The organism is Streptomyces sp. NPDC048434 (genome assembly GCF_043200375.1).
In the GTDB taxonomy this organism is placed as follows: Bacteria; Actinomycetota; Actinomycetes; order Streptomycetales; family Streptomycetaceae; genus Streptomyces.
The window spans coordinates 115,344-229,834 of record NZ_JBICXQ010000003.1 but is presented as its reverse complement, the minus strand read 5'-3'; the positions used below and the strand labels follow the sequence as shown (position 1 = coordinate 229,834).

The window sequence follows — 114,491 nt, the reverse complement described above, 5'->3', positions numbered from 1 at the left end:
CTGTCCCGACCAGCGGGCGAACAGCGCCTGGCACGCGGCGATCAGCGCCGCGAACAGGGTGGTGTGCTGCTGCGCCGCCACCTCCCGCAGCCGGGCCGCCGTGGCCGCCGGGACACGGAACTCGTGGACCGCGCCGTCCCCCGATTCCTCACCGCTGCGGGGCCGGTCGAGCGGCAGATCCAACGGCACGGTCCCGTCCAGCTGCTTGGTCCAGTAGGAGCGCTGCTCCTCCAGCAGGGCGCCGGACAGCCGCTCGCGCTGCCATACGGCGAAGTCCGGGTACTGCGTCGCCACCGGGGCGAGCGCGGGCGCTTCGCCGTGGGCCAGCGCGTCGTACAGCGTGCACAGTTCGTCCAGCAGCACGCCCATGGACCAGCCGTCGGTGACGATGTGGTGCGCGGTGAGCAGCAGGACGTGCTCGTCCTCGGCCAGGCGTACCAGCAGGGCCCGCAGCAGCGGACCGGTCCGCAGGTCGAACGGGCGGGAGTACTCCGCCAGCAGCAGATCGTCCAGCGCCGAGGGGCCCGGTCCGGTCCCCTCCCCCGCGTCGGGTGCGGGTTCCTCCCTCAGGTCGCGTACCGGCAGCGGCACGGGGGCGGCCGGGTGCACGGTCTGCACGGGCCGGCCGTCGATGTCGTCGAACGTGGTCCGCAGCGACTCGTGGCGCTCCAGTACGGCGTCGAGCGCCCTGGACAGCGCGGCCCCGTCCAGGGCGCCGGTCAGCCGCAGGGCGACTGCGCTGTTGTAGCGGGAGTCGCCGGGCCGGAGCTGGTCCAGGAACCACAGCCGCTGCTGGGCGAAGGCGAGCGGCAGGGGCTGTGACCGGTCCGCGCGCGGGATCTGCTGCCGGGCCTTGGCGGCCGGCGGGGCCTGGCCCGCCAGGCGGCGGCGCAGCGCCTCCTGCAACTCCTGCGGCAGGGCCGCGGCACGGTCCTTCTTCGAATGCGAAGACGTCATGTCGTCGTTCCTCACCGTTCGTTGTGGTCGCTGTTGCCGCGGGCGGCGTCTTCGAGTTCGCGCAGGACGTGCTCCTCCACCAGTTCGGCGAGGGCGGCGACCGTGCGGGCGGTCAGCACGTCGCGGGGGGTGAGGTCCACGCCGAAGGTCTCGTTGACCCGGGAGGCGATGAGCAGGCTGCGCAGCGAATCGCCGCCGAGGGCGAAGAAGTCGTCCTCGGCGCCCACGGCCGTCTCCAGGGCCTGTGCCCAGACGTCCGCGAGGAATTGTTCGGTGGGGGTGCGCGGATCGACGTGTGCGGTGGGCTCGGGCAGGTCCGGCCCGGGTGCGGGCAGGGCCGCGCGGTCGGTCTTGCCGTTCTCGGTGAGCGGGAAGCGCTCCAGCACGACGAAGGCCGAGGGGACCATGTGGGCGGGCAGCGTCCGGGAGGCGAACCCGCGCAGCTCCGCGCCGGCCGGGACGTCGGTGTCGGGTGCGGCGAGCAGATGGGCCACCAGGCGCGGTGCTCCGGGCTCGTCCTCCCGTACGGCCACCACGGCGTCCCGCACGGCCGGGTGGCGCACCAAGGTGGCCTCGACCTCGCCCGCCTCAATCCGGTGGCCGTGCAGCTTCATCTGGTGGTCGGTGCGGCCGAGGTAGTGCAGCTCGCCGCGGGCGTCGCGGCGGACCAGGTCGCCGGTGCGGTACATCCGGTCGCCCGGTGCGCCGTACGGGTCGGCCGTGAACCGCGTGGCGGTCAGCCCCGGGCGGTGGAGGTAGCCGCGGGCCAGGGAGGGTCCGCCGACCCACAGTTCGCCGGGGATGCCGTCGGCGACCGGTCGCAGCCGCCCGTCGAGCACATAGCTGCGGCTGCCCGGCCGCGGGCGTCCGATGGGGGGCGCGGCGCCGTCGGGCAGGAGTGGTCCTGACCAGGTGGCGACCACCGTGGTCTCGGTGGGCCCATAGGAGTTGATCATCCGGTGGTGCGGGGCCCAGCGGCCGACCAGGTCGGCGCCGCAGGCGTCCGCGCCGACGATGAGCGTGCGCAGTTCCGGCAGCGTCCCCGCGGTGGCGGGCGGCACCGTGGCGAGCGCGGCGGGCGGCAGCAGGGTGTGGGTGATGCGCTCCCCACGCAGCACCTCGGCCAGGTGCGTGCCGAGCAGCGGACCTGGCGGCGGCACCACGAGGCAGGCACCGGCCGGCAGGGCCATGCACAGTTCCAGCACCGAGGCGTCGAAACTGGGGGTGGCGAAGGCCAGCACGCGGTCACCCGGCCGCACTTGGTAGTGGTCGGCCTCGGCGGCGGCGAAGTCCGCCAGGCCGCGGTGGGTGACGACCACGCCCTTGGGGGTGCCGGTGGAGCCGGAGGTGTAGATCACATAGGCCGGGTCGTCGAGGTCGAGCGGGCGGACCCGGTCCCGGTCGGTGGGACGGTGTCCGGGTGTGGCGTCGTCCCCGGCCAGGAGGTCGTGGACCTCGGCGGCCTCCAGAGTGACGGCCGGGGCCGCATCGCGCAGCATCAGCGCGATCCGCTCGGCCGGGTACCCGGGATCCACCGGCAGGTAGGCGGCGCCCGCCTTGGCGGTCGCGAGCTGGGCGACGACCATGTCGGCCGACCTCGGCAGGACCAGGGCGACGAGGTCGCCGGGTCCGGTCCCCCGGGTGAGGAGATGGTGCGCGAGGCGGTTGGCCCGCGCCTCCAGCTGTGCGAAGGAGAGCTGCAGGTCCGGTGCGGTCAGCGCGGGGGCGTGCGGCCACCGGTCGACCGCGGCCTCGACGAGCGCGGCCAGGGTGGCCGCCGGCACCGCGTCGCCGGCCGTCGGCGTGGAGCGCCCGGTCAGCCGCTCGCGCTCGTCCGGCGGCAGGATGTAGATCCCGTCCACGGTCGTCGCGCCGCCGGGTGCCGCCAGGGCGCCCAGGGTGTGCATCAGCTGGGCGGCCAGGGACCGGGCGGTGGACTCCTCGAAGTACCGGGGGTCATAGCCGAGTTCGACGCTCAGCCGGGTGTCGGGCGAGACCACCACGGTGAGCGGGTAGTTGGTGGCCTCCAGGGCGTGCAGATCACGGACGCGCACGCCGTGTGCGGTGGCCGCGGTGTCGTTGATCGGGTAGTTCTCGAAGACCACCAGGCTCTCGAACAGCGCTGTCCCCGTGGGCAGTTCGCTCCAGATGCGCAGGTCGGACAGCGGGACGTGCTCAAAACCGCGGGCGTTCGCCTGCACGGACTGCAGACCGCGCAGCCAGTCGGCCGGGGCCGCACCGCCGTCCACGTCGCACCGCACCGGCAGGGTGTTGATGAACAGGCCGGTGATGGAGTCGGCGCCGGGCAGGTCGGCGGGCCGGCCGGAGACCGTCGTGCCGAAGCACACCTCGCGCGCTCCGCTCCAGCGCGACAGCAGCAGGCCCCAGACCCCTTGGACGACGGTGTTGAGGGTGAGGTGGTGGCGCCGGGCGAAGTCCTGGAGCGCGGCGCTCTCCGGTGCGCCGAGCCGCTGCGAGAGCCAGGTGCCGGCGCGGGTGGCGGCACCCGGCGCCGGTCGCCGATCGTAGGGCAGCGGGGTGGGTGCGGACAGGCCGGCCAGCGCCGCGCGCCAGTGCTGCTCGGCCGGGGCCGTGTCATGGGCGGCGAGCCAGGCGGCGTAGTCCGCGAACGGCCTGCGGTCCGGCAGCTGTAGGTCGGTGCCCTGCGCCAGCGCCGCGTGGCAGGAGAAGACGTCCGAAAGAACCTGGAAGACGCTCCACCCGTCGAGCAGCACGTGGTGGAAGGTCCAGACGACCCGTACCTCGGCCGGGGAGAGCCGGATGAGGGTGAGCCGCAGCAGCGGCGCCCGGTCGAGGGCGAGCCCGCGGTCCCGGTCCTCGGCGAGCAGCCGGGCCAGTTCGGCGTCGCGCCGCTCCTGCGTCCAGGCGCTCCAGTCGAGCTCGGTGACGGGGAGGGAGACGGAGCGGCGGACTGTCTGGAGGGGTACCGGCACCTCGTGCAGGACCACCGCGCTGCGCAGCACGGGGGTGCGGTCGACGACCTGCTGCCAGGCGGCGGCCAGCAGCCGGGAGTCGCCTATGCCGTCCAGGACGAAGGTGGCCTGTTCCACGTACAGCCCCTGGCCGGGTTCGTCGAGCCCGTGGAAGACCAGTCCCGTCTGGGTGGGGGTGAGCGGATAGACGTCCGTGACGTCCCGGCCGTCGCCGACGAGCCGGTCGACGGTCTCCTGGTCGAGGCGGACCAGTGGGAAGTCGGAAGGAGTGCGGCCCCCGGCGTCCGGTTCCGCGCAGTGCCGCACGATCTCCTGCAGCTCCGCGGTCATCTCCTCGGCCAGCGCGGCCACGGTGGACCGCAGATGCAGGTTCGTCGAATACGACCAGGTGAACTCCAGCCGTTTGTCCGCCACCAGGCCGACGACATCGATCAGCTGCGGCCGGTCGGCCGCCCGGTCCATATCGCCCTCCAGCGCGCCGTACGGTGCGTGCAGCAGACCGTCGCCCCCGGACGCGCTCCAGTCCTGCTGGCCCAGGTAGTTGAAGGAGATCTGCGGGTCGGCCGGGAGTCCGGTGGGCGCCGGGGTACGCAGATGGCGCAGCGCGCCGTGTCCCAGGCCGTGCCGGGGCAGCGCCCGCAGGCCCTCCTTGGCGGACTTCAGCGCCGTCGCGAGATCCGCGTGCGGCGGCAGATCCAGCGCGACCGGGAACATGGTGGTGAACCAGCCGACGGTGCGGGAGAGGTCGACATCGTCGAAGATCTCCTCGCGGCCGTGGCCCTCCAGCCCGATCCGTACCCGGTCGTGCCCGGTCCAGCGGGCCAGCACCCGGCCCAGAGCACACAACAGGACGTCGTTGACCCGGGTCCGGTAGACGTCCGGCACATCCTGGAGCAGCCGGCGGGTCTCCTCGGCCTCCAGGCGGACGGTCACGGTGTCCTCGGAGTCCGCGGAGTTGCGGCCCGCGTGGTCGGTGGGCAGGTCCGTCAGGCCGTCCGGCCCGTTCCAGTGGGCGAGTTCGTCGTCGAAGCCGCCGGCGGCGGTGTGGTCGTGCAGCCGCTGCGCCCAGGCGCGGAACGAGGTGGTCTTGGGGCCGAGCCCGGCCCGGTCCCCGGCGCGCACCCGGCGGTAGGCGGTGTCGAGGTCCTCCAGGATGATGCGCCAGGACACCGCGTCGACGACCAGGTGGTGGGCCGCCAGCAGCAGGACGGGACGGTCCTGGTCGCCCAGGTGGCACAGCGCGGTCTTCAGCAACGGCCCCTCGGCCAGGTCGAAGCCCGCGCAGAGTTCCCGGGTCAGCGCGCGCAGCTCCGCGGCCCGGTCCTGCGGCGCCCGGCGGGACAGGTCGTGCACCGCCAGGGCGGGTGCCGCACCGGGCGCCGGGCTGTACTGGCGCCGACGGCCGTCGCCGGTGGTCTCGTACACCGTGCGCAGGGCGTCATGATGCTCCAGCACCGCGGCCAGGGCGGCCCGCAACGCGCCCTCGTCGACCTCGGCGGCCAGCTGGAAGGAGAGCGACTGGGTGAAGTGCCCGGGGCTGTCCGGGACACTGTCGAACAGCCAGTGCTGGACGGGTGTGAGCGGCACCTCGCCCACCACCGGGCCCTGTTCGGCGGTGGACACCGTGGCCGGCAGCTCCCCGGCGGCCGCGGCCAGGGCGGCGACGGTCTGGTGGACGAACAGATGGCGCGGGGTCAGCGCGAGGCCGGCGCGGCGGGCCGCGGAGACGATCTGGATGCTGAGGATCGAGTCCCCGCCGAGCGCGAAGTAGTTGTCCTCGGCGCCCACGTGGTCCACGCCCAGCACATCGGCCCAGATCCCGGCGAGCGCCTTCTCGGTGTCCGTGCGCGGCGGGACGTAACCGGCGGCCGGGGCGGCCCAGTCGGGCGCCGGCAGGGCACGCCGGTCGAGTTTTCCGGTCGCTCCCAGCGGCAGCTTCTCCAGGGGGACGACGACCGCGGGGACCAGGTGGTCGGGCAGGCTCCGGGCGAGGAAGGCACGCAGCGCGGCCGGGTCGGCGCCCGCCGCACCCCTGGTGACGGCATAGCCCACCAGCCGCTTGTGGCCGTCGGTCTCGACGACCCGCGCGGCGGCCTCGGCCACCTCGGGGTGCCGGGCCAGCGCGGCCTCGATCTCGCCCAGTTCGATGCGGAAGCCGCGCACCTTGACCTGGTCGTCACTGCGGCCGAGGTACTCCAACTGCCCCTCGGTGTCCCATCGCACGAGGTCGCCGGTGCGGTACATCCGCTCCCCCGCGGGGCCGAACGGATCCGCCAGGAAGCGCCCGGCGGTCAGTCCGGGCCGCGCGAAGTACCCGCGCGCCACGCCGGTACCGGCAAGGTAGAGCTCGCCGGGTACGCCGACGGGGACGGGCCGCAGATACGGATCGAGGACGTAGGCCCGGGCGCCGGCGACGGGGCTGCCGATCGGCGGGGTGCGGTCCGGATCCGCGGGGTCGCAGTACCAGGCGGTGGCGTAGACGGTGGCCTCGGTGGGGCCGTAGATGTTCGCGACCCGGCAGCCGGGGACGGCGGCGCGGACCTCTCGTACGGTACGGGCGGCGAGCCCCTCACCGGCCAGCACCACGGTGTCCGCCGTGACGTGGACGGTGTCCTCGGCGAGGAGCTGGCCGAGGGCGGAGGGGACGGCGCTGAGCAGGCTCGCGGTCCAGGGGGCGGAGCGTTCGGCGAGGGCCAGCAGGTCGCTCACGATCTCGACGCAGCCGCCGGACAGCAGCGGGCAGAAGATCTCGAAGACCGACACATCGAAGTTGAGCGACGTGGACGCCACGACGTGGGACAGGCCCCGGCCGCCGAATTCGCCGGCCGCCCAGTCGGCCAGTGCCACCACCGACCCGTGGGTCGCCACCACGCCCTTGGGCAGTCCCGTCGAGCCCGAGGTGTGGATGACATAGGCGGGGTGGGCGGGCAGCAGCGCACCGGTCCGCTCGCCGTCACCGATGTCGGCGGGTGACTGTCCGGTGATCCGGTCCGCCGTCCCGGGGTCGTCCAGCGCGATCCGGACGGCGGGCCCCTCGGGCAGCCGGCCGGCCGACGCGGCGCTGGTGAGCACGATGTCCGGTCCGATGTCGTCGAACAGGAAGGAGACCCGCTCGGCCGGGTACTTGGGGTCGACCGGCAGATAGCCCGCGCCGCTCTTGAGCACGGCCAGCAGGGCCACGATCAGGTCGGCCGTGCGCGGCAGCGCGAGGGCGACGAACCGCTCCGGGCCCGCGCCCGAGGCGATCAGCAGCCGGGCCAGCCGGTTGGCGCGCTCGTTCAGCTCCCGGTAGGTGAGCCGGTCGGACCCGGCCAGTACGGCGGTGGCGTGCGGGGTGCGGGCCGCCTGCTCCTCGAACACCTCGGGCAGTACGCGCCGCGGCGGCGCGGCGGCCGCTCCGCCGAACTCCCGCAGGATGCGCCCGCGCTCGTCCGCGGTGAGCAGCGGCAGGTCCCCCAGGCGGCGGTCCGGATCGGCCGCCATCTCCGTCAGCAGGACGCGCAGGCACCGGCCCAGCCGCTCGACCGTCGCGGCGTCGAAGGCCGCCGGGTCGTAGTCCAGGGCGACGGTGAGGCGCTCACCGGGGGCGACAATCACGCTGAGCGGGTAGTTGGTCGGCTCCAGGTCGCGTTCCTGCTGGATGCCCAGGCCGTGCCGGGCGAGGGCGTCGCTGTCGAAGGGGTAGTTCTCGAAGACCACGATGCTGTCGAACAGGCTGGTCCCGCCCGGGACTTCGCTCCACGTCCGGAGCTCGGTCAGGGAGACGAAGTCGTAGCGCCGGGATTCCGACTGGGCCGTCTGCAGGTCACGCAGCCAGTCCAGCAGCCTTCGGTCGCCGTCGACACGTACTCGGGTGGGGAGGGTGTTGATGAACAGTCCGACCATGGACTCCACACCGGGCAGCGCGGCCGGCCGGCCGGAGACGGTGGTGCCGAAGACCACGTCGTCGCTGTTGCTGTAGCGGGACAGCAGCAGGCCCCAGGCGCCTTGCAGCACGGTGTTCATGGTGAGGCCGGACCGCTGCGCCGTCTCCCGCAGGCGGGCGGAGTCCTCCTCGTCCAGCGTGACGTGGACCGAGCCCGAGGACGAGGCGCGGTGGGCCTCCAAGGGCTTGCGGTCCCGCGGGAGTTCGGTCGGCGAGGTGAATCCGGCCAGCGCGGTGCGCCAGTGCCGCTCGGCCTGTGTGCTGTCCTGCTCCGCCAGCCAGCGCAGATAGCTGCCGAAGGGCGGGCGGGCGGGGACCTCGGGACGGCGGCCGGCGGTGAGCGCCGCATACCGTTCGCAGATCTCGTCGAAGACCTGGGCCGCGCTCCAGCCGTCGAGCAGGATGTGGTGGAACGTCCAGACGAGGCGGACCCGGTCGTCGGACAGCTTGATCAGGGCCAGCCGCATCAACGGGGCGCCGGCGAGGTCGAGACCGGCCGCCCGGTCCTCGGCGAGCAGGGTGGTCAGTGCGCGCTCGCGGGCGTCGGCGCTCCGCCGGGACCAGTCGTGGTGGGTGACGGGCACGGTGGCCCGGACCTGGACGACCTGCAGCGGCTCGGTGGTCTCTTCCCACACCAGGCGGGTGCGCAGCATCGGGTTGGCGTCGGCCGCCTGCTGCCAGGCCGTGGCGAGGGCGACCGGGTCGGTGACGCCGGAGAGCACCAGCTGGACCTGGTTGAAGTAGGTGTGGGAGTCCGGGTCCATCAGGCTGTGGAACAGCATGCCGGCCTGCATCGGGGTCAGCGGGTAGATGTCCTCCACCGCGCGGCCGTCCGCCGCGACCCGGTCCACGGCCGCCTGGTCGAGGCGGGCGAGCGGGTAGTCGGACGGGGTGCGGCCGCCGGCGTCCGGGCCGGCGCAGTGGGCGACGATGTCCTCCAGGGCCTTGAGCATGCCCGTGGCCAGCGCGGTGACCGTCTCCTCGTGGTGCACCGCGCTGCTGTAGTACCAGGTCAGTTCGAGGCGGCGCTCCTCGACCCGGCCCACGACGTCCAGCAGGTGCGGCCGGACGGACTCGGGTGCGGCGGCGCCGTCCAGTCCGCCGCGAACGGCGCGGATCAGCCGCCCGTCGCCGGTCCAGTCGAACTGCCCCAGGTAGTTGAAGCTGATCCGGGGCTGGGGCGTCCCGGTGAGTTCGGCGGCTCCCGCGAGGTGCCGCAGCGCCCCGTGGCCGAGGCCCCGGCCGGGTACCGCGCGCAGCTGTTCCTTGACGGACTTGAGCGCCGCGGCCCAGTCGCCGGCCGGGAGGTCCAGGGCGACGGGGAACAGGCTGGTGAACCAGCCGACCGTACGGGACAGGTCGACGCCGTCGAAGAAGTGGTCCTCGCGGCCGTGTCCCTCCAGGCCGACGGCGACGGTGCGCTGTCCGGTCCAGTCGGCCAGCACCCGGCCGAGCGCCGTGAGCAGCACGTCGTTGATCTGCGTGCGGTAGACGCCGGGCACCTTCTGCAGCAGGTCGCCGGTCCGCTGCCGGTCCAGACGGACGGTGACCGAGCGCAGGTCGGCGATCGTGTTGGTCCCGTCGGCGTCAACGGGCAGCGGAGCCGTGCAGTGTTCGGCCACCGCGCTCCAGTGCGCGCTCTCGCCGGCGAACCCGCCGGCCTCGGTGTGGGCGTGCAGCCGCCGGGCCCATTCCTGTACGGAGGTGGTCCGGGCGAGCGGGCTCATCCGCTCACCGGCGCGCGCCTGCTGGTAGGCGCTCTCCAGGTCCTCCAGCAGCACCCGCCAGGACACCCCGTCGACCACCAGGTGGTGCACGGTCAGGAACAGCCGCGGCGGTTGGGTCCGCGCGCCGGTGAACAGCTGGGCGGCGAGCAGGGGGCCCTGTTCCAGCCGGAAGCCGGCGTGCGCCTCGGCCATGGCGGCCTCGACCGCGGCGGCGCACTCCTCGTCGTCCCGTCCGGTCAGGTCCTGTACCCGCAGCAGCTGCGGTTCCGTGGCGTCCGGGGCCGGGCAGTGCTGTCTCCAGGTCCCGTCCGCCCGCTGCTCGAAGCGGGCCCGGAGGGCGTCGTGGTGGGTCCACAGGGCGTGCAGGGCCGCGTGCAGCGCCTGCGGGTCGGGCTCCTCGGCCAGTTCGATGACGACGGACTGGTTGAAGTACCCGGGATGCTGCGGCCGGGCGTCGAGGAACCAGTGCTGGATCGGGGTGAGGGCGATGTCCCCGGTCACCGGGCCGGTGCCGCTGACAGGTGCGGCGGCTCCGGTGGCGGCCGCCAGGGCGGCGACGGTCGGGTGACGGAACAGGTCCCGGGGGGTCAGGGTCAGGCCCGCCCGGCGGGCGCGCGAGACGACCTGGATGCTGAGGATCGAATCGCCGCCCAGCATGAAGAAGTTGTCCTCGACGCCCACCCGGTCGACGCCCAGCAGGGCGCACCAGATATCGGCGAGGATCCGCTCAGCCTCGGTGCGCGGCGCGAGGTGCTCGCCGGCGGTGGCGGCCGACCAGTCGGGGGCGGGCAGCCGGCGCCGGTCCACCTTGCCGTTGCCCGTGAGGGGCAGCGCGTCCAGGGTCACGAACGCGGCGGGGACCATGTAGTCGGGCAACTCGCCGGCGAGGAGGGCACGCAGCTCCGCCGCCTGCGACACCGTCGCGTCCGGGGCGGGGACGAGGTAGGCGACCAGGCGCTTGCGGCCGCCGTCGTCGGGGACGGTCACCACCGCTTCGGCGACCGCGGCATGGCGGGTGAGCACGGCCTCGATCTCGGCCGGTTCGACCCGGAAGCCGCGGATCTTGATCTGGTCGTCGGCGCGCCCCACGAAGTGGAGTTCACCGTCGGCGCTCCAGCGCACGATGTCGCCGGTGCGGTACATCCGGGTGCCGGCCGGCCCGAACGGGTCGGCCAGGTAGCGTTCGGCGGTCGCACCGGGGCGGCCGCCGTAGCCGCGGGCGAGCCCGGCACCGGCGAGGTAGAGCTCTCCCGGGATGCCCGGCGGCTGGGGCTGCAGCGCGTCGTCCAGGACGTAGACGCGGGTGTTGTCCAGGGGACGTCCGATGGGCAGAGCGGCGGGCAGCGGGTCGCCGGAGCGGAAGGCCCGCCGGGTCGCGAAGGTGGTCGTCTCGGTGGGGCCGTAGCCGTCGACCACGGTGAGGCCGGGGCAGGCGTCGAGGACGCGGCGTACCGCGGCGCCCGGCACGGCTTCGCCGCCGGTCCACACCTCCCGGGCGCCCTGCAGGCACTCGGGGTCCTCCTGGGCCAGCAGGCGGAACAGCCCGGCGGTCAACCACAGGCAGGTGACGCCCTGTTCGGAGATCGCCCGGCGCACCGTGGCGGCATCCACGTCGGCTGGCGGGGCGAGGACGGCCCGGCCGCCGCGCAGCAGGGGCACCCACAGTTCGTAGGTGGCCGCGTCGAAGGCCTGCGGGGAGTGCACCAGGACCCGGTCGTGTCCGTCGAAGGCGCGGTCGAAGGCGAGCGCCACGACGTCCCGGTGGCGTACCGCGACCCCCTTGGGGCGTCCGGTGGAGCCGGAGGTGAACATCAGGTAGAGCAGGTTGTCGGGGTGGAGGGCCGGCGTGGGTGCACCCTCCGGAGCGGGGGCGTCCGCGGTGCCGGACGGCAGGGGCACGGCGTCGCCCGTCACCAGCAGGGTGTGCCCGCCGGGTGCCACCTCGCGGGCGGTCTCCTCCCAGGCGGCGTCGGTGAGCACGAGGTCCGCCGTGGTCTCCGCCAGCACCTGCCGCAGCCGCTCCCGCGGAGCGCGGCCGTCCAGCGGGACGTACACACCGCCCGCCTTGACGATGGCCAGCTGGGCGATGACCAGTGCGGCCGACCGGTCCATGAGGACCCCGACCGGGGACTCCGGCCGCACTCCGAGCCCGACCAGCCGGCCGGCCAATGCGTCGGTACAGGCGTCGAGTTCACGGTAGGTCAGGCAGCTGTCCCCCGCGTCCAGAGCCGTGGCGTCCGGGGTGCGCCGGGCCTGGGCGGCGAACAGCCCGGCCACCGTGCCCTCGGGCAGCGTGCTGGCGGTGTCGTTCCACTCCTCGACCACCTGGCGGTGGCGTGCCGCGCCGAGCACCGGCAGCCGCGCGGGCGGGCGCCCCGCGTCCGCGGCCATGCCCTCCAGCAGCACGGTGAGGTACTCGCCCATCCGCTCGACGGTGGCCGCGTCGAACAGTTCCGGGTCGTAGCCGAGCCGCAGGGCCAGCTCCGGCCCCGGGTAGGCGACCAGGCTCAGCGGGTAGTTGGTGCTCTCGATGCCGTCGAGGCCGCTCAGCCGCAGTCCGTGCGCGGCGGCGAGGTCGCCGCCGACCGGGTAGTTCTCGAACACCACGATGCTGTCGAACAGTCCGACCCGCTCGGGCAGGTCGCTGAACGCCTTCAGCCGGGCGAGCGGGATGAAGTCGAAGCGCCGGTCATCGGTCTGGATCTGCTGCACCCGGCGCAGCCAGGCCGTCAGGGTGCCGTCGGCGGGGACGGTCAGCCGGGTCGGCACGGTCGCGATGAACAGGCCGTTCATGGCCTCGACGCCGGGCAGTTCCGGCGGCCGTCCGGACACGGTGGTGCCGAAGACGACCTCCGGCCGCCCCGTCTGACGGGCCAGCAGCAGCGCCCAGGCGCCCTGCACCAGGGTGTTCATGGTCAGGCCCGCGCCCTTGGCCAGCTCGTCCAGCCGGCGGGAGGTGCCGGCGGACAGGGTGACGCGCACCGCCTCGGTGGACTCCGCGCGGTGGGTCTCTCTGGGCTCGCGGTCGTAGGGCAGTGCGGTGGGCTCGCTCCACCCGTCGAGCCGGTCCTGCCAGTGCCGCTCGGCCTCCGCCCAGTCGCGGTCGCGCAGCCAGGCCACATAGTCGCGGAACGGACGGCGGCTGGGCAGGCCCGCCTCCTCAGGCGCGGCGCCGTCTCCGGCCACCGGGCCACGCAGCACGGCGTGGCACCGGAAGACGTCGGAGAGCACCTGGAACAGGCTCCAGCCGTCCAGCACCAGGTGGTGGAAGGACCACACCACCTGGACCTCGGCGTCGGACACCCGGGCCAGGACCAGGCGCAGCAGCGGGGCGGCGTCGAGGTCGATCCCGCGCCGCCGGTCGCGGTCGAGCAACTCCCGTAGCCGGGCCCGTCGCTCGCCGTCCGGCAGGGCGCGCCAGTCCAGATGGGTGACCGGCACGGTGGCGCCGCGCTCCACCACCAGCAGCGGCTCGGGCACGTCCTGCCATACGACGCGTCCGCGCAGCACGGGGGTGCGGTCCGTCACCTGTTGCCAGGCCGCGGCCAGGGCCTGCGGGTCGGGTACACCGTCCAGGACGAAGGTGAGCTGCTGGAAGTAGACGCTCTGGTCGTCCTGGGAGAGCCGGTGGAAGAGCATGCCGGCCTGTGTGGGGGTGAGCGGGTGGATGTCCTCGACGGTGCGGCCGTCGCCCACCAGCCGGTCCACGGTGGGCTGGTCGAGCGCGGCCAGCGGGAAGTCGGAGGGGGTGCGTCCGCCGGCCCCGGGCCGGGCGCCGTGCCGGGCGATGTCGCCCAGCGCACGGGAGAACTCCCCGGCCAGCCGGGTCACGGTCTCCTCATGATGGAGGTTCGCCGAGTAGAACCAGGTGAACTCCAGCGCGTCGCCGTCCAGTCGGCCGACGACCTCCAGCGCGTGCGGCCGCGGCGCCGTCGGGTCGGCGTCCAGCGCCAGCTCGCGGTGCGGGCCGCGGTAGAGACCGCCGTCACCGCCCGGCAGGCCGAACTGGCCGAGGTAGTTGAAGCTGATGCCGGCGGTCGGTGTGTCCGGCAGGCCCGCCGGCCGGATCAGATGCCGCTGGATGCCGTACCCGAGGCCGCGGCGGGGCACGGCGCGCAGCTGCTCCTTGACCGACTTCAGCACGGTGCCCCAGTCGGCGTCCGGCGTCACGCTGAGGGCGACCGGGTAGCGGGTGGTGAACCAGCCGACGGTACGGCTCAGGTCCACGTCGGTGAAGAGTTCCTCCCGGCCGTGGCCCTCCAGGTCCACCGGGACCCGGTCGCGTCCGGTCCACTCGTGCAGCACCCTGCCCAGCGCGCTCAGCAGCACATCGTTGACCTGGGTACGGAAGGCCCCGGGCAGGGTGTGCAGCAGGACGGAGGTCTCCCCCGGGGTGAGGCGCACGGTCACCGAACGGGCCGACGCATAGGTGTTGGCGCCGGCGAGGTCGGCCGGCAGCGCCGGGTCACAGGTACGGGCCAGCGCCGTCCAGTAGGCCGTCTCATCCTGGAAGCCGCCGGTCTCGGCGTGCCGGGTCAGCCGCCGCGCCCAGTGGCGCAGCGGGGAGGACTTCGGCGGCAGCGCGGTGTCCGCTCCCCCGCGCCGTGCGCGATAGGCCCGGTCCAGGTCCGCCAGCAGGAGGCGCCAGGAGACACCGTCGACCACCAGGTGGTGGACGGTCAGGTGCAGGACCTGGGGCAGGCCGGTGCCCCGGTCGTGGAGCACGGCACGCAGCAGGGGGCCGCGGCTCAGGTCGAACGGGCCGAGGTGCGGTGTGTCGTCGTCGGGGCCGGTGTGGCGGTGCAGCGCGAATCCGGGCGCATCGCTGTCGATGTGCTGGTGCCACCGGCCGTCGCTGTCCCGCACGAAGCGCGAGCGCAAGGCGTCGTGGTGGGCGACCACCTCGTGCAGCGCGGCTTCCAGCGTCGTGGCGTCCAGGTCGTCGGCCAGCTCGACGGACATCGTCTGGCCGAAGTGGCCGGCCCGCTCGGGGTCGCTCTCGAACAGCCAGTGCTGAATGGGCGTCAGCGGTGCCGGTCCGGTGGCCTCCGCCTCGGGGGCCACTGCGGCGGCCGGCTGCCCGGCGGCGTCCAGGCACTGCGCGAGGGCGGCCACCGTCTGGTGTTGGTAGACGTCGCGCGAGGTGACGGCCAGGCCCGCCTGCCGTGCCTGGGCGACGACCTGGATGCTGAGGATGGAGTCACCACCCAGCGAGAAGAAGTTGTCGTCGACGCCGACGCGCTCGGCCCGCAGAACGTCGGCCCATACGGTGGCGAGCGTCCGTTCGGTGGCGGTGCGCGGCGCCACGTAGTCCGTCGTACCGGCAGCCGTCCAGTCCGGGGCGGGCAGCCGGCCGCGGTCCAGCTTGCCGTTGGGGTTGAGCGGCATCGCGTCCAGGACGACGACCGATGCAGGCACCATGTAGTCGGGCACACTGCGGCCCAGCCGGCGGCGGATCGCGCTCGGGACGAGCTCCGCCCCGGGCGCCGGGACGACATAGCCGATCAGTCTCTTGTGGCCGTCGCTCTCCCGGGTGGCGGCGGCCGCCTGGGCCACCCCCGCACAGCGCAGCAGCGCCTCCTCGACCTCGCCCAGCTCGATGCGGAAGCCCCGCACCTTGACCTGCTGGTCGGCCCGGCCCACGTACTCCAGCTCACCGTCGGTGGTCCACCGCACCAGGTCGCCGGTGCGGTACATCCGGCTGCCGGGGCCGGCGAAGGGGTCGGCGACGAACCGGGCCGCGGTCAGGCCGGGACGCCGGAGGTACCCCCGGGCCAGGCCCCCTCCGCCGAGGTACAACTCGCCCGTCACGCCGGGCGGTTGCGGCCGCAGCATGCTGTCCAGGACGTAGCAGCGGGTCCGCGCGACGGGCCGGCCGATGGGCGGGGCCTGCTCGGGCGTGCCGTCGCCGGCGAACCATGCCGTGGCGTACACCGTGGCCTCGGTCGGGCCGTAGATGTTGGCGACCTGGGAGGACGGCATCGTCTCCCGGATCTCCCGTACGGTCCGGGCGGGCAGGGCCTCGCCCGCCAGCACCACCGTGTCGGCCATGACGGTACGGGCGCCCCGGGTCAGCAGCCGGGAGACCACCGACGGCACGCCGCTGAGGAGACCGGCCTGCCGCGGCGCGGTGCCCGGCCGGTCGGCGAGGGCCGGCAGGTCGGCCACCACTTCGATGCTGCCGCCGGACAGCAGGGGGCAGAGGAGTTCGAAGACGGACACATCGAAGTTGAGCGAGGTCGAGGCCACCACATGCGTCAGCCGCTCCCGGCCGAACTGCGCTCCCGCCCAGGCCGCCAGGTCGGCCACGCTGCGGTGGGTGACCACCACACCCTTGGGACGGCCCGTCGAGCCGGACGTGTAGATGACGTAGGCGGGGTGGCCCGGATCCAGCGGCCGGACCCAGTCGGCGTCGGTGAGGTCGTCCTCCGTCTGCCCGGCCAACTCGGCCGAGGTCTCCGGGTCGTCCAGTACCAGCCGCTCGGCGCCCTCGGGCAGGCAGCCGGCCGTGTCCCGGGTGGTCAGCACGAGGGCCGGATCGGCGTCGGTGAGCATGAACCGGATGCGCTCGGCCGGATAGCCGGGGTCCACCGGCAGATACCCGGCACCCGCCTTGAGCACCGCCCACAGGACGGCGACCAGGTCGGCCGAGCGCGGCAGGGCCAGCGCCACCAGGGTCTCGGGGCCCACTCCACGGCGGGTCAGCAGCCGGGCGAGGCGGTTGGCCCGCCGGTTCACCTCGTCGTAGGTGAGCCGGGTGTCGCCGCAGACGACGGCGTTCCGGTCGGGGGTGCGGGCGGTCTGCGCCTCCAGGAGTGCGGGCAGGGTGGTGTCCGGGCCGTCCTGCTGCGGTGCGTTCCACGCGTCGAGCATGGTGCGCCGCTCGTCGTCCGTCAGCAGCGGCAGTTCGGCCACGGTCCGGTGCGGGCCGTCCGCCATGCCGTCCAGCAGGAGGTGCAGCTGACGGCTCATCCGGGCCACGGTCCGGGCGTCGAACAGGTCGGTGTTGTACTCGACGGTCAGCCCGAAGGACCCGTCGCTGCGCGGCAGGAACTCCAGTACCAGGTCGAACCGTGCGGCCGGGCGCGGCAGCGGATGCTCCTCGATCCGTAAGCCGCCGGCTTCCTGCGGGTGCACCATGGCGGTCTGCTGGACGACCAGCACCTGCACCAGCGGAGTGCGGCTGGGGTCCCGCTGCGGGGCCAGCTCCTCGACGACCCGGTCGAACGGCACGCTGTCGTGGCCGAAGGCGTCCAGGAGCGTCGCCCCCATGGTGTCCAGGAACCGGTCGACGGTGGCGGTGCCGTCGACGTCGGTGCGCAACGCCAGGGTGTTGACGAAGAAGCCGGTCATCTCCTCCAGTTCCCGGTGGGTGCGTCCGTTGGCGACGGTGCCGAACACGATGTCGCGCTGGCCGGTATAGCGGGAGAACAGCACCGAGGCCGCCCCGGCGAACAAGGTGAACACGGTCGTGCCCTTGGACCGGGCGAGCCTGCCGAGGCGTCCGGCCAGATCCGCCGGCAGGTCGTGGCGGTGTGCCGCGCCGGAGGTGGTGCGCACCGGTGGCCGGGGCCGGTCCGTGGGCAGGTCCAGCTGCGGCATCCCGGTGAGGTGCCGCTTCCAGTACGCGAGGTCGTCGGCGTGCCGGTCCGGGGTGGGGTGCGTGCGCTCCCACTCGGCGAAGTCCGGGTATTGAAGGATCGGTTCTGCCAGGCCGTGAGGGCTCCCGTCCGCCTCGGAGGCGTACAGCGCGGCCAGTTCACGGACCAGCACGCCGACCGACCAGCCGTCGGTGACGATGTGGTGCTGGGCCAGGAGCAGCAGATGCTCGTCGGCGGCGAGCCGGATCAGCAGGACCCGGGTGAGGGGACCCTCGCGCAGGTCGTAGGGGCTCCCCAGCTCCTCGACGAGCAGACGCTCGGCCGCCGCGTCGCGACCGCCGGCCGGGACGCCGCTGAGATCGACGGTGCGCAGTGGCAGGGAGACGGTGTCGTCGACCCGTTGCACCCCGCGCCCGTCCACCGTGGTGAAGGTGGTGCGCAGGGAGTCGTGGCGCGCGGCGAGCCGGTCCAGGGCGCGGCGCAGCGCCCCGGCGTCCAGCGGACCGCCCAGTCGCACCCCGACTCCGGTGTTGTACTCGCTGTCGCCGGCCGTCAGGTCGTCGAGGAACCACAGCCGTTGCTGCGCACCGGACAGCGGCAGCGGACGCTCGCGCGGGGCGGGGGTGATCGGAGCCGCCGGCTCCGCGGTGGCCGGGTCGCCGAGGAGCGGCACCAGTCCGGCGATCGTCCGGGCGGTGAACAGGTCACGGACGGACAGCCGGTCGCCGAACTCCTCCCGGATCCGGGACAGCACCCGCACGGCGAGGACGGAGTCGCCGCCGAGCTCGAAGAAGTCGTCCCCGGTGCCGAGGGCGCTCACCGACAGCACGTCCGACCAGATGCCGGCGAGTGTCCGCTCGGCGGGTGTCCGGGGGGCGACATGGCCCGGCTCCGGGGCGCGGGCCGGGTCGGGCGCGGGGAGCGCCCGTCGGTCGATCTTGTGGTGTGCGGTCAGCGGGAAGGCCTCGAGGACGACGACGGCGGAGGGAACCATATGGGCCGGCAGAGTGCGGGAGACCGCGGCGCGCAGCTCTGCGGGCTGCGGGGGCCGCAGCGGGTCGCCCGGTGTCACGTAGGCGACGAGCCGCTGCCGCCCGGGCTCGTCCTCGCGCACCATGACGACGGCTTCACCGACCCGGGAGTGACGGGTCAACGCCGCCTCGATCTCCCCGAGTTCGATGCGGAAGCCGCGTACCTTGACCTGCCGGTCGATCCGTCCCAGGAATTCCAGTTCGCCGTCGGGGTTCCAGCGCGCCAGGTCTCCGGTGCGGTAGAGCCTGGTTCCGGGCGGCCCGTACGGATTGGCCACGAAGCGCGTGGCGGTCAGACCCGGGCGGTCGAGGTAGCCGCGTGCCACCCCGGTGCCGCCCACGTACAGCTCTCCGCCGGTCCCCGCCGGCACCGGTCGCATCGCTGCGTCCAGCACATGGACCTGGGTGTGGGGCAGCGGCCTGCCGATCGACGGTGTGCCGCCGCCCACGGCCAGCGGTCCGGTCCAGGACGCGACCACCGTGGCCTCGGTGGGACCGTAGGAGTTGATCAGCCGGCGCCCCGCGGCCCAGCGGTCGACCAGCTCGGCCGGGCAGGCTTCGGCGCCCACGATCAGGGTCCGCAGGTCGGGCAGGCCGCTGTCGTCCGACGGGGCGGGCACGGTGGCGAGCGCGGCCGGCGGGATGAGCGCATGGGTGATGCGGTGGTCCGCCAGGACGGCCACGAGTTCCTCGCCCAGCCACGGCCCGTCGGGCGGCACGACGAGGGTCGCGCCCGACAGCAGGGAGATGCACAGCTCCAGGACGGAGGCGTCGAAGCTCGGCGACGAGAACTGCAGGACGCGGGCGCCCGGCGTGACGTCGTACTGCGCGGCGGCCGCCGCGGCGAAGTCGCCCAGACCGGTGTGGGGCACCGTCACCCCCTTGGGGGTTCCGGTGGATCCCGAGGTGTAGATGACGTAGGCGGGGTGCTCGGCACGGAGCGGCGCGAGCCGGTCGGAGTCCTGCGGCGCACGGTCCGGCCCCGTTGCGGGCCGGGTCTGCGCGAAGTCGTCGATGACCGCGGCCGGCTTGGCGTCGGACAGCATCAGGGTGCGGCGCTCGGCGGGGTACGCCGGGTCGACCGGCAGGAACGCACCGCCCGCTTTGGCCACGGCGAGTTCCGCGATGACGAGTTCGACCGAGCGGGGCAGCACCACTGCCACCGTCCGCTCCGGCCCCACCCCGCGTCCGATGAGATCGTGCGCGAGGCGATTCGCCCATGTGTCGAGCTCGCGGTAGGACCAGGTCCGCCGGCCGTCCGTCACCGCGGGTGCGTGCGGAGTGCGGGTCACCCATGCGGCGAACAGGTCCCCGAGCAACGGCCGGGGCCCTGGACGGACCGGGCCGGACTCAGGGGCCGGGGGAACGGTCCGGTCCTGCGGCGATGCGGACTCCGGTGCTGAACTCTCGTGCTGGTCCGTCATGGAGGTCGGTCCTTCTCAGCGGGGACGGGGCGGTGCAGCAGGACATCGGGCGGCCCGGAAGAGCGGTCCCGGGCGGTACAAGCCAAAGTGTTCGGGCGAACCGGGTGCGAAAGAGCGGGGAGTCGCACCGGGTTCGACCGCGACGGGCCCGATTCAGGCGGTGACGGTACGGCGAGCCGTGCGACCCGAGATCTGCACGCGGTCGATGGCGCCGCTGTCCGGATCCCGCACGAAGCGTCCGCCGGGAACGCGGCGGCCGGACGCGGGATCCACCAGGTCACAGCTCAGATCCGGGTAACAGACCAGCGGCGCGGGGGTGTCGCCGTTCACGGTCAGCGCCAGGGAGCCGTGCGCGTCCGCGGTGATCTGGTACTCGACGGTTCCGTTGTGATAGGTCCCGGCGCACTGGGGAAGTGCGACGGCGCGGCCCCGCTCCAGCGGGCGCGCGGCGGACGGGACCTGCACTCCGGTGATCTGGCCGATGTCCTCGGCCAGTTCGTGCCACAGGGCGGTGCCGTTGTTGGCATTGCTGGTGAAGGCGACCACCGTGCCGCTGTCCGGTTCGGCCCGCAGATGGCAGGAGGTGCCCTGGGCGTTGCCGTCGTGGCCGCACCACTGCTGGGTGCCCTGCTGGAAGAGCGCGAGGCCCGGACCCCAGGCGTCCGCCAGGACGCCCGGAGCGGCACCGGGTACGGGGCGGCGCATCTCCTCGGCGGCCTCGGGCGTCAGCACCGCGCGCGGCCCGTGTCCGAGCAGGGCCCGGCCCAGTGCGACCAGGTCGAGGGCGCTCGCCAGCAGGGCACCCGCCGGGGCCTCCACCGGCGCCAGGGTCTGCTGCACCGGGAGCACCCGTCCGGAGGCCGCGTTGACAGAGTGGCCGCGGGCCACCGGACGCGTCGGCGTGGCATCGCCGAGGAAGGCGGGAACGGTGCCCAGGGGTTCCAGCAGCAGCGCGCGCACGGCGTCCTGCCAGGACATGCCCGTCACCGCTTCGATCAGCCGGCCGGCGGCGACATATCCGGCGTTGGAGTAGGAGAAGCCGCTGCCGGGCGCGCACACCGTGTCCCGGCCCGAGCAGTGCGCGGACAGATAGCGGGCGGGGGTCAGCAGAGCCGCGTCGTCCGAATCGGGGCCGGTCGGGAGTCCCCCGGTGTGGCTGAGCAGCTGCCGTACGGTCAGGTGCGGTGCCCGCCGCAGCTCCGGCACATGGCTACCGACGAGATCGGTCAGCGCGAGGTCACCGTCGGCGGCCAGGAGCAAGACGATCGCGGCCGTGTAGGGCTTGGTGACGGACCCCAGCGGCACCGCCGTGTCCGCGGTGAACGGTTCGCCCGCGGTGACGTCCGCCTCGCCCGTCTGGACCGTGTACGTGACCGAGTCGACCTGCACGGCGAGTTGGGCTCCCGGCACCTGGTGGGTGCGCGCGAGCGTGTCCAGACGCTCTTGTAAGAGGCGTCGTATGTGGGTCGGCTGCCGGCTCGCGACCGGAGCACTCGAAGCATGCGGCATGAGAAAGAAACTCCCGGAACTCGAAACTCACGGGGGAATGACGCGCCTGCCTACCGTGAAAGCAACCCGCTCACGGCGTGGGCGAACCAGCCCCTGGGCCTGATCGCCGAGGGCACTCGGCAACCGATCTCCTCGCGTGCGCCCGCCCGTTGGAGCCGGGCGCGCTCTCCTCTGCGAACGGCACTATGACCTCCGCACCTCCAACGGCAGACGACGCGCACTGACGATGACGGCCGGGTTCTGGAACTCGACCTCGCGGCGGCTCGGGACGGTGATGCAGGGGAAGCGGTCCAGCAGTTGGCGCAGCGCGATGCGTGCCTCCAGCCGGGCCAGCGGCGCACCGAAGCAGAAGTGGATGCCGTGGCCGAAGGTCAGATGCGGGTTGGGGTTGCGCATCACGTGGAACGTGCCGGGATCGGTGAACCGTGCCGGGTCGCGGTTGGCGGCGGCCAGGTTGGCCATCAGGATGGCGTCGGCGGGAATCGTCCTGCCGCCGAGTTCGACCTCGCGGGTGGTACGGCGACCCAGTTCGGGGAACGGCGGCAGCCAGCGCAGCACTTCCTCGATGGCGTCCGGCAGCCGGCCGGGGTCCGCGCGCACCTGCGCGGCGGCGTCGGGGTACTGATCGAAGCTGAGCACGGCGCTGCCCAGCAGTGCGGTGGTGGTGATGTGCCCGGCGACCAGCAGCAGGGCCACAAAGCCGACGATCTCCTGGTCCGCCATGCGGATGCCGTCCACTTCGGCCTGCAGCAGCCTGCTGGTCAGGCCCTCGCCGGGGTTCTTCCGGTGGTGGCGGATGTGATCGAGGAGGTAGCCGTTCATCTCGCGCACGGTGGGTGCGATGGAGTCCAGCGCGCGCTCGAGATCGCTCATGTCCAGCGAATCGCCGAGCTCGTCCCCGCCGAAGAGCGTGGCCGCCCACTCCTGGAACAGCCCGCGGTCACTGGCCGGCACGCCGAGCAGCTCGGCGATCACGAGAATGGGCAGCGGGTAGGCCAGCGCGTCCACCAGGTCGAACCGGTCACGGTCCTCGACGGCGTCGAGCAGTTCCGCCGTGATGGCGTGGATCCTCGGTTCGAGTCCGGAGACGATGCGCGGGGTGAACGCCTGGCTGACGAGAGTGCGCAGCTTGCGGTGCTCGGGCGGGTCCATGCCGACGAAGTTGCCCTGGCGGAAGGTCTCGAAGTCCGGCTGGGTGGGGGTCAGACCGGAGAAGTCCGAGGAGTAGGTCGCCGGGTCGGCGAGCACGGCGGCCACGCTCCGGTGGTCCAGAACCTGCCAGAGGTTCTGCCCTTCGTCATGACGTATGGGATCCGCCACGCTCAAGGCACTCCACCGGCCGACCAGATCGTCGAAGACGAAAGGTGCCTCTTTCAGTTCGTTGCTGGTCACCGGTACTCCCTGAAGTGCGGGTCCGGGAGGGCTCGTTCCTCCCCGGCAGTTATGCGCTGGACTGATCGGCGGCCATACCCTCGAAAAGACGGATCGCCGTGTGACGCAACAGGCTTACTATCACAGCCCTTTCATGCCCTTGGCTGCCTTCGGATTAAATTTGTACTGCCGGTGCGCAAATTGGCGAAGCCGGGTTCCGACGCACGGCCGTCACAATGTTGTCGCGCTACCCCAAAAAAGGCATTCGGGATCTCCCGACGGCATGAACACGCATGGCGACGCGCGAACATGAACACCGGTTAAAGGCATGCCGATATGGTCGACCATCGGGCTCCGCGACGAATCGCCGGCGCAAGCCCCTGGATCCCGGTTTCTGGTCGGCGCGGGCGCGGCAGCGCCGGCGCTCACTACTCAGTGATCGGCGTCGACAGCGCCTGATTTACCGCTGCGGGTGCGCTCAACGGCGACAGCAGCAAAAGAGCAGCCTTGACGGTCGGCCGGAATGCCGCCGCGGACAGACCGCCGGCAACTCCCGGGCAGAGCCGGACGTGCAATTCCGCATGCCGAGCCCCTTCCCGTTCTTCGACGCGGGCAGCCGAGAACATGTCGTCGGTTCCGCCGCACGGCTCGATGAACCAGGCCGCGAAACCCCTCCCCGGCCCTTCATCGACGCCCGGACATACGGCAGCGAAGCCGCCGTTGACCATGTCGTTACCACACATCCCCCACTGAAAACCCCTCACACATGACACATGTCAGGCATCCCCGCGCACCTCAAGATGGGCGATCCTCACACGAGCCACCGGCGCCCGAAAAGAGGACGAGGGAAACGTAAACACTACCGGCAGGTACATTTTGATGTTGTCAGCGATCCGCGCCCCCGAGCGCTTTCTCGCCAGTCCAGCTTGACCGACAGTCTCACTCCCAGTCATACAATAGCAACCCCCTGCGGTTTGACTGAGGGTGATTTTTATACCCATTTGCCTTGGGCCGCCAGCAGGTCGCGCGCAACCCCTGTTACTCGTGAGGCAAACGACTTCGACTGTCCGTTCGAGCTGAACGCGGGGAAGTGGGTATTGAGCGTTTCTCCCGGAGAGCGGCAGAGCCCTCCAAGGCGGTCCGCTATCCCCGCCGCACGATGATGCCACCCCTCCCCCGCGGCACGTGCCAGACCTTGGCAAACCACCACGGGGAGAACAACCCTCAGATACACATCCGGACCGGGACCACGGCCGCCGCGGCGAGCCGGAAGGCGTTCACCGTCACAGCTGCCGCGTAGCGACCGGGCAGGCCAGGACCGTTGTGACGGTCTCATGGGCCATCTCGGCCTGCATCAACAGTTGTTGGTCAGCCAGGGTGGCCGCTCGCTCCGTGGCCTGCTTTCGACGTCCGGTTAATTGGCCGGATTCCATACCTTGCGGCCGAAGTAGACGCTGCAGTAACTGATCCGCAGTCGCTTTCGCAGAAAGAGAGGGCGAATTTGTTGCCGACAGGCAAGTACTCGGCATGGAACTGCCGAATACGCGCCGGCCGGCAGGGGAACGCCACGCACGGCCCCGTGTCGGTCCGCAGCCCCGTCATGGGTGGCGCCACCCCGCGGCCGGAAACCTCGAAGGACCGGCACGCCGGCCGGACGACCCTCCGGCGGCCCGGCGCGGCGCGGGTCGCGGTGCGCTGTCGCCACGTCGCCGACGCGTGCTCAAGTCGGAGCCGGATCGCCCCGGTTGGGCCGCCACCGCCCGGACGGCGAGACGGTGCCGGCCGGTCAACGGTAGTACTGATGGTTCCGAATCGGTGGCGCGGTGTGGGACAGTGAAGTGACGGAACAGCCTGGTTCGGCTCGTGAGCCTCGCTCGCCCAGTGCTCCGAGAGGCGGGATGTGATCCCCGGCAGCTCCTGCCGTGGCGGCCCGCGAACTCCGGACCACACACGGCGCCTGCCGTGTGCCCGCAGTGCTGCGGCTGCATGGCTGCCACCCCAACTCTTTGAGGGCGTTATTCCTTTCACCATCAGCACCCAGTATCTGGATGACACCGTACTGCTCATGGCCTGCGGAGAGATCGACCGCGCTTGCGAGCCGGCATGCGACCGCGTCCTCGCCTCGCTGCCCGCAGCACTGTCCGATGTGGTCCTGGACATGCAGAACGTGCCGTTCATGGACGTGACGGGCCTGCACTTCCTGTGCGCCCTGCACCGTCACACCGCCCGCCATCACACCCGTCTGCACACCCGCGGCTGGCGGGCGCAACCACGGTACGTCCTGGATTCGGCCCTGCACCTCGACCTGCAGGGCGCTGACTTGAACACCGCGGTGCGCGCGGCACTCGACCTGCTCTAGAACCCTCGCGGTACGCGCCAAGAAGCGGTCTGCCCCGCCCCGGCCCGCTCTCCGCGTACCCCGGTGACCGGTCGTCATGCGCGCCCTTGAACGGCGGCATCACCGTCGCGGCCAGCGTCCGGCAGGCCTCCCTGCGGGCATCGCGGCGGAGCCCTCACCCTCGTCGGCGCAGGGCCGGGCCGTACCGTACGGCAGCGAAAAGCCGGTGCGTCCGGCCGGGTCAACCGGCCGGACGCACCGGCTTGCCGGTCGTCAGGTCAGGGTGCGGTCAGTGACCGCCCTCGTCCACGACCGCGACCTCCTCGATGTTCTGCTCGATCTCCTGGGTCGAGACGGCGGTGGCGCGGGCCCAGTAGTAGATCCCCAGCGAGAACACCGTAATGATCGCCATGTCCCACCACAGCGGGATGTGGCCCTGGCCGCCGAAGCCGCCCTGCCAGGCGATGAGGCCCATGCCGATCAGGTACACCGGAAGCCACTGCGCGGCCTTCCAGTCCAGTTGCGGAGCGTTCGGCAACCGCTTCTTCGTCGCGTACCAGGCGTAGCTGCCGAGCAGCACATACCCGATGATGATCGCCCAGCCGAGCCGCTGCAGGGTGTCCCAGCCGGCCCAGTAGATGATCAGGCTCGCGACGACGAAGGACACCGGCGAGATGACGCCGCCGCCGGGCAGGCGGTAGGGGCGCTCGTGGTGCGGCAGCCGGTGGCGGAAGACCCCGAAGGCCAGCGGCGCGCCCGCGTACATCAGCACGCTCGCCGAGGTGATGAAGGAGACCAGCTCCTGCCAGCTCGGGAAGGGCAGGAAGCAGATCACGCCGGTCACGAACGAGATGATCAGCCCGAACCACGGCACACCGCGCCCGTCGGTCTTCTCGAACAGCCTGGGCGCATAGCCGTTCTTGCTCAGACCGTAGGAGATGCGCGAGGTGGAGGTGGTGTAGATCAGGCCGGTGCCACCGGGGGAGATGATCGCGTCCGCGTACAGGACCCAGCCCAGCCAGCCCAGGCCCACCACGGTGGCCAGACCGGCCCACGGACCGCTGATGCCCGCGTAGTCCAGCTTGGCCCACCCGTGCGCGAAGGAGGCCAGCGGCAGCGCGCCGATGTAGACCACCTGGAGAAGGACGTAGATCACCGCACCGATCACGACCGACCCGATCGTGGCACGCGGCAAGTCGCGCTTGGGGTTGCGGCTCTCCCCGGCGAGCTGGATGGCCTGTTCGAAGCCGAGCAGGGCGAAGATGATGCCGCTGGTGCTGATGGCGCTGAGCACGCCCTTGGCGCCGAACGGGGCGAAGCCGTGCGAGGTGAAGTTGTGCGGCTGGAAGTTGGTCGCCGCGATGATGAAGATCGCCCCGAGGGGTACGGCGATCTTCCACCAGGTCGCCGCGCTGTTCGTGTGCGCCAGCACCTTCACACCGAGGAAGTTCACCGCGACAAAGATCGCCATCAGGACGAGCGCGACGATGAAGCCGCTCGTCGTGAGGGTCCCGTTCGCATGCTGGAACCCCTGGGCCCACGACCAGTGACCGGCGTAACCGATCATGGCCTCGACCTCGATCGGGGCCACCGTCGCCGCCTGGAGCCAGGAGAACCAGCCGAAGGACATACCGGCCAGGCCGCCGAAGGCGTAGTGCGGATACCGCGCCGTGCCACCGGCCACCGGGAACAGGCCACCGAGTTCGGCGTGCACCAGCGCCAGAAGCACCACCGCGACCGCACCGATGATCCAGGAGATCAGCGCGGCCGGCCCCGCCACCACTACGGCCTTCTGGGCACCGTAGAGCCATCCGGATCCGATGATGGAGCCGACCGAGGCCCACATCAGACCGATGAGCCCGACATCCCTCCGGAGGGAGCCGGATGCGCGTGTCCTCTCGGGTGCGATCTCGTCAACGCTTGCCATAGGAGGCCTTTCAAGACAGGGCGGCTGAAAATTTGCCTCAGAGTAGGGAGTATTCGCGGCCCTGCAAAGAGTCATTGGCTGAATAGTTATATTCCTTGAAGGAATGCATACCGAACTCACAGCTCACCACTGTGGACATTCCGCGGGATGTACGAACGGGCGACTCCGCAGGTGGAGGGGGTAGCAGGACGCGACCGGACAATTACTCATCCGGCTCTCGGCGTGCCTCGCAAAATTGAGGAAAAATTGAAGCTATGAGGAAAGAATTTAAGCTTCGCGTCGGGTAATGCCATTCACCAGGGCGAGCCATGCCCTTACTGTCAGTGAATTCCGTCAGCGCGGTCGCTCGCTTCCACAGTCACGCCCCCTCCATGCCCGGTGGCGGCCCAGGAGTCGCCCAGAGGCACGGAGGCCGCCCCTGTCGATCACCACCGGGTCCGTCTCCGGCCAACCGGCGAAGGGCCGGCCGTCGGCGGGGTGAAGGGGTGAGCGAGGTTAAAACTCCGCTTCGGCGCGCCGTTCGGCTTGAAGAGTCAACTTCTCGCTCATGCCACCCATAAAGCGCATTTTTGGGACGCGCTCAAGTGGTGCGCCGTGACAAGACAGCTGACTGTGGGTCATATGTCGCTACTGCGATCAAAGGCCGACACTGTGTCGTCCTCCGCAGTAGGCCGAAAGGAACATGCCCCATGCGCACTGCCCGCACCCTGTTCGCCTCAGCCGTCATCACCGCGGTTTTCGCAGTGACCGCTCCCAGCGCGATGGCCTCGTCCACGGCCGAGGACAGCGCCACGGTCAGCGCCACCTCAGCACACGGCGACGACCACGGCCGCCACGGAAGAGGGAACCGTGACCACGACCACGACTGGTCCGGCCACCGCTGGCATGGACGCCACCACCACAAGTGCAGGCACCACCACCACAGGAACCACCACAGGCCGGTCGGCGGTATGCACACCGGCGGCGGCGCCCGCATGGAACACGGCCGCTAGGAGGGTGGTCCGGCACCGGGGCTGATCCGCTCCGCCTGACGGCAGAACGCCGGCACCGGCGCCATCGGCTCCGACGACTCCCGTGTCGACAGCACCGAGTGGGTGCGGCAACAGCCTTGTTGCCGCACCCACTCAGTCCGTTTCGGGCGCATCTCGCCGGCGGGCTTGTGCCGGGAGTCCCCGCAGCTGATGACTGCCGCTCAGAAAACTTCTCCGTTTCCGCTGGAGTCGCGCGGGCAGCGGAATGATGACGCCGACGAAGGGATCTCATCATGAGCGCCGTGGAGAAGGCGAAGGCCAAGACCGAGCAGACGACCGGGAAGGCGGAGAAGGAAGTCGGCCGCACGGTCGGCAATGAGCGTCTCGAAGCGGACGGCGTGGTGCGAGAGTCCAAGGGAAATCTGCGCGACGCAAAGGAAAAGGGCAAGGACGCTCTCCAGGACTGACGCCCGGGATCTGTCGCGGGTGGGCGGGACCACATACTCGCGCGGTCCCGCCCACCCATGCCGTGCATCGTTACGTCGCGAGCCAGGCCAGATACCAGTCCCGGATGTCGGGGCCGGGCAGGATGCGGCCCCAGGTCATGTCGTCGAACCAGACCTGACCTGCGAATGGCCCGGTGACGACGAGACGGCGCAGGTCACTCGTCACTCTCCGGCCTCTTTCACGTGCGGGCCCCTCCGTCCCGTCATGCCGGTGGGAAACCTACCGACTCCCCGGTGACCGAATGCCGGCTCAGGCGTCGCCCACGGCGATTCGCCGTTGCAGGCCATGCCTGATAGGGAGGTGGCATGAGTGATATACCTCCGGTTCTGACCGTTACCGCCATCAGCACCATCGGGGTCACCGACGTCCACGACGCCAACGCGGACTCCTGGATGGTGATCGAGACCGCCGAGCAGGGACAGCTGCTGCTGAATCTGCCCGGTCCGCTGTACCAGGCCGCGGTCCAGGCAACCAAGCTTCCGGCCGACCAGGCCGGCCCCGGCCGCTTGGCACTCACCGACGACGAGATTGCGGCCTACCGCGCCCACATCGCAGGAATTTCCAGCGCCGACTAGTGGTGGTCGAGTGGCTGGATACCGCCGTCGCGGCGTGCGACGGTGGAGTTGATCATGGACGCCCGCCGGACGCCCCCGGAGGCGCGACGGTGTGGCCCTCCTCCGCGCTCGGCCTGCACAAGGGCGGCAGGCTGTACGTCCCGGCGAGGGTGATCCCGCCTTTTGGCGCCCGCGCAAGCCGACCTGTGCGACACCATCACACCGCCCCGAGGCCAATACGCACTGCCTCTCCTGATCCGTGCCAGCATCGCCTCTCCGACGCAGCGCAGCCGTAGAGCAGCACTGATCGATCGTCATCCGGATCGCTGCGGACCAGCCGGACTCGTCATCGACCGCGCAAGGACACCGCTGGCATGATGAAGATCATCGCGATTGAGGAACACCTCGCCACCAAGGAAGTGCTCGACGCCTGGCGCGCGCTGCCACCGGACCACCAGGACGACAGCCTGGAGATCTTCGACCAACCCCGCATCGAGGAATGCCTGGTGGACCTCGCCGCCGAGCGGATCCGGATCATGGACGATGCCGGCATCGACGTCCAGGTCCTCTCTCTGACGACGCCCGGCCTGTCCAACACCGGTGCCGCCGAGGCCGTCGCCCTCGCCCGCAGCACCAACGATCTGATCGCCGACACGGTGGCCGGCCGGCCCGACCGCTTCGAGGGTTTCGCCACCCTGCCGACGCCGGACCCGGAGCAGTCGGCGACGGAGCTGCACCGGGCCGTGGACACGCTCGGCCTCAAGGGCGCCATGATTTTCGGCCGCACCGGCGAGCACAATATGGACCACCCCGGCTTCCGTCCCCTCTTCGAGGCGGCGGCGGAGCTGCGGGTCCCCCTGTACATCCACCCGCAGCTCCCCCACCGCGCGGTCAGGGACGCCTATTACTCGGGTTTCGGCAAGGAGGTCGATCTCGCCCTCGCCGGTCCCGGCATCGGCTGGCACTACGAGACGGGCATCCAGCTGATGCGCCTCATCCTCGCCGGAACCCTCGACCGGCATCCTGACCTGCAGATCATCCTCGGTCACTGGGGCGAGGTCGTGCTGTTCTTCCTCGAACGGATGGAGTCGCTGGACTCGACGGTCAAGCTCGACCGGCCGTTGCGCGACTACTTCCGGCAGAACGTCTCGTACACGCCGAGCGGCATTCTCAGCCAGACCTACCTTCAGCGCACCATCGAGATCGTCGGCGTGGAACGCGTGATGTTCTCGGCCGACTACCCCTCCCAGGACGTGGGCGAGGGCAGGGCCCGCGATTTCCTGGAATGCGCCGAGCTGACGCCGGCGGACCGGGAGCTCATCGCCCACGGCAACTGGGAGCGCCTGCTCGCACGCTGAGCCCCCGCCGTGGTGCGGAGCGGAACGCGGGTCGACGATCGGCGCCCGGCCTCGCGACCTCACCGCGGTGATCCTCGCCCGGTGGATCCTGTTCGCCCTCCTCGACGCACATCGCACCAACGACCTGGTCAACTTCGTTCAATGCGGCGGCTGGCCGGCTGGCCGGCTGGTCGCACGATCTGTTCACCATGGACACCGTATGGGTGCGGACCGTGCTCAACTACGGGCTGCCCGCCGTGGTCTATCCGTGCGCCGGCCACATGCTGGCCGCCCGGATCCGCCGCGCCTAGGCCGTGTTTTTTCGATCATCGCGGGCCCGTGCTGATCGAAAAAGCGGCCTAGTCGCCCGCTGCGCGGCCGTCGGAGTGCGGACCCTCTGTGCGTGCGGGACCGGCGAGGAGATCCCTGGCCTGCAGGGCGATCCAGAGCTCCGCGAGGTCGCCGGTGGTGGCGAGGGTGCGGCCGGTGAGCTGTTCGACCCGATGCATCCGGTACATCACGGTCTGTTTATGGACGTTCAGGGCGGCGGCCGTACGCTGCCAGGAGCGGCGGCAGTTCAGGAAGGCGTCCAGGGAACCGACCAGATCCGTTCGGTGTGCCGCGTCGTACGCCAGCAGGGGTCCCAGCACCCGGTCGACCACGACGCGGGCCTCGTCGATGCTGCGCAGGACCGTATGGGCGGAGTCGTCGCCGTACCGCGCGATCCGCTCCGCCGACGTCGCGGCGAGTGTCAGCGCCCACATGGCCTCCTTGTGCGCCGTCGGGAGCCGGTCGGGGACGCCGAGCACCTCGCTCGCCCCGAGCAGGACGGCGGGCCCCAGTTTGTTCCGTACGGTCAGGAGCACGTCCGGGTCATCGGGGAGCAAGGCCAGCAGCAGCGGGTCGCGTCTGAGCAGCAGGTGGGGTATGCGGCGTCGGCCCAGGGTCAGATGCAGATCGCGCTGGCCCGACTCGTCGCCGTGCTGCGCGGCCACGAGAGCGCAGACCGACGGATCGAGTCCGGCCGCCTCCAGTTCCTGCCGGGCCGTCGGTGCGTCGGTCCGTGCGTCCAGCAGGTGGGCGAGGAGTTCTCCACGGACCCGGCGCTGGTGTTCCAGCGCCATCGCATGCCGGGCGACCTCCACGGCGGCGACGGTGGCCAGGTGGTGCAGGAGCGAGGTGTCGGACGAGGCGCTGGGGAGACCTTCGGCCACCAGGAGGGCCGGCTCCTCGGCGGGCACTTCCACCGCGAGGGAGGTGCCGTCGGCTGACGGCAGACGGAGGACGCCGGGGATCTTTCCCTCACAGGCTTGGACCGCCGCCAGCACCGCCGCGCGCATTGCGGGTTCGGGTTCCGGTGCCGAGGGATCCACGGGGTGGGCCGAGGCCGTGTCCAACAGCAGCAGGCGGCAGCCCAGTTCGCGGCTCAGCCGGGCCACGGGGGACTCCGTGGGTACGCCGCCCAGAGCGTCGCGGACGGCGGCGTAGACACGCTCGACCTGACCCACCCGGGCGGCATCGTCCCGGGAATTGGCGTCCGCGACCGCCCGGGAGATGGCGGCGAAGCCCACCGAGTACGGGGCCACCAGGATGGGGATGCCGCAGTCCTCGGCCGCGGCGGCCAGCTCCTCGCGCAGGGACGGCGTCTGCGGATCCTCCCCGATGACCAGGCCACTGGCGCCGACGTCCGCCAGGCTGCGCAGCAGTCTTGCCTGGTCCGCGCCCAGTGGTGGCAGTGTGCGGCCGTTCCGGATGAGCAGTTCGCTGCCGGCCAGCCAGTCATGGACGCTGTCGAGGTCGGAGGCGTGCGCCCAGGAGACGGGACGGTCGAGCCCGCCCCCGCCGGCGAACAGAGCCAGCCGCAGGTGCGGGATCCGCACCAGGTCGCCAACGGTCACTCGCATACGTCCTCCTCACAGGCTTGTGGCAATCGCGCAATCCTCTTGTTCGATCGCTCAAGAGGCAACCCCTCATTCTCGTTTTCCGACACGTTGATGACTGCCCCGCTCCCCCGGACACTGCAGGTCATCGGGCCATCAGCAACCCGAGCAAGCCCCTTTCCGCCCGGCAGCCCGCAGGAGTCCGCGTGACCCAGCAAGCCCCGCCCTCCCTCACCGAAGTCGAGCCTTACGGCATCGAGAAGATCCCCGACGCCGACCGCACCGCGACGCCCCTGGACCTGTTCCGGGTCGCCTTCGGTGGCGCCAACACCTTCTCCACCTGCGTTCTCGGCGCCTTCCCGGTCCTCTTCGGTCTCTCCTTCTGGCAGGGGCTCGCCGCCACCCTTCTCGGGCTGGTCGCCGGAGCGCTGATCCTCTGTCCCATGGCCGTCTTCGGCCCGGTCAACGGCACCAACAACGCCGTCGCCTCGTCGGCGCATCTCGGCGTGCACGGCCGCATCGTCGGGTCGTTCCTGTCACTGCTCACCGCTGTCGCCTTCTTCTCCATCTCGGTCTGGAGCTCCGGTGACGCGCTGGTCGGCGGCGCCCACCGACTGCTCGGCCTGCCGCGTTCGGGGATCTCGTACGTGGTGGCCTACGCGCTGTTCGCCGGGCTGGTGATGGTGGTGTGCGTGTACGGGTTCCGGTTCATGCTCTTCATCAACAAGATCGCGGTTACCGCGGCCACGGCGCTCTTCCTCCTCGGCGCGTTCGCCTTCGCCGGCGACTTCGACCCCTCGTACGCCGGGGCCCACGCGGCCGGCGGGCAGTTCCTGTTCTGGCCGTCGTTCATCGGCGCCGCGCTGATCGTGCTCTCCAACCCCGTGTCGTTCGGTGCTTTCCTCGGGGACTGGTCCCGCTACATCCCGGCCGACGCCCCGCGCCGCCGCGTCGTCGGCGCGGCGTTCCTCGCCCAGATCGCGACATTGCTGCCGTTCGTCTTCGGGCTCGCGACCGCGAGCATCATCGCCACCAAGGCACCGCAGTACGTCGATCCCGGCACCCCCGACTACGTCGGCGGACTGCTCGCCATCTCCCCCGGCTGGTACTTCCTGCCCGTGTGCCTGCTGGCCCTGATCGGCGGCATGTCCACCGGAACCACCACGCTCTACGGCACCGGGCTGGACTTCTCCAGCGTCTTCCCCCGGCTCTCCCGCGTGCAGGCGACCGTGCTGGTCGGTGCGGTGTCCACCGCCTTCATCTTCATCGGCCGCTTCTGGCTCGACCTCGTACAGAGCATCTCCACCTTCGCGACGCTGATCATCACCTGCACCACTCCCTGGATGGTCGTGATGATGCTCGGCTTCTACACCCGGCGCGGCTGGTACGACCCCGACGCCCTGCAGGTCTTCAACCGGCGGCAGCGCGGCGGCCGTTACTGGTTCGCCCATGGCTGGAACTGGCGCGGGATGACGGCCTGGTGGGTCTCCGCGGTGGTCGGCGTGGTCTTCACCAACATCCCCGGCCAATTCGTCGGGCCGCTCGGCGGGCTCGCGCACGGCATCGACATCAGCCTGCCGCTGTCCCTGGCCACCGCCGCGCTGCTCTTCCTCTCCCTGCTGGCGCTGTTCCCCGAGCCCCGCGCGGCCTACGGCCCGGAAGGTGCCCGGCTCGTCCGCACCGTCGACGTCCCGGTCCCGCCGATCACCGGTCCGGGCACGGATGCCGCCGCGGTCGGGCTCGCGCCCACCGAAGCCTGACCCGACTCCCCCGGAGCTCTCGCCCACCGAAGCCTGAGCCGACTCACCGGAGCTCTCCCCATGACAACGACCGCCATGCCATCAACCGGCTCGCCGGCCTGGGTCGACCTGTCCGTCCCCCTCGTGACCGGTATGCCCGTCTATCCCGGCGATCCCGAGGTGGAGGTCGACGCCGCACTCCGCGTCACCGACGACGGCGTCAACGTGCAGCGTCTGCACCTCGGTTCGCAGTCCGGCACCCATGTCGACGCGCCCTTCCACGTGGACGACAGCTGGCCCACGCTGGACGAGGTGCCGTTGCACCGCTTCACCGGTCCGGCCGTCGTTGCGGACCTGCGCGGCCTGGCGCCGCGCGCGGCCCTCACGCCCCACCACCTCGCCCCCGCCCTGGAGCGGCTGCGCCCCGGGGCGGTGCTGGTGCTCGCCACCGGCTGGTCCGCGCACTGGGGGACGGACGACTACCTCGCCCATCCCTGGCTCACCCCCGAAGCCGCCCGGGTGATCGTGGACGCGCACGTCCGCACGGTCGCCGTCGACGCCCTGAGCATCGACCCCACTCCCGTCCCCGGCGATCCGCAGGCCGACGGCTCGCTCCCCGCCCATCGCCTTCTGTGCGGAGCCGGCGCCGTCATCGCCGAGAACCTCACCAACCTGGGGCCCGTCCTCGACGCCCAGGCCGCCCAACGCCCCGTCGAGGTCTCGCTCTTCCCGATCCGGCTGGCCGCCGACGGCGCTCCGGTGCGCGCCGTCGCCCGTCTCGGCTGACCGTCCGGGCAGGAAAGGGAGGCGGTCGGGTGCGGCAGGGCGCCTGCCGCACCCACCCGGTATGTCTGTCTGTCTGTCCGTCTCTCCGTCCACCGCGGACGTATCAGCCGAGGAAAAGCGGCAGTTTCGCGGCCGACTCGCCGAGTGCGGCCCTCTCCCCTTCGGTCGGTGCCCGGCGGCCGGTGCCGACCAGAAGTGCGTCCTTGTCGGTGAACGATGCGGGGAACGCGGCGTCGGCGATCTCTTCCAGCATCGCGCGGGACCGGGCCAGGCCCTCCGTGGGCGGCTCCGCCGCGTCGGGGAGGCAGGCGATCAGGTCGAGGTGGTGCAGCGTCCATTCCAGAACGTACGCGGTGAGGTAGTCGCCCACGGTGAGAACCTCGTCGCGGGTGCTCACCCGGGCACCGGGGTCGGCGAGCTCGGCGGCGCGTCCGGCGGCGGAGCCGACGTCGTCGAGGTGGAACTTCAGCAGGCGCGGCTCCTCGTACGCGGCGGCCAGCCGGACGATCAGCGCGTCGAGCGGGTCCTCGCCGGTCGGCGGCTGGTCCTCGACGTTCCAGTAGGTCACCGCGTTGACGGTCGGTTCCGTTCCGGTGGGGGTGGCAAGGGTGATCAGGACGTCCTGCGCGTCGATGACCAGGTGGCACACGAGGTCCCGCACGAGCCAGCCGGTGCAGCCGGACGGCTGCTCGAAGTCCTTGTCCGGGAGTTCGGCGACCGCCGTGCGCAGCGCCGTCCAGGAGCGTGAGAAGAGGTCCACCTCGGCAAGGTAGTGCGGCGCCGGAGCGGCGGACAAGCGTATTCGGACGGCAGGGTCGTGAGCGGCCGTCCCCACGCCGGTGGCCTTCAGGATGTCGGACCGCAGCGGCAGGCCCTCTCGCGTCCGTGCCGTGCGGATGCCCCACCTCCGCCGGGGAGATGGGGCCCGCAGGCATCCGGCTCAGGCGTGGTAGCGGATGTACCCGTTGCCGTCGGAATCGGATCCGCTCTTGGTGTAGGAGTGGACGTCCGAGCGGCTGCCGGAGGGCTTGTACAGGTAGACCGTGTCGCGGTCGTTGTTCCACATGAAGTTGCAGTTGTCGCGGTAGACCACGTTGTACTTGTCGGAATCGGTGCCGTGGCCGCCGCGGAGCTTCACATAGTCACCGGGCTGAAGGTAGTGACTGGCGGTGAAGGTGAAGCGGTTGCCGGTGGCGTCCTTGACCACGTAGCCCTTGAGGTTGATCGTCGCCGAGGACGAGTAGTTCTTGATCGTCAGGTACTCCTCGTCGGTGTTGCCGGAGGAGCAGCTGTTGGAGTCCCGGCCGGGCGCGTCGTACTGGACTCCGCGGACCTTCAGTGCCGAGTGGTACTCGGCGGCCTGAGCCGGGGTGGCGACGAAGCAGGCCAGCGCGCCGGCAATGAGGGCCGTCGCTGTCACGGGGCGCATACGCAAGGGAGATCCCCCTCCATGGTGATGGAAATGTGTGGCATGTGAAGGACTCGCAAAGGCCCGCGATGGTTGCACGGTTAACCAAATCGGCGACGGCCCAGGCCACGGGCCCGCGGCAACCGGTGCGCGGGTCCCCTGCGTCGCTCTAGACATGTCCACCGTGAACACCCTTCTGCGACAGACCCTTCTCTTCGCCTGGCTGGAGACGCGCTGCTGTGCCTTCGCCATCGCCCTGCTGTCGGGCGTGGCCGTGTCCCAGGCGCTGCCGCAGTTGCCCATCGCCAGATATGACCTGCTGGTCGTCTATGGGGTGCTGCTGACCGTGGTGTTCCTGGCCTGCCGCTGGGAGAGCGGGCGGGACCTCGCGGTCATCGCGGTGTGTCATGTGATCGGGCTGGCCTTCGAAGTGGTGAAGGTGGCCCTGGGGTCCTGGAGCTATCCGGAGCCGGCTGTGCTGAAGTTCGCCGGCGTGCCCCTCTACGGCGGCTTCCTCTACGCCGCGGTGGGCAGCTACGTATGCCGCGCCTGGCATGTGATGGATCTGGAGCTGAGCCGCTACCGCGCCGGAGCCACCTCGGTGGTGGCCGTCGCGGTCTACGTGAACTTCTTCAGCCATCACTGGCTTCCGGACCTGCGCTGGCCCCTCGCCCTCGCGCTGATCGCGGCCACGGCCGGGACGCAGGTGAAGTTCACCGTGGGGCACACCCGCCATCGCATGCCTCTGGCGCTCGGCTTCGCCCTGATCGGTTTCTTCCTGTGGCTGGCGGAGAACATCGCCACCTACCTCGGCGCCTGGCGCTACCCCGACCAGCTGCACGGCTGGCAGCCGGTGGCCGTGGAGAAGATCGGTGCCTGGGCACTCCTGATCAGCGTGACCTTCGTGCTGGTCGCCTGGTCCAAGAGCAAGCACGTCCCGGGCAACGGGCCGTCCGACGGCGTACCGGACCCCTGTGGCCGGGCAGTCAGCTGAGGGTCCTCAATTGCGTGGCAGGAGCGACCCCAGCGGACCGAGATCGAGGTTGAGGTCTTCGAGGCGCAGGCCGTGCTGATCGCACAGCTCGGTCATCCGCTCTTCGAGGTGCATGAGCGTCTCCCCGATCTGTTCCACCTGCGCGTCGTTCAGGTCTCCCTGTTCCACCCGGCGGATCGCCTGCCGTTCCATCAACTGCCGCAGGAGTTCCACCACGGTGAGTACCAGCGAGACCAGGTCGCGGCCCATTTGCTCACGGTCGATGTCGAGTCTGCTCTCGCACGGACCGGTTCGTTCCCTCACAGCGGGCCCGAATCCGACCACGGCGCGGGCACCCGTTCGCTGACCGAGGAGAGCAGCGCATGCAGGGAGAGCCGCACCAGCGGCACGTCCGCGATGCCGATGACCAGGTCCCCGCTGATGACGACTCCGGTGGACAGGACGCGGTCCAGAAGGTCGACCAGCGGGACACCGACGGGGCCGGAGAGCGGACCCGGTGTTTCCCACGGGACGGGCTGCCCGACGGACATGGCTCACACCTCCCCGACGAAGGAGTACGGGACCCAGGGACCTGATACCTCGACCTCGGCTCCGGTGCGGTGCCGCAGGCGCTCCACGGAGTCCAGCAGTCTCTTCGCGCGCACGGCCGGCAGCAGATAGGTGGCATTCAGGACCTGCAGGCGGTGCTTCTCCCCCGTCAACTCCGGACCGTGCGGGCGCAGCCGGCGGGTCGCGGTGGCCAGGCGGGTCAGGTCGGCATCGATGTCTTCGGCGGTCTGCAGCGCACGGTCATGGTGATGCTCGCGTGCCTGGCGCAGCCCCCGCTTCCGTTCCAGGTAGGCGCGGCCCGCTCCTCCTGGCGCTCCGTCGCCGCCCGGGAGGGGTGCTGCGGGTGCGGTCGCGGAAGGTGTGGGGGTCGCCGCGGGGAGGTAGACCTTGACCCCCCACTCGGCGTGGTCCGCGATGCGTTCCAACACCGCGGTGAAGCGGTCCGTGTCCGCTCCCAGGGCCTCTCGCGCTCGCTCGTCGCCCCGGTAGAGCGTGGCCAGCGCCAGCGGTGCCGTCGGGCCGCAGGCGGCGGCCGCGGTCACCACTTCGTGGTGGGCCCGTGCGCAGTGTTCCAGCGCTTCACGGTCCGACAGCCGCTGCTGCCAGGCGTCCTCGGTGAACTCGGCGGCGGGGACATGCTGGACGACCGCCGTGAGGGACCCGAAGCACAGACCGCGTACGGGGAAGCCTTCGGCGAGGCCGGCGAGCCCGCTGAGGGCGGCCGGGTCGAGCTGTCGGCACACGGCAAAGACGTAGGTCGAGGTGGCGCTCTCCGGGGTGCCCGGCTGCTCCGTCGTCATGTCCGCGCCCCTGCCGTGTCCTTCGTCCCGGAAGAGGGCGAGCCGCCGTCCTCGGCGGACTCCAGTGCTTCCACGCGCTCGCGCAACCGGTCGTTCTCCTCCCGCAGCTCGTTGCGCGCTGCCTTGGAACTGAGTGCGGGGTCGGTCTCCCACCAGTCGATGCCGGCTTTCCTGGCCGTCTCCACGGACGCGACGAACAGCCGCAGCCTGATGGTGAGGAGCTCGATGTCGAGGAGGTCGATCTTGATGTCGCCGGCGATGACGATCCCCTTGTCGAGGACGCGTTCGAGGATGTCGGCGAGGTTCGAGGTACTCGGGCCGTTGGAGGGAGGAGCGGCCCATCTCTCATCGACGTCGGTCACGTGGTCACTCCTTCCTCTTCGTGCGGGCAGGCCACCGGTGCGTCCGTCGGTCCCGGCGCGACGCCTCTCGCCGGCGGCCCGTCAGCTCTCGTACAGCAGGTCGAGCAGTTGCTCCTCTTCACGTTCGAACGCCTCTTTGCTGAGGTGACCGGATTCGAATTCATGGTTCAGCGCGGCGAGCCGGGCGCGGATCACGGAAGGGTCGTGCAGCTCACGGTCGGCCGCCTGGGCAAGTTGATCGGCGACCCAGACCACACCGCGCACGGGCGCGAGCGGCAGCGTGAGCACACCGCTGATCAGCCCCATGTCATCCTCCGGTCCTGCCCGCGAGCGCGCGCGGTTCGAGGAAGCTGTAGCAGGGCAGCGGGCCCGCCACCCGGAGTGCGACGCGATCGCGGTGGTGCCGGGCGAGCCGCTCCGCCTCCGCGGTGAAGTCGGCGCTGTCGCTCCGGTCCACCAGGAACGACATATTGACCTGGCACCCGGATACCTCCGGCCCGGCGGCGACCGCACGGGCCCGGGGCGTCAGCTCACGCACGATGTCATGGCCCGCTTCAGCGGCCCGGCGCGACAGTGCGGTGGCCACCGCCTCTCCGAGGCGCATGTTCGCCTCGTAGCTCGGGCGTCGGCGCACCGCCTCGCGCAGGCCGCGAATGGTCGCGTCCCCTTGGACGAGCGCGGCGAGCGAGTCGTCGGCCGGCATCGCTTTGACGTTGATCTCGACCCGTCCCGCGAGGTCGTCCAGGGAGGCCAGATGACGCTCCTCGGCGTCCGAAAGCTGTCGGCGGACCACTGTGTGGTCCGATGCGACCATCCCGAACCGCATGGGCAGGACGGGCCCGTCCTCGGCCAGGGCGAGCAGCAGCTCCTGGTGTGCCATGAGGTCGCGGCGACGGGCGCGCAGCTGGGGCGGCGCCTGGCTCACGACCGCGGCAAGCCGCCCCTCGGCGATGTGCTCCACCACCCCTGGGGGCTCCCCCACTCCGCCCAGGTCCGGGGGCAACGGGTGGCCGGCCCGGACGATGCCGTAGACGTAGATGCCGTCCTCCGTCACGGGTTACTCCTCCTCTGAGCGCCGCCGGCGGGAAGCGGCTCCGGACCGGGCGGAACTGCTGCGCCGCCGCCGCGCGGGCTGTGCTTCCTCCTCGGATTCGTCATCCGAGTCGTCGTCCCCGCCCACCACGGAGCGGACACTCTCGCCAATTGATTTGGCTGCTTTTTTGGCTTTGCTCTTTCCGACGCTCTTGGCGGCCTGGCCACCGAAGAGCTCCGGGACGGTCACGCTTCCCGAATCGTGCTCCAGATCCAGTCGATTGCACGCCTCCGCGAAACGCAGGTACGTATCGACGCTGGCCACCACGATGCGGGCATCTATCTTGAGGATCTCGATCCCGACCAGGGACACCCGTATGAACACATCGATGACCATCCCCCGGTCCAGGATGAGTTCCATCACGTCGTACAGGGTTCCTGCCCTCGGCGGGCAGGGGATTACCTCGCCGGACAATCCTGAATAAGTCGCCGTGGTCATCTGGGGTGCCCTTTCAGTGGTCGGCGCGGCGCGTTCACTGGTCGGCCGCACCTCGTCGATAGCGGTGGGTTCGGTAGTACTCGAGCAGCTCGCCGTCGTCGTCGAGCTTCACCTCGTAGGTGGCGAGAAGGCTCGTGGTATCCGGGATCCGCGCCAGCTCCAGCACATCCACCTCGACACACCAGCCGCCGTCCGTCCGCCGTACCGCGGAAACACCTTCGACCCGCTGGCTGATCAGGCCCTGCAGCAATTCGGCGGCCCGGCGGGCCACCGACCCGGGGTCCTTCTCCGGAGTCTTCTTCTGGTGCTTTCGGGCAGCCGTGGACGACCGAACCCGCGTTCGGGATTGTTCTGCCATACACCCAGTCTCATCGCCATCCTGACCTGCGCATCTTCAGCGGGACCAAATGATGCGTCCGGCGGACGACGACGGCGCGATGCGCAGCGAAAATGCCTTCCGGTTCTGCGGGGAGAACCGGAAGGCATTCATGACGCGTGGCGTGGTGGTTCAGCTGATTTGTGGGGGAACGAGCACGCGTTCGCGGGCCAGGGACGTGGCGGTGGTCTCGCCGTACAGGACGAGCTTCCCTCCGGGCCAGCGGGCGATCAGGTCGTCCTGGCGGGTGCCGCCACCGAAGGCACCGACGGTGACGAGGCTGCTGTTACGCCATACGGACTTCGCGGGCCGGAGCCGGCGTTCGGCATCGAGGCCCTTGGCGGCGGGGTGCTCGTAGACGGTGACCTCGCCGTCGGACCACGCAACGAGCAGATCCTGGTCGCCGGCCGTGGCGCTGAAGTCGCCGGTGGCGATGTCGCGGGCGTGCGGCCAGGTCTTGTTGCGTTTGGCGAGCTGCTTCTCCGCGTGCAGGCCCTTGCCGTCGACGTTGGTGTAGAGGGTCACCTCGCCGTCGGACCAGCGCACCACGAGGTCGTCGCGTCGTGTGTTGCCGCCGCCGAAGCGGCCTGCGGTGATGCCGTAGGCGTGCGTCCAGGTGTCATTGGGGCCCTTGAGCTGGACCTCGTTGGTGAGCTTGGTGGTTTCGTTGACGTCCTTGAAGAGGCTCAGCCTGCCGTTGGCCCAGCGGACGAGGAGGTCGTCGGTGTTGTTGCCGGTGAATTCGCCCGCGGTGACCTTCGCCTGCTTCCAGGGCTCGTTCTTCTTGGTGAGCTGGATGTCCCTGCCGAAGCCGTACGTGCGGGTGCCGGGGTAGAGGGAGACCTCCCCGTCGGACCAGCGCACGATCAGGTCACCGGTGTTGTTGCGCACCGAGCCGGTATGGAACCGGCCGGTGGCCAAGGCCGTGGCGTTCTGCCAAGTGGCGGCGCTGCCAAGGGGGTTGACTGTGTCTGGCACCGCGTCGCCGACCGCCTGGTGGTAGAGACGGAAGACGTCGTTGTCGAACTGAGAGGTATAGGAGGTGTCGTCGCGGAGCCCGCCGGTCTTGTAGCCGCCTATGGCACCGACGAGGTTGCCGCGGCTGCCGTCGAAGCCCTCCAGGAACGGACCGCCGCTGACGCCGGAGCGATAGCCGTCACATTTGATCTCCATGAACCGGCCCTGGAAGGCCTTGGTGTCGTTCGTGCACTGCAGCGGCGTCTTCTGGCCACCGGGGTAGCCGATGACCGTGACATCACGGCGGGCCAGCTTGGCGGCGGGGACGGCCGTGAGGGTGTTGCCGCGGCCGACGGCGTCTTCCAGCAACTGGCCCTGGGAGTTGGGCCCCACACGCAGGAAGGCGAAGTCCACATCGTCGCTGGGTGACGAGGACAGGTACCGGCCGTCGATCCAGACCTTGCCCTGCTGCATCGGGAAGATGCCGTACGGGGTCTCCCCGGCCTGCCCGGCCGGCCAAGCCCCTGCGCGGTAGCCGGGCACGAACGCGACATTGCGGTACGGCTTGTCGTTCTTGAGGCAGTGCGCCGCCGTGAGGACCAGGCTCTTGGTCGGCGAGGTCACGGCACTGGCGCTGCAGAACTGGTTGGGGGTCGGCGTTCCGTCGTCATTGCGGAACAGGAACACCCCGACCGTGGCGACCCCGGCGTGCGCCTGATGGGTCGGCTGCGACAGCGAACGGCTGCCCGCCGCAGCGGCGCCGGGCCGCACGCCAGGGAGCTTCTCGCCGTCCCGTACCGCGTCCACGGGGACGGCGGAACGGATGCGCTCGGGTGTCCAGTAGCGCTCCGCCTCCTGAGCCTTGCGTATCTCTTCGGGCGTCACGCCCCGGGAAGGCTTCGCCGAATCGCCCGGCGCGGGAGTCGCCGTGGCGGCGGTGGGATCCGGTGCCGGCCGGTCGCCCGGCAGCGACCGGTAGGAACCGTGGGAGGTGCTCGCGTTGCCCGCCGCTGGTGCCGAGTGGCGAGCGGCGGCGGCCGGGACGGCGAGAACGATCGAGGCGCAGGCGCCGATGGCGGCGGCGTGCCCCCAGGATATTCGTTTCATGAGCCTGTCTATGGGAGACGTGACACCGATGCGGGTGTCAGCTGTGGGTTACGGGACGAAGGTGCTGTGCCGTACGGGAGTTGGCAGGCATCGCGGTTCATGGCGCGTGCGTCTGCGGGCCCCAGGAGCGAGGGCCAATGAGCCGGTGAGGGGGTGGCAGCCCGTCACACGGCGTGCTTAACCGGGCCGTTCGAGGCGTCGTCAGCGCCTTCGCCGGCGCTCCGGTAGCCGTTCCGGGGACGCGGTTGCGGAGAGGTGCGGTATCGGTCGTGCCGTCAGCGGTGGCGAGGCCGGCGCGCGCTGATGGGGCGCTCGCGGTCTCCAGGGCCCGGACGCCGGGGACTTCCCGTGTCACGCAGCCCTTCGTGGCGTCGGCCTGGAAACCGCGGTCCGGTTCCAGTGACACGGGCAAGTAACCGACTGCGGGCGCGGGATGTCACGGGGGTCCTTCCGGGAAGGGCGACGGCGCATCCGCGATCCCCCCATGGATGTAATGACGGCGTAAGAAGCGGGAGGAAGGTATCACGAAACCACAGACAAAAACGGACAGTGGTGGTTTGCGAAGAATCACGGCGAACGCAGCTCCGTCGTCAGCCCGTCGGCGTCCTGTACAAGAGCTCCGCCCGTCCCACCGCCGGGGAACCGCGCGACGGGCCGGGCCCGGCCGGCGCCCGTCGACAATGGCTGATTTCCCGGTGTGGTGCGACCCGCCTGCACAGGTTGGGTGAAGAGGGTCGGGACAGGGCGGATGGAGGGGGACACGGGTGTACGACTACATCATCGTGGGTGCCGGGTCGGCGGGGTGCGTTCTGGCAGCTCGGCTCAGCGAGGACGAGAACACCCGTGTGCTGCTCATCGAGGCCGGGCCGGCGGACGATGCCCAGGAGATCCATGTCCCGGCCGCCTTCAGCAAGTTGTTCCAGACGAAGTACGACTGGAGCTACCTCAGCGCATGTGAACCGGGCCTGGACGGCCGCCGCCGGTTCCTGCCCCGGGGGCGGATGCTCGGTGGTTCGTCGTCGATGAACGCGATGATCTACATTCGCGGCAACCGGCGTGACTACGACGCCTGGGCCGCCGCGGGCGCCGAGCAGTGGGGCTGGGACGACGTCCTCCCCTACTTCCTGCGCGCCGAGGACTTCCAGGGCGAGCGGTCACCGTGGCACGGCACCGGCGGTCCGCTGACCGTCAGCGAGGGCCGCTCCCGGCATCCGCTGATGGCTGCTTATCTGGCGGCCGCCCAGGAAGCCGGGCATCCCTTCACCGCCGACTTCAACGGTCCAGAGCAGGACGGTGTCGGCTACTACCACCTCACTCAGCGCGACGGCATGCGCTGCAGCACGGCTGTGGCGTATCTGCGGCCGGCTCTGGCCCGGCCGAACCTTGAGGTGCTCACCGGCGCCCAGTGCACCCGCATCCTGTTCGAGGGCGATCGCGCGAGCGGCGTCGAGGTGGAGCGGGGCGGCGAACTGCTGCAACGGCGGGCCGAGCGGGAGGTGGTGCTGTCGGCCGGTGCGTACAACTCCCCGCAGCTGCTGATGCTTTCCGGTATCGGCGTGGCCGGGGAACTGGCGTCCCTCGGGATCACGCCCCTGGTGGACCTCCCCGTGGGGGAGAACCTGCAGGACCACCCGCACGTCGGCCTCTCCTATCTGACCGATACCGCAACCCTGTTGACCGCCGAGACGCCGGACAATGTGCGACTGCTGGAGACCGAGGGGCGTGGCCCGCTCACCTCCAACGTCGGTGAGGTCGGCGGCTTCCACCGCACCCACGAGGGGCTGGCCGCCCCGGACATCCAGGTGCACGCCGTCCCGGTGATGTTCCACGAGGAGGGCATCAGCCCCGTCACCGACCACGCCTTCATGTTCGGCGCCGTCCTGCTCGCCCCCACCAGCCGCGGCAAGGTCTCGCTGCGGTCGGCGATCCCCAGCGCCCATCCGCACATCCTGCACAACTATCTGGCCACCGAGGAGGACCGCACCACGGTGGTGCGGGCGCTGAGGATGCTGCTGGACATCGCCGACCGGCCCAGTCTGCGCAAGCACCGCCGCGCCGACTTCCGCGTTCCCCGCTCCACGGACGACGCCGGGCTGCTGGACTTCGCCCGTCGTGAACTGCAGACCCTGTACCACCCGGCGGGTACCTGCTCGATCGGCCCCGTGGTCGACTCCCGGCTCAGGGTGCACGGGGTGAGCGGCCTGCGGGTGGTGGACGCCTCGGTGATGCCCACCGTGGTGCGGGGCAACACCAATGCCCCCACGATCATGATCGCGGAGAAGGCGGCCGACCTGATCCGTGACGTCCCCGCGCCGGCCTGACCGGTCCTGCCCCCGGGGCCGGTCAGACCGGCAGCTGTCCGGTGACCTGTCTTGTCCTGGTGGGTGGAGGAACGGACGGCCTCCCACGAGGCCATCACGAGCGCCGCCGCATGCAGCAGATCTGCGACGCACCGTCACGCCGGTTGCGCGGCCACGCTCTCGTGGGCACCTGCCGGCTGTACGCGTCCCTCGCGGAGCAGATGGACGCTGTCGGTATAGGCGGTGATGAGGTCCAGTTCGTGGCTGACGAGGACCAGGGTCAGCCGGCATTCGGCGCGCAGGCGGGTGAGGAGTTCCATGACCGCGGTGGCCGTCGTCGGGTCGAGCGCCGAGGTGACTTCGTCGCAGAGCAGGAGGTCGGGGTCGGTGGCCAGGGCGCGGGCGATGGAGGCGCGCTGGCGCTGACCGCCGGACAGTTCATGGGGGTAGCGGGCGGCGAAGTCGGCGGGGAGGCCGACGTCGTCGAGGAGTGCGTCGACGCGGGCCGGCATCTCGGATCTGCTGACGGTGCGGTGGAGTTGCAGGGGGCGGGTGAGGGACGCGCCGATGGTGCGCGCGGGGTTGAGGGCGCCCAACGGGTTCTGCGGGATGAGCTGGATGCGCCGCTGCTGGTCGCGGTTGCGCCTGCGGGCTTGCGCGGGCAGCGGCCGTCCGTTCCAGGTGAGGGTGCCGGCGTCGGGTTTCTGGAGGCCGGCCAGGGTCCGCAGCAGTGTGGTTTTGCCGGATCCGGACGGGCCGATGATGCCGGTGGCCGAGCCGGGCGGCGCATGGAAGTCCGCCTCCTTCAGGGCCTGGTGGGTGTGGCCCCGGTGGGTGAAGGCGACCTCCAGCCGGGCGGCGCGCAGGCCGTCGGTGGGGGCGGCCGGAGGTTCGGGGACAGGGCGGCGGTCGGTCTTCCGTAGCGGGTCACCGGTTCCCGAGTGGGGCGTGGCCGGGGCGCGGAGGGTGATGACGGTGTCCGCGCAGGCTTCGACGACGTGCGGATCGTGGCAGGCCAGGAGGACGGCGATGCCGCGGTCGGTGGCGAGCCGGCGCAGCAGGCCGACGATCTCGTCGCGCAGGGCCGTGTCGAGGCCGGCGGTGGGTTCGTCCAGCAGGAGCACATCGGGGTGCCGGGCCAGGGCGCGGGCCAGCGCGAGTCGGCGTTGCTGGCCGCCGGACAGTGCGCCGGGGCGGTGGTGGGCGAGATCCTCGGGCAGCCGGCACTCGGTCATCAGTGCCGCGACGGCCTGGGGCGTGGGGTCGGTGGCGACTTCGGCGATCAGACGTCCGGCGGTCATCCGGGGGTTGAGGGCGGAGCCGGGGTCCTGTCCGACGTAGGCGATGCGGTGGCGGCGCAGGGCGCGCAGCGCGTCGGGCGCCAGCGTGCACACGTCCTTGCCGAGGACTTCGAGGGAGCCGGACGTGACCTGAGCGCCTGGGGGAAGAGCGCCGATGAGGGCGCGGAGCAAGGTCGTCTTGCCGGAACCGGAGGGGCCGGTGAGTGCGGTGATCCCGCCGGTCGGCAGGCTGAGGCTGGTGTGCTGCAGCAGGAGCGGGCCGTCGGGGAACCCTATGGCGAGGTCGGTGACCGTAACGGGCGGCGAGGTGTCGGTCATGGCCAAGGAGGTGTCCTGGTCTGTGGGCGCGGGGCGGCCGTTGGTGGTCATCGCAGGGCGGCCCTCCGTGCGGTGGCGGGGGCCAGCGCGTTGGCGGCGAGGTTGACGCTGATGGCGAGCAGGCCGATGGCGAGGCCGGGGGCGACGACGGCCCAGGGGTTGAGGAGGATGCCGGGCCCGTTCTCGCGGATCATCAATGCCCAGTCGGCTTCGGGTGGTTGGGGGCCGAGCTGGAGGAAACCGGCCATGGAGATGACGTAGACGGCGTCGACGAAACGCAGGCCGAACAGGGCCAGGACGGTGGCGCGGAGATTGGGCAGGATCTCCCGCAGGGCCAGATGCCCGAGGCGTTCGCCGCTCGCGGTGGCCGCTTCGATGAATCCGCTGGTGGCCAGGGGCGCTGCGGCGCTGGCGACGATCCGCACGGCATACGGGACGCCCAGGGCGATGGCGGCCAGGGTGATCGCGAGCCGCCCGCCGCCGGGCCAGGCCAGTGCGAGGAGCATGATGCCCAGCACCGGCGGCAGCAGGATGGCGGTGTCCGCGGTGCGTTCGACGAGGCGCCCGAGCCGGGGGCTGAGGACCGCGAAGCAGCCGAGCAGCGTGGCCAACAGCGTGACGACGACCGCCACGATCAGGGCGCTGCCGATCAGTGCGCTGCCGCCGTGCAGCAGGCGGCTGAGGACATCGCGGCCGAGCTGGTCACCGCCCAGGAAGGTGTCCGTGCCTGCCTCGCCGTAGGGAGCGGTGACCGGCTTGTCGACGGGGTGCGCGGCCAGCAGCGGTCCCGTCACCGCCACCAGGACGAGCAGGACGGCGGGGAGGACGGGGGCAAGGATCCGTGGCCAGGGGCGGCGCGCATGCCGCTGGTCGGGGACCGCGACGGCGGTCATGAGGGGGCTCCCAGGGTGCGGGCGCGGACGAGGTCGGCCAGGAGGAGGATGACGGTGATCAGGGCGGCGGCGCAGGCGACGACGGCGGCGATGACGGGGGTGTCGCGGTCGGCCACCGCTCCGGCCAGCACCGTGCCGATTCCCGGGTAGTTGAAGAGGGTTTCCACCACCACCGTTCCGCCGAGCAGCATGCCGGTGGAGGTGGCGGTTCCGGTGGCGATGGCCGGCCAGGCACCCGGCAGGGCGTGGCGCAGCAGGACGCGACGGGTGGACAGCCCGTCGAGGCGGGCGGCCTCCACATGCGGGGTCGCGGCCTGGTCGGCGAGCGCGGCGCGGACGATGCGGGTGTTCCAGCCGGTCTGCGGGACCGTCAGGGCCAGCACCGGCATCACGAGCATGGACCAGGTGGCGGGTGAGCCGTCGGCGCCGGTGACCGTGGCGGCGGGCAGCCAGCCGGTCCACAGGGACAGCACCAGCAGCAGGCCGATGGAGACCACGAATTCGGGCAGGGCGAAGGCGGCGGTGGAGGTCAGGTCCACGACCCGGTCCACGACTCCCTGGGGGCGGGCGGAGGCCCAGATGCCCACGGCGAGTGCCGCGATGACGGTCAGGACGAACGCGGTGGCGCCCAGCAGGACGGTGTTGGGCAGGGGGGCGGCGAGCAGATCGGTGACCTGTTCGCCGCGGGCGGAGGTGCCGAGATCACCGGTCGGCAGAGCGGTGATCCAGTCCCAGAAGCGTTCCCACACCGGCCGGTCCAGGCCGAGCAGATGCCGGCGGGCGGCGACTCCGGCGGCGCCCTCGCCGCGTTCGGAGGCGGCCGAGGCCGCGTCGCCGGGCAGCAGCTCGATCGCGGCGAACACCACGGCGAGCAGGACGAGCAGCATCAGGAGGCGTTTGCCCAGTACGGCGGCGACCCGCAGGGCCAGGGTGCCGGCGCGACGCGCGGCCGAGGCCGCCACGGGCTGGGTGGCGGCCTCGGCCGGGCGGAGGATCGTGTCGGTCACCGGGCCAGCCAGACGTTTTCGAGCTGGACGCGTCCGTAACCGGGGAGTTCGGGAAGGCCGTGGACCGTGGGCGCGGCCAGGTCGATCCCGTCGGCCATGCCCCACAGCAGGTAGCCGGAGCTGTCGTACTCGATCTGCTGGAGGTCGCGCAGGGCGGCGGCGCGAGCCTTGGGTGCGGGGGTGGCGATGGCCTTGTGGTAGGCGGCGTCGAAGTCCTTGTCGGACCAGTCGGCCTCGTTCTGGCCGGCTCCACTGGTCATGGTCTTGGAGGCGAAGAAGACCACGGAGTCGTTGGTGCCCCAGTAGTTGGTGTAGAAGTCGCCCTTGAGCCAGGTCTTTTGGTAGAAGGTGCCGGACTCCTGCTTGACCACCTTGATCTTGATGCCGGCCTCGCGGGCCTGGGAGGAGAACAGCGTCGCGGACTCGGAGAGCCCGGAGATGTCCTCCGTGGTGACCAGCTCGTAGGTCTGGGAGAAGTCGAACTTGGCTTCCTTGAGCAGCTGCTTCGCCTTGGCGAGGTCGCGGTGGCGCTGCGGGATGCTCGTGGCGTAGTCGGGGTCGCCGGTGCCCAGGATGTCGTTGGCGACGGTGCCGTACCCGGACAGGACCTGCTTGACCATGGCCTTGCGGTCCACGACGAGCTTCATCGCCTCACGGACCTTGGGGTCGGCGAACGGCCCGCTGGACGTGCGCATCACGATCGGCATGGCCATGTCGTTGGGGCGCCGGACGACCTTGATGTCCTTGCGCGCGTCCGCGGTGCGGGCGGCGACCGGCCCGGCGTTGGAGGCCACGTCGATCTGACCGGACATCATGGCGTTCGCCATCGCCTGCGGGCTCTCGAACATGGTCACCTCGATGGCGTCGAGGTGGACCGTGCCGCCGTGCCAGTGCTCGTTGCGCAGCAGCCGGGCGTTGCCGCCGCGGTACCAGTCGAGCTTGAAGGGGCCGGTTCCGGGTGCCTTGGCGATGTCCTTGTCGGGGGTGTTCTTCTTGAGGATGAACGTGGACAGGCGGGTGATCATGGGGAGTTCCGCGTTGGCGAAGTCGGAGACGAGGACGACGGTGTCCTTGCCCTCTGCGGTGATGTGGTCCGCCTTGATGCCGGGCAGCCGCGCCGCGCCGGCGGGGGTGTTGCGCAGTCGGCGCAGTGACCACACCACGTCGTCGGCGGTGACCGGGGTCCCGTCGTGGAAGGTCGCGCCCTTGGCGATCGTGAAGCGCCAGGTCTTGAGGTCCTTCGACGGCTTCCAGGAGGAGGCGAGGCGGCCGACGGTGTTGTCCTTGAGCCCCGGTGCGGTGAGGGTGTCGTAGACGAGGGCGATGACGAGGTAGTCGCTCTCGTTGCCCTGAGTGCCGTGCGGGTCGCGGGTGATGGCCGAGGAGCGGCCGAGCGCGCCGATGCGGAGAGTGCCGCCCTTTCTCGGCTTGCCACCCGAGCCGGAGGAGGCCGCGTTGTCGCCGCCTCCACAGGCGGCCAGCAGCGCGGCCGCGCCTATGCCGCCACCGGCCCAGAGCACCTGACGCCTCTTCCAGTCCACGTTGCCTCGCTCCACTCAGTGACAATTTCTTAGGTTTGCCTACCCTAATAACAACCGTTCCCGCAAGGGCGCGCGGCGCCGGTCACCTCAATTGATGGACGTCAACAGGCCCTTTACGGGCGAGAGTTCCGCGAAACCGGACACACGACCCGAAAATTTAGTTAGGTTTGCCTTACCTAAGAGTCGTGGGTACCTTCGACACCGTCCACCGGGCACCGGCACGGAACGAAACCCCCGGACCTTCCCTGTGTCGTGTCCTTGAGGGGTGCTGCGCCACGGATACGCAGCGTCGCACCGGACCTCAGCCCCCGCCGTCAACGGAACGGACTATCTCGACATGACCACGGGACCCGCACCCGTCCGTCAGCTCGACGCGACCAGCGTTGGGGAACTGTGCCAGGCCGCCGAGAAGATCCTCGCCGAGTTCAGCACCTCGGCCACGTCCCCCGAACTCCTCGCCCGCGTCCGCGAAGTTGCCGGCGACCTGAGTGAGCCGATCCGCCACCAGCTGCGCCCCGTCGACACCGATGACGGTCTGTTCGTCCTGCGCGGCCTGGAGGTCGACGACGCCGAGATAGGCGCCACGCCCTCCAGTTGGGCCACGGCCGGCGACCGCGCCGCCGTCTACGACATCGTGCTGCTGCTGCTCGCCACCGTCATGGGCAACCCCCTCGCATGGGAAGGCCAGCAGGACGGCCGGTTCGTGCACAACATCGTCCCCGCCCCGGGCCACGAGACCGAGCAGACCGGCGCCAGCAGCACCGTCCTGCTCAGCCCGCACACCGAGGACGCCTTCCACCCCGGACGCGCCCACCTGTTGATGCTCGGCTGCATGCGCAACCACGACCACATCGCCACCACCGCGGCCGGCATCCGCAACGTCCGGCTCGACGAGGCCGACATCGCGCTGCTGACCCGGCCGCGGCTGCCGATCCTCCCCGACGACGCCTACACCGAGGCGCAGGGCTTCGAGGGGGGTGAGCCGGCCGCCGTCCCCACCCTCTTCCACGCCAAGGACGGGCTCACGCTCCGCTTCGACCCGGCCTACACGCCGCTCGACGACGCCTCACCCGCCCACCGGGCCGCCTACCAGCGACTGGAGGCGGAACTCGCCCGCGTCTCGGGTGCCGTGAACCTGAGCCCCGGCGAGATCCTGGTCGTCGACAACGATCTCGTCGTGCACGGCCGCGTCCCCTTCCAGGCCCGCTACGACGGCACCGACCGATGGCTCAAGCGTGCCTCCGTCCGTGTCCCCGCGCGCCGGACACGCCCCCTGGCCGAGGAGGACGAGCACGGCTACGGTCAGGCCGCCATCGAAGCCCACGCCGCCTGACCGCCACCCCACCAAGGACGGACATGACCCGGACCACTGTGGCCAGCGACGCCCAGTCCATATCCGCCGACGACACCACCCTGCGTGTGCTGTCCACCAGCGACCTCGCCGGCCTCGACATCACCTTGGCCGATGTCGTCCACACGGTCGAAGGCGCCTACCGCACGCTGGCCGCGGGGCAGTCGGACAACCCCCGCAAACTCACCGTCAAGCCCGGAGACGGGCACTCGGTCTCCTATGCGATGCTCGGCCGCGACGGCACCCGCAATGTGGTCGCCATCAAGACCTCGTACAAGCACGGGCTCGACAAGGGCCGCGACGAGCAGCACTACTACACCGCGCTCACGCTCTACGACGATGTCACCGGTCTGCCCGTCGCGATGATGGACTGCGGCCGCATCGGCTCGCTGCGCACGCCGGCCGTCTCCGCCCTCCTGGCCCGCGAATGCGCCCGGCCCGGCGCCCGCAGCGCCCTGGTCATCGGCACCGGCACCCAGGGGCGCCTGGCCCTGCCCTTCCTGCTGACGACCATGCCGGACCTGGAGCGTCTGATGCTCTTCGGCACCCACTCCGACGGCCTCACCGCCGTACGGGAACAGCTGCGCAGCCACTTCCCCGAGCGGGACGTGGAGATCGTCACCGACCTGCGGACCGCGGCGGCCGACGCCGACATCATCGTCGCCACCGCCGGCGGGCACACCCCGGCCGCGGTCGAGGCCGAGTGGCTGAGGCCCGGAGCGCTGTCGGTCCTCGTGGGCCACGGGCTGGCGCCCTCCACCCTCCAACACGCCGAGCGCGTCGTGGCCACCAGCGAGGCGCAGATGAAGGTCACCGGTACGGACATGGCCGACGAGGACGGCAACTTCCCCGCCGTCGACACCGAGTTCCCACCCGTCATCGCGGGTATCACGCCCGGCCGCCGATCGCCGCAGGAACGCATCTTCGCCTACAACAGCGGACTCGTCGTCACCGACATCGCGCTCGGCCACCGCTTCGCCCAACTCGCCCTCGACCAGGGCCTGGGAGTGCGGGTGCCGCTGTGGCAGTGAGCGACCTTTCCACCGCACCTGTGCCGACCCTGCCCGCCCACACCGACCCGGACACCGACCGGGTGCTGGACAGCGGACTGCTGCACGAACTGTCCTACGCCTTCGGCGGCCCGTTCCACTTCCTGCTGCCGCACCGCTTCGACGCCAACCTCACCTCCTTCCGCACCGCGCTCAGCGACGCCGGTGTGGAGGGGCGGGTGTACTACGCGAAGAAGGCCAACAAGGCGGCCGTATGGATGGAACGCTGCGCCGCCCGCCAAACGGGCGTGGATGTGGCCAGCACTCCGGAACTGCGCGAAGCCCTCGGGCACGGGGTGCGCGGCGAGCACATCGTCGTCACCGGCCCGGCCAAGAGCGACGAGTTGCTGCGGCTGGCCGTCCTCCAGGGGTGTCTGATCGCCGTGGATGCGCTCGACGAACTCGATCTGCTCAGCACGCTCGCCCTGACCGGTGCCGTCCGCCCGGCCCGGGTGCTGCTGCGCCGTCTGCCGCCCGCGCAACCGCACAGCCGCTTCGGCCTGACCGCCGCCGAGATCGAGACCGCGCTGGACCGGTGCGTGCGCGCCGGCGACGCGGTACGGATGGAAGGCTTCAGCTTCCATCTGTCCGGCTACGCCACCCAGCCCCGCGCCGACCTCGCCGGCGAACTCATCGACCTGTGTCTGCAGGCCCGGGTGCTGGGGCTGCAGGCCGACCGGATCAGCATCGGCGGCGGCTTCGCGGTCGACTACAGCTCCGCCGAACACTGGCACAGCTTCCTCGCCGACCAGCGCCCCGAGCACTACCACGCGCGCAAGACGTTCCACAGCGGCGACTTCTACCCCTACCACTCCCCCGTGGCCGGCGCCGACGCACTGCGCAGCATCCTGGCCGCCGTCCCCGAAGGCGGCCGCGCCAACCTGGCCGCACGGCTCAGGCAGACCGGAACGCTGCTGATGATGGAGCCCGGCCGCGCCCTGCTGAACGGCGCCGGCGCATCCGTCTTCAGTGTGCAGGGCGTCAAGGACCGCGACGGCTACGGGATCATCACCGTCGACGGCACCAGCCTCAGCCTGTCCGAGCAGTGGTTCAACAGCGAATACCTGCCCGACCCGCAGCTGGTGACCCCTTCCGGCCGCGTGCACGGCGGCGAGGTGCACCCGGCCTGTGTGGGCGGAGCGTCCTGCCTGGAGTCGGACATGGTCACCTGGCGCAAGGTCCCCTTCCCCGCCCGTCCCCGCGTCGGCGACCTCCTGGTCTACCCGAACACGGCCGGGTACCAGATGGACTCCAACGAGTCCCCCTTCCACGACCTGCCGCTGCCGCCCAAGGTCGTGCTGGACCGTCCGGGCGACCGCCCGCGCTGGCGCCTCGACCGCCGCCCCGCCCGCTGACCTTCGACCCGCCCAGGAGCTCCCCATGAACGAGGCCCTCGCGCGCCCCCCCGGTGGTCTCCCGCATATCCGATCTCATCGGATACACCCCGCTGTTGGAGCTGTGCCACACCGAAACCGGCAGCCGGCTGCTGCTCAAACTGGAGATGTACAACCCCACCGGCACCGCCAAGGTCCGTATGGCCCGGCAGATGGTCCTGGATGCCGAGGCACGCGGTGAACTGCGGCCCGGTGGCCGCATCATCGAGTCCACCTCCGGCAATACGGGACTGGGTCTGGCGGTCGTCGCCGCGGAGCGCGGCTACACCTTCACCGCCGTCGTCGACCACCACGCCTGCACCGACAAACTCCGCGGTATGAAGGCGCTGGGCACCGAACTCGTCTACGTCGTCGACGACGGCACCGAAGAGCTGGCCACCGCCGCCCGCGAGGAACTCGCCGAGGAGATGGCCGGCGGCCAGGACAACACCATCTTCACCGAACAGCACAACAACCCCAGCAACGGCGTCGGTTACTTCCCCGTCGCCCACGAGCTCCACCAGGCCCTCGACGGGAACATCGATGTGCTGATCGGCGCGGTGGGCACCGGTGGCATGCTGTGCGGCACCACCCGCGAACTGCGCACCCTCGTACCCGGCTTCACCACGATCGGCGTCGAGCCCAAGGGCTCCATCGCCTTCGGCGGCCCGGCCCACGACTACTACCAGTCCGGGACCGGCACTCCCGAAGGCGCCGAGATCGGCGCGCTCGTCGACTTCGACCTGATCGACGAAGGCGTGAAGGTCGGCGACATCGAGGCCTTCGCCACCGCCCGCGCCGTCGCCCGCACCGGCCTGCTGATCGGCGGCTCCGCCGGGGGCGTGGTCCACGAGGCCCTGATCCGGCTGCCGTCCCTGCCGCCGGGCAGCACCATGGTCGCCCTGATCAACGACGGCGGCGAAAAGTACCTGGACACCGTCTTCAATGACGACTGGATGAACGCCCGCAACCTCATCGATCCCGCCATGGAACGCGAGATCGACGAAACGCTCACCAAACTCCGCAGGATTTGATGCCGCCATGCAGCTGACCACCCTCCTCCGCGACAGTCGCGCCCTGGCCACGCTCGCCGTCCCCCTCATCCTCACCCAGCTCGCACAGGTGGCCCTGACCACCACCGACACCGTGATGATGGGCATGCTCGGCACGGCCGACCTCGCCGCGGGAGGACTGGCCATCGTCCTCTTCAACCAGCTGCGCACCATGGGCGTCGGCCTGGTCACCTCCGTCGGCAACCGGATAGCCGCGGCGGCCGCCCGCGCGGAGGCGGGCGAGGGGCCCGGCACGTCGGACGCCGACCGGGACGCGAGCGACGACGAGGTCCGTACGATCGTCCGCGCCGGCCTGGCCGTCGCCACCCTCGCCGGTATCGCCGGGGCCGTGCTCATGCTGCTCATCGGTCAGGCACTCACCTGGCTCGGGCAGGAGGCCGATGTCGTCGACCGCGCCCGGACCATGCTGCTCGCCCTCGCGCCGGGGCTGCTGCCCTGCCTGTGGTTCCAGGCGATCCGCCAGTTCACCGTCGGCATGCGCCGCCCGCAGGCCCTGCTGCAGATCACCATCGCCTCCGTCGCCGTCAACGCCGGTATCAACTGGATCCTCATCCACGGCACTTGGGGCCTGCCGAAGCTGGGACTGCCCGGCGTGGGCGTGGCCACCACCCTGGTCTATCTGCTGTCCTTCCTGGCCCTGTACGCCTCGGCGAAGAAGGACCGGACCCTCGGCCCGCTGCTCAGCCTGAACATCGCCACGACGGACCGCGCGACCGTCCGCCGCCTGATCCAGCTCGGCATACCCATCGCCGCGACCTACGGCTCCGAGGCCGGCTTCTTCTCCGTCACCGCCCTGATGGCCGGCTCCTTCGGCAGCGCCGCCCTGGCCGCACACACCGCCGTCAACCAGCTCGTCTACATCGTCTTCCAGGTCGCCGTCGGCCTCTCCCACGCCGCGTCCATCAACGTCAGCCGGGAACTCGCCCTCGGCCGCACCGAGACCGCCCTGCGCATCAAGAACACCGCGCTGGCCTGCGCCGGTGCCGTCATGGTCGTGGTCGGCCTCGTCTACCTCACCCTGCCCGAACTGGTGCTGAGCCCCTTCTTCGACACGGGGAGCGCCCACGACGCCGAGGCCGTCTCCATCGCCACCCACCTGCTCCTCGTCATCATGGTCCTGCAGTTCTTCGACTGCGCCCAGAACATCGGCGTCGGACTGCTGCGCGGCCTCGACGACACCAAGAGCGGATTCCGCATCACCCTCATCGGCTACTGGGCTATCGGCCTCCCCGCCGCATGGCTCCTGGGCTACGCCGCCCAACTCCACACCCTCGGCATCTGGCTCGGCCTGCTCACCGGCCTCGCCACCACCGCCATCCTGCTCCTGCGCCGCTACGGCGCAGCCCTGCGCGCACGGTTCACCACACAGCAGACGGTGGCCGCGGCGTGAGGAAGCCGAAGGGGCACGTGGCGTTCGCAGCGCCTCGGGGCGCGGTGGCTCCCGGGATGGCGTGCGGCTCTGACGCCCGGCCCACGGTGGAGCGCGCGGCCCTCAAGGTGCCCATCCGCCCCTGAGCACCGCTGCTTCGCCCTTGGGCCCCGCCTCCCGGCCGTACCGGGAGGCGGGGCCCCAGCGCGCTTCGGCCGCGGCGGGCGCCTCAAGGCGTCAGTTCGCCCTCGAACACGGTCACCGCCTGTCCCAGCAGGGTGACGCGGTCGCCGTGCAGCTCGACGCCCACCCGCCCGCCGCGGGCGGACAGTTGGACGCCGGTCAGCTCCGTGCGCCCCAGCCGGTCCGACCAGTGGCATGCGAGGACACAGTGGGCGGCGCCGGTGACCGGGTCCTCGGGAATGCCGGCGGCGGGGGCGAAGACGCGGGAGACGAAATCGTGGTCCGCGCCGTCAGGAGCGCTCGCGGTCACGATGACCGCCCGACCACTGAACTCGGTCAGTACAGCGCTGTCCGGGGCCATTTCACGCACCGCTGCTGCGTCCGGCAGCTCCACAAGCAGATCGTGCCGGGCACGCCCCGTCCAGCGCGGTTCGGTCCCGAGGGCCTTGGCGAGTCCCGTCGGCACGGGGGTGGCGGTCGGCGGATCCGCCGGGAAGTCCAGGGTGAAGCCGCCCTGAGGGTGCCGACGGGCGGTCAGCACACCGCTCAGGGTGTCGAAGCGCAGGGCGGCGTCGGACGCGGCTCCCTGTGTCGCGTGGAGCACATGCGCGGTGGCCAGGGTGGCATGACCGCACAGATCGACCTCGACGGTCGGGGTGAACCACCGTAGCCCGTAGGAGTTTTCCGCCACCCGGTGCACAAAGGCGGTTTCCGGCAGATTGAATTCGGCGGCGACCCGCTGCATCCAGACGGCGTCGGCCGGTTCGTCCAGCAGACACACGGCGGCGGGATTCCCGGCGAACGGCCGGTCGGTAAAGGCATCGACGATGAAGGCACGCATGGTCCCGACGCTACGTGCCGGTGAATCGTCCCGGGCGGCAACCGTCGCAGTCGGTCGCCCTTCGGACCACATCCGAGCGCCCAACGGGGCAGTGGCAAGGCACGGGAGGAGGCTGTGACCCGCGCAGACCGCCCACGCCCCCGACGCTTCCGTCCCGGCGGTGCAGGCCACGTGCCAAGCGGCACTCGGCCGACCGGCTGCTCGTCCGGGGCCATGAGCCGCCCAGGGCCGGCGCGGGCCATCCGGGTGAACCGCGAGAGCGGGCAGAACCCCGGCCACTACCGCGCCGGCGCGCACCCTGGGCCCGGTGGAGCGGAGGTCACCGCCCCGGCCGTTGTGCGGTGTGGCGGTCTCCCGGCGGGCGCAGGCGCCGGGCGGCTCATAGATTGGCACAGGTGGGGCCGTGAGCTGCAGGAGGATGGCAGGGAACCCGTGAGGAGACCGGAGCTCGATCATGCGGCACTGTTCGCCGCGACACCGAGCGCTTGCCTGGTCCTGGACCCGGACCTGGTGATCGTCGACGTCAACCAGGCGTATCTCCAGGCCACCGGACGGACCCGGGACGATCTGCTCGGGCAGTACGTCTTCGACGCCTTCCCCGACAACCCCGCCGACCCCGACGCCGAAGGCGTACAGAACCTGCACCCCTCACTGAACCGGGTGCTGGCCACCGGGGAGCCGGACACGATGGCGGTCCAGCGGTACGACATCCCGGTTGCCGACCAGCCGGGCGTGTTCGAGGAGCGCTGGTGGTCCACCATCAACACCCCCGTCACCAGGCCGGACGACACGGTGGCATGGATCATCCACCGGGTGGAGGACGTGACGGCGTTCGTGCACTCCCGGCGGGCCCGTCAGATGCCCGGCGGGACGCTGAGCGAGCGCGAGGAGGCGATGGAAGCCGAGCTGTACGTCCGTGCGCGTGCGCTGCAACACCTCAACGAGGAACTGCGCCGGGCCCACGCCCGCGAACGCCAGGTCGCGCTCACCCTCCAGGAGGCCATGCTCCACTCCCCCGACCTCGCCCGGCACCGCGACATCGCGGTGCGCTACCTCCCCGCCATCGGCTCACTGAATATCTGCGGCGACTGGTACGACATCGTCGACCTCCCCGGGGAGGTGTTCGCCGTCGCGGTCGGCGATGTCGTCGGCCACGGACTGGAAGCCGCCGCCGTCATGGGGATGCTGCGCAGCGCCCTCAGCGCCGCCGCCCGCTCCGTCGAGGGACCCGCCCAGGCGCTGAAGGTGCTGGGCCTGTACGCCCGCTCCGTCGACAAAGCCCTGGCCACCACCGCCGTCCAGGCGCTGATCGACACCGGCCGCCACGAGGTCACCTACAGCAGCGCGGGCCACCCCCCGCCCGTCCTGCTGCACGCCGACGGCACCCACGCCCTCCTGGACCAGGCCACCGACCCGCCCCTGGGCGCCCACCCCGAACATGAGCCCCGACCACAGGTCCACGTTCCGTACACGCCCGGCGACACCCTCGTCCTCTACACCGACGGGCTCATCGAACGCCGCGACGAGGACATCGACGCCAGTCTCGCCCGGCTCACCGACGCCCTCTCCCACTACGCCCGGCTCAGTCCGGAACGCCTCGCCGACGCAGTGCTGGCACGCCTCGGTGTCAGCGCCGGCGCCCGCGACGACATCGCTCTCGTCATCGTCCGTCTGTAATCGCGTAGGTGCCCAAGGACCGTGGGCCGGGGCAAAGACGAGTCCAGCGAGAGAAATTCGACGTGTACTCCGCGTCATGGCCGGTGGCTCCATGCATACACCTGTCGCCGCCTTGCGCCCTTGCCCTCGCCCCCTGTGCCCTTCAGGGCAGCAGAGGTGCCGCGGCCGCGCCTCTTCACTCCCGTCGGTCCGGCAGCGCTCCGCGAGCCGCGGTCCCGGCCCGCAGATGCAGCTACGAGATGCGTCACGCACGATGGGAGTTAAGAAGATCCAGATCCTCGAACCGCTCGGGATGACCGATGACAGAGCATCAAGGACTTCACCGTGCGAACGACCGTCGTGTGCCGCAGGACTGCTCAGCGCGGGCGCCTACGGGAAGCGCCCCGCCCGGCGACCCACCCCGCATCTCCGCGGTGACCTCCGCGAGAGTGCCCCTTGTCGCGATCCTGGCCCTTGTCATGGTCCTCGCCGGTGTCGGCGCGTTCGCCGGCACTGCCCAGGCGAACAGCACCGGTTCCGCAACGACCGCGGCGACAACGGCTATCGCAACGACGGCCTCCCCGCACGCCGTTGCCCAGCCCGCACCGGCTCCCGCAGATGTGGTCCAAGCGTATTTCAGGGTCCTCAACGACCGTGATTTCTTGTCCGCTTGGGCACTGGGCGGGAGACAACACATCGCGGGGCAGACCTACGACGCTTTCGTGCGGTCCTTCAACGACGTGTCGAAGTACGAGGTCAGGATCGACTCGGTGGAGGGCAACAAGGTTGCGGTCGAGCTTGACGCCACGCAGATCGATAAAACCCATCGTCACTACGCCGGCACGTACACCGTGGAGGACGGCGTGATCGTCGCCGCCGACATCCACCCCAAGTGACCACGGGGCGCGGCGAGTCAAGCCGCACTCGGCTCCGTCGGAAAGTCGGCGGAACGGCTCACCTCGGCCCACCGCTCGGCCTCGGCCGCGCGGTCCCTGGAAGCCTCGTCGGCACGTTCGACCGCTCCGGCACCGAGCAGGAGACGCAGGGGCGGTTCGTCCAGGGCGGCGATCTCGGTGATGATCTTCGCGGCGCGAGCGGGATCTCCCGGCCAGCTGTCGACGGTCGATTCGCGGTAGCGGTTCATCTCGCCGACCGTCCCGTCGTAGTCCTCGGTCACCGGCGCGGCGGTCATGGACGCACCACCCCAGTCGGTGCGAAAGGCGCCCGGTTCGACGAGGGTGACCTTGATGCCCAGCGGCTTCACCTCGGCGTTGAGCACTTCGGAGAAGCCTTCCACGGCGAATTTCGCGGTCTGGTAGGCCCCCATCCCCGGTGAGCCTCCCACCCGTCCGCCGATGGAGGAGAACTGGATGAAGTGGCCCGAGCGCTGTTTGCGCAAGACGGGCAGGGCGGCCTTGGTGACATGAACGACGCCGAACAGATTCGTCTCGATCTGCGCCCGGAAGTCGCTGTCCGCCATCTCCTCGATGGGGGCGCTGGTGGCATAGCCCGCGTTGTTCACGACGACGTCGAGCCCGCCGAAGGCGTCGAGAGCCTGCTGGACGGCGGCGTCGGCTGCCACGGGATCGGTGACATCGAGGGCGACGGTGCGGACGCGGTCGCCGCGGCGCCGTACGAGATCGTCGAGCTGCTCGGGGCGGCGGGCGGTGGCGACCACCTGGTCACCGCTGTCGAGTACGGCGTCGGCGAGCGCCCGGCCGAAGCCACGGGAACTGCCGGTGATGAGCCAGGTCTTGGTGGCCATGAGACGCCTCCCTGCACGGAGAAATAACTAAACAGTCATTTACATACTGCGGCGGGCCTGCCCGAGTGTCAACTAAACAGTTAGTTGCCCTACCCTGGCGTCATGTCTCAGCCCGATCGCCCTGTCCAGACCCGAGACGCCGAAGCCACCAAGGCCCGTCTGCTGCAGGCCGCCACGGAGGAATTCGCGGCCCGTGGCATCGCCGGCGCCCGGGTGGACCGCATCGGTACCGCGGCGAAGGTGAACAAGGCCCTCATCTACACCTACTTCGGCAACAAGGAGCAGCTGTTCGACGCCGTGATGGACGCACATGTCACCCGCGTCCTCGATCGCGTCCCCTTCACGCCCGAGGACCTGCCGGGCTACGCCGGCCGGCTCTTCGACTTCCTCGCCGACCATCCTCACCAGCTCCGGCTGGCCACCTGGAACCGCCTGGAACGCGCCGGTACCGACCGTGAACCCGAGGAGCTGCACGCCTCGATGCGGCGGAAGACCGACGCCCTCGCGCAGGCACAGGACGACGGGCAGCTACCGACGGCCTTCCCGCCGGAGGACCTCTTGGTCTTCACCCTGGCCCTCGTCGGCGCCTGGATGCCGACCAGTCCCATGGCCACCACCGAGCCCGCCGCACAGCAGACCCGGCAGCGCCGCGCCGCGGTCGTCGAAGCCGTCCGCCGTCTCATCACGCGCGAGGAGACCGGGCAGGACAGCTCCTGACGGCTCCGGGCCGGTCAGCGGTCGGTGCACCGCCCCGCGTGGCTCAGCGCTCCTGTTCCACCAACCGCTTCAATTGCTGAAGGTCGCTCCGCAGACCACGTTCGATCGCCGCCGCCTGGGCAAACCCCTGCGGTCCGCCGAACGCCTCTTTGATGGTGCCCGGGTCGTACTCGAACCGGGCCTGGACCCGGGTGTGCTCCCCGTCGATGGGCAGCAGGGAGAACGTGCCCGCCAGGTCGGGACCGCCGGTGGTCTGCCACATCATGACGTTGTCCTCGCTGCGGTCGGTGATCTCGACGTCGACCCCCTGCGTCTGACCGCCGCCCGCTTCGAGGTCCAGGTGCCTGCGGTGCTCGCCCTCCGAACGGGCCTCGCGTACGCCGTCGAGGAAGCGCGGATAGGCCTCCGCGCTGTGCAGGCAGGCCCAGGCCGTATCCATGGGAACGCCGATATCTATGTGTTCTTCAAGAGTGCTCATCGGGCACCTCACAGCTCGGTTCACAGCTACACGGTTACTTCTCCAGGGTGCTCCGGGCGGGGGCCGGAGGCGACCCGGTTCCCGCCCGTCCGGTGTCGCCCGGGGGCGTCCGGCCCGAGCTCACCTACGGTGGCCGGGTGACAGCGAGTACACGGAAGCGCGCATGCCGCCGTGACCTGTGGGCGGTTGCGGGTGCGGTGGCGTTGTTCGTCACGGCGGCGATCGTGGGGCGGGTCCTCAACCGGACGATTTACGGTTCCGAGGGGATCCTGCGGCTGGGCTGGCCACCGCTGTACGCATGGTGGCTGCCGCATGCCGGCCCCGGCACTCCGGCGGCGGTGGCGGTCGCGGCGCTGGTGGTGATCTACGGACCGTCGACCGCACGGCGGCTGCCGTGGCGGGTGCTGGTGCCGGCCGTGTGGGCCGCGGCGATGGCCTGGACGTGGTCGCTCGCGCTCGTGGACGGGTGGGGCCGTGGCGTCGCCGAGCGGCTGACCACCAGCCTGGAGTACTTGCAGTCCGTCGACGACGTGCACGACGTGGGCGCTTTTCTGCGCGACTTCACCCACCACATTCTGGTCGGCTCGCACAGTATCTGGCCGGCGCATGTGGCCGGTCATCCGCCCGGCGCTCTGCTGACCTTCGTCGGCCTGGACCGGATCGGGCTGGGCGGCGGCGCCTGGGCCGCCGTCTGGTGTCTCACCATCGGGACCTCCCTCACCGCGGCCGTCATGGTGACCGTCCGCGCGTGCGGTGGCGAGGAACTGGCGCGGAGGGCCGCCTCGTTCCTCGTGCTGGCCCCCGCGGCGGTATGGATCGGGGTCAGCGCCGACGGCTACTTCGCGGGCGTGGCCGCCTGGGCCATCGCGCTGCTGGCCATGGCGGCCACGCGGAGCACGCGGGTGCCGCGCCTTGCCGCGCTGGGTGCGGGGCTGCTGCTCGGCTGGGCCTGGTACCTCTCCTACGGCCTGACCCTTCTCGTCGTCCTCGGGGCCGCGGTGCTGCTGATCGCGCGCTCGGTCCGCCCGTTGCCCTATGTCCTGGTGGGCGTGCTGGTGTGGGTGGCGGCGTTCACCTCGGCCGGGTTCTGGTGGCTGGACGGCTATACGGCCCTCGTCGAGCGCTACTACCAAGGCGCCGCGAAGGTACGCCCGTACAGCTACTTCGTGTGGGCGAACCTGGCGGCCCAGGTGCTGACCGTGGGCCTGGCCACCGTCGCCGGGCTGCGCCGCGCCGCCGGCCCGCTGTGGACGGCCGTGCGCGGAATCCGGCGCGAGCCGCCGACCGGACGTGGCGCCCTCGCCGTTCTGGTCGCGGCGGGGCTGAGCATGGTGCTGCTCGCGGATGTGTCCGGGATGAGCAAGGCGGAGACCGAACGGATCTGGCTGGCCTTCGCGGTGTGGATGCTGCCCGCGTGTGCGCTGCTGCCACGCCGCTTTCATTCCTGGTGGCTGGCCGCGCAGGGCCTCCTCGCGCTGCTGGTCAACCATCTGTTGCTGACCGGCTGGTGACCGTGGCCACGGCTCCGTCGTAGACCGGGGCGACGTGCCACCGGCCTACTTCTTCGGCCCTCGGGACGTCGGCGGCGGGGGTGGAGGCGGAGCAGGCGGAGTGGGCGGTGCAGGCGGAGTCGGCGGTGCAGGCGGAGTCGGCGGTGCAGGCGGAGGCGGGGACGAAGACGCAGGCGGCGGGGGCGGAGTCGCAGGCGGCGGGGAATCCTCCGAGCGTGCACCGGCCGCATGCGTGCGCCACAGCGCGATCAGCAGGCACACCGCGGACGCCGCGAAGAGCGCTGCGGTGATCAGTAGCCAGCGGTCCCAGAAAACTCCGGACGGCAGCGCGGTGTACAGCGAGAAGCCCGGGACGCGACGCAGGATGAGCGGGTACCACACCAACAGCAGCAGGAGCGCGACGAAGGCGGGCACCCGCAGGTAGTTGATCCCGCCTGCCACCACCGGGCCCGGGGTTTTCGCGTCGCGCCGTCGGCGCGGGAAGAGACGTTGCACCACACGGTCGGTGACGGTGTAGAGCGGCAGGAACACCAGGTCGTGCAGGAGGGCCGCGCCGACGAACCAGATGATGACGCCCAGGGTGTCTCCCTTGAGCAATCGCACGCCCGCGTAAGCGGCCAGAAAGAAGGAGCACAGGACCAGGAGGAGGTGCAGCGAAGACGCCCCGTAGCGTTCGCGGAAGCCCTTCACGGTGTGTCCCCGAAGGTGAGGCGGGTGACCCATTTGGTGTTGTGCACACCAGGGTTGGCGGGGACGATGATGCGCGCCGGGTATCCGTGGTCCGGGGAGAGATCGGCGCCGTTGACCCGGAGGGCCAGCAGCGATCTGACATCGCGTACTTGGTTGTCGCGCAGATGCGTCGAGCGGAAGGAGCCGGTGCGCTGCACGGACTCGACGAAGACGCCCGGTGGGCTGTGCCGCAGTCCGACCAGGGCGGCGAGGTCCGTCAGCCGGACGCCGCTCCACTGCTGGTCGTCGGTGGACCAGCCCTCGACGCAGGCAATGGGCAAGGCAGCCGCGTGCTGGGGAAGCGCGAGGACCTGTGCGCGGGTGAAGCTCTTCTCCCGGCCGTCGCCGCGTACGACCAGCCGCCAGTCGGGGCCGATATCGCGGGCCCGGATCCCTACGCTGGCAGCGGTCTTGTTGATCTGGAAGCCGTTGGGACCCTGGCCCGGCTCCTGGCCCCGCGGAGCCAGCAGCGCGGTGCCGCGGAGCGCGCCGCCGATGCTCTGCCCCGCCGTGACGAGGAGCAGGCCCAGCGAACCCGCCCCCACCAGGCCGAGTGCACCACGCCGCGACATGGTGGCAGGCGCGGGATTCGGGGTCACCAGCCCGGTGTCGTCGGCCGGTTCGCTCTCCGTCCGGGCGGCCGGGGTGCGCAGCTCGCTGCGCAGACGGCGGCTGCGCAGGGCCTTCGCCATCACGGGGATACGGAACGCGATATGGACGAGGAAGGCACCGATGAACACCCATGCACCGTAGAAGTGCAGGGTGTAGAAGGAGCCCGGGAAGATGTAGTGCAGCTGGATGTTCAGCACGCCGGTGACGAATTCGAACAGCGCCCCGCCCACCAGAAGCAGCAGCGAAAGCCGTTCCAGCGCATGGCTCGGTGAGCGCAGCGGCGGCCAGGAGAACAGCTTCGGGATGACCGACCACAGCTTCGCCAGCAGCACGGGGATCAGCACCACTCCGAGCGTGACATGAATGCCCTGGGTCAGGCGGTAGAGCCAATACGGACTGGTCGGCCAGGAGAAAAGGTAGAAGCCCAGCCAGCCTTTGTCCGGCGTCTGGTCGTTGCCCGGAGCCAGATCGGGGTTGTAGGCGGCGTATGACAGCAGGCCGGTCACGAACAGCACGGTGATGCCGACGAGCAGGACCAGCCCGAACACCGACGTCAGCCACGGCCCCCGCAGGGGGCTGCGCCAGAACGCGGGGCGCGCCGGGCCGGGCGGCGGACCGCCGGGCAGGCGCAGTCGGCCGGACGAGGGCCGGCGCGGCCCGTCATCGTGGTCGCTCTGCTCCATGACATCCCTTCGTCGTATCCGGGGCGGCTCGGCCCACACGCAGGGACAACATATGCGGCAATATACGCATACAGCACGGAACCATGCCCTTCTGCCGGGCGTCGGACACCGCTTGCCGCGTGCGCTCTACTCCGGCGCCTCCTGGTCAAGCGGGGAGGTGTCGTCCCGCGGAGAGGTGAGCCGGTCGACCACCTCGACCACCCCGTCGACGCTTTCGCACAGCCGCACCGCAATACGGACAAGGATCTTGTGATCCAAGGTGCCGGTGAGCGTCACGGTGCCATCGGCGACATCGACCGTGACCGCGGACGGGGACACACCGAGCGTCCGTGTCAGCACCTCCTCCAGTACCTCCTCCTGAATGGCACGGTCCCGGCGCAGAAACAGTCGCACGAGGTCACTGCGGCTGATCACACCGATGAGCCGGCCGGAGTCATCGACCACGGGCAGCCGCTTGACCTTCTGCTTTTCCATCGTCTTGGCGGCTTCGACGACACTCCACCCGGGTCGTGCCACCACGGCGGGGCTCGTCATGATCGCTTCGGCGGTGGTCGCCCCGAGCTTTGCGATCTGCCTGCGCAGCAGGTCGGCTTCGGACACCACCCCCACCGGCCGCTCGTTCTCGTCGAGAACGGGGACCGCGGTGATGTCGTAGTCGTCGAGCAGGCGCGCGATCTCCTTGAACGGAGTGCCCCGTTGGACGACGACGGCGTGCGGCGTCATCAGGTCGGCAATGCTGCGGTGCCTCATCTTCGGCCGGTCCCTCCAGGTGTGCGCGGGAGCTCGTCACTCGTGCGGAACCACAGCTATCGGGCAGGTCACATGGTGGATGGCGGCATGCGCCACCGGGCCGAGGCGTGGCGCGAGCGGGGGACGGTGGAGCCTGCGGCCGACCACCAGCAGTTCGGCCTCGAAGACCGATTGGACCAGGGCCCGGGTCGGGCTCTCCGGCAGAACGGTCTGCTGTACCCGTACCTCGGGGAATCGCTCACACCACGGACGCAGGGCGTCCTGTAGCTCGACGGCCGCTTCCTTGGTGAGTTCCGTCGCGGCATCGGGGTCCAGGCCCCATGGGGTGTAAGCGTGCACGGGGAGCGGACGCCCATGGACGGCCTGCAGCGGAAGCCCCCGGCTCGCCGCGGCATCGAAGGCAAAGGCCAGCACCCGTTCGCAGGGGCCATTAAGGCTGAGACCGATCACGACCCGCGCTTCCGGAGCGGGTGGCGGGCTGTCGGACCGTTCGTGGCGGGGCGATTTCGCCCGACCGCCCTCCCGGACGAGAACGACCGGCCCCTTGGCCCGGCCCACGACATTCAGGCTCACATCGCCGAGTACATAGCTCTCCCAGGGCCCGAGCGCCCGCGACCCGAGCACGACCATCTGCGACTCGCCGACCGCCCCCAGCAGTGCCGGTTCGGCCTCTGCCGCCTCCAGGTCCTCGATGATGCGCAGACGTGGATGGCGTGCGCGTACCTCGTCCGTGGCCCGCCGCACGATCTGCCGGGCGCCGGCGTTCTGGTCCCGGTCCGGGGGCGTGCCCGGCGCCTCGACGGCCAGCAGTATCCACGCATGGAGAAGTCGCAGCACCCACTGCCGCCGGTCCGCTTCGTCAGCGGCCCAGTGCGCGGCCGCCAGGCTCTCCGGCGAGCCGTCGAGTCCGACGGTGATGACTTCCGGCTCCATCGCTGCCCTCCTTTCGGGCTCGGACAAGTGGACCGGACCGGCCGCCCCGGCTCCCGGGCGTCACTGCCGTTGCGGGCCCGTGTCCGTACCGGGAGCCGAGCCGGCTTGCGTGGCAAGGGCAGCCGCCTGGATACGCCGCTGCACCCCGAGCGCGGCCGACAGGCGGGAGAAGCGGTTCCTCACGGTCTGCTCGGAAAATTGACGCCGCCTGACGACCTGACGGCTCATCACTCCCGCACCGACCCGAGCGAGGAGGACTCCCCTTTCCCCCGGAGACAGCCAGGAGAGCGCCGCACCGGCCATGATCGCGTCGAGCAGCAACACCCGGACCCGCCGGTGTGGTGGGAAGCCTGCTGCGTCACTCATGACGCCCCTCCGACTGGGTACGACGTCTCCGCTCCACTGTCCCCATCGTGGCTCCGATCGCAGGAGCCTGCCATGCCGTACGGTCCGGCAGCTGCGCCCCGGTGACACCGGCGACGCTCGTTGCCGCTCCCGACATTCCGCAGGCCGCGGGCGCCGAATGCCGTCACGAGCCACTGGGCGCGCTCGGGCCGGCCGGCTCCTTACTGACCTCAGCGTTGAGCCGCTGGGCTCCTTCGGGTTGGTCTTCGAGGGAGCCGATGCGGCCGACGTCACGGATCCGCGCCCTGGGCCACGAGTTCACAGGCGCGGGGCGCGGTGCACAACCGGCGGCGGGAGCAACGGCGGTGACCGCCTTCGGAGCGGAGCGGAACGGTGAGCCGGGTGTCGCCCACCGCCCGTGGGAAGACGGGAGTCGTGCCGATCATTCTCCGCGCCACGCCCCGGCGTATGCGGGCGAGGTCGTCGACACCCTCTACCGGCACCGCGCACGGCCCGACCGCCCGGTCGGGGACCCACTTCCGGTATCCAAGCCTCGGATACCCCGGCGGGGCATCCCGGGACGGCAGGCGATTTCGTTGACCACGTGAGAAATATTAGCCACGCGACGTAGCAGATATCTATCATCGGCAGACTAGATTATCTGCGTGTCGGCGATCTGTCCGGGTAGTGGGGCCGACGAGTGGGAGGGGACGAGGAGGGAACCCGGACCGGCTCATCCCCGCGCAACCGCCCCGCGAGAGTCAGGCGGCTCCCCCGTCGGCGGGCGGCCGGTCGTGCGGCGAGCAGCGGAGGGACCGGCTGGGCGCGGGAGCCCGCCGGGGCGGGAGCGGGCGGCGAGCCGCGTCTCCCCCGGCGGGCAGCCGGTGTGCCGATGGCAGATATCTCGTGCCGCAACGACAGAAATATCTGCCACGCCGGTAGGGGTTTTTGTGGGCCGGAAATGACGGGAGCAACAGCCGCGCAGCGCTCCGGGCGCCGTGCTACTGTCGATCTCAGTTGCAGTTGTGGTTCCCAAAGACTTCTCGCTACCTCGTCGGCTTTCCAGGCCGGTTGGAGTGCTTTTGTATTTCCGGACTTTCCGGAGGGGCAATCATCGCGGCGACGCGGGGTCCGCACAGTGCGGCCCCGGGCACTGCCCCGAAGGAGATATGACATGGCTACTGGCACCGTGAAGTGGTTCAACGCGGAAAAGGGCTTCGGCTTCATCGAGCAGGAGGGTGGCGGCGCCGACGTCTTCGCCCACTACTCGAACATCGCCACCCAGGGCTTCCGCGAGCTGCAGGAAGGCCAGAAGGTGACCTTCGACGTCACGCAGGGCCAGAAGGGCCCCCAGGCCGAGAACATCGTTCCCGCCTGACCCTGACGCGTATCACAGCAGCTGGGGCCCGCACCTTGGGTGCGGGCCCCAGCTCGTTGCCCTTTGCGGAATGCGCTGAGCGTGCCGTCACGGCCGTACGAGCGACAAGGGGCAGCCTGTTCGGCGCCGAACCGCACTCTGCTGCGGCAGAACGGCCGCCCGTCCAGCTCTGTGCTCCGGCACCGTGCTCGCCTCCCTTTGCGGCGACACCTTTTCACGCGCCGGCGGTCGATTCCGCCCCGCCTCGTTCCATCTGTTTTCTTCGGTCCGTTCTGCGATTCTTTTGTGTGTGGCTGATAGCTGCCGGGAATTCTTCGACGTACCGCATCGAGGAAGGTTCTCCATGAACCGCACCGCTCGCCCGAACGACCGCTCCTCCCGCACCCGTTCCGCCGGCGCCGCCGGATCCGGCCGCGGCGGCTACCGCTCGCAGGCGTCGAACCACTCCGGAAGCAAGCGGCGTCGGCCCGCCGCCCGGCCCGCCGAGTTCGCGCTGCCCGTCACGCACACCCCCGCGCTGCCGGCGGCCGAGACGTTCGCCGCACTGGACATGCCGCCCGCGCTGCTGGCCTCGCTGACCGCGGAAGGGGTGACGGCCCCGTTCCCGATCCAGGCCGCCACGCTGCCGAATTCGCTGGCCGGGCGCGATGTGCTGGGCCGTGGACGCACCGGCTCGGGCAAGACGCTCGCCTTCGGCCTGGCCCTGCTGGCCCGCACCGCCGGCCAGCGCGCCGAGCCCGGCCGGCCGCTCGCCCTGGTGCTGGTCCCCACACGCGAGCTGGCCCAGCAGGTCACCGACGCGCTCACCCCCTACGCCCGGTCGCTGTCGCTGCGGCTGGCCACCGTCGTCGGTGGTATGTCGATCGGCCGCCAGGCCAGCGCGCTGCGCGGTGGCGCCGAGGTGGTCGTCGCGACCCCCGGACGGCTCAAGGACCTCATCGGCCGTGGTGACTGCCGGCTGAACCAGGTCGCCATCACCGTGCTGGACGAGGCCGACCAGATGGCCGACATGGGCTTTATGCCCCAGGTCACCGCCCTGCTCGATCAGGTCCGTCCCGAGGGGCAGCGGATGCTCTTCTCGGCCACCCTGGACCGCAACGTCGACCTTCTGGTCCGGCGCTATCTGACCGACCCCGTGGTCCACTCCGTCGACCCCTCGGCGGGCGCCGTCACCACGATGGAGCACCACCTGCTGCACGTCCGCGACACCGACAAGCACGCCACCACCACGGAGATCGCCGCCCGCGAGGGCCGGTCGATCATGTTCCTGGACACCAAGCGCGCCGTGGACAAGCTCACCAAGCACCTGCTGAACAGCGGCGTGCGCGCCGCCGCACTGCACGGCGGCAAGTCCCAGCCCCAGCGCACCCGCACCCTGGCCCAGTTCAAGACCGGCGATGTCACCGTCCTGGTGGCCACCAACGTCGCGGCCCGCGGCATTCACGTCGACAACCTCGACATGGTCGTCAACGTCGACCCGCCCACGGACCACAAGGACTACCTGCACCGCGGCGGTCGCACCGCCCGCGCCGGTGAGTCCGGCAGCGTCGTCACCCTCGTCCTGCCCAGCCAGCGCCGCGAGATGGACCGCCTGATGGTCGACGCGGGCATCAGCCCGCAGTCCACCCAGGTCCGCTCCGGGGAGGCCGAGCTGAGCCGCATCACCGGCGCCCAGGCGCCGTCCGGTGTTCCCGTCACCATCACCACACCGGTCGTCGAGCGCGCCAAGCGCAGCGGCTCCTCCACGCGGGGCCGCCGCAGCCGCTCCGCCCAGGACCGTCGGTCCACCGGATCGACCCGTACGGCGACGGGGACGTCGCAGCGGCAGCGATCCGCCGGCAAGGCGTCATAATCCGGTCCGGCCGGTCATGCCCGGCTCGCTGGCTCGCCACACCACGTAGGCTTCCGTTGGCGCTGCTTCAGCCCCACCCCCGGCATCCGCACTGCTCCGGCAGGGCGGCAGGCAGTGTCATGACCGCGCCGGGACCAAAGGTCGGCGACGACATGCTCGCCGGCCTGGCCCTCTCCGCCCTCAACGACGCACGCGCCGACCAGCTCCTCGTCCGCGACGAGGACCGGCGCACCCTGGGAGTCATCGCTCTCGCATGCTGAACCGTCCCCGCCGCCAATCTGTTTCCGGCTTCTCTTCGACCCTGTAGAGGCACTATGCGAGTCGTCATCGCCCGCTTCCCCTTCGACCTGATCAAGACCGAGGTACAGGATGCGATGAAGGGCATCAAGCCCGAACCCATTACGGGTGAGTCCGTGATCATCGGCAACCGTCACTACCCCGTCAAGCAGGTCGGGGAAGTCATCACCCGGCAGGACCGTCGTGACTTCTCCGCCGGCGAGGTGTCCCGAGCGCTCACCCGCCTCGGCTTCACCTGCCGCTCCGCGCCCCCCGTCGCCCGCACCCCGCTCGAGGAGGCATCGGCCCTGCTCCAGGCGCCGGCAGCCCCTGAATGGGATCCGGAAAGCTGAAACCCGTCAGGGATATGGGCTCGGGCCGCGCCGGCCGGAGCCCATATCCCTGTTCTGCCGTCATGCCGTTCCCGTCCGGGTATCTGACGGGTCGCCGGTACGGCCGACGCAACAACGGCCGGGAGCCGGGAGCCGGACCGTGGCAGGGTTCAGCGGTCGGAGTAGCGGAAGTCGCCCACCGTCCAGGCGCCCACATCCTCGATCGCGACGCGGTACATCCCGCCGGTCTCGGGAAGGCCGATGCTTCCCTGCAGGATCCTCGCCACATGGAAGTGCAGATGCGTGGGCGGACCGCTCCGGTCTGGCGAGCGGGAGTTCATCACGGCTGAGGAGAAGAGCGCGGAAAACGGACCCAGCCGTTCCGATTGCTCCAGGACCTCGGCCACACGTTGCCGCCACACGACCTCGGGCGCCAACCGTCCTGTGATGACAGCGCCTTGGACAACAGCAGTGAGAGACATCTGATTGCTCTGCTCCGACTCCACCATGGTGGCGATGTCGACAAGCAGCTCGTCGGGCTTCGACATGGGAGCAGACTTTACTGCCGCGACCAGCCGTTGGCAGCACACCCGGCGGCGGTCAGTCGCCCCATGATGCCCTCCTGACACTCGTACGGCTCTCGTGGGGCTGCCGTACGGCTCTCCTGTCGCACTTGTGCCGTGCCCGGATGGGACGGCGGCAGCGGGACCGCCGTCGGCCGCGGGGGCGTTCCCGTTCCGCGGCGTGCCGGAGCCCTCACGGGGTAACGGTCCGAAGAGGCGGGCGGGCGCCCGTCGACAGGAAGGGAAGCGGATGGCCATAGCCAAGACCAGCGTCCTGGTACTGGACTGCGCGGAGCCCGCGGCGCTGGCGGACTTCTACGCCCAATTCCTCGGCGGCGAAGCGCGGATCGGGACCAGCCCGGACTACATCGAAGTCGTCGAGAGCGGCACCGTCCACCTCGCGATACGGCGGGACCGCGGTGCGGCGCCGCCCAGTTGGCCCCGGCCCGACGACTCACAGCAGGCACATCTGCACTTCCTCGTCCCGCAGGACAACATGGACGAGGCGGAGCGCGAAGCGATCGGCCTGGGAGCCCGGCCGTTGCAGACCCGGGGGAACGGCGGGCCGTACGACGCCCGCCGGTATGCGGACCCCGCGGGCCACCCCTTTGTTCTCGCCGCGAGCGAGGGCCACGCTCTGGGGCAGGCGAACTGAAGCGCCCCGTCCACACGCCGCGGGCCGGGCCCCTGCCCGGGGTCCCGGCCCGCGCGGGTAGGCACGGACGGTTCACGGAACACGCGCCGAGGCCGGCGCGGTAACCCTCAAGGGTTCTGCGGGTCGACGCCCGTATGCGCTTCGGCGTCCCGGCCCCCGCTGGGCCGGCGCGAGGGCCCCTTCGACCCCATGTCCCGCATGCCCTTCTCGTCGGAATCGGCAGCGATCTTCTCGCCGCTGCGCGTCTCGCTCTTCACTTCGCTCGCCGGCGGCACCTTCTTCTTCCCCGACGACGTCTCCTTGCTGCTGTCCCTCTCGGGCGCATGGCGCTCGGGGTGGAACGACTTGTGCGCGCTCTCGTTCTTCTGCTGCTCGGTCTGGTCGACATCGGGCGACCAGCCGTGTTGTTCGTTTCCCTTGTGCGTGCTGGGGCCCTCACCCATCTTCGGGTGCGACTTCCCGTGCTTAGTCATGTCTGCTCCCTGTGCTGGCTCACCGACGGGCGGCGCCGGCCTGCGCCCTGCGCGGTGACAAGCCTGCGCGGTGGGCGGCAAGCCCTCGCGTCCTGTGGGCCTCCGGCTCATGTGCCGTGCCCATGCCGCTGTGGCCCAGGTGCCGAAGACCCCCCACGTCCAGCCTGCGGGCCGACCGGATCATCCGCATCTCAGCCGGGGGCGAGGCAGGGGCCCGGCCGGGACCGCCCGGTTCTGCCGGTGCGCTCGCTCCGGACGCGGAACGCGGTTGTGCCGTCTCTCTCCGTACGGATGGGGTCTCTGACGTGCCCCGGGCCCGGGACACGGCGCGGCGGACGGTTCCCCGGAGCCGCCTGGCGCATGCGCTCAGCGCGCATCCTGCTGCCGTACAGCGGGCTCGTCTGAAATTGGGGCTCGGCTCTCGCCGGCCGTGCCCGATGGCTCCGCCGCGCGCAGGAGGGTGCCCGGCAGCCCCGGAACGGCACTGCCCGGCGGATCACCGCTGTCGGTGATCCGCCGGGCAGCGGTCGGTGCCTCGTGTCGGCCCCGAAGTCCTAGCTCAGACACGAGGGAACAAGTAACCCGCCGGTAGGTTCTGGGGCCCGTTTCCCGGTGGTGGGACGCCTCGTTGGGCTGTCCGGGTGAATGCCCGGGAGGCCGATGGCAAAGGGGCGGGTGTGCGGCAGGAGTGGTCGCCGGAGGAGTTGCTGGCGAGCTGGACCCTGGTGGATGGCGACTGGAAACTCGTGGCCAACAAGACCGGGCCGACGAGGCTCGGCTTCTGCCTGATGTTGAAGTTCTTCGAGATCGAGGCCCGGTTCCCGGAGTTCATCGAGGAGTTCCCTCAGCCCGCGGTGGAGTACGTCGCGGGTCTGGTGAAGGTGCCGGCGGCGGATCTGGCGAAGTACGACCTGGCGGGCGCGAAACGGCACCGCAAGCAGATCCGTGAGGCCCTGGAGTTCCGGCCGCCGACACGCGCCGACGAGGAGTCGCTGACTGCGTGGCTGGCCGCGGAAGTGTGCCCGGTCGAGCTGGTGGAGGACCGGCAGTGCGAAGCCCTGCTGGTGGAGTGCCGTACGCGGAAGATCGAGCCGCCAGGCCCCACCCGTATCGAGAAGGTCCTGGTCGCGGCGCGGGGCAGGTGGGAGCGGGCGTTCTGCGCCCGGACCATCGAGCGACTGAGAACAGTGGGCAGGGCCCGGCTGCTGGCGCTGATCGCCGAGGGGAACGACGAGGGCACCACGCTGCTGGCCGCGCTCAAGCGCGACCCGGGAGCTGTCGGTCTGGACGCCCTGCTGATGGAGATCCTCAAGCTCACGTCGGTGCGGGAACTCGCCCTCCCAGACGGGCTGTTCGCGGACTGCTCGGAGAAGCTGGTGGCCGCGTGGCGGGCGCGGGCGATCAAGATGTACCCCTCGGACTTCCGCGACACGAGCGAGGACGTACGGATCACGCTGCTCGCGGCGCTGTGCTCATCTCGGCAGGCGGAGATTACCGATGCCCTGGTCGACCTCCTGATCGCTCTGGTTCACAAGATCAACACCCGTGCGGAGCGGCGGGTGGAGAAGCAGCTGACGGCGGAGTTGAAGAAGGTCCGGGGCAAGGAGGGGATCCTCTTCAAGCTGGCGGAGGCCGCGGTCGGCAAACCGGACGAGGTCGTGCGGCGGGCGCTGTATCCGGTGGTCGGGGAGAAGACGCTCAAGGACCTGGTGGCCGAGGCGAAGGCGAACGAGAAGGTTTTCAAGGCGAAGGTCCGCACCACGCTGCGCTCCTCCTACAGCTCGTACTACCGGCAGATGCTGCCGCCGCTGCTGAACACGCTGGGCTTCAAGTGCAACAACACCGCCTACCAGCCTGTGATGGACGCCATGAAGCTGCTGAAGAAGTACGCCGGCGTCGACGGCAAGACCCGCTTCTACGACGCCGCCGATGTCGTGCCGATGGACGGCGTCGTGCGCAAGGAGTGGCGGGAGGCGGTCGTCGACGACAAAGGCAGGGTCGAGCGCATCCCGTACGAGTTGTGCGTGCTGGTGGCGCTGCGGGACGCGGTGCGCCGCCGGGAGATCTACGTGGAGGGCGCGGCCCGCTGGGGCAATCCGGAGGACGATCTGCCCGGTGATTTCGAGGCCACCCGTGCGGTGCACTACGCCGCGATCCGCCAGCCGCTGAACCCGCGGGCGTTCATCGCGGATCTGAAGAAGCGCATGCCCTCGGCCCTTGACAGGCTCTCGGCGGCGCTCGCGGACGGCTCGGCGGGCGGAGTGAAGGTCACCACCCGCAAGGGCGAGCCGTGGATCACCGTGCCGAAGCTGGAGCCGCTGGCCGAGCCCACCGGTCTCCAGGCGCTCAAGGACGAGGTCGTACGACGGTGGGGAGTCCTCGACCTCCTGGACGTGCTGAAGAACGCCGACTTCCTCACCGGCTTCACCGACGAGTTCTCCTCGGTGGCCGCCTACGAGCGCATCGACCGCGACATCCTCCAGCGCCGCCTCCTGCTGGCCCTCTTCGCCCTGGGCACGAACATGGGCATCCGCGCGATCGGCGCGACCGGCGAGCACAGCGAGAGCGAGGCCGCACTGCGGCACGTGCGCCGGCACTTCATCACCGTCGACAACCTCCGCGCCGCCGTCACCCGGCTGGTGAACGGCACGTTCGCCGCCCGCGATGCCGCCTGGTGGGGGCAGGGCACAGCGTGCGCGTCGGACTCCAAGAAGTTCGGATCCTGGTCCTCGAACTTCATAACCGAGTACCACGCCCGCTACGGAGGCAACGGCGTGATGATCTACTGGCACGTCGAGCGGAAGAACGTCTGCATCTACTCCCAGCTCAAGTCCTGTTCGTCGTCGGAGGTCGCGGCGATGATCGATGGCCTGCTGCGGCACTGCACGGACGCCGAGATCGAGTCCCAGTACGTCGACACCCACGGCGCCTCGGTGGTCGGGTTCGCGTTCACCGAGCTGCTCAACTTCCGCCTGCTGCCGCGGTTGAAGAACATCGGCAGCATCCGCCTGTACCGCCCCGACGACACCCCGCCCGGCTGGCCCGCGCTCGGCGCCTCGCTGACGCGGCCGATCCGCTGGGAGCTGATCGAGCAGCAGTACGATCAGATGGTCAAGTACGCCACCGCGCTCCGCCTCGGGACGGCGGAGGCGGAGCAGGTGCTGCGGCGCTTCACCCGCGGTGGCCCCAAGCACCCCACCTATGCCGCGCTCGAAGAACTCGGCCGTGCCGTGCGCACCATCTTCGCCTGCGACTACCTTGCCAGCCCCGGCCTGCGTCGCGAGATTCACGGCGGGCTCCAGGTCGTGGAGAACTGGAACAGTGCGAACACCGTGCTGCACTACGGCAAGGACGGCGCGCTGACCGGCCCGGACAAGGAGCACGCCGAAACGTCGATGCTCGCCCTGCACCTGCTCCAGTCCGCGCTCGTGCACGTCAACACCCTGCTCCTCCAGCAGGTCCTGGCCGAACCGGCCTGGGCGAAGAAGCTGAGCGATGAGGACCGGCGCGGGCTGACCGCGCTGTTCTGGTCCAACGTCAACCCGTACGGCACCTTCCACCTGGACATGGACAAGCGCCTCGACCTGGGGCTCACCGTGCCGCGCCCACGGGAACCCGGGTGGGCGGGTGCCAGGTGAGAATCCAGCCGGCGGTAAGCGCCGCCGCACCCCCTGCCAGGGCGATTGCGCCGCCTGTTCCGATGCCTGCGGCCACCGCGCCGAAGCAGGCCGGGCCGACGCCCTGCAGCGTCATGCTGCCGGAGCCGAGCAGACCGAATGCCTGGCCTTGGCCATCCTGCGGCAGGGCGTCCAGGAACGGGCGTTGCAGGCCGAGACTGTAGGCGAATCCGAAGCCGCAGAGCAGCAGCAGACAGGACGAGACACCCACTCCGGGCTCGGCAGCGAAGCCGACCAGTGGCAGGCCCATCAGCGCAATCAACGGGACCACCAGTCGCTCCCGGGTGGGCGGCCGTAGGAGTCGGCCCACCAGAAGGTCACCGACGAGCATGCCGACCGGCAGACAGCCCATCAGCACCGCGTACCAGCCGGGCGCGAAGTGGCGTCCTCCCGCGTAGGCGACGATCAGACCCTCCGCGCCCGCTACGAACGCGCACGGCAGCCACTGGGCCAGCATCAACCGTCGCACCGACTGTCCGCGCAGCAGCAGCCCGGCACCGCGCAGGCTCGCCCGGACCGTCCCGTCATCGGGCTTGGGGAACATCGGTACAGCGGTTGGCGCTGAGAACGATCATGGTTCCTGGGTGGCGGTCTCCGAGTTCGGGTGAGGTTGGGTCTGGAGTCGCTGGCGGAGATCGGCTTCCTCCGGCGTGAGCGGATCGTCCGGGCGCCGGATGCGGACTCGGCGGGGACGTGGGGTGTCGTTGACGTCCTGGAGATCGGCGAAGTCGGCGTGCGCCGCCTCGACGGCCTCGGGGTACGCCTGCTTCTTCTCGTGCTCGGTGAACGCGCGGTAGATGCTCGCGACGCTGGGGGCCTGGCCCTTGCGTTTGCCGGTGGGGATGATCAAGTCGGGCTGGATCTGCTCGATCGACTCGCCGTTCGCCCGGCGCCGGAGCACGGTGTGCAGCATGTCCTCGGTGATGACGGGCGGTCGGCCGCCGTGCTTGCCCTTGCGGGCCGCCGCGTCGAGTCCTTCGAGGGTCGACTCCCGGATGTTCTCCCGCTCGGTCTCCGCCATCGCCGCGAAGAACGCGAACAGCAGGCGGCCCGGCCCGCTCGGGTCGTACATCCCGGGCAGGGGCCCGGCGAGCATCTCCAGGACCAGGCCGTGGGCGGTGAGGTGGTCGGCGAGCGCGGTGAGTTCGGCGGCGTCGCGGCCGAGGCGCTTCATCTCGTAGACGGTGAAGATGACGCGGCAGTGCGGGGCGTGGGCCTTGATCTGGCGGGCGAGCGCGAGCGCGGCCTCGAACTGGGGTCGGACCCGTACGCGGGTGCTGATCTTCTCGGAGAACACCTTGTCGCGCTCGATGCCGTGCTTGGCGAGGGCGTCGAGCTGGGACTGGAGTTCCTGGGTGAGCGTCGAGCACCGGGCGTACCCGATGCGGATGTCGGCGCTCGGGGTGTCCGGTGCGAGGGCGAGCGGAACCGGGGTGCCGGGGCGCCACGGCTGGCCGGGGGCGCGGTCGGCGGGGGTGGGCACGCGCAGGAGCTTGGCGAGCCGGGGCACCTTGGTGAAGCGGCCGGTGTGGTAGGTGCCGGCGACCGCGCCGGAGCGCGAGCGGCACGGCGAGCCGGGTTCGGCCCGGCAGCGCGGGCAGGGGTGGCGCTCGACGTCGTCCGCGTCGCTCGGGGAGGCTTCTTGAGGGACCGTCATGGCGCCGGATGCTGTCACAAACAATTCTCAGAAGTGCCCCGAACCCACCTTTGAGTGAGAACGAGTTCTGCGAGCTGAATCGCCGGTTCGTGATCACCGGGACGCCGTCTTTGATCTTGCTCGGGCAAAGGACCGTTTATGAGATTCGGGACAAGGGGCCGGTTCGGCTCGACCGGCTGCCTCAGCCGTCAGGCCGTCGCTTACTGGAAGAGGATCGTCTGCCTGGCCTTTCCCGGCGGTCGCTGACAGATAAGGGGTGGTCCGGCCATGGGACCGGGCCACCCCTTCGGGCATGCAACTGTCAGGCGGGCTGCGCGGCGGGCGCTGGGGCGGGGGCCTTGTGGGCCTTGCGGGTCTCGCGGAGGGTCAGCAGGCCGGTGATCGCGATCAGCGCCGAGGTCAGGCCGTGTATGCCGAACGCGGCGGCGAGGGGGCCGTGGTGGGCCAGGACGTTGATCATGTCGCCGAACGGGGCGACGGCCTCCATCAGCAGGACCCAGCCCAGGGCGCGGCGGTGGCCCGTCACCAGCAGGATGCCGATGACCAGGCCCATCGCGAGTTCGCGGGTGCCCTTCATGATGAGGAAGCCGTCGCCGTTGCCGGCGGGCCAGTTCGGCAGGCCAACGCCCTGAGTGGACGCCGCAGGAGCCAGGATGAAGGACAGCCCGAGGTAGAGGACGAACAGGGTGACGGCGGTGACCAGCACGGTGTTGACGTTCTTCAGCGACATGACGCTTCTCCTTTGATGCTCAGGTTGGAGTGGGGCAGGGTTCGTCCCGGGCGTAGCCGGGGCGGCCGGTGACGTGCCAGATGACGCGGACCGGTGCGGGCGGGGCGGACAAGACCGCCTTACTCGGGGGCATCCGCAGACCCGCACACCAGAAGTGCTTCGCAGTGCTGCCCTGCAGACGGGGGGAACGGACACTGACGTGGCTGACCGGCATCGCCGCGGCTGCGAACGCAATCCCGCTGTCACCAGCGAGGGCGTGATCCGCTGGGCCGCCACCGGCCTCACGACCCGGCACCGCCCGGGGTGAGGATTTCCATGAGATGTCCGTCGGGGTCGCGGAAGTAGGTACCCCTGCGGCCTTCGGTGCGCTCGCTGCGGTAGATCTGCCCATTCTCTTGGCATGCGGGATCGGCGTAGTGGGTGATTCCACCGTCCTGTATGCGGGCGAAGGCGGCGTCGAACTCCTCCTCGCTGACCATGAATGCGTAGTGGTGTGGCTCGAAGTCGTCCAGCTGGTCGTAGTCCAGGCTGACTTGGTTGGCCAGCGTGACCGGCGTGAAGTGCGCCAGCGGCGGGTCGACGCTGAGACCGAGGATGTCGGCCAGGAACTGCGCCGAGGCTTGCGGGTCACGGGCGGGGACGATGGTGTGGTTCAGTTCCACGGTCATAGTGACTCCTGTTCAGGGACGGGCTGCGCGAGGTGGGGTGCTGCCCTCCCCGGCTGCGGTTGCCGTGTCACACGTCGATCTGCTCGAAGATGTGCGGGTACGACACGATGTCGTCGGGGGACTCGGCCACCATGCGCTGGAACTCCGGGCGGCCGAACGCCGTGGCGAGCGCCTCGGTCGACTCCCAGACCGCGACGTTCATCAGAAGCCGGCTGTCCGCCGTTCCCTGGTGCATCCGCAGGGAGACGAATCCCGGCTGAGCCTTCATGAACTCGGCCTGCCTGTGAAAGAGGGCCAGGAACGCTTCCGTCCTCTCCTTCGGGACGACGAAGGTGTTGGCCAGGACGATGGGCCCGGTCTTCTCCTTGAACTGCGCGAACATCGGCGTGTGCGGGTCGAGACTCTGCAGCTTGGCCATTTTCGGTACGTCCTCTCGCTGTCGGTCAGTGGGTGTCGTGAGCCCGTGGGCTCAGGTGAGGGCGGTGACCAGCAGGGTGAAGGCGCCGACGATGACGGCGACGCGGACGTAGTGGTAGCGGTCCCAGCGCTTCATCTGCTGCTTCCAGTCGGCGGGCCGGTTCTCAGGGGTCCAGGTCTTGTTCCGGTTGTTGATCGGAACGAGCAGCAGGATCGACATGACCACGCTGAGGAGCAGCAGCGCGCCGGCGGTGACGACGAGGCCGGTGCCGCGGTGGTGCCACCCGGCCACAGCCCAGACCGCGACGAGGACGAGCGAGCCGATGTACCAGACCGGCATCATGGCGCCGAGCATCCGGCCCCCGTGGGAGTGGGCCTGCTGATTGCTGTCCTCCGGGAGGGCGTTGAAGATCGGGTTCATGACGAAGGCGACGGAGAACTCCACCCCCACCATCAGACCGACGGCCACGGTGGTGACGACCTCGAGTGCGCTGAGCATGACGACCCTCCCGGGATCTAGCGTTGCTAGCTGGTGAGGCTACGCTAGTGCTACTGCCGCTCCATTGTCTAGCGGTGCTAGGATCGAATCATGTCGGTACAGGAACGCAAGCAGCGGGAACGGGCGGAGCGCGAGCGCCTCATCGTGGCGACGGCCCGCGAACTCGCCGAGCAGCAGGGCTGGGACGCGGTCACCACCCGCCGTCTCGCCGAGCGCATCGAGTACAGCCAGCCCGTCCTCTACAGCCACTTCCGCGGCAAACGCGAGATCATCGGGGCCGTCGCCCTCCAGGGCGCCACCGAGATGGCCGCGGCGGTGCGTGCCGCGACGTCCGCCGCGGACGGCCCGCGCGCCCGGGTGTACGCCCTCGCCCGCGCCTACCTCGACTTCGCCGCACGCAACCCGGCGGTCTACGACGCCATCTTCCAGCTCGACGGCGGTCTCGCGTACGCACAGGAGGACACCCCGGAACCCCTCAAGGACGCCTTCGCCGCCCTGATGGAGAGCCTCGGCGAAGTCGCCGGGGACGGCATCCACCCGGGGCTGTTCACCGAGGTGTTCTGGGCGTCCTTGCACGGGGTGGCGACCCTGACCCGGTCGGGACGGCTGCCGCCCGAGGAGACCGAGCCGAGGGTGGAGCTGCTGGTGGACCGGCTCCCCACCGTCTGACGCACCGTCCCGGCAGGAACGCAGCCAGGGCCCTCGGGCCCCGCCGCTGCCTGCCTGACGCGCCGGCATCGGCCCAGCTGGTCCAGGCGTTCGCCAACACCGTCGATGTCGAGGACGGCACCGACGACCTGGATACTGCCCGCAGGCTCGACGCATGGCTGCGGGAGCAGGGGCTCCTGCGGGGTAGCGAGCGCGTCGGGGCACGGGAACACGTCCTGTGCCTGCGGCTGCGGGCGGGTATCCGCGAGGAGTTGGGTGTCCACGTGGGAGACGCCCCCGACCAGGCGCTGCAGCTCGCGGCGACCGAGGCGCTGCGCGAACTGCCCGTCGTGGTCACCGTTGGAGCCGACTCCCCCGGCGTCCTCACCCCGGCCCTGCATCTCTCCGCGACCGAGAAGGCCCTCGGGGCGCTGGCGATCGCCTGGAGCGAGTTGTCCGTCACCGGCCAGGCGGCACGCCTGAAGCGCTGCTCCGAGCATGCCTGCGCCTGGGTTTTCTGGGACTCCTCGAAGAACCGCAGCCGCCGCTGGTGCTCGATGCGGGCGTGCGGGAACCGGGCCAAGGCCCGCCGTTACGCAGCACGGCAGGCCGCGGGGGCGACTTCCGGCTGACGCACCGGGGCCGTGTACCGACGGTGGCCCAACAAATGTTCATGGCGTGGCGCGCTTCGCCACCAGGTCGGCGGTGAGGCCCGCTACCTCCCGGGCTGCGAGGCCCTGCAAACAGGTCGTAAGGTCCGCCGAGTCCCGCAGCGCCCTCGCCCCGGGGCGAAGTAGCGCTTCCAACGGGCAACGTCCTTGTTCGTCTCCTCAACGAACCTAAAAATCCAATTCGCCCCGGATGCCAGCAGGTCGGTTCCCCCTGGTGTCCGAGCCGGGATTCCGAGGCCTTGGCTCATGGGCGGATGACGGCTTGTTCCAACAGGTCCTGGAGGGCGCGCTGTTGCTCAGGTGTGAGTCCGCCCAGCGGTGAGTCCTGGGCGAGGAGTTCGAGGAGCCGTTCACGGAGGGCCGCGCCCTCCGCGGTGAGGATGAGGTGCTTTGCGCGGCGGTCGGTGGGGTGGGCGCGGCGCTCGACCAGGCCGAGCTTCTCGAGCTTGTCGATGACGAAGGTGGCATTGGAGGGCTCGCAGCTCATGCGTTCGGCGAGCTCTCGCATAGTCATGGGCCCGGTCATCTCCCGCAGCGCAGTGGCCTGGGCCGGGGTCAGGTCGAGCGCGACAGCACGAACGCGTACGTGATCGGCGATCTGCCGGGCCAGTGCGTCCACCAGGCCGCAGATCTCCCGCTCGGCGATGGCGTGCGGATCCGGAGGCGTCGTCATGACCCCACCCTAGCAAGTCCATCAAGTCAGAATCATTAGAGCTTGAATGATTCGAGCTTGATGCATATGGTGATGCCGTCGCCGAGACGCACGGCGACGACCTGACGCCGCACCAGAAGAGGAAGAACCATGGCGAACTCTGCACTCGACCGCACCGACCGGTTGCGTAGGCCGGCAGGAATCCGCTCGCTGCAACTGGGCGACACGAAGGTCTCGTACGTACCGGACGGCGATGTACGGCTCCGGCCACGGGCCCTGTTCCCGGACACCACCGATGAGGTGTGGGCCGCCCACCCGGAGCTTCTGGACGTCTCGGGCCATCTCGTGGCAAGCATCGGCGCCCTGCTGGTGGAGCACGGCGACCGCGCCCTGCTGATCGATGCGGGCTTCGGACCGCAGAGGCTCCCCGCGGCTCCGGACGGCCCGCGCGGCGTCATTCACGGGGGCGCGCTACTGGAGAGCCTGGCCCAGCTCGGCCGTGGGTCGGAAACGGTCGAGGCAATCGCATTCACCCACCTCCACCCCGACCATCTGGGCTGGGCCTGGCATCCCGCCCCAGGCGGTGACCGGCCCGCATTCGCCCATGCCGACTACCTGGTGTCCGCGCCAGAATGGGCCCAGCGCGACCTGCTGAAGGAGCAGGGCATGACCGCAGAGGTCACAGCCCTGGCGCCGCTGGTGCGTCCCGTGGTGGACGGACAGGAGATCTTCCCGGGCGTGCACGTGCGGATATCCGCAGGCCACACGGCCGGGCACGCCGAGTACGTCATCACTTCGGGCGGGCAGCGACTGATCGCCTTCGGCGATTCCCTGCACTCGCCGATCCAGGTTGACCACCCTGAATGGTCCTCCGCCTTCGATCACGACCCCGTGGGGGCCGCCGATCACCGCCGCCGTCTCGTCGTCGAACTGAAAGAGCCCGACACGATCGGCTTCGGCGGCCACTTCGCCGACGCGGTCTTCGGGCAGGTCCGGCAGAACGACAGCGGCCCCGCCTGGCGCCCCCTGGACGCCCGCCCCACTGGTGATGACCAGTGACGACAGCGCTCGCGCGCCGCCCGTGGATTCGCGCACCAGATGCTGGCAGGGCATCGTTGCTGCCGCGCTGACCGCAACGGTCACGGTGATGCCGCGCTCTGCCATCGGGGTCCTCACCCCGCGGATCGCACAAGACCTGCATGCCTCCCGAACGGCCATCGGTCTGACGATCAGCGCCTTCTACCTACGCCGCCACTGCATTGGGCTCCCCCCTCGCCAAACCGCCGGTACCCGAGGTGGTCGCCTCGATGCGTACGACTGGCATCAGAAAACGATCGTTTGACGACAGGCGCGACGGGCGTTCAATGAACCCGGACTTTTCGGGGCTCCGAGGCGGCTCGAATCCAATCGGATCCGATGACGACTGACGACAGGGTTTGCTGACAGCTAGGGTCGAATGCGACCACCACAACGGGGAGCACCATGGCCAACCTGGTCTACAAGCGGGTGTCGACCGACCAGCAGTCGACCGACCGTCAGAACCTCGTCCTCGACCAGGCCGGGATCGAGGACCCGGTCGTCTTCGAGGAACAGGCCGGCACCTCCAGCCGCCTCCACCCGCTCCAGCGCCCGAAGTTCAGCGAGCTCCTCACCTACGCGCGGCCGGGCGACACCGTGCACACCTCCGAGATGTTCCGCCTCGTACGCGGCACCGGCCACATCCTCGACGTGCTCGACGTCCTGCACCGCGACCGCCTCGCCCTGCGCATCCACGACGGCGCGTTCTCCGCGATGGACCTCACCGCCCGCCACCCACGCACCGGAGAGCTGCTGTCCACCGTGAAGTTCATGGTGCAGACCCTCGCCGCCGCCGGCGAACTCCAGCGCGACCTACAGCGCGAGCTCACCTACGACGGGCTGCGGGCCGCCGAGGCGAAGGGCAATAAGGGCGGGCGCCGCCCCGCCGTCCCGACCAGCAAAACCGACGCCGTGCGCACCGCGTACCTGGAGGGCCGGTCCATCGCCGCCCTCGCCCGCGACCACGACGTCAGCCGCGGTGCCATCCGCACCGCCGTCGCGGACCTCCTGCCCGAGCACACAGCCGCCGGCCCAGGCACCCTGGCCCCGGAGCTGCCGGTCGTCCTCGACATGCCGGGCAAAGTCGCCGACTTCCTCCGCACCACCGAGCTGGACGACGCCGAACGCGCCACGCTCGACCAGGGCGTCACCGTACGGCGCGGCCAGGGCTACACCTTGCGCGTCACCGCCGTACCCACAGTCCACCGCCAGCTCCTCGACCGCTGCCAGCCCCTCGACGGCACCGCATCGGTCCCGGCCCAGCGCAAGGCCCGCCGCGAGTACGCGAACCGCGTCAGCGCCCTCATCGAGTGATCACCGCCGTTTGCGGCTGGTGACAGCGTTCTTACCGGCACCCCGAGTGGCGAGGCTTACACGACCTCAAGCTGGTGGTCTGCCCAGACGTAGGTTTCGGGCAGCAAGTCGCTGATGAGGACTGTTCGTATGCCGTCCTCTCCGCCAACGATGACCTTGAGCTCGGGGAAGTAGTCGAGAAGGATCTGGCGACAACGGCCGCAGGGGGGAACAACCCCTCGGTCGCGGTCGCCCACGGAGACGATTGTGTCCAGCTCGTAAGCGCCCTGGGCGGCCGCCGCGCCGATAAGGACCGGCTCGGCGCAGGGGCCTCCCGTGAAGTGGTAGGCGTTCACCGCGGTGACGATGCGGCCGTCCCGGGCGCGGGCCGCGGCTGCCATGGTGTGGTTGTCACCCCGGCAGCGAGTGCGAGCCACGTGGGCTGCGGCCTGGATGAGCTCGTGGTCGACGGGGTGGGTCTGCCTAGTCATCTTCTCTGCCATCGTGCGTCGGCCGGCGGCTGGAAGTCCCGGACAGCGTCGTGGTACTCGCGCAGCCAGCACCCCAGTTCGCTGATTCCGAGGGTCGATCGCAGAGCCGATGGCCAAGGCGAGAACGCGGGCTCGCCGTGCACCAGCGACAGCACCTCATCGGTGCCGTCTGTGCCAAGGACCCGCGGAGCCCGAGTGAAGCCCACCGCTTCCAAGTGGGTCAACAAGGCGTGTACCGCGGACGTCCACTCGCCGACGGGCCGGCGGATCGTCTCTCCGATCCGCCGCACCGTGGTCACGCTGCCCTTGTCCGTAGCGCCATCCGCGATCATTGGGTCAGCGTAGCCCTGCTGCCCACATCATCGTCATGGACAACGGCACCCACAACAGCCAGCGCGACAGGCCCAAGGCAAGCACCAGCCAGACCTTGTGGGTTGCACTCCCCACGGATGCTGCCAGTTACGGGACAGCCCTTACTGACGGGTTACTTGATCCTTGGTGTCTGAGCTAGGACTTCGGGGCCGTGTCGACGGGCCCTCGTGCTGACGGCCCTCGTTGCGGCGGACGGCCCTCGTTGCCGAGGGTTCTCGTCCTTACGGGTCAGACGGTCCGGTGCTCCTTGCGGCGGCGCAGTACCAGGAAGGTGCCGGTGATGCCTGCCGCCACCACGGCCGCGCCGATACCCACCGGGAGCACGGGGAAGCCGGACGGTTCACCGACCGAGGCCAGGTTCTGCAGTGAGGCGCCCGGGTCGATGGTCGTGGCGACCGGTGCGACATGCCGGACCGGGCCGACCGACTTGACCGAGCCGTCCGCGTTGAGCAGTACCTGCTTGTTGTTGGGGTGCCGGAAGTCGAACATCCCGTCCAGCGAGCCGGCCCGGGTGTCGAAGGACGCATCGCCGATCCGGCCGGTGTGCCAGTTGTGCTCGATGAACTTGATGACCGAGGTCTGCTCGGTCCGGGTGTGATCGATCTTGTTGACCTTGCTGTACGGGGAGATGACCAGCAGCGGCTGCCGGGTGCCGGGACCACAGCGGTCCGCATAGCCGCCGGCCGCGGCGGGGCCCGCCTGGCAGGCCGGGCTGTCGGTGGCCTTGCCGTTGGAGCCGGTCGAGGTGTCCTTGGAGCCGTTGCGCGGCTTGACGAAGGTGTGGTCGTACCAGCCGTCGGAGTCGTCATAGGCGACGACGATGGCGGTGTCCTTCCACTGCGGCGACTGCTGGATGCGGTTGATGCGGTCGACGAGGAAGTGCTGTTCGTCGATCGGGTCGGAGTAGCCGGCGTGGGCGTCCTGGTACTCGGGGGCCTTGAGGAAACTGACGGCCGGCAGCTTGCCCGCCTTGAGCACGGCGTCGAAGTCGCTCAGGTCGTAGTTGTGGTTGGCCTGTCCGGCGTGGCCGACCTCGTTGACGCTCTTCGGCGGCAGGTGGTGCGGGTTGGAGGTCGACTTGTAGTACTCGAACGGCGAGTGGTGCGGGCTGTAGTCGACGGCCGCGGCTCCCCCGACGTTGGTGTGCGTGGTCCCGCTGCACTTGGCGTAGTGGTCCGGCCGGCCGTCCCACCCGGTGCTGGGCCGGAAGCCGCCCTGGAACCAACCCCAGCTGACGTGCCCGGAGTTGAGGACGTCGCCGATGTTGCGCCCCTTCATGACGGCGAGCGCGTTCTTGCTGGTGTGGTCCTTGTTGGAGCAGTCGTCGTACGCCGGGTCCGGGTCGTTGACGATCGTGCCGACGCCCTGTGCGTCGGGTGACTGCACGGCGTGCGGGTCGGGGGTGTCGGTCTGCCGGGGGTTCTCGGTGCCGGAGGCGGGGTCCATGGAGACGACGCCGTGGGTCTGGCCGGAGACCAGGTTGAGGGCGCCCGGCGTGGAGGGGCCGTAGGTCGAGCTGAAGGAGCGGTCGTTCAGGGAGTAGTGCTGGGCGTAATTCCACAGGCCGGTGACGGTGTTGCCGTCGTAGTAGTCCATCACCAGGCCGGGCTCGCCGAAGAGGCCGCCGGAGCACTTTCCGGAGTCGGTGTTCTGGACGAACCGGTCGGCCTTGCCGCCGTTGTACGCGTACTGCTCGGGCCCGTAGTCGTGGTTCTGGTCGCAGGTCATGGCCTGCTGTGAGCTGAGCCGCTTGGGCGCGTACTGGTTGGGGTTGTGCTTCAGCAGCCCGGCGGTGCGCAGGTTGTCGATGTCCCGGGGCGTCCGCGGGGAGGCGGTGAACTTGGTGCCGTCGGTGTTGGCGGCCTTCGGGTAGGTCGCGAAGTAGTGGTCGAACGAGATGTTCTCGTCGAAGAGAACGACCACGTGCTTGACGGGGGTGGCTGTACGGGAGGAATCGGGGTGGTGTGGCCCGGCGGCCCAGGAGGGCGCGCCCGCGCCCAGGACCGCGAGGGCCGCGGCACCCGTGAGGGCCCCCAGGCTCCGTGCTGCTGCTCGTCTTCCCCTACTGGCCATACTGGTTCACCCTCCGGGCAGGGACGCGATCGTGCTGTACGGGCGGGATGCTCTGCCGGGCGGACGGCTGCGCGGCAGAGCCATGATGGCGCGGGAGTGAACAGTGAGTCAGGTATGCCAGGCCAAAGCTTGACCGGGTATTGACCCTTCGAGCCCACGGCGCGTCCGCCGATCAGGCCAGCAGAGCCCGGCCGTACCAGTCCGTCTCCTCACGCACGCCCGGCAACGCGAAGAAGTAGCCGCCCCCGAAGGGCGTGATGTAGTCCGTCAACGGCTCGCCGGCCAGCCTTCGTTGCACGGTCTCGAACTGGCGGGCAAGGTCGCGCTGGTAGCAGCAGAACAGCAGGCCCATGTCGAGGTTGCCGTTGCTGTCCACGCCTCTGTCGTAGTTGTAGGCCCGGCGCAGGATCCGCTGACCTGTGGTGGACGGGGTGCGTGGATTGGCCAGCCGGATGTGGCTGTCCAGGGGGATCACCTCGCCCTTGGGGTCGCCGGGATAGTCGGGGGTGTCCCTTTCGTGGTCGCCGTCCAGGGGTGCCCCGGTCTCCCGGGCGCGGCCGAACATGCGCTCCTGTTCGGTCAGCGACACCCGGTCCCAGAACTCCACCAGCATGCGGATCAGACGCACCACTTGGTAGCTGCCGCCGACCGCCCAGTCCGGCTCACCGGCCCGCGCCCCGACCCACACCAGCCGGTCCATCTCCCGGGCGGTCCGGGCGTCGGGGTTGGCCGTACCGTCCTTGAAGCCCATGAGGTTGCGCGGCGTCCCGGACGGCCGGGGCGGGCTGGTGAAGCCGTCCAGCCGCCAGCGCACCTGCATACCGCCCCGGGTGTGCCGCGCGATGTCACGCAGGGCATGCAGCACGGTGTCCGTGTCGTCCGCGCACAGTTGGAGGCTCAGATCGCCGTGGCACCAGTCGGACTGCAGATCGTCGTCGGGGAAGGAAGGCATGGTGGTCAGCCGGCGCGGCGCGCGGCCGTGCAGCCCGAACCGGTCGTCGAACAGCGCCGCTCCCACGGCGAGCGTCACCGACAGCCCGCCCGCGGGGACCTGCGGTCCCAGGAGGCCCGAGTCGGTCGGCGGACCGGTGATACCGACCGACGCCGGTACCCCGCCGCCGGTCAGGAACCGGGCTCGGGCGGTGACGGTACGCATCAGCTCGGCCAGTTCCCGGCGGTTCTCGGCGGTCACGTCGAACGCGGTGTACGCGGTGACCCGGCGGGGCGGGGCGAGCACCGACGCCTGGTGCGGGCCGTGGAAGGGGACCCGTGGCGCGGCACCTGCCAACGGCCCCGGGCCGGTCATCAGGGCGGGTTCACCGGCCGGGGGCGGGCCGTCGGCAGGCGCAGCACCGCCGGACGCGAGTCCGGCCCCGGCGAGCGCCGCTCCCCGGAGGAATCCCCGTCGGCCGACACCGTCCATGTTCATACCGTTCTCCGCGCATCGCACAAGGTCGCCACCGACGCCAGCCTTTCCACCAGGTCTCCGAGCAGCGCATCGGTCCGCTCCCGCTGGGCACGGTCCAGATGGCTCAGCGCCGTCCACCGTCCGTCCTTCCGGAAGCCGTCGAGCAGGTGCTGCGCCCGGCTCAACTCGCTGTCCACGTGCGGCAGGCCGGGGTACCGGGTGACCAGCAGGGGGCGCAGTCGGGTGAGGACGGCCCGGGTTCCGTCGAGGTTGGCGCGGGCGGTGGCGAGGTTGCTGCCGCTGCCGTAGTCGGTCCGTCCGGTCAGCTCGGTCTGCAGCGTGTTCTCCAGGATCTCGTGGGCCCGCAGGCCGAGGTCCGCCGGTTCCATCCGCGCCTGCGCCCAGTCGTCCCGCAGCTTGCGTACGGCGCCGTCGAGCGCGGCGGCCGGGGCACGCAGGGTGTCGGCGGACTGCCCGTGCCACAGCCCGTATTCGACGCGGTGGAAGCCGGTGAACGCCGGATCCCGGTCGCCGTCCGGCAGGCCGGCGCTCGTGCCGTTGATCTGCTGGTCCGCGTCGCCGAAGGCCCCGTATGCCGCACCCAGTCGTTCGTAGGCGAGGTGCGCGGGCAGCCAGGCGTCCCGGGCCCCGGCCAGGTCCCCGCGCGCAAGGGCGGCCCGCAGGGTCCCGGTCCGGCCGACGAGACCGTCCAGGCCGCGCGCGACCCACTTCTGGTAGTCCAGCGCCGGAGGGATCAGGTCGTGCTCGGTGACCGGGGCCGCCGCCGGGCCGGCGTGACCGCCACCGCCGATGCGGACCGTGGGCCCCGTGACCGCGTCGGCATCGTCGGGCAGACACATGAAGGCGTACGAGCCCTGGCCCAGCCGGACCCGCAGATGCCGCGTGGTTCCGGGGCCGATGCCCTCCACCTCGCCGTAAACCGCGCCGCTGCGGGGGGACTTGAGATACACCTCGGCCGCGGCGTCGGAGGTGTTGTGCAGATCGAAGACCTGGGTGCCGGGGCGGGGGTGGCCCCATCCCCGGCCGCAGCCGCTCGGCGACACCTCGACGGTGGAGTGCCGCGGCCCGTCCGCCGCGGCCGGCGCCCGCCGCGCACCGTCCTCCGGGCCACCGGTCAGTGTCAGCGTCGCCAGCAGGCCGCCGACGAGGAGAACGCCTCCGATGCCCCGCACGTGAGGGGACCGCAGCTTCGCGAGGCCGGATCGTGGCACTCCGAGCCTCCCGGGGGTCGTTCACACCACGCGATCAGGTACGTGGCGCAGGATCAGGAAAGGTGACGTGGCCCGGCGCACACGCCATGGCCGACGGCAACGCTGCACATGCTAGACAGCGCGGTGCGCCCGAACACGCTTTCTCCGGAAGAGATACCAAGAGTTTCCTCGTGGTTCATCGGCCGTCGCCATTCGTCGGAGTGCCCCCTGGTCGGGTCCGCTCCCCGGGCAGTTGATCACCGGGGATCTCCGTCGGTCCGTGTTCCGGCTGTCCGGTGCGGGCGGGGCGTACGACGATCTCGTGCACATCGGCCTCCGGGGGCCGGGCGACGGCGGAGCGCGCCACGACCGGAGCGGCGCATCCTGGGTGTCGCACACCCAGGCACCCCCGACGGCACCCGGCCTACCCTGGGTGAATGACGAGCAACGAGCTCGGGGGCTTCCTGCGAGCACACCGGTCACAGGTCCTTCCCGAGGATGTCGGCATGCCCAGCCACGGGCGTCGCAGAGTCGCCGGGCTGCGGCGCGAGGAGGTCGCCGTCCTGGCCGGCATGAACGCCGACTACTACGCGCGGCTGGAACAAGGCCGCGAACGCCATCCGTCGCCGCAAGTGCTCGACGCTCTCAGCCGTGCCCTGCGACTGGACGACGACGGTCGTACACATCTGCACCGGCTGGCCGGGGTCGCCCCCGACCCTCTGCCGGCGGCCGGCGGGCGGGAGGCCGTCGACCCCGCCTTGCGGCAGCTGATCGACGGATACGCGCACACTCCGGCGTTCCTCCTCGATCCGGCCCTGGACATCCTGGCCGCCAACGCCCTGGCCGAGGCGCTGTTCTCGCCCTTCGAGCGCGCGGACAACCTGGCCCGCATGGTGTTCCTCGACCCGGCGGGCCGGCAGTTCTACCCCCGCTGGAACCGGACCGCCGAGGTCACGGTGGCGAATCTGCGGCAGGCCGTCGGCTCCGACCCGCACGCTCCGCGGCCGGCCGAGCTGATACAGACCCTGTCCGCGGCGAGCGCGGCTTTCACCGAGCTCTGGCACTCCCACACCGTGCGCGGAAAGACCCATGACACCAAGGAGTTCATCCACCCGGAGGTCGGCGGTCTCTCCCTCACCTACCAGGCCTTCGACGTACGCGGCGCCCCCGGCCTGCAACTGGTGATCTACCAGGCGGAACCGGGCAGCCCCAGCGCCGAGGCGCTCTCCCTGCTCGGCACGCTCAGCGCCACCGGGCGGCAGATCACCCCCGCGCGGGGACGGGACGCCGCGAGCGGGAGCAGCCGCAGATAGTCACCCGGACCGGCCGGGAGCACTTCCGTATCGCGCCGGTACCCGGGCGTACGCCTGGCCGACGCCCTTGCCGGCCAACGGAGCTGCGGGGCCTCAGACATGGCCAGGGACCGGTGCCGGTGGGCCGGCGCGGACGTGCATCCGCTCGCCCTGCGCACCGAAGAGGCTGAGGAACTCGACGGGGTGCGGTCCGGCGTTGGCGAAGCCGTGCGGGATGTGGGTGTCGAATTCGGCGGCCTCCCCGGAGGTGAGGACGAGGTCGTGCTCACCGAGGGCGAGCCACAGCCGGCCGGATAGGACATAGAGCCACTCATAGCCCTCGTGTGTGCGCTGCTCAGGCCGTGTGCCGGTCACTTTCTTGGCGGGGAGGATCTGCTTGTAGGCGTGCAGACCGCCGAGATGGCGGGTCAGCGGCACAAAGGTCTGCCCGTCGCGGGTGAAGGGGCGCGGATGGATACGGGGGTCGCCGGTGGCCGGTGCCCCGACCAGCTCGTCCAGCTGCACTCCATGGGCCTTGGCCAGCGGAAGCAGGAGTTCGAGGGTCGGTTTGCGCCGGCCGGACTCCAGACGCGAGAGGGTGCTGAGCGAGATGCCGGTGACCTCGCTCAGCTGCGCCAGAGTGGCTCCGCGCGCTCGCCGCAGCGCCCGCAGCCGTGGGCCGACCGCATTCAGCACGCCGGGAATGTCGTTGTCCGCCATGGCTCCATTTGCCGTCCCGGCAACAACTTTTGTCAAGCCGGCCGCGGGCGGGCGCTCGCCGGCTCGCCCTGACCTCGACCGGCTCCCCGCGACGATGCACGCAGGACCGCACCGGGCAACCGGTGGCGAGGTCACCCGATTGGCGCACCACACCGACCACCCACCACTATCCGTCAGTCACTGTGGAACGGCAGGGCAATGACCTCCGCCGGCCCACTGCCGGACCAGGCAGTAAAAGTGGCCCCCACAATTCCGCGTCGGCGATAACCCGGATGGCATGGCGCCTTTCCGGCTGACGGCCCGGTACGACCGCAGGCGTGCATCATTCATTCTTCGCAGGCGGTGAATACGCTCGTCACTTCTCACGTCGGGAGCTCACCATGGAACCCGGATCTCACGTCTGGAACTGCCCATTCGACTATGCGGAGGGGCTGGAATTCGATCCGACGCTCAAGCGCCTGCTGAATGAAGAACCGGTCGCCCGTATCCGGCTGCCCCACGGAGAAGGCGAGGCCTGGCTCGTCACCCGGTACGACGACGTACGCACGGTGACGACCGACCGGCGCTTCAGCCGCAGCGCCATCATCGGCCGGGACTTCCCCCGTATGACGCCCGAGCCGATCGTGCAGGACGAGGCGATCAACGTAATGGACCCGCCCGCCAGCAGCCGCTTGCGGAGCCTGGTCTCCAAGGCGTTCGCCCCGCGTCACGTGGAACGCATGCGGGCCCGCACCCAGCATGTCGTGGACGCACTGCTGGACCGGATGGCCGAGCACGGGTCTCCCGCCGACCTGATGGAGAGCCTGGCGTCCCCGCTGCCCCTGACGACGATCTGCGAGGTCCTCGACATCCCCGAGCGCGACCAGGCGCAGCTGCGCGCGCACGCCCGGACGATGATGAACGTCACCGTCGAAAACCGGGAGAGCGCCGTCCGGGCCAAGGCCGATATGCGGGCCTACTTCACGACGCTGACGGCGAAGCGGCGCCAGCACCCGGGAGACGACCTGATCAGCGCCCTGGCCACCGCTCGTGACGGGGACGAGATCCTCAACGACCAGGAACTCACCGTCATGGCCATGGTCCTGCTCATCACCGGCCAGGACACCACCACCTACGAGATCGGCAACCTCGCCTACACCCTGCTCACTCGGCCCAAGGAGCTCGCGATGCTGCGCTCCCGTCCCGAGATGCTCCCGCAGGCGATCGAGGAAATGCTGCGGTTCATCCCGTTCCGCAAGGGCGTCGGCATCCCCCGCGTCGCCACCGAGGACGTGGAGCTGAGCGGGGTGACGATCCGGGCCGGCGACATCGTGCACGTCTCCTATCTGACGGCCAACCGGGACAGCGAGAAGTTCGACCGGGCCGACGAGCTGGACCTGGAACGCGAGGGCCGGACCTCGCACATGACCTTCGGCTGGGGCGGACACCACTGTCTGGGTGCCCCGCTCGCCTCCACGGAGCTGGAAGTCGCCCTGGGAGCCCTCCTGGACCGCTTCCCGGACCTGAGGCTGGCAAAGCCGGCCGAGGAGGTCCGCTGGAACACCACGTCGATCTGGCGCTATCCGCTGGAGTTGCCGGTCGCTTGGTAATGGTGGGTCACGGCAGCGAAATGCAGATCCCACTCGTCTGGCGTACGGTTACTATTCGGAAAGATCAATCCACCAGCACGGGGAGAGTTCATTCTTCGACGGCTGGCCCACTCATTTCCCTTCCAGGGTCGTCAACTTCGGACCGCCGGGTCCGCCCATGGTTCCCTTGCCCCCCTCCGAACGGGCGAGTTACCGCGGTGGATACCTCCGGCCGAAAAGCGACTCGAATTCAGTGAAAGGAATTCCTGAGGGGGGCCACAGTCTGCAAGGAGTGCATCCCATGGCGGTTCTGTGCAAACCAGCAATCGCGGTCCCTGAATACGTCATCACCCAAGACGACACCCTCGAACTCGCGCAACGGCTGCACAAGGATCATTCGCAGCTGAGACTGATTCTGCGGCTGATAGAGAACACCGGTGTGCTCAAGCGGCATCTGATCCAGCCGATCGACAAGGTGCTCAAGCATCCAGGACTCGACGCCCGCAGCGCGGTCTACGAAGAGGAGTCCAAGGCCCGCGTCCCCGCCGTGGTCCGCAAGGCTCTCGACCAGGCCGAGGTGGAGCCGCAGCAGATCGACCTCATCGTCTACGTCTCCTGCACCGGCTTCATGATGCCGGCCCTGACCGCCTGGCTCATCAACACCCTGGGCTTCCGGTCGGATACACGGCAGATGCCGATTGCCCAACTCGGCTGCGCCGCGGGGGGCGCCGCGATCAACCGGGCACATGACTTCTGCACGGCGTACCCCGACGCCAACGTGCTCATCGTCGCGTGCGAGTTCTGCTCGCTGTGCTACCAGCCCACGGACCTGGGGGTGGGATCGCTGCTGTCGAACGGTCTCTTCGGTGACGCGGTCGCGGCCGCCGTGGTCCGCGGAAACGGTGGCACCGGCGTCCACTTGGAGCGCAACAGCTCGTACCTGATCCCGAACACCGAGGACTGGATCTCCTACGCGGTACGGTCCACCGGTTTCCACTTCCAGTTGGACAAGCGCGTACCCGGCACCATGGAGCCGCTGGCCCCCGCTCTGCGCGCCGTCGCGGAGCAGCACCAATGGGACGCGGGCAAACTGGACTTCTACATCGTCCACGCGGGCGGTCCGCGCATCCTGGACGACCTGTGCCGCTTCCTCGACGTGCCCCCCGAGGCGTTCCGCTTCAGCCGGGCGACGCTGACCGAGTACGGCAACATCGCCAGCGGCGTGGTGCTCGACGCCCTGGGGCGCATGTTCGACGAAGCGTCGGCCCTCGACGGCCACCGTGGCCTGCTGGCCGGCTTCGGCCCCGGCATCACCGCCGAGATGGCACTGGGCACCTGGACCTCAACTCCTGTGACAGCGGCATGACCCGGCCCGCTCGATGCGCCCGGTGCTGAGCCACCGGGCGCATCGAGCGGAGCGCGCATCCGTTCCGCCGCCCAACGCCGGCCTCCGTGCCGTGTGTTGGGCGGCGGTCGGTGTGGGTGGGGTCGGGGGCGGTGCCGTATCACCCTCTTCGGGGGCGGCCGGGTGTACGGGGGACACGGAACCACGGGTGCCACTGCCGCATCGGCTCGCTCCGCCCGGGGCGCATCGGCTCCCGCATCGACTCACTCCCCCGGGGCGCATCGGCCCGGCGGCGAGGAAACCGGCGCCACCCTGACCGCGCGTCATTACATGCCCATGACAATCCTCGCCTCCGGAGCCACCGGCCTGCCCGCCTCGCCGCCACAAGGGCCACCCGACTGCGGCGGTCAGCGGGAGCGTGACAGCGGTTGGCGCATACGGTGTATATGTCTTGAATGGGAATATCTTGACAGATGTGTCGGTGCGTTTTATGCACGTTTTATACAGACGAGGCGGTCGGCTCGCCCGCTATATCAGCAGGTGAGAGGGCCTACGGGCGAGCCGCGGGGCCACCCGGGCGTTCGGTTCCCGGCTCCGCCAGGGGCCTGCGGGCGTCGGGTCCCGGTGCCGGGCGGTGCCGCTCCGGGAGTCGGCCGCAAGACGAGGAGAAGACCATGGCACGTGCAGTGGGTATTGACCTTGGTACGACGAACTCGGTGGTCAGTGTGCTGGAGGCCGGTGAGCCCACGGTCATCACCAACGCCGAGGGCGCCCGGACCACCCCGTCGGTGGTCGGGTTCTCCAAGGGCGGCGATGTGCTGGTGGGCGAGGTCGCCAAGCGGCAGGCCGTGACCAACATCGACCGCACCGCGCGGTCGGTCAAGCGCCACATGGGCGAGGCGCAGTGGCGTTTCCCGGACAGCGGCGACATCGACGGCAAGCAGTACACCGCGCAGGAGATCTCCGCGCGGGTGCTGCAGAAGCTCAAGCGCGATGCCGAGGAATACCTGGGCGAGGACGTGACGGATGCGGTCGTCACCGTTCCGGCGTACTTCAATGACGCCCAGCGCACCGCGACCAAGGAGGCCGGTGAGATCGCGGGGCTGAAGGTGCTGCGGATCGTCAACGAGCCGACCGCCGCGGCACTGGCCTACGGCCTCGACAAGGAGAATGACCAGACGATCCTGGTCTTCGACCTCGGTGGCGGCACCTTCGACGTCTCGCTCCTGGAGATCGGCGACGGCGTCGTCGAGGTGAAGGCCACCAACGGCGACACCCACCTGGGCGGCGACGACTGGGATCAGCGGGTCGTTGACCACCTCACCAAGCAGTTCAAGAACGCCTACGGCATCGACCTGTCCCGGGACAAGATGGCCACCCAGCGGCTACGGGAAGCCGCCGAGAAAGCCAAGATCGAACTGTCCGCGGCGACCGAGACCACGATCAATCTGCCGTATCTGAGCGCGTCGGCCGAGGGGCCGCTGCACCTGGACGAGAAGCTCACCCGCTCGCAGTTCGAGCAGCTCACCGCCGACCTTCTCGAACGGTGCAAGACCCCGTTCCACAATGCGGTGAAGGACGCCGGGATCAAGATCTCCGACGTCAATCATGTGATCCTGGTCGGCGGCTCGACCCGCATGCCGGCGGTGACCGAGCTGGTCAAGGAGCTGACCGGCAAGGATCCGCACAAGGGCGTCAACCCGGACGAGGTCGTCGCCGTCGGCGCCGCCCTCCAGGCCGGTGTCCTCAAGGGTGAGGTCAAGGACGTCCTCCTGCTGGACGTCACCCCGCTGTCCCTGGGCATCGAGACCAAGGGCGGCATCATGACCAAGCTGCTCGAGCGCAACACCACGATCCCGACCAAGCGCTCCGAGATCTTCACGACGGCCGAGGACAACCAGCCCTCCGTGCAGATCCAGGTCTTCCAGGGCGAGCGCGAGATCGCGGCGTACAACAAGAAGCTCGGCATGTTCCAGCTGACCGGTCTGCCGCCGGCCCCGCGAGGCGTCCCGCAGATCGAGGTCTCCTTCGACATCGACGCCAACGGCATCATGCACGTCACGGCCAAGGACCTGGGCACGGGCAAGGAGCAGAAGATGACCGTCACCGGCGGCTCCTCGCTGCCGAAGGACGACATCGACCAGATGGTCCGTGACGCCGAGCACCACGCAGAGGAGGACCGCCGCAGGCGTGAGACCGCGGAGACCCGCAACCAGGCCGAGCAGCTCGTCTACCAGACCGAGAAGTTCCTCAAGGACAACGAGGACAAGGTCCCCGGTGAGGTCAAGACCGAGGTCGAGACCGCGATCGGCGAGGTCAAGGAGAAGCTCAAGGCCGACTCCGCCGACGGCGACCACACCGCGGAGCTCCGTACCGCCACCGAGAAGCTCGCGACCGTCTCACAGAAGCTGGGCCAGGCCATGTACGCCGACGCGCAGTCGCAGGCTCAGGCCCAGGGATCCGAGGCGGCCGATGGCTCCGGCGAGGGCGGATCGGGCGCGGCCGGCGGCGACCAGGACGATGTCGTCGATGCGGAGATCGTCGATGACGACAAGCAGGAGGGAGGCGCACGATGAACCGTCCGACCCACGTCCGTGGCCTCCCGCAGCCGCCGCCGGCCCTCGTCGGACACGGGCAGGAGGCACACCCCGGACCGGTCCCGCCCCGTGTTACCCAGGGGGAGGAGCAGACCGCACAGGACGAGGCGGGGACGCCGTACGGTGACGGCCGGGACGCCGACCGGCCATCCCGTCATGACCGGACCGCCGGGCGGCCGGGGCCACAGGAAGCGGCGCTGCGCGCCGAGCTGCGGGAGCGTACGGCCGATCTGCAGCGGCTGAAAGCCGAGTACGACAACTACCGCAAGCGGGTCCAGCGCGACCGTCTGGCGGTCCGCGAGATCGCCGTGGCCAATGTGCTGAGCGGGCTGCTGCCCGTGCTCGACGCCCTCGCCGAGGCCAGGAAGCAGGGCGAGGTGACCGGTGGTTTCCAGCGCATCGCCCGGGTTCTGCACACCGAACTGGGGGCGCTGGGTCTCCAGTCCTTCGGTACGGCGGGCGCCCCCTTCGACCCGCTGATCCATGAGGCCGTCACCTACACCCCCGACGACCGGCTGGAACACACCACCTGCACCGCGGTCCTGCGCCAGGGGTACCGGGTCGGCGACCGTCTGTTGCGCCCCGCGCAGGTGGCCGTCGCCGGCGAATCGCCCGCCCGGCCCTGAGGACCACCGCGCATCATCGCGGCCCGGTCCACGGCATGACCCGAAGCTCTGCGGCGTCACGAGATGACCTCGGTCTCGTGACGCCGCTGCATGCCGGATTCCGTTTCTGACATCGGCGGATCCGATCCCTTGGCCCGGCGCACGGTCCTTCCTGAGTAAATGCGCCCCTGAATTCCGTTCCGGGGAAACGGAATTGCCCTTACCGTCTGCCCTCTGCTCCCCTTCTCCCTCACAGGCCGGAGGCGGCGAGCGACGTCAGCGCAAACCAGGAACCGGATCGGATACCGGCGAGCCGTACCGGTTGCCGTCGGGAGCCGTGGAGTGAGCGGCGAGTTGATCGACGGAGCACGTCTTCCATAAGGCGGAATGCTGCCCCTTGCGTGCGACGACGCATACGTTCGAGTCCCGGGGGCACGCGGTCCTCTATCGCCAACAGACATCCACCGTACTTCGACAGAAACCCTACGACGCACGACAGGCGGGATCATGGCGACCGAGGAAAACACGGAACAGAAGAAAGCAGGCAACGGCGGACCGGAGCGGATCGCCGCCCCCACCGCAATGCGGCACGCCTCCGGGCAACTTGCCCAGATGCTGCAGTGCGAGCCCGGCTCGGTGTCGGCGCTCAAGGCCACCGATGACGGTTGGCTGGCGGATGTGGAAGTGGTGGAGATCGAAAGGGTCCCGGACACCGCGAGCGTGATGGCTTCCTACCGCGTTTACCTCGATGGACAGGGCCGGATTACGGGCTACGAGCGAACGCGCCGATATGGACGCGGCCAGATCGACAGATGATGCGGACCACGCTCGGCCCAGCCATGACATGACACGGCCCCATGACCCGCTCCAGTCAACTGGAAGGGACGATCGACCGTGACGGCCATTCAGCAATCCAACGCAGCGACCAGCGGAAGTGGTTCGGGAAATCTTTACGATGTTCTTGAGCTGATTCTCGACCGGGGGCTGGTCATCGATGCCTTTGTGCGGGTCTCCCTCGTCGGCATCGAAATTCTCAAAATTGACGTACGCGTCGTCGTCGCGAGCGTGGACACCTATCTGCGCTTCGCCGAGGCGTGCAACCGTCTGGACCTGGAATCGGGTCGCAAGGCGCCGAGTCAGCTCACCGATCTGGTCGGCGAGGCAACCGAGAGCGGCGCCAAAGGAAAGTCGAAGGGCGCACTGACAGGCGCCGTTGAGGCATTCACCGATTCGCTGCACAAGGGCCAGGAGGGATCCGAGGAGGAGCCGGCGGCGGAAGAGCGGCCGGCGCGTAAGACCTCCGGCTCCAGCAGCCGTCGCACGGCCCGTCGGCGGGAGGACTGAACCATGGCGACCTACCTCTACGCCATCACCGGTGCCGACCACCCCTTGCAGCTGTCCGGCGTCACGGGTGTCGGTGACCCCGCGGCGCAGCTGCGCACCGTCAGGACGAAGGACCTGTGCGCGGTGGTCAGCGACGCGCCGGCCGGGCTACGGGCCAAGCGCCGTGATGTGGTGGCCCACCAGGGCGTGCAGGAGCGTCTGCTCGCCGACGGTGCCGCCCTTCCGATGCGCTTCGGACTGGTCGGCCCCGACGACGCACAGGTGGTTTCCGCCCTGGAGGAACACCGCGACACCTACACCCGGCGCCTCGAAGAGGTCGACGGCTGCCGCGAGTACCACCTCAAGGTCGCACGCGACGAGGACGATCTGCTGCGGGAGATCGTGCGGGAGTCCCCCGAGGTACGGCAGCTCAACGACCGCACCCGGCAGAACCCGGGCGCCTACGACGTCAAGATGGCCCTGGGCGAGCTGATCTCGCAGGAGGTCCAGGCCCGCCAGGACCACGCCCGTACGGCCATCGTGGCCCGGCTCGCTCCGGCTGCGGTGCGCACCGCTGACGTCGAACCGACGAAGCACCACTTCCTCAGCGTGTCGTTCCTCGTCGAGCGGGAGAAGGCCGCGGTGTTCTCCGAGGCGGTCCATGAGGAAGCCGGGCAGCGCGGTGACACCTACACCTTCAGTCTGCACGGCCCGTTGCCGCCGTACAGCTTCGTCTGACGCGCGAGCGGAGGTCCGTCATGGGACTCATCACACAGATCCTGACGCTGCCGATCGCCCCGTTGCGGGGCACGGCCTGGGTCCTGGACCAAGTGCTGCTCACCGCGGAACGCGAGTACTACGACCCGGAGCCGGTCCGCGAGGAACTGGCCGCGCTGGAGCAGCAGTTGCTGGACGGCAGCATCGGGAGCGACGAGTTCGACTCCCGCGAGGACGAGCTCTTGGACCGGCTGGAGTGGCTTGAGACCCACCAGCAAAGGCTACGTACCGATTCCTGATCACGGGGAGAACGAGGTGTACGAGAGATGATGTGCAACGCCAAAATAGGTGTGGCCCTCGTAGGGGGCTATCTACTGGGGCGCACGAAGAAAGCCAAGATGGCCATCGGCCTGGGCATGTTCCTGGCCGGCAAGAAACTGAACCTGGACCCGAGGCAACTGGGCACGCTGGTGGCCAACTCGCCGGTCCTCGGCCCTCTCAACGACCAGGTACGCAACGAGCTCGTGGACGCCACGAAGTCGGCGGCCGGCGCCGCGCTCACCCAACGGATGTCCGGCCTCGCCGACTCCCTGCACGAGCGGACCCTGGCCCTCGACACGGGCGGGACGGACGGTGCCGGGCGCACGGTGGACGACCACGACCCGGACCCCGAGGACGAGCCACCAGGCGAGGCGGAGGACGTCGACGACGCCGCGGACACGCAGGACGCCGCGGACGCCGGGAACGAGAAGCCGGCACCGCGCCGTAAGACAGCCGCCAAGTCGCCCTCGCAGTCGGCCTCGCAGCCGTCCGCGAAGCCGGCCGAGAAGGCGGCGCCGGCCAAGAAACCGGCCACCGCCGACCGGTCCTCCAAGGCGCGACGCTCGGCGTCGAGCGCATCCGGGACATCGGGCAAGGCGACCACGTCCTCCCGCGGACGTACCTCCACCGCCCCGGGGCGGAAGACCGCCTCCGCGGCCCGTGGCAAGGCTTCCGGCGCGGCGCGCACGGTGGCCGACCGTGGGGGCCGCAATGGCTGAGTCCACATTCAGCAAGATCAAGGACGAGGTGACCAGGAGCCCGGCGGCCGACCAGCTCAAGGAAGAGCTGCAGCACTACCTCCAGGCCCGCGCGGAACATGCGGTCACCAACCTCGGCCACAAGCTGGGCGAGAGCGTCGGCAAACTCGCCGAACCCGGAGCGGGCGCCGGTGCCCTGGCAGGCAGTCTGGCGAAGGGCGGCAAGGCTCTCGGTGAGGGCAAGTCGCCACAGCGGGCGGCGCTGGCCGCCGGCGCCTCCCACCTGAAGGACACCGTCAAGGACAAGGTGAAGGGCCTGTTCAGCGGGGGCCGCAAGGGCGGCGGCGGCAAGTCCAAGAGCGTGACGATCGTCGAGGACATCGACGTGGGGGTTCCCGTACGCGAGGCGTACGACCAGTGGACTCAGTTCCAGGAGTTCAGCACGTTCGCCAAGGGCGTCGTCAGTGTCGAGACCTCCGGTGACACCAGCAGCAACTGGAAGGTGAAGGTCGCCAAGTCCACGCGCAGCTGGCGGGCCCATGTCACCGAGCAGGTGCCCGACGAGCGCATCAGCTGGACCACCGAGGGCGCGAAGGGCACGGTCAAGGGTGTGGTGACCTTCCACCGCATCACCGACACCCTGACGCGGGTACTGCTGGTTCTTGAGTACTTCCCCAAGGGGCTGTTCGAGAAGACGGGCAACATCTGGCGCGCCCAGGGCCGCCGGGCCCGGCTGGACCTCAAGCTCTACCGCAAATTCATCATGCTGCGCGGCGAGGCCACCGAGGGCTGGCGGGGTGAGATCCAGAACGGCGAGGTCGTCGTGGAGCACGCCGACGCCGTCGCGGAGGAGGAAGAACGGGAGGACGGGGCGGACGGCGAGCCCGGCTTCGACGACGACGTGCGCCCCGAAGAGGACAACGCCGACGAGGCTGCGGAGGCCGAAGACGAGGTCCTCGACGACGAGGACGTCGAGGACGAGGACGATCAGGACGGCCTCGCAGCGGACGCGGAAGGTGAAGACGACGAGTCCGTGGAGCCTGCCGACGAGGACGACGACGACCGCACGGAGCCCGTCGACGAGGACGACGACCTGCCGGATGAACGGGACCCGTACGGCGAGGACGAGCCGGCACCCCGCCGGAGGCGCCGTACCGCCGTTGCCCGCTGACCCGTCCCGACCGCACAGACGAGGCTGATCATGTCCGATTCACTGGCCGGCCGTATGGGGCCTTCCTCCGGGCCGTCCCCGTACGGCGGGCAGGGGGCTTCCGCCAACCTGGCCGACATCCTGGAACGCGTCCTCGACAAGGGCGTCGTGATCGCGGGCGACATCCAGATCAATCTGCTCGATATCGAGCTGCTGACCATCAAGCTCCGGCTGCTCGTCGCCTCAGTCGACAAGGCCAAGGAGATGGGCATCGACTGGTGGGAGCACGACCCCTCCCTGTCGTCCCGCGCCCGTCCGCCGCAGCAAGTCCCCGCCGGGCACCCACCGGCCGCCGGCCGGGACCCGCTGGCCGAGGAGAACCAGCAGCTGCGCGCCGAACTCGCCGAGCTTCGGGCGGCCGTCGGCTCCCCCAGGGGCTCCGACGGACCTCGGACAGACCGCGAGGAGGAGCAGTGAACCGCCGCCCCACACCAGGAACCGAGGAGACCGCCGGGTCGCCGCGGGAACCCCTCCCTCGGTCCACGGAGCGGCAGGAGCCGCCCGGCCACCCCGGTATCTCCTACGTCTACGCCATCGGCCGCGCCGGCGCCGCCCTCGAAGCGGCGGTCCCTGAGCTCACCGGACTGCGGGACGGCCCCCTGCGGACGGTCACCGCAGACCGGCTGACCGCGCTCGTCTCCTCCGTCCCGGCCCGCGCATTCAGCGAGGAGGGCATGAAGGCGCAGCTGGCGGACCTGTCGGCGCTGGAGGAGCTCGCGCGTACGCACCACGCGGTCGTCGAGGCCGCCGCTGCCGGCACGACGGTGCTGCCCATGCGGCTGGCCACGGTGTATCTGGACGACGCCCGGGTGCGGTCGATGCTGGACGGGCGCTGCGCCGAGTTCGAGGAGTTGCTCTCCCTGCTCGAAGGCCATGCCGAAGTGGGGGTGAAGGTGTACGCGGACGCGCGCGCAGCGGCCGGGGCCGGGGCCGGGGCCGGGGCCGAGTCTCCCCCGCGCGACGGTCCGGACCCCGCTTCGTCCCCGGTCAGCCCCGGCCGGGCCTACTTGCAGCAGCGCCGCGCCCAACGGCGTACGCATCGTGAGGCCTACCGCGCGGCAGGAGCCGTCGCCGACGAGGTGCGGGGCCGGGCGGCCGGCATGGCGCGGGACAGGGTCGTGCACCGGCCGCAGCAAGGTGAACTGGCGTCCGGTGCGGGCGAGAACATCGCCAACGAGGCCTATCTGGTCCCCACGGACCGCATCCGGGAATTCCACCGGGCGGTCTCGGGTCCGGCCGAGGGCGTCCCCGGCGTACGCGTCGAGATCACGGGCCCATGGGCCCCGTACTCCTTCGCGACGCCGCCCGCGGAAAGCCGGAGCGGGTGAGCGGTGACGAGGTCCCTCAGGCTCCCTTCGCGGATTCCTCCCACCTGACGGACCGCTCCGAGGAGGAATCTCTCGCCGGGCGGCAGATAGCGCTGATCGATCTCCTGGACCGGCTCCTGAACGGCGGCGCGGTCCTTACCGGAGACGTGGTGCTGTCGATCGCCGACGTGGACCTGGTCCATATCAATCTGCGTGCGGTGATCCGCTCGATCACGCCCGACAGCCCGGCACCGTGGTGAAAGCCCGGTGCCGGACCGCATCAACACCGGTCCCCGGTATGTCCTTTCCGTTCCCGCCCCTTCCCCGAGGAGACATTCCCCATGGACGAGGGATACGCCATGACAGCCGCATCAGAGGGTCCGGCCGCCCCCGCGGGCCCCGCCTTCGCGGAGGTGGCCCAGGCGGCGGCCCGGGCATTCGACCTGGCGCCGACCGGGGCCGACGAACCTCGGCGGGGGCAGGACAGCAGTGTCGCCCAACGGCTGAAGACCGACCCGGAGACGGTCGAACGCGATCTCATCCGCTTGGTACTGACGATCGTGGAGCTCTTGCGACAGGTCATGGAGCGCACCGCGTTGCACCGCGTCGACCACGGCGACCTCAGCGAGGAGCAGGAAGAGCGCGTCGGTATGACCCTCATGGTTCTCCAGGACCGGATGGCGGAACTCTGTGAGCGATACGGGCTCACGATGGACGACCTCAATCTCGATCTCGGTCCGCTGGGTTCCCTGCTGCCGCGCAACGACGTCACATGAGCGGCTCGGCCGCACGCCTTCACCGGCCGCCCGGGCAGCACGTATCTCGCCCACGTTTCAGCGCCGGTTGAGCGGCAAGACGGCATGACAGGGCCGTAGAGCACACCGGATTTTCCGTCGCTCCCCCGCGGTCATCCGCGGCGCGATTCCCAGGTCCGCGCGGAGCGGCCGACCACCGTCCGGACCGCCGCCAAGGATCAAGCACACAGTCCACGCCCGGCCGGAGCCGGGCGGGTCGGGGTCGTGGGTCCCGCATTCGTCATCAGCGCCATGGTTTCTTCCATGCGCGCTCTCCCGTCCTACCGATACGGAGGTGCAGCGATATGGTTCCGCTGCTTCTGGTTCTGCTTCTCGCGTTGCTTCTCTTCGGCGCCGGATTCGCGCTGAAGGCACTGTGGATCGTCGCGGTGGTCGTGCTGGCGTTCTGGCTGCTCGGCTTCCTGATGCGGTCGGCCGGCGCCGGCGGCCGGCGCGGCCGCTGGTACCGCTGGTAGATCCGCGTCCGATCCACCGATGTCCCCGGCGGGCCGATCCCCTTCGGCCCGCCGGGGAGCGGTATTTCCTGACAACGACCATTGCAACTGATGGGCCGTCACCTTACCCTTCCGGCACACCCCCACCGCACCGGGGCGCTCGTACGGTTTCACCCCTACGATCCGTGCGCGGTGCAGCGGGGCCGGCGCGCCGCGTGCCGGAAGGACAGCCATGTCCGACGACAGCGCTCGAAGAGCTTCCTTCACCCGCCGCACGCTGCTGACCGGGGCCGCTGCCGCGGGACTCGCCGCGGCAGCCGGACTGCAGCCCGCTCATCGCATCGCCGCGGGCAGCGCGGCGGCCACCCTCACCCCTCCGCCCGGCTTTCCCGCGGGCATCCCGCTGGCCCAACAGGCCTTCCGCAACTGGTCGTTGGAGATCATCGTCGAGGGCGTCTGGACGGCCTCGGCCCGTACCCCCGACGATGTGGTCACCCTCGCCAACTGGGCTCATGAGCACGGCTACCGGCTACGGGCCCGGGGCAAGGGCCACACCTGGTCGCCGCTGGTGGTCCCCGCCGGGGCCGACACCAACCGTACGGTCATCGTGGACACAACCTCCCACCTCACCGCGGTCAGCGTGCGCGGCGGCGGCCCTGGAAGTGTCACCGCGCAGACGGGCGCGACTCTCGACACCATCCTGGCCCGCCTGGAGGAGGCGGGGCTCGGCCTCGCCACCACCACCGCGCCCGGCGACCTCACCCTCGGCGGGGTGCTCGCCATCGGCGGCCACGGCACGGGTCTGCCCACCGCCACCGAGCGCCCGCCCGCGGGCTCCGGCTTCGGCACCCTGAGTTCCCTGGTCACCTCCCTCACCGCCGTGGTGTGGAGCGCGGCCGAGGGCCGCTATGTGCTCAAGACCTTCACCCGCTCCGACCCGGACATCCGCGCGTTCCTCGTCCATCTGGGCCGCGCGTTCCTCACCGAGGTGACGATGACCGCGGCGGCCAACACCCGGCTGCGCTGCCAGAATTGGTTCGATGTGAACGTGGGCACCGTCTTCGGTCCGCCCGGCACGGGCGGCCGCACGATCAGCTCCTACCTGGACCGCACCGGACGCATCGAAGCGATCTGGTTCCCGTTCACCGATGTGCCGTGGCTGAAGGTGTGGAGCCTGGCGCCGGCCAAGCCGCTGCTCAGCAAGCAGCTCGACGTCCCGTACGCCTACAGCTTCGCCAACCGTGTCACCGAGGAGATGTCGGGGCTGCTCGGGGAGATCGCCTCGGGCGGGGGCGACAAGACGCCCGCCTTCACCAAGCTCGCCATGTCCATCGTCGGATCCGGGCTGATCGTGACCGGTACCTGGGATGTCTGGGGCTGGTCGAAGAACAGCCTGCTGTACGTCGAACCGACGACGCTGCGGATCGTCGAAGCGGGGTGGGCGGTACTGACGTCCCGGGCGAATGTGCAGCGGGTGGTGGGGGACTTCTACGCCCGCTACCAGAGCGCGCTGACGGCCCATCAGAGCCGGGGCTCCTATCCGGTCAACGGCCCGATAGAGCTGCGTATCACCGGTACGGACCCCCTGGACGGTCCCCTGCTGTCCCCGGCGCGGGCCCGTGCCGACCATCCCGAGTGGGACACCGTGGTGTGGCTCGACTTCGCCACCTATCCGGGTACGCCCGGCGCGGGGCCCTTCTTCCGCGAGCTGGAGCAGTGGATCTGGCAGACCTACACCGGTTCGTATGCGTCCGTACGTCCCGAGTGGTCCAAGGGCTGGGCCTATACGGACGGCGGGCCGTGGACGGACCCCGCCGCCGTGGGCGGCACCGTCCCGGCCGCGTTCGAGGACTGGCGCACGGCCCGGGACACCCTGAACTCCTACGATCCGGCACGGGTGTTCTCCAACACCTTCCTCGACACTCTGCTGCCCTGAGAGACGCCGGTCCCCCGGGCGCGCCGCGTGTGCGGCCGCCCGGCTCCCCGGCGGTCGTGCCGTACGGCCGTGGACGGCCGGCGGAGCCGCGGCCGCCCCTATGCGGGACGAAGAGTGAGGGTGCCCTCCGGGGCGGAGGTGACGCAGGGGCGGAAGCCGGAGCTGATCCGGTCCAGGACCGCACGCAACCACCGGGTGTCCGGCTGCGAGGCGTGCCGCAGCCGCATCCGCCGGGCCTGCAGCGGGGTGATCCGCACCTCGTGGAGTGCGCCGGTGTCCGGGTCCAGTGAGACGAGGCAGAGCAGCCGCAGGTCGTCCCGGTACCGCTCGTAGCCGGTGATGCCCTCGTAGTCATCGATGAAGTCGCCGCACCCGTGGATCACGAGCTTTCCCCGGTACGCCTCCAGGGCGCGGGGGTGGTGCGAGGAGTGCCCGTGGACGACATCCACGCCGCCGTCGAGAAGCGCGTGCGCGAAGGCGGCCTCGTCACGGGATACGTGGTAGCCCCAGTTGGCACCCCAGTGGACGGAGACCAGCGCGATATCGCCCGGCCGCTTCAGCTGTCGTACCCGGTCGGCGAGCACGGTTGCGGCGGCGGACGAGGGCCTGGCCACGAAGCCGACCCCGGCGCGGTCCCGGGTCGCGGCCCATGAGCGGGGGATGCCGCTGGACGGCATCCCGAGGGAGAAGACGAGGATCCGGCGGCCACCGTCGAGGGGGACGGTCGCCGGCCGGCCCGCCGCGTCGGCGTCCGCGCCCGCCCCTGCCGTCCGCAGCCCGGCCCCCGCCAGAGCGTCGAGGGTGTCGGTCAGTCCTTGGCGGCCGAAGTCCAGGACGTGATTGTTGGCCAGTACGCACACGTCGGGGCGGGCGGCGGTCAGGCACGGAAGGTTCGCCGGGTGCATCCGGTAGTGGATCTCCTTGTCGCGTGCGAATCCGGCGCTCCCCGTGATGCTGGTCTCCAGATTGAGCACCCGGGCGGCGGGGGCGGCCTCATCGAGCACCAGCAGGGCGTCCCCCCAGGGCCAGGAGTAGTCGACCGGCGCGGGAATGGGGCCGTTCGCGGCCTCCGCCAGCTCGATATAGGCGCGGGCGTCCCGGACGTAGCCCTCCCGCAGCGCCGGGTCCCCGGGGTGCGGAAGGATCTGGTCGACGCCACGGCCGAGCATGACATCGCCGCAGAGGAACAGTGTGAGCAAGTCACCGCCCATCCCTCCAGGTTAGAGCCAGTCGGCGGAGGTTTCCCGTCGCGTCGGCCCGCGCTCCGCTCCGTCATGGCCACGAGCCGCGCGAAGCTCCGCTCCTCCCGCCGGCGAGCTGCTCTCGGCGCCTGTGAGCTGCGCTGATACGTGACCGTGTGGAGAGGCGGAGAGGGGGCGGGTGCCGTACGGGTGGGGCGCTCAGCAGGCGTCACAGCGCGGCATCGGTCCGGTCTGCCGGCCGTGCGCCACGGTGGAGCCGGCCACCACGGTGGAGCCGGCCACCACCGTGGAGTCGGCCACCGCGACCGGGAGTGCCGTGCCGCGGCCGGCGGGCGGGGCCGTGGGGCGGGAGCCTGCGGCCAGGATGCTGACGGTGTTGGCCGCCACGATGACCGTGATGGCCAGCCAGTCGATCGCTTGCAGGGTCTGGTCCAGGACGACGAGGCCGACCAGCGCCGCGAGGACCGGGTTGACGCTCATGAAGATCCCGAAGAAGCGGGCGGGGACCCGGCGCAGGGCGAGCAGGTCGGCGAGGAGCGGGACGGCCGAGGAGAGGATTCCGGCGGTCGCCGCATATCCCAGGGCGCTCGCGGTCGGCGGGTGGTGGGCGAGCACGGTGATCCCGACGGGTATGTACAGCACGGCGGAGACACCGGCAGCCGCGGCCGAGCCCTCGGTGCCCGGCAGACGGACGCCGACGAGGCGGTTGAGCACGATGTAGGACGCCCAGCACACGGCAGCGAGCAGGCCCAGCGCGATGCCCGTGTAGTCGGTGCTCGGCTGCGGGCGGGTCAGCAGGACGACCGCCGCCCCGGCGACCAGGGCGCACAGCAGATCCGCCAGGCGGCGGGAGGCGGCCAGGGCCACGGCCAGCGGCCCGAGGAACTCCAGAGTCACCGCCAGGCCCAGGCCGATGCGGTCGATCGCCGTGTAGAGGGACAGGTTCATCGTGGCGAACACCGCCGCCAGACACAGCACCGGCCACCACTGCCGCCAGGTGAAGGAGCGCAGCCGTGGCCGGCCCACGGCCAGCAGGACGAGCCCGGCCACCCACTGCCGGACGGCCACCACGCCCGCCGGGCCGATCACCGGAAACGCCAGTGCTCCGGTGGCGGCACCGGTCTGGTTGGAGAGGCCGCTGCCGAACATCATCGCGACCCCCGCAGCCCGGCCCGCGTGACGCGCCGCCGGTCCCCCACGTGCGGCCCCGGGGTGCGACCAGCCCTGAGTGCTCCTTCTCATGCACCGCAGCATCCGCCCGGAGACATCCATACGTAAAATGCATGCACGTACTCATCAATGCGCTGTGGTTATGGATCTGCACATGGAACTGCGACATCTGCGCTGTCTGGTGGCGATCGTCGACGCCGGTGGCTTCACCGACGCCGCCCTCGATCTCGGCATCTCCCAAGCGGCGGTGTCCCGCACCCTCGGTTCGCTCGAAGACGCCCTGGGGGTGCGGCTGTTGCACCGCACGAGCAGGAGCGTCATCCCCACCACCGCCGGTGTCCAGGTGCTGGCACGCGCCCGGAAGGTGCTCGCCGAGGCCGACAACCTCATCCGCGAGGCCACCACCGGCCACACCCGGCTGCGCATCGGCCATGCATGGTCGGCCATGGGCCGGCACACCGCCGAGTACCAGCGCCGCTGGGCCGCCCGCTACCCGGACGTCGAACTGCATCTGGTCCGCACCAACTCCGCGACCGGCGGCCTGGCGGAGGGCCTGTGCGACCTCGCCGTGGTCCGCACCGCCTTCGATGACGCGCGCTTCGCCAGCGCCGTCGTCGGCCATGAGCGCCGCTACTGCGCCATGGCCGCCGACGACCCCTGGGCCAAACGCCGTTCCATCGCCCTGGCCGACATCCGCGAACGCACTCTCCTCATCGACCGGCGCACCGGCACCACCACCGCCGACCTGTGGCCCGAATCGGCCCGCCCCGTCGTCGAACACACCCAGGACATCGATGACTGGCTCACGCTGATCGCCACCGGCCGCAGTGTCGGCATCACGCCCGAGAGCACCGTCAACCAGTACCGGCGCGACGGGATCGTCTTCCGGCGACTGCGCGACGCCACGCCCATAGCGGTCCATCTCATCTGGCGACGCCATGACCCGCATCCGGCGACCCACGCCGCCGTCGCGCTGCTGACCGACCTCTACCGGCAGCGGAAGTGAAGGGCTGCGCTCCGCCTCGATGCCGCGCCGGCCCGGCAACACCCAGGCGCCGAGCATCCGGCTCCCCCTCCCGCTCCGCCTCACCCACACCAGACAGGTACGCCATGACGGAACCCACCGCCGCGCTGCAGGAACAAGTCGCGTCCCTCGGGCCGTTCTTCGCCTTCGAGATGCATGCCGCGGGGTCGGAACTCCCCTCCCCCTGGCGGACGTTGAGCGAGGTGGCACGGGCGGAGAGCGGCGTCCTGCGGGAGCGTGTCACCGCGGTGCGTGCCGCCCTTGCCGCCGGCAGCGGCAGACCGGCCGAGGCCGTGGAGCTCCGCGTGGCCGCGTCGGTGGCGCATCTGGGGCTGGTGGCGCGGATCATCTCGCCGATGCTCGGCCTGGCCGCTCTGCACGGCCTGCCGTCGCGGCCGCCCATCCTGGACGAACTGGGATGGCACTCCGGCCTCGGCGGCGCGTTCCCCCTGTCGCTGCCGCGAGAGACGGTGGCCGCAGCCGCCACGAGCGGCACGGGCTCCGTCGCCGGTGCCGGAGCCGGTGCCGTAGGGGACATGCTGGACGGCCCGATCGGCGATCTGGTGGACGCCGTCGCGGCCTATTCGGTGTCCCGGCGCATTCTGTGGGGCAATGTGGCATCGGCCGTGAACGGTGCGGCCGCGGGCATCGTGTCCGCTGCACCGGCCCTGGCGCGCCCCGCACGCGCAGCGGCCCTGCTGTTCCTGCGCCGGCCACAGCTCCGGGACGCCTACACCCTGGACGTCCGCAACGGGCGCTTCCGGCGCCGGAGTTGCTGTTTGATCTACCGCGCCGCTCCGGACGCCGCGGGAGCCACCTGCGGCGATTGTGTCCTGGTCCGGCCGCGGCCATGACCGTCGGGCAGGCACGGTGTGCTGTTCGGATCGTCATGCGAACCCGCTGCAGATGAGGGCTGCGGGTAGCGGTCCCGACGCCGGTATTCCTGGATCATGTGGCGGCCGGAGGGCGTGCGGAGGCACGAACGAGATCCAGGTGCCTCGTTCCGGGGTTTGTGCCTCCTGACTGCGAGGACGCCCCCTTTCACGCTGTACCGACGTGTTCTCCGGTCTGTTTGGCTTGTCGCTGCGCACGGCCACTTTGTTCACCACCGGCCGTTTTACTCACTTCTGTTCACGTCCCGGGAGGGAATGTGTCCGTACCGGACAATGTCACCGGTTCCGCTACCGAGGAGCCCGCTCTCGAACCACCCGCAGACAGTGCGCTCACCAGCCTCAGCACACAAGCCGCGCGCCAACTGGCGACCACCACCAAGTCCGAACCCCAGATGCAGGCCATCACCTCGCGATGGCTGCTGAAAATGCTGCCGTGGGTGGACGTCAAGGGCGGCACCTACCGGGTCAACCGGCGTCTGCAACTCCGTGTCGGCCGGGGCCGTGTCCAGTTCGAGCAGAACGGCGCGGACGACATCAAGGTGATCCCCCAGACGCTCACCGAGCTGCCCGTCCTGCGCGGTTACGACGATATCGAGGTCCTCCGTGAGATCGCCGGCCGCTTCCGCGTCCGGGAGATCCGGGCCGGCCAGGTCCTCTTCGAGGCAGGGCAGCCCGCCACCGAGGCGTACCTCGTGGTCCACGGCCGGTTCGCCCGCTACACGGTCGGCAAGTACGGCGAGGAGGAGGTCATCGGCGTCGTCACGGACGGCGACCAGATGGGGGACGAGGCGATCGGCCGGCCCGACCCGCTGTGGCTGAGCTCGGTCCGGGCCGAAACGGCGGGCGTGCTGATGGTGCTGCCCTGGGACGTGATCCAGGAGTTCACCGACCGGGCGCCGTCCCTGGCCGCACATCTGGCGGCGTACGCGGAACGGCAGCAGCGGCCCATGAACCGCAGGGGAGAGGCGGAGGTGCCCGTACAAGCGGGGCACGTGGGCGAGCCGGCACTGTCCGGCGGCTTCGTCGACTACGACCTCGCCCCGCGCGAGTACGAACTCTCCCTGACCCAGACCGTGCTCCGGGTACACAGCCGGGTCGCGGATCTCTACAACGAGCCCATGGACCAGACGCAGCAGCAACTTCGGCTGACCGTCGAGGAGATCCGCGAGCGCCAGGAGTGGGAGCTGGTCAACAACCGGGAATTCGGCCTGCTGCACAACGCCGACTACGGCCAGCGCATCAGTACTTACACCGGCCCGCCCACCCCCGACGACATGGACGAGCTGTTGTCCATGCGCCGCAAGACACGGCTGTTCCTGGCCCACCCGAAGGCGATTGCCGCCTTCTTCCGGCAGTGCAACAAACGCGGTCTGGTACCGGGCACGGCGAACGTCGACGGGCACGAGGTCCCCGCCTGGCGCGGCGTCCCGATTTTCCCGTGCGGCAAGATCCCGGTCAGCGACGCGCACACCAGCAGCATCATCGCGCTGCGTACCGGCGAGGCGGACCAGGGAGTCGTCGGCCTGTACCCGACCGGTATCCCCGAGGAGTTCCAGCCCGGCCTGAACGTCCGCTTCATGGGCGTCGACCAGGCCGCCATCATCAAATACCTCGTCACCGCCTATTACTCGCTGGCCATCCTCGTGCCCGACGCAGCCGGAGTCCTGGAGAACGTCCAGATCGGCCGGAACGCCGACTGACCAGGTGGAGTACGCACCCATGAGCACGCCCCCCAACACCGCCGCCGGGTTTTCGTTGCCCGGCCCGCCGAGCCTCGTCCCTCCGACCCGACACGGCACAGCCGTCCCCGGGCTGAGGTACCGGCCCGCCGCCCCCGCCGACCCGGAAAAGGCCAAGGAGATCGACCGCAGGCTGGAGGCCTGGGCCCGCCGGCTGGATCTCTTCCCCGCGCAGTGGACCGGCGACTTCGCGCAGTTCCAGGTCGGCCGGGCCGTCGTCCTGCAGCATCCCGGTGCGGCCGACCTCGAACGCCTCACCGCCGCGGGCGAGTTGCTGCTGGCCGAGAACATCGTCGACAGCTGCTACTGCGAGGAGGACGAGGGCCGTGGCGCCGCGCGGCGCGGCCTGGGCGGCCGGCTGATCATCGCCCAGTCGGCCCTCGACCCGTTCCACGGCACCGCCGAACTGGAGGAGGAGTGGCGCCACGGCGTCCAGGCCGACGGCCCCCTGCGCTCGTACCACTGGGCCCTGAAGGACTACGCGGCCCTCGCCACCCCCAGCCAGACCGACCGGTTCGTCCATGACATCGCCCGGCTGCACCTCGGCTACCTCGCCGAGGCCTCCTGGGCGGAGACGCGGCATGTACCGCATGTCTGGGAGTACCTGGTGATGCGGCAGTTCAACAACTTCCGCCCCTGCCTGTCCATCATCGACGCCGTGGACGGCTACGAACTGCCCGAAGCGCTCTACGCCCGCCCCGAGGTCCAGCGGGTCACGGCCCTGGCCTGCAACGCCACGACCATCGTCAACGACCTGTACTCCTTCACCAAGGAGCTGGCGAGTGACCCGACCCACCTGAACCTGCCGCAAGTGGTGGCGGCCAACGACAAACGCGGTCTGAAGGCCGCCTACCTGAAGAGCGTCGAGATCCACAACCAGGTCATGGAGGCGTTCGAGACGGAGTCAGCCCCGCTGTCCGCCCTCTCACCCCTCCTCGAAAAGTACGTCCGGGGCCTGGCCGACTGGGTCTCCGGCAACCACGAGTGGCACGCCACCAACACCGAGCGCTACCAGCTGCCCAACTACTGGTAGTCCGATCCCGCGCACCATCGCAAGGAGTCACCGTTGACCATCGCTCACGCCGACACCGCCCGCACACCG

At 70.4% G+C, this 114,491-nt stretch carries 97 protein-coding genes and 1 pseudogene (2 of these 98 cut by a window edge); 50 read left to right on the top strand and 48 right to left on the bottom strand.

Annotated elements, in window-relative coordinates; genetic code table 11:
• The 5 genes from ACGFWI_RS05220 to ACGFWI_RS05200 form a co-directional block, all read right to left on the bottom strand.
• Nucleotides 1-957, bottom strand: the 5' portion of a protein-coding gene (locus ACGFWI_RS05220) for a non-ribosomal peptide synthase/polyketide synthase (RefSeq protein WP_393904546.1). 19,095 nt of this gene lie to the left of the window's left edge; the window shows 957 of its 20,052 coding nt (coding positions 1-957); its start codon is at nt 955-957; the stop codon falls past the left edge of the window.
• 11 nt (nt 958-968) lie between these two features.
• Complete coding sequence (locus tag ACGFWI_RS05215) at nt 969-19,619, bottom strand: non-ribosomal peptide synthase/polyketide synthase (protein ID WP_393904545.1); 18,651 nt, start codon at nt 19,617-19,619, stop codon at nt 969-971.
• 153 nt (nt 19,620-19,772) lie between these two features.
• A complete protein-coding gene (locus ACGFWI_RS05210) occupies nt 19,773-21,128 on the bottom strand; it encodes a serine hydrolase domain-containing protein (RefSeq protein ID WP_393904544.1) in 1,356 nt (451 codons plus the stop codon).
• A 183-nt stretch (nt 21,129-21,311) separates the two neighbouring features.
• Nucleotides 21,312-22,520, bottom strand: coding sequence for a cytochrome P450 (locus tag ACGFWI_RS05205; RefSeq protein ID WP_393904543.1), 1,209 nt, complete (start codon nt 22,518-22,520; stop codon nt 21,312-21,314).
• Nucleotides 22,521-22,927: 407 nt separating this feature from the next.
• Nucleotides 22,928-23,227, bottom strand: coding sequence for a hypothetical protein (locus tag ACGFWI_RS05200; protein ID WP_393904542.1), 300 nt, complete (start codon nt 23,225-23,227; stop codon nt 22,928-22,930).
• Nucleotides 23,228-24,399: 1,172 nt separating this feature from the next.
• On the opposite strand from ACGFWI_RS05200, the gene ACGFWI_RS05195 reads away from it, so the two are divergent.
• A complete protein-coding gene (locus ACGFWI_RS05195) occupies nt 24,400-24,858 on the top strand; it encodes an STAS domain-containing protein (protein WP_393904541.1) in 459 nt (152 codons plus the stop codon).
• Nucleotides 24,859-25,126: 268 nt separating this feature from the next.
• Here ACGFWI_RS05195 and ACGFWI_RS05190 read toward each other — a convergent pair whose 3' ends face one another.
• Entirely contained in the window at nt 25,127-26,764 is a 1,638-nt protein-coding gene (locus ACGFWI_RS05190) for an APC family permease (protein ID WP_393904540.1), read from the bottom strand.
• Between the two features lie 689 nt (nt 26,765-27,453).
• Between ACGFWI_RS05190 and ACGFWI_RS05185 the strand changes: the two genes are divergently transcribed.
• Both ACGFWI_RS05185 and ACGFWI_RS05180 read left to right on the top strand, forming a co-directional pair.
• Entirely contained in the window at nt 27,454-27,756 is a 303-nt protein-coding gene (locus ACGFWI_RS05185; protein WP_393904539.1) for a hypothetical protein, read from the top strand.
• 272 nt (nt 27,757-28,028) lie between these two features.
• On the top strand, nt 28,029-28,202 hold the full coding sequence (locus tag ACGFWI_RS05180; RefSeq protein WP_393904538.1) for a CsbD family protein: 174 nt from the start codon (nt 28,029-28,031) through the stop codon (nt 28,200-28,202).
• Between the two features lie 70 nt (nt 28,203-28,272).
• Here ACGFWI_RS05180 and ACGFWI_RS05175 read toward each other — a convergent pair whose 3' ends face one another.
• Nucleotides 28,273-28,407: a hypothetical protein gene (locus ACGFWI_RS05175; RefSeq protein ID WP_393904537.1), complete on the bottom strand. Its 135-nt coding sequence runs from the start codon at nt 28,405-28,407 to the stop codon at nt 28,273-28,275.
• 140 nt (nt 28,408-28,547) lie between these two features.
• Between ACGFWI_RS05175 and ACGFWI_RS05170 the strand changes: the two genes are divergently transcribed.
• Nucleotides 28,548-28,817 (top strand): hypothetical protein, encoded by a 270-nt coding sequence (locus ACGFWI_RS05170; protein ID WP_393904536.1) that lies wholly within the window; start codon nt 28,548-28,550, stop codon nt 28,815-28,817.
• A 353-nt stretch (nt 28,818-29,170) separates the two neighbouring features.
• Nucleotides 29,171-30,154 (top strand): amidohydrolase family protein, encoded by a 984-nt coding sequence (locus tag ACGFWI_RS05165; RefSeq protein ID WP_393904535.1) that lies wholly within the window; start codon nt 29,171-29,173, stop codon nt 30,152-30,154.
• A 338-nt stretch (nt 30,155-30,492) separates the two neighbouring features.
• On the opposite strand, the gene ACGFWI_RS05160 is transcribed toward ACGFWI_RS05165, so the two are convergent.
• Nucleotides 30,493-32,037: a PucR family transcriptional regulator gene (locus tag ACGFWI_RS05160; RefSeq protein ID WP_393904534.1), complete on the bottom strand. Its 1,545-nt coding sequence runs from the start codon at nt 32,035-32,037 to the stop codon at nt 30,493-30,495.
• 182 nt (nt 32,038-32,219) lie between these two features.
• Here ACGFWI_RS05160 and ACGFWI_RS05155 point away from each other — a divergent pair, with 182 nt between their 5' ends.
• Nucleotides 32,220-33,773, top strand: a complete 1,554-nt coding sequence (locus ACGFWI_RS05155) for a purine-cytosine permease family protein (protein ID WP_393904533.1) — start codon at nt 32,220-32,222, stop codon at nt 33,771-33,773.
• A gap of 60 nt (nt 33,774-33,833) precedes the next feature.
• The gene (locus ACGFWI_RS05150) at nt 33,834-34,538 is read left to right on the top strand and encodes a cyclase family protein (RefSeq protein ID WP_393904532.1); all 705 of its coding nucleotides are present in this window, start codon (nt 33,834-33,836) and stop codon (nt 34,536-34,538) included.
• 103 nt (nt 34,539-34,641) lie between these two features.
• Here ACGFWI_RS05150 and ACGFWI_RS05145 read toward each other — a convergent pair whose 3' ends face one another.
• Nucleotides 34,642-35,298, bottom strand: coding sequence for a maleylpyruvate isomerase N-terminal domain-containing protein (locus ACGFWI_RS05145; protein ID WP_393904531.1), 657 nt, complete (start codon nt 35,296-35,298; stop codon nt 34,642-34,644).
• Nucleotides 35,299-35,478: 180 nt separating this feature from the next.
• On the bottom strand, nt 35,479-35,967 hold the full coding sequence (locus ACGFWI_RS05140; RefSeq protein ID WP_393904530.1) for a lamin tail domain-containing protein: 489 nt from the start codon (nt 35,965-35,967) through the stop codon (nt 35,479-35,481).
• A 154-nt stretch (nt 35,968-36,121) separates the two neighbouring features.
• Here ACGFWI_RS05140 and ACGFWI_RS05135 point away from each other — a divergent pair, with 154 nt between their 5' ends.
• Complete coding sequence (locus ACGFWI_RS05135; protein ID WP_393904529.1) at nt 36,122-36,940, top strand: DUF817 domain-containing protein; 819 nt, start codon at nt 36,122-36,124, stop codon at nt 36,938-36,940.
• Nucleotides 36,941-36,946: 6 nt separating this feature from the next.
• On the opposite strand, the gene ACGFWI_RS05130 is transcribed toward ACGFWI_RS05135, so the two are convergent.
• The 9 genes from ACGFWI_RS05130 to ACGFWI_RS05090 form a co-directional block, all read right to left on the bottom strand.
• On the bottom strand, nt 36,947-37,243 hold the full coding sequence (locus ACGFWI_RS05130; protein ID WP_393904528.1) for a gas vesicle protein K: 297 nt from the start codon (nt 37,241-37,243) through the stop codon (nt 36,947-36,949).
• Nucleotides 37,240-37,470 (bottom strand): gas vesicle protein, encoded by a 231-nt coding sequence (locus tag ACGFWI_RS05125; RefSeq protein WP_393904527.1) that lies wholly within the window; start codon nt 37,468-37,470, stop codon nt 37,240-37,242. The genes ACGFWI_RS05130 and ACGFWI_RS05125 overlap by 4 nt, the downstream gene beginning before the upstream one ends.
• A 3-nt stretch (nt 37,471-37,473) precedes the next feature.
• Nucleotides 37,474-38,289 carry a GvpL/GvpF family gas vesicle protein gene (locus ACGFWI_RS05120; RefSeq protein WP_393904526.1) on the bottom strand — a complete coding sequence of 272 codons (816 nt, stop codon included), beginning with the start codon at nt 38,287-38,289 and terminating at the stop codon, nt 37,474-37,476.
• Nucleotides 38,286-38,651, bottom strand: a complete 366-nt coding sequence (locus ACGFWI_RS05115; RefSeq protein ID WP_393904525.1) for a gas vesicle protein — start codon at nt 38,649-38,651, stop codon at nt 38,286-38,288. Before ACGFWI_RS05115 ends, ACGFWI_RS05120 begins: the two co-directional genes overlap by 4 nt.
• A gap of 81 nt (nt 38,652-38,732) precedes the next feature.
• Nucleotides 38,733-38,957, bottom strand: coding sequence for a gas vesicle protein GvpG (locus ACGFWI_RS05110; protein WP_244416569.1), 225 nt, complete (start codon nt 38,955-38,957; stop codon nt 38,733-38,735).
• Nucleotide 38,958: 1 nt separating this feature from the next.
• Nucleotides 38,959-39,705: a GvpL/GvpF family gas vesicle protein gene (locus ACGFWI_RS05105; protein WP_393904524.1), complete on the bottom strand. Its 747-nt coding sequence runs from the start codon at nt 39,703-39,705 to the stop codon at nt 38,959-38,961.
• Nucleotides 39,706-39,708: 3 nt separating this feature from the next.
• A complete protein-coding gene (gvpJ, locus tag ACGFWI_RS05100) occupies nt 39,709-40,182 on the bottom strand; it encodes a gas vesicle protein GvpJ (RefSeq protein ID WP_393904523.1) in 474 nt (157 codons plus the stop codon).
• A gap of 34 nt (nt 40,183-40,216) precedes the next feature.
• Nucleotides 40,217-40,540, bottom strand: coding sequence for a gas vesicle protein (locus tag ACGFWI_RS05095; protein WP_393904522.1), 324 nt, complete (start codon nt 40,538-40,540; stop codon nt 40,217-40,219).
• 150 nt (nt 40,541-40,690) lie between these two features.
• Nucleotides 40,691-42,622 (bottom strand): trypsin-like serine peptidase, encoded by a 1,932-nt coding sequence (locus tag ACGFWI_RS05090; protein WP_393904521.1) that lies wholly within the window; start codon nt 42,620-42,622, stop codon nt 40,691-40,693.
• Nucleotides 42,623-43,386: 764 nt separating this feature from the next.
• Between ACGFWI_RS05090 and ACGFWI_RS05085 the strand changes: the two genes are divergently transcribed.
• Nucleotides 43,387-44,943 carry a GMC family oxidoreductase gene (locus tag ACGFWI_RS05085; RefSeq protein ID WP_393904520.1) on the top strand — a complete coding sequence of 519 codons (1,557 nt, stop codon included), beginning with the start codon at nt 43,387-43,389 and terminating at the stop codon, nt 44,941-44,943.
• Between the two features lie 134 nt (nt 44,944-45,077).
• Here the strand turns inward: ACGFWI_RS05085 and ACGFWI_RS05080 are convergent, their stop codons facing one another.
• Genes ACGFWI_RS05080 through ACGFWI_RS05065 form a run of 4 tightly spaced genes read right to left on the bottom strand, consistent with a single transcriptional unit; the run spans nt 45,078 to nt 49,982 of the window.
• Complete coding sequence (locus ACGFWI_RS05080) at nt 45,078-46,592, bottom strand: ABC transporter ATP-binding protein (RefSeq protein WP_393904519.1); 1,515 nt, start codon at nt 46,590-46,592, stop codon at nt 45,078-45,080.
• Nucleotides 46,589-47,434 (bottom strand): ABC transporter permease, encoded by an 846-nt coding sequence (locus ACGFWI_RS05075; RefSeq protein ID WP_393904518.1) that lies wholly within the window; start codon nt 47,432-47,434, stop codon nt 46,589-46,591. Before ACGFWI_RS05075 ends, ACGFWI_RS05080 begins: the two co-directional genes overlap by 4 nt.
• Nucleotides 47,431-48,453 carry an ABC transporter permease gene (locus ACGFWI_RS05070; protein WP_393904657.1) on the bottom strand — a complete coding sequence of 341 codons (1,023 nt, stop codon included), beginning with the start codon at nt 48,451-48,453 and terminating at the stop codon, nt 47,431-47,433. The genes ACGFWI_RS05075 and ACGFWI_RS05070 overlap by 4 nt, the downstream gene beginning before the upstream one ends.
• Nucleotides 48,438-49,982, bottom strand: a complete 1,545-nt coding sequence (locus ACGFWI_RS05065; RefSeq protein ID WP_393904517.1) for an ABC transporter substrate-binding protein — start codon at nt 49,980-49,982, stop codon at nt 48,438-48,440. The genes ACGFWI_RS05070 and ACGFWI_RS05065 overlap by 16 nt, the downstream gene beginning before the upstream one ends.
• Nucleotides 49,983-50,319: 337 nt before the next feature.
• Between ACGFWI_RS05065 and ACGFWI_RS05060 the strand changes: the two genes are divergently transcribed.
• From ACGFWI_RS05060 to ACGFWI_RS05040, 5 genes are read left to right on the top strand one after another with little or no spacing between them, the layout of a single operon-like run.
• Nucleotides 50,320-51,315, top strand: coding sequence for a TauD/TfdA family dioxygenase (locus ACGFWI_RS05060; protein WP_393904516.1), 996 nt, complete (start codon nt 50,320-50,322; stop codon nt 51,313-51,315).
• Between the two features lie 23 nt (nt 51,316-51,338).
• A complete protein-coding gene (locus ACGFWI_RS05055) occupies nt 51,339-52,364 on the top strand; it encodes an ornithine cyclodeaminase family protein (protein WP_393904515.1) in 1,026 nt (341 codons plus the stop codon).
• A complete protein-coding gene (locus ACGFWI_RS05050) occupies nt 52,355-53,737 on the top strand; it encodes a Y4yA family PLP-dependent enzyme (protein WP_393904514.1) in 1,383 nt (460 codons plus the stop codon). The genes ACGFWI_RS05055 and ACGFWI_RS05050 overlap by 10 nt, the downstream gene beginning before the upstream one ends.
• A gap of 53 nt (nt 53,738-53,790) precedes the next feature.
• Nucleotides 53,791-54,789: a cysteine synthase family protein gene (locus tag ACGFWI_RS05045; RefSeq protein WP_393904513.1), complete on the top strand. Its 999-nt coding sequence runs from the start codon at nt 53,791-53,793 to the stop codon at nt 54,787-54,789.
• A 7-nt stretch (nt 54,790-54,796) separates the two neighbouring features.
• The gene (locus ACGFWI_RS05040; protein WP_393904512.1) at nt 54,797-56,218 is read left to right on the top strand and encodes an MATE family efflux transporter; all 1,422 of its coding nucleotides are present in this window, start codon (nt 54,797-54,799) and stop codon (nt 56,216-56,218) included.
• A 208-nt stretch (nt 56,219-56,426) separates the two neighbouring features.
• Here the strand turns inward: ACGFWI_RS05040 and ACGFWI_RS05035 are convergent, their stop codons facing one another.
• Complete coding sequence (locus tag ACGFWI_RS05035) at nt 56,427-57,221, bottom strand: PhzF family phenazine biosynthesis protein (protein WP_393904511.1); 795 nt, start codon at nt 57,219-57,221, stop codon at nt 56,427-56,429.
• Nucleotides 57,222-57,653: 432 nt separating this feature from the next.
• Here ACGFWI_RS05035 and ACGFWI_RS05030 point away from each other — a divergent pair, with 432 nt between their 5' ends.
• Together ACGFWI_RS05030 and ACGFWI_RS05025 are read left to right on the top strand one after the other, a co-directional pair.
• Complete coding sequence (locus ACGFWI_RS05030; protein WP_393904510.1) at nt 57,654-58,898, top strand: PP2C family protein-serine/threonine phosphatase; 1,245 nt, start codon at nt 57,654-57,656, stop codon at nt 58,896-58,898.
• A gap of 428 nt (nt 58,899-59,326) precedes the next feature.
• Nucleotides 59,327-59,773 carry a hypothetical protein gene (locus tag ACGFWI_RS05025; protein WP_393904509.1) on the top strand — a complete coding sequence of 149 codons (447 nt, stop codon included), beginning with the start codon at nt 59,327-59,329 and terminating at the stop codon, nt 59,771-59,773.
• 17 nt (nt 59,774-59,790) lie between these two features.
• Here the strand turns inward: ACGFWI_RS05025 and ACGFWI_RS05020 are convergent, their stop codons facing one another.
• Nucleotides 59,791-60,642: an oxidoreductase gene (locus tag ACGFWI_RS05020; RefSeq protein ID WP_393904508.1), complete on the bottom strand. Its 852-nt coding sequence runs from the start codon at nt 60,640-60,642 to the stop codon at nt 59,791-59,793.
• Nucleotides 60,643-60,744: 102 nt separating this feature from the next.
• Between ACGFWI_RS05020 and ACGFWI_RS05015 the strand changes: the two genes are divergently transcribed.
• Nucleotides 60,745-61,359: a TetR family transcriptional regulator gene (locus ACGFWI_RS05015; RefSeq protein WP_393904507.1), complete on the top strand. Its 615-nt coding sequence runs from the start codon at nt 60,745-60,747 to the stop codon at nt 61,357-61,359.
• A gap of 43 nt (nt 61,360-61,402) precedes the next feature.
• Here ACGFWI_RS05015 and ACGFWI_RS05010 read toward each other — a convergent pair whose 3' ends face one another.
• A complete protein-coding gene (locus ACGFWI_RS05010) occupies nt 61,403-61,837 on the bottom strand; it encodes an SRPBCC family protein (protein WP_393904506.1) in 435 nt (144 codons plus the stop codon).
• 137 nt (nt 61,838-61,974) lie between these two features.
• Here ACGFWI_RS05010 and ACGFWI_RS05005 point away from each other — a divergent pair, with 137 nt between their 5' ends.
• Nucleotides 61,975-63,348: a hypothetical protein gene (locus ACGFWI_RS05005; RefSeq protein WP_393904505.1), complete on the top strand. Its 1,374-nt coding sequence runs from the start codon at nt 61,975-61,977 to the stop codon at nt 63,346-63,348.
• 45 nt (nt 63,349-63,393) lie between these two features.
• On the opposite strand, the gene ACGFWI_RS05000 is transcribed toward ACGFWI_RS05005, so the two are convergent.
• The 5 genes from ACGFWI_RS05000 to ACGFWI_RS04980 all read right to left on the bottom strand — a co-directional run bounded on the left by ACGFWI_RS05000 (nt 63,394) and on the right by ACGFWI_RS04980 (nt 67,421).
• Entirely contained in the window at nt 63,394-64,038 is a 645-nt protein-coding gene (locus ACGFWI_RS05000) for a hypothetical protein (protein ID WP_393904504.1), read from the bottom strand.
• Nucleotides 64,035-65,372 (bottom strand): molybdopterin-dependent oxidoreductase, encoded by a 1,338-nt coding sequence (locus ACGFWI_RS04995; protein ID WP_393904503.1) that lies wholly within the window; start codon nt 65,370-65,372, stop codon nt 64,035-64,037. Before ACGFWI_RS04995 ends, ACGFWI_RS05000 begins: the two co-directional genes overlap by 4 nt.
• 126 nt (nt 65,373-65,498) lie before the next feature.
• Nucleotides 65,499-66,122, bottom strand: a complete 624-nt coding sequence (locus ACGFWI_RS04990; protein WP_393904502.1) for a CBS domain-containing protein — start codon at nt 66,120-66,122, stop codon at nt 65,499-65,501.
• A 36-nt stretch (nt 66,123-66,158) separates the two neighbouring features.
• On the bottom strand, nt 66,159-67,055 hold the full coding sequence (locus ACGFWI_RS04985; protein WP_393904501.1) for a universal stress protein: 897 nt from the start codon (nt 67,053-67,055) through the stop codon (nt 66,159-66,161).
• A 60-nt stretch (nt 67,056-67,115) separates the two neighbouring features.
• A complete protein-coding gene (locus ACGFWI_RS04980; protein WP_393904500.1) occupies nt 67,116-67,421 on the bottom strand; it encodes a hypothetical protein in 306 nt (101 codons plus the stop codon).
• A gap of 1,153 nt (nt 67,422-68,574) precedes the next feature.
• Here ACGFWI_RS04980 and ACGFWI_RS04975 point away from each other — a divergent pair.
• The 4 genes from ACGFWI_RS04975 (at nt 68,575) to ACGFWI_RS04960 (ending at nt 71,259) form a co-directional block, all read left to right on the top strand.
• A complete protein-coding gene (locus ACGFWI_RS04975; RefSeq protein WP_030788646.1) occupies nt 68,575-68,778 on the top strand; it encodes a cold-shock protein in 204 nt (67 codons plus the stop codon).
• A 343-nt stretch (nt 68,779-69,121) separates the two neighbouring features.
• Nucleotides 69,122-70,630, top strand: a complete 1,509-nt coding sequence (locus tag ACGFWI_RS04970) for a DEAD/DEAH box helicase (protein WP_393904499.1) — start codon at nt 69,122-69,124, stop codon at nt 70,628-70,630.
• 119 nt (nt 70,631-70,749) lie between these two features.
• A complete protein-coding gene (locus ACGFWI_RS04965) occupies nt 70,750-70,890 on the top strand; it encodes a hypothetical protein (protein WP_393904498.1) in 141 nt (46 codons plus the stop codon).
• Between the two features lie 54 nt (nt 70,891-70,944).
• Complete coding sequence (locus ACGFWI_RS04960; protein WP_393904497.1) at nt 70,945-71,259, top strand: SCO5918 family protein; 315 nt, start codon at nt 70,945-70,947, stop codon at nt 71,257-71,259.
• Between the two features lie 149 nt (nt 71,260-71,408).
• On the opposite strand, the gene ACGFWI_RS04955 is transcribed toward ACGFWI_RS04960, so the two are convergent.
• Entirely contained in the window at nt 71,409-71,786 is a 378-nt protein-coding gene (locus ACGFWI_RS04955; protein WP_393904496.1) for a hypothetical protein, read from the bottom strand.
• A 265-nt stretch (nt 71,787-72,051) separates the two neighbouring features.
• Between ACGFWI_RS04955 and ACGFWI_RS04950 the strand changes: the two genes are divergently transcribed.
• Nucleotides 72,052-72,456, top strand: coding sequence for a VOC family protein (locus ACGFWI_RS04950; protein WP_393904495.1), 405 nt, complete (start codon nt 72,052-72,054; stop codon nt 72,454-72,456).
• 107 nt (nt 72,457-72,563) lie between these two features.
• Here ACGFWI_RS04950 and ACGFWI_RS04945 read toward each other — a convergent pair whose 3' ends face one another.
• On the bottom strand, nt 72,564-72,929 hold the full coding sequence (locus tag ACGFWI_RS04945) for a hypothetical protein (RefSeq protein WP_393904494.1): 366 nt from the start codon (nt 72,927-72,929) through the stop codon (nt 72,564-72,566).
• A 677-nt stretch (nt 72,930-73,606) separates the two neighbouring features.
• Between ACGFWI_RS04945 and ACGFWI_RS04940 the strand changes: the two genes are divergently transcribed.
• Complete coding sequence (locus ACGFWI_RS04940) at nt 73,607-76,567, top strand: Tn3 family transposase (RefSeq protein WP_393904493.1); 2,961 nt, start codon at nt 73,607-73,609, stop codon at nt 76,565-76,567.
• On the opposite strand, the pseudogene ACGFWI_RS04935 reads toward ACGFWI_RS04940, so the two are convergent.
• The 6 genes and pseudogenes from ACGFWI_RS04935 to ACGFWI_RS04910 all read right to left on the bottom strand — a co-directional run.
• A pseudogene (locus ACGFWI_RS04935) lies at nt 76,521-77,129 on the bottom strand (MFS transporter); the annotation flags it as partial. The gene ACGFWI_RS04940 and the pseudogene ACGFWI_RS04935 sit on opposite strands and share 47 nt — an antisense overlap.
• A 48-nt stretch (nt 77,130-77,177) precedes the next feature.
• A complete protein-coding gene (locus tag ACGFWI_RS04930) occupies nt 77,178-78,263 on the bottom strand; it encodes a recombinase family protein (RefSeq protein WP_393904492.1) in 1,086 nt (361 codons plus the stop codon).
• 301 nt (nt 78,264-78,564) lie between these two features.
• Nucleotides 78,565-78,993 (bottom strand): DUF4267 domain-containing protein, encoded by a 429-nt coding sequence (locus ACGFWI_RS04925; RefSeq protein WP_393904491.1) that lies wholly within the window; start codon nt 78,991-78,993, stop codon nt 78,565-78,567.
• A gap of 281 nt (nt 78,994-79,274) precedes the next feature.
• The gene (locus ACGFWI_RS04920; RefSeq protein ID WP_099872578.1) at nt 79,275-79,661 is read right to left on the bottom strand and encodes a VOC family protein; all 387 of its coding nucleotides are present in this window, start codon (nt 79,659-79,661) and stop codon (nt 79,275-79,277) included.
• Between the two features lie 67 nt (nt 79,662-79,728).
• Entirely contained in the window at nt 79,729-80,079 is a 351-nt protein-coding gene (locus tag ACGFWI_RS04915; protein ID WP_393904490.1) for an antibiotic biosynthesis monooxygenase family protein, read from the bottom strand.
• A gap of 51 nt (nt 80,080-80,130) precedes the next feature.
• A complete protein-coding gene (locus ACGFWI_RS04910; protein ID WP_393904489.1) occupies nt 80,131-80,577 on the bottom strand; it encodes an anthrone oxygenase family protein in 447 nt (148 codons plus the stop codon).
• Between the two features lie 90 nt (nt 80,578-80,667).
• Here ACGFWI_RS04910 and ACGFWI_RS04905 point away from each other — a divergent pair, with 90 nt between their 5' ends.
• Together ACGFWI_RS04905 and ACGFWI_RS04900 are read left to right on the top strand one after the other, a co-directional pair.
• The gene (locus ACGFWI_RS04905) at nt 80,668-81,246 is read left to right on the top strand and encodes a TetR/AcrR family transcriptional regulator (RefSeq protein ID WP_393904488.1); all 579 of its coding nucleotides are present in this window, start codon (nt 80,668-80,670) and stop codon (nt 81,244-81,246) included.
• A 50-nt stretch (nt 81,247-81,296) separates the two neighbouring features.
• Nucleotides 81,297-81,857 (top strand): CGNR zinc finger domain-containing protein, encoded by a 561-nt coding sequence (locus ACGFWI_RS04900; protein ID WP_393904656.1) that lies wholly within the window; start codon nt 81,297-81,299, stop codon nt 81,855-81,857.
• 283 nt (nt 81,858-82,140) lie between these two features.
• Here ACGFWI_RS04900 and ACGFWI_RS04895 read toward each other — a convergent pair whose 3' ends face one another.
• The gene (locus tag ACGFWI_RS04895; RefSeq protein WP_393904487.1) at nt 82,141-82,569 is read right to left on the bottom strand and encodes a MarR family winged helix-turn-helix transcriptional regulator; all 429 of its coding nucleotides are present in this window, start codon (nt 82,567-82,569) and stop codon (nt 82,141-82,143) included.
• Nucleotides 82,570-82,698: 129 nt separating this feature from the next.
• Between ACGFWI_RS04895 and ACGFWI_RS04890 the strand changes: the two genes are divergently transcribed.
• The gene (locus ACGFWI_RS04890) at nt 82,699-83,607 is read left to right on the top strand and encodes an MBL fold metallo-hydrolase (RefSeq protein ID WP_393904486.1); all 909 of its coding nucleotides are present in this window, start codon (nt 82,699-82,701) and stop codon (nt 83,605-83,607) included.
• Between the two features lie 423 nt (nt 83,608-84,030).
• Nucleotides 84,031-84,939 (top strand): recombinase family protein, encoded by a 909-nt coding sequence (locus ACGFWI_RS04885; protein ID WP_393904485.1) that lies wholly within the window; start codon nt 84,031-84,033, stop codon nt 84,937-84,939.
• 56 nt (nt 84,940-84,995) lie between these two features.
• Here the strand turns inward: ACGFWI_RS04885 and ACGFWI_RS04880 are convergent, their stop codons facing one another.
• The 5 genes from ACGFWI_RS04880 to ACGFWI_RS04860 all read right to left on the bottom strand — a co-directional run bounded on the left by ACGFWI_RS04880 (nt 84,996) and on the right by ACGFWI_RS04860 (nt 90,455).
• Nucleotides 84,996-85,409: a cytidine deaminase gene (locus ACGFWI_RS04880; RefSeq protein ID WP_393904484.1), complete on the bottom strand. Its 414-nt coding sequence runs from the start codon at nt 85,407-85,409 to the stop codon at nt 84,996-84,998.
• Complete coding sequence (locus ACGFWI_RS04875) at nt 85,406-85,741, bottom strand: hypothetical protein (RefSeq protein ID WP_393904483.1); 336 nt, start codon at nt 85,739-85,741, stop codon at nt 85,406-85,408. Before ACGFWI_RS04875 ends, ACGFWI_RS04880 begins: the two co-directional genes overlap by 4 nt.
• Before the next feature lie 268 nt (nt 85,742-86,009).
• Nucleotides 86,010-87,854, bottom strand: coding sequence for a phospholipase C (locus tag ACGFWI_RS04870; RefSeq protein ID WP_393904482.1), 1,845 nt, complete (start codon nt 87,852-87,854; stop codon nt 86,010-86,012).
• Nucleotides 87,855-88,026: 172 nt separating this feature from the next.
• Entirely contained in the window at nt 88,027-89,277 is a 1,251-nt protein-coding gene (efeB, locus tag ACGFWI_RS04865) for an iron uptake transporter deferrochelatase/peroxidase subunit (protein ID WP_393904655.1), read from the bottom strand.
• A gap of 2 nt (nt 89,278-89,279) precedes the next feature.
• Entirely contained in the window at nt 89,280-90,455 is a 1,176-nt protein-coding gene (locus ACGFWI_RS04860; RefSeq protein ID WP_393904481.1) for an EfeM/EfeO family lipoprotein, read from the bottom strand.
• 455 nt (nt 90,456-90,910) lie between these two features.
• Between ACGFWI_RS04860 and ACGFWI_RS04855 the strand changes: the two genes are divergently transcribed.
• On the top strand, nt 90,911-91,786 hold the full coding sequence (locus ACGFWI_RS04855; protein WP_393904480.1) for a helix-turn-helix transcriptional regulator: 876 nt from the start codon (nt 90,911-90,913) through the stop codon (nt 91,784-91,786).
• A 93-nt stretch (nt 91,787-91,879) separates the two neighbouring features.
• On the opposite strand, the gene ACGFWI_RS04850 is transcribed toward ACGFWI_RS04855, so the two are convergent.
• Complete coding sequence (locus ACGFWI_RS04850; protein WP_393904479.1) at nt 91,880-92,485, bottom strand: helix-turn-helix domain-containing protein; 606 nt, start codon at nt 92,483-92,485, stop codon at nt 91,880-91,882.
• A 380-nt stretch (nt 92,486-92,865) separates the two neighbouring features.
• Between ACGFWI_RS04850 and ACGFWI_RS04845 the strand changes: the two genes are divergently transcribed.
• The 16 genes from ACGFWI_RS04845 to ACGFWI_RS04770 all read left to right on the top strand — a co-directional run bounded on the left by ACGFWI_RS04845 (nt 92,866) and on the right by ACGFWI_RS04770 (nt 107,361).
• Entirely contained in the window at nt 92,866-94,074 is a 1,209-nt protein-coding gene (locus ACGFWI_RS04845) for a cytochrome P450 (protein WP_393904478.1), read from the top strand.
• 280 nt (nt 94,075-94,354) lie between these two features.
• Nucleotides 94,355-95,419 carry a type III polyketide synthase gene (locus tag ACGFWI_RS04840; RefSeq protein WP_393904477.1) on the top strand — a complete coding sequence of 355 codons (1,065 nt, stop codon included), beginning with the start codon at nt 94,355-94,357 and terminating at the stop codon, nt 95,417-95,419.
• 653 nt (nt 95,420-96,072) lie between these two features.
• Complete coding sequence (gene dnaK, locus ACGFWI_RS04835; RefSeq protein ID WP_393904476.1) at nt 96,073-97,974, top strand: molecular chaperone DnaK; 1,902 nt, start codon at nt 96,073-96,075, stop codon at nt 97,972-97,974.
• Nucleotides 97,971-98,621, top strand: a complete 651-nt coding sequence (gene grpE, locus ACGFWI_RS04830) for a nucleotide exchange factor GrpE (protein WP_393904475.1) — start codon at nt 97,971-97,973, stop codon at nt 98,619-98,621. Before dnaK ends, grpE begins: the two co-directional genes overlap by 4 nt.
• A 486-nt stretch (nt 98,622-99,107) precedes the next feature.
• The gene (locus tag ACGFWI_RS04825) at nt 99,108-99,416 is read left to right on the top strand and encodes a gas vesicle protein (protein WP_393904474.1); all 309 of its coding nucleotides are present in this window, start codon (nt 99,108-99,110) and stop codon (nt 99,414-99,416) included.
• A gap of 78 nt (nt 99,417-99,494) precedes the next feature.
• Entirely contained in the window at nt 99,495-99,944 is a 450-nt protein-coding gene (locus tag ACGFWI_RS04820) for a gas vesicle structural protein GvpA (protein ID WP_393904473.1), read from the top strand.
• Nucleotides 99,945-99,947: 3 nt separating this feature from the next.
• Nucleotides 99,948-100,661, top strand: coding sequence for a GvpL/GvpF family gas vesicle protein (locus tag ACGFWI_RS04815; RefSeq protein WP_393904472.1), 714 nt, complete (start codon nt 99,948-99,950; stop codon nt 100,659-100,661).
• 20 nt (nt 100,662-100,681) lie between these two features.
• Nucleotides 100,682-100,939 (top strand): gas vesicle protein GvpG, encoded by a 258-nt coding sequence (locus tag ACGFWI_RS04810; RefSeq protein ID WP_393904471.1) that lies wholly within the window; start codon nt 100,682-100,684, stop codon nt 100,937-100,939.
• Between the two features lie 27 nt (nt 100,940-100,966).
• Nucleotides 100,967-101,680: a hypothetical protein gene (locus ACGFWI_RS04805; RefSeq protein ID WP_393904470.1), complete on the top strand. Its 714-nt coding sequence runs from the start codon at nt 100,967-100,969 to the stop codon at nt 101,678-101,680.
• Nucleotides 101,673-102,830, top strand: a complete 1,158-nt coding sequence (locus ACGFWI_RS04800) for an SRPBCC family protein (RefSeq protein WP_393904469.1) — start codon at nt 101,673-101,675, stop codon at nt 102,828-102,830. The genes ACGFWI_RS04805 and ACGFWI_RS04800 overlap by 8 nt, the downstream gene beginning before the upstream one ends.
• 30 nt (nt 102,831-102,860) lie before the next feature.
• The gene (locus ACGFWI_RS04795; protein ID WP_393904468.1) at nt 102,861-103,286 is read left to right on the top strand and encodes a gas vesicle protein; all 426 of its coding nucleotides are present in this window, start codon (nt 102,861-102,863) and stop codon (nt 103,284-103,286) included.
• On the top strand, nt 103,283-104,197 hold the full coding sequence (locus ACGFWI_RS04790; RefSeq protein ID WP_393904467.1) for a GvpL/GvpF family gas vesicle protein: 915 nt from the start codon (nt 103,283-103,285) through the stop codon (nt 104,195-104,197). Before ACGFWI_RS04795 ends, ACGFWI_RS04790 begins: the two co-directional genes overlap by 4 nt.
• Nucleotides 104,198-104,241: 44 nt before the next feature.
• Entirely contained in the window at nt 104,242-104,436 is a 195-nt protein-coding gene (locus ACGFWI_RS04785) for a gas vesicle protein (protein ID WP_393904654.1), read from the top strand.
• Between the two features lie 99 nt (nt 104,437-104,535).
• The gene (locus tag ACGFWI_RS04780) at nt 104,536-104,952 is read left to right on the top strand and encodes a gas vesicle protein K (RefSeq protein ID WP_393904466.1); all 417 of its coding nucleotides are present in this window, start codon (nt 104,536-104,538) and stop codon (nt 104,950-104,952) included.
• A 323-nt stretch (nt 104,953-105,275) separates the two neighbouring features.
• Nucleotides 105,276-105,446, top strand: coding sequence for a hydrophobic protein (locus tag ACGFWI_RS04775; protein ID WP_086717956.1), 171 nt, complete (start codon nt 105,276-105,278; stop codon nt 105,444-105,446).
• A gap of 211 nt (nt 105,447-105,657) precedes the next feature.
• The gene (locus ACGFWI_RS04770; protein ID WP_393904465.1) at nt 105,658-107,361 is read left to right on the top strand and encodes a cholesterol oxidase substrate-binding domain-containing protein; all 1,704 of its coding nucleotides are present in this window, start codon (nt 105,658-105,660) and stop codon (nt 107,359-107,361) included.
• Between the two features lie 98 nt (nt 107,362-107,459).
• Here the strand turns inward: ACGFWI_RS04770 and ACGFWI_RS04765 are convergent, their stop codons facing one another.
• Together ACGFWI_RS04765 and ACGFWI_RS04760 are read right to left on the bottom strand one after the other, a co-directional pair.
• On the bottom strand, nt 107,460-108,572 hold the full coding sequence (locus tag ACGFWI_RS04765; RefSeq protein WP_393904464.1) for a CapA family protein: 1,113 nt from the start codon (nt 108,570-108,572) through the stop codon (nt 107,460-107,462).
• Nucleotides 108,573-108,761: 189 nt separating this feature from the next.
• Nucleotides 108,762-109,805: a DMT family transporter gene (locus tag ACGFWI_RS04760; protein WP_393904463.1), complete on the bottom strand. Its 1,044-nt coding sequence runs from the start codon at nt 109,803-109,805 to the stop codon at nt 108,762-108,764.
• An 82-nt stretch (nt 109,806-109,887) separates the two neighbouring features.
• On the opposite strand from ACGFWI_RS04760, the gene ACGFWI_RS04755 reads away from it, so the two are divergent.
• The 5 genes from ACGFWI_RS04755 to ACGFWI_RS04735 form a co-directional block, all read left to right on the top strand.
• Nucleotides 109,888-110,739: a LysR family transcriptional regulator gene (locus ACGFWI_RS04755; RefSeq protein ID WP_393904462.1), complete on the top strand. Its 852-nt coding sequence runs from the start codon at nt 109,888-109,890 to the stop codon at nt 110,737-110,739.
• A 104-nt stretch (nt 110,740-110,843) separates the two neighbouring features.
• Complete coding sequence (locus tag ACGFWI_RS04750) at nt 110,844-111,611, top strand: (2Fe-2S)-binding protein (RefSeq protein ID WP_393904461.1); 768 nt, start codon at nt 110,844-110,846, stop codon at nt 111,609-111,611.
• A gap of 296 nt (nt 111,612-111,907) precedes the next feature.
• Nucleotides 111,908-113,350: a family 2B encapsulin nanocompartment shell protein gene (locus ACGFWI_RS04745; RefSeq protein WP_393904460.1), complete on the top strand. Its 1,443-nt coding sequence runs from the start codon at nt 111,908-111,910 to the stop codon at nt 113,348-113,350.
• Between the two features lie 19 nt (nt 113,351-113,369).
• Nucleotides 113,370-114,422, top strand: coding sequence for a family 2 encapsulin nanocompartment cargo protein terpene cyclase (locus ACGFWI_RS04740; protein WP_393904459.1), 1,053 nt, complete (start codon nt 113,370-113,372; stop codon nt 114,420-114,422).
• Nucleotides 114,423-114,455: 33 nt separating this feature from the next.
• Nucleotides 114,456-114,491: the 5' end (the start) of a geranyl diphosphate 2-C-methyltransferase gene (locus tag ACGFWI_RS04735; RefSeq protein ID WP_393904458.1), read on the top strand. It continues 840 nt past the right edge of the window; the window shows 36 of its 876 coding nt (coding positions 1-36); it begins with the start codon at nt 114,456-114,458; its stop codon lies off the right edge, out of view.

Excerpts from the sequence above, each read along its gene's own strand:
- ACGFWI_RS05215 (WP_393904545.1), bottom strand. The coding sequence starts at position 19,619 with ATGACGGACCAGCACGAGAGTTCAGCACCGGAGTCCGCATCGCCGCAG.
- ACGFWI_RS05210 (WP_393904544.1), bottom strand. The coding sequence starts at position 21,128 with ATGCCGCATGCTTCGAGTGCTCCGGTCGCGAGCCGGCAGCCGACCCAC.
- ACGFWI_RS05200 (WP_393904542.1), bottom strand. The coding sequence starts at position 23,227 with ATGGTCAACGGCGGCTTCGCTGCCGTATGTCCGGGCGTCGATGAAGGG.
- ACGFWI_RS05190 (WP_393904540.1), bottom strand. The coding sequence starts at position 26,764 with ATGGCAAGCGTTGACGAGATCGCACCCGAGAGGACACGCGCATCCGGC.
- ACGFWI_RS05185 (WP_393904539.1), top strand. The coding sequence starts at position 27,454 with ATGCGCACTGCCCGCACCCTGTTCGCCTCAGCCGTCATCACCGCGGTT.
- ACGFWI_RS05180 (WP_393904538.1), top strand. The coding sequence starts at position 28,029 with ATGAGCGCCGTGGAGAAGGCGAAGGCCAAGACCGAGCAGACGACCGGG.
- ACGFWI_RS05170 (WP_393904536.1), top strand. The coding sequence starts at position 28,548 with ATGAGTGATATACCTCCGGTTCTGACCGTTACCGCCATCAGCACCATC.
- ACGFWI_RS05165 (WP_393904535.1), top strand. The coding sequence starts at position 29,171 with ATGATGAAGATCATCGCGATTGAGGAACACCTCGCCACCAAGGAAGTG.
- ACGFWI_RS05160 (WP_393904534.1), bottom strand. The coding sequence starts at position 32,037 with ATGCGAGTGACCGTTGGCGACCTGGTGCGGATCCCGCACCTGCGGCTG.
- ACGFWI_RS05150 (WP_393904532.1), top strand. The coding sequence starts at position 33,834 with ATGACAACGACCGCCATGCCATCAACCGGCTCGCCGGCCTGGGTCGAC.
- ACGFWI_RS05140 (WP_393904530.1), bottom strand. The coding sequence starts at position 35,967 with ATGCGCCCCGTGACAGCGACGGCCCTCATTGCCGGCGCGCTGGCCTGC.
- ACGFWI_RS05135 (WP_393904529.1), top strand. The coding sequence starts at position 36,122 with ATGTCCACCGTGAACACCCTTCTGCGACAGACCCTTCTCTTCGCCTGG.
- ACGFWI_RS05125 (WP_393904527.1), bottom strand. The coding sequence starts at position 37,470 with ATGTCCGTCGGGCAGCCCGTCCCGTGGGAAACACCGGGTCCGCTCTCC.
- ACGFWI_RS05120 (WP_393904526.1), bottom strand. The coding sequence starts at position 38,289 with ATGACGACGGAGCAGCCGGGCACCCCGGAGAGCGCCACCTCGACCTAC.
- ACGFWI_RS05110 (WP_244416569.1), bottom strand. The coding sequence starts at position 38,957 with ATGGGGCTGATCAGCGGTGTGCTCACGCTGCCGCTCGCGCCCGTGCGC.
- gvpJ (WP_393904523.1), bottom strand. The coding sequence starts at position 40,182 with ATGACCACGGCGACTTATTCAGGATTGTCCGGCGAGGTAATCCCCTGC.
- ACGFWI_RS05095 (WP_393904522.1), bottom strand. The coding sequence starts at position 40,540 with ATGGCAGAACAATCCCGAACGCGGGTTCGGTCGTCCACGGCTGCCCGA.
- ACGFWI_RS05090 (WP_393904521.1), bottom strand. The coding sequence starts at position 42,622 with ATGAAACGAATATCCTGGGGGCACGCCGCCGCCATCGGCGCCTGCGCC.
- ACGFWI_RS05080 (WP_393904519.1), bottom strand. The coding sequence starts at position 46,592 with ATGACCACCAACGGCCGCCCCGCGCCCACAGACCAGGACACCTCCTTG.
- ACGFWI_RS05075 (WP_393904518.1), bottom strand. The coding sequence starts at position 47,434 with ATGACCGCCGTCGCGGTCCCCGACCAGCGGCATGCGCGCCGCCCCTGG.
- ACGFWI_RS05060 (WP_393904516.1), top strand. The coding sequence starts at position 50,320 with ATGACCACGGGACCCGCACCCGTCCGTCAGCTCGACGCGACCAGCGTT.
- ACGFWI_RS05055 (WP_393904515.1), top strand. The coding sequence starts at position 51,339 with ATGACCCGGACCACTGTGGCCAGCGACGCCCAGTCCATATCCGCCGAC.
- ACGFWI_RS05040 (WP_393904512.1), top strand. The coding sequence starts at position 54,797 with ATGCAGCTGACCACCCTCCTCCGCGACAGTCGCGCCCTGGCCACGCTC.
- ACGFWI_RS05035 (WP_393904511.1), bottom strand. The coding sequence starts at position 57,221 with ATGCGTGCCTTCATCGTCGATGCCTTTACCGACCGGCCGTTCGCCGGG.
- ACGFWI_RS05020 (WP_393904508.1), bottom strand. The coding sequence starts at position 60,642 with ATGGCCACCAAGACCTGGCTCATCACCGGCAGTTCCCGTGGCTTCGGC.
- ACGFWI_RS05015 (WP_393904507.1), top strand. The coding sequence starts at position 60,745 with ATGTCTCAGCCCGATCGCCCTGTCCAGACCCGAGACGCCGAAGCCACC.
- ACGFWI_RS05010 (WP_393904506.1), bottom strand. The coding sequence starts at position 61,837 with ATGAGCACTCTTGAAGAACACATAGATATCGGCGTTCCCATGGATACG.
- ACGFWI_RS04995 (WP_393904503.1), bottom strand. The coding sequence starts at position 65,372 with ATGGAGCAGAGCGACCACGATGACGGGCCGCGCCGGCCCTCGTCCGGC.
- ACGFWI_RS04990 (WP_393904502.1), bottom strand. The coding sequence starts at position 66,122 with ATGAGGCACCGCAGCATTGCCGACCTGATGACGCCGCACGCCGTCGTC.
- ACGFWI_RS04985 (WP_393904501.1), bottom strand. The coding sequence starts at position 67,055 with ATGGAGCCGGAAGTCATCACCGTCGGACTCGACGGCTCGCCGGAGAGC.
- ACGFWI_RS04980 (WP_393904500.1), bottom strand. The coding sequence starts at position 67,421 with ATGAGTGACGCAGCAGGCTTCCCACCACACCGGCGGGTCCGGGTGTTG.
- ACGFWI_RS04975 (WP_030788646.1), top strand. The coding sequence starts at position 68,575 with ATGGCTACTGGCACCGTGAAGTGGTTCAACGCGGAAAAGGGCTTCGGC.
- ACGFWI_RS04970 (WP_393904499.1), top strand. The coding sequence starts at position 69,122 with ATGAACCGCACCGCTCGCCCGAACGACCGCTCCTCCCGCACCCGTTCC.
- ACGFWI_RS04965 (WP_393904498.1), top strand. The coding sequence starts at position 70,750 with ATGACCGCGCCGGGACCAAAGGTCGGCGACGACATGCTCGCCGGCCTG.
- ACGFWI_RS04960 (WP_393904497.1), top strand. The coding sequence starts at position 70,945 with ATGCGAGTCGTCATCGCCCGCTTCCCCTTCGACCTGATCAAGACCGAG.
- ACGFWI_RS04955 (WP_393904496.1), bottom strand. The coding sequence starts at position 71,786 with ATGTCGAAGCCCGACGAGCTGCTTGTCGACATCGCCACCATGGTGGAG.
- ACGFWI_RS04950 (WP_393904495.1), top strand. The coding sequence starts at position 72,052 with ATGGCCATAGCCAAGACCAGCGTCCTGGTACTGGACTGCGCGGAGCCC.
- ACGFWI_RS04945 (WP_393904494.1), bottom strand. The coding sequence starts at position 72,929 with ATGACTAAGCACGGGAAGTCGCACCCGAAGATGGGTGAGGGCCCCAGC.
- ACGFWI_RS04930 (WP_393904492.1), bottom strand. The coding sequence starts at position 78,263 with ATGACGGTCCCTCAAGAAGCCTCCCCGAGCGACGCGGACGACGTCGAG.
- ACGFWI_RS04925 (WP_393904491.1), bottom strand. The coding sequence starts at position 78,993 with ATGTCGCTGAAGAACGTCAACACCGTGCTGGTCACCGCCGTCACCCTG.
- ACGFWI_RS04920 (WP_099872578.1), bottom strand. The coding sequence starts at position 79,661 with ATGACCGTGGAACTGAACCACACCATCGTCCCCGCCCGTGACCCGCAA.
- ACGFWI_RS04915 (WP_393904490.1), bottom strand. The coding sequence starts at position 80,079 with ATGGCCAAGCTGCAGAGTCTCGACCCGCACACGCCGATGTTCGCGCAG.
- ACGFWI_RS04910 (WP_393904489.1), bottom strand. The coding sequence starts at position 80,577 with ATGCTCAGCGCACTCGAGGTCGTCACCACCGTGGCCGTCGGTCTGATG.
- ACGFWI_RS04905 (WP_393904488.1), top strand. The coding sequence starts at position 80,668 with ATGTCGGTACAGGAACGCAAGCAGCGGGAACGGGCGGAGCGCGAGCGC.
- ACGFWI_RS04895 (WP_393904487.1), bottom strand. The coding sequence starts at position 82,569 with ATGACGACGCCTCCGGATCCGCACGCCATCGCCGAGCGGGAGATCTGC.
- ACGFWI_RS04890 (WP_393904486.1), top strand. The coding sequence starts at position 82,699 with ATGGCGAACTCTGCACTCGACCGCACCGACCGGTTGCGTAGGCCGGCA.
- ACGFWI_RS04885 (WP_393904485.1), top strand. The coding sequence starts at position 84,031 with ATGGCCAACCTGGTCTACAAGCGGGTGTCGACCGACCAGCAGTCGACC.
- ACGFWI_RS04880 (WP_393904484.1), bottom strand. The coding sequence starts at position 85,409 with ATGACTAGGCAGACCCACCCCGTCGACCACGAGCTCATCCAGGCCGCA.
- ACGFWI_RS04875 (WP_393904483.1), bottom strand. The coding sequence starts at position 85,741 with ATGATCGCGGATGGCGCTACGGACAAGGGCAGCGTGACCACGGTGCGG.
- ACGFWI_RS04870 (WP_393904482.1), bottom strand. The coding sequence starts at position 87,854 with ATGGCCAGTAGGGGAAGACGAGCAGCAGCACGGAGCCTGGGGGCCCTC.
- efeB (WP_393904655.1), bottom strand. The coding sequence starts at position 89,277 with ATGGACGGTGTCGGCCGACGGGGATTCCTCCGGGGAGCGGCGCTCGCC.
- ACGFWI_RS04855 (WP_393904480.1), top strand. The coding sequence starts at position 90,911 with ATGACGAGCAACGAGCTCGGGGGCTTCCTGCGAGCACACCGGTCACAG.
- ACGFWI_RS04850 (WP_393904479.1), bottom strand. The coding sequence starts at position 92,485 with ATGGCGGACAACGACATTCCCGGCGTGCTGAATGCGGTCGGCCCACGG.
- ACGFWI_RS04845 (WP_393904478.1), top strand. The coding sequence starts at position 92,866 with ATGGAACCCGGATCTCACGTCTGGAACTGCCCATTCGACTATGCGGAG.
- ACGFWI_RS04840 (WP_393904477.1), top strand. The coding sequence starts at position 94,355 with ATGGCGGTTCTGTGCAAACCAGCAATCGCGGTCCCTGAATACGTCATC.
- dnaK (WP_393904476.1), top strand. The coding sequence starts at position 96,073 with ATGGCACGTGCAGTGGGTATTGACCTTGGTACGACGAACTCGGTGGTC.
- grpE (WP_393904475.1), top strand. The coding sequence starts at position 97,971 with ATGAACCGTCCGACCCACGTCCGTGGCCTCCCGCAGCCGCCGCCGGCC.
- ACGFWI_RS04825 (WP_393904474.1), top strand. The coding sequence starts at position 99,108 with ATGGCGACCGAGGAAAACACGGAACAGAAGAAAGCAGGCAACGGCGGA.
- ACGFWI_RS04815 (WP_393904472.1), top strand. The coding sequence starts at position 99,948 with ATGGCGACCTACCTCTACGCCATCACCGGTGCCGACCACCCCTTGCAG.
- ACGFWI_RS04810 (WP_393904471.1), top strand. The coding sequence starts at position 100,682 with ATGGGACTCATCACACAGATCCTGACGCTGCCGATCGCCCCGTTGCGG.
- ACGFWI_RS04805 (WP_393904470.1), top strand. The coding sequence starts at position 100,967 with ATGATGTGCAACGCCAAAATAGGTGTGGCCCTCGTAGGGGGCTATCTA.
- ACGFWI_RS04800 (WP_393904469.1), top strand. The coding sequence starts at position 101,673 with ATGGCTGAGTCCACATTCAGCAAGATCAAGGACGAGGTGACCAGGAGC.
- ACGFWI_RS04795 (WP_393904468.1), top strand. The coding sequence starts at position 102,861 with ATGTCCGATTCACTGGCCGGCCGTATGGGGCCTTCCTCCGGGCCGTCC.
- ACGFWI_RS04780 (WP_393904466.1), top strand. The coding sequence starts at position 104,536 with ATGACAGCCGCATCAGAGGGTCCGGCCGCCCCCGCGGGCCCCGCCTTC.
- ACGFWI_RS04775 (WP_086717956.1), top strand. The coding sequence starts at position 105,276 with ATGGTTCCGCTGCTTCTGGTTCTGCTTCTCGCGTTGCTTCTCTTCGGC.
- ACGFWI_RS04770 (WP_393904465.1), top strand. The coding sequence starts at position 105,658 with ATGTCCGACGACAGCGCTCGAAGAGCTTCCTTCACCCGCCGCACGCTG.
- ACGFWI_RS04765 (WP_393904464.1), bottom strand. The coding sequence starts at position 108,572 with ATGGGCGGTGACTTGCTCACACTGTTCCTCTGCGGCGATGTCATGCTC.
- ACGFWI_RS04760 (WP_393904463.1), bottom strand. The coding sequence starts at position 109,805 with ATGAGAAGGAGCACTCAGGGCTGGTCGCACCCCGGGGCCGCACGTGGG.
- ACGFWI_RS04755 (WP_393904462.1), top strand. The coding sequence starts at position 109,888 with ATGGAACTGCGACATCTGCGCTGTCTGGTGGCGATCGTCGACGCCGGT.
- ACGFWI_RS04750 (WP_393904461.1), top strand. The coding sequence starts at position 110,844 with ATGACGGAACCCACCGCCGCGCTGCAGGAACAAGTCGCGTCCCTCGGG.
- ACGFWI_RS04740 (WP_393904459.1), top strand. The coding sequence starts at position 113,370 with ATGAGCACGCCCCCCAACACCGCCGCCGGGTTTTCGTTGCCCGGCCCG.